Annotated in this window: 104 protein-coding genes and 2 pseudogenes (2 of these 106 cut by a window edge); 25 read left to right on the forward strand and 81 right to left on the reverse strand. The window is 74.5% G+C overall.

Annotated features, from left to right (window positions below; all coding sequences use genetic code 11):
- The 4 genes from AB7F12_RS02885 to AB7F12_RS02900 all read right to left on the reverse strand — a co-directional run.
- A protein-coding gene (locus AB7F12_RS02885) for an LLM class flavin-dependent oxidoreductase (protein WP_428496597.1) crosses the window boundary here: on the reverse strand, positions 1-177 show its beginning. 861 nt of this gene lie to the left of the window's left edge; only the first 177 of its 1038 coding nucleotides appear in the window; its start codon is at positions 175-177; its stop codon lies off the left edge, out of view.
- A gap of 142 nt (positions 178-319) precedes the next feature.
- Complete coding sequence (locus AB7F12_RS02890; RefSeq protein WP_428496598.1) at positions 320-1393, reverse strand: phosphotransferase family protein; 1074 nt, start codon at positions 1391-1393, stop codon at positions 320-322.
- Positions 1390-2679: an acyl-CoA dehydrogenase family protein gene (locus AB7F12_RS02895; protein WP_428496599.1), complete on the reverse strand. Its 1290-nt coding sequence runs from the start codon at positions 2677-2679 to the stop codon at positions 1390-1392. Before AB7F12_RS02895 ends, AB7F12_RS02890 begins: the two co-directional genes overlap by 4 nt.
- 100 nt (positions 2680-2779) lie before the next feature.
- Positions 2780-3871, reverse strand: a complete 1092-nt coding sequence (locus AB7F12_RS02900; protein WP_428496600.1) for a response regulator receiver protein — start codon at positions 3869-3871, stop codon at positions 2780-2782.
- 148 nt (positions 3872-4019) lie between these two features.
- Here AB7F12_RS02900 and AB7F12_RS02905 point away from each other — a divergent pair, with 148 nt between their 5' ends.
- Positions 4020-5225 (forward strand): tyrosine-type recombinase/integrase, encoded by a 1206-nt coding sequence (locus AB7F12_RS02905; RefSeq protein ID WP_428496601.1) that lies wholly within the window; start codon positions 4020-4022, stop codon positions 5223-5225.
- A gap of 30 nt (positions 5226-5255) precedes the next feature.
- Here AB7F12_RS02905 and AB7F12_RS02910 read toward each other — a convergent pair whose 3' ends face one another.
- The 7 genes from AB7F12_RS02910 to AB7F12_RS02940 form a co-directional block, all read right to left on the reverse strand.
- The gene (locus AB7F12_RS02910) at positions 5256-6290 is read right to left on the reverse strand and encodes a ferrochelatase (RefSeq protein ID WP_428496602.1); all 1035 of its coding nucleotides are present in this window, start codon (positions 6288-6290) and stop codon (positions 5256-5258) included.
- 7 nt (positions 6291-6297) lie between these two features.
- Positions 6298-7074: an enoyl-ACP reductase FabI gene (fabI, locus tag AB7F12_RS02915; RefSeq protein ID WP_428496603.1), complete on the reverse strand. Its 777-nt coding sequence runs from the start codon at positions 7072-7074 to the stop codon at positions 6298-6300.
- Between the two features lie 33 nt (positions 7075-7107).
- Entirely contained in the window at positions 7108-7818 is a 711-nt protein-coding gene (gene fabG, locus AB7F12_RS02920) for a 3-oxoacyl-ACP reductase FabG (protein WP_428496604.1), read from the reverse strand.
- Positions 7819-7862: 44 nt separating this feature from the next.
- Positions 7863-8846, reverse strand: coding sequence for a VWA domain-containing protein (locus AB7F12_RS02925; protein ID WP_428496605.1), 984 nt, complete (start codon positions 8844-8846; stop codon positions 7863-7865).
- Positions 8843-9739, reverse strand: coding sequence for a DUF58 domain-containing protein (locus AB7F12_RS02930; protein ID WP_428496680.1), 897 nt, complete (start codon positions 9737-9739; stop codon positions 8843-8845). Before AB7F12_RS02930 ends, AB7F12_RS02925 begins: the two co-directional genes overlap by 4 nt.
- Positions 9740-9828: 89 nt before the next feature.
- The gene (locus AB7F12_RS02935) at positions 9829-10809 is read right to left on the reverse strand and encodes an AAA family ATPase (protein ID WP_428496681.1); all 981 of its coding nucleotides are present in this window, start codon (positions 10807-10809) and stop codon (positions 9829-9831) included.
- Positions 10810-10997: 188 nt separating this feature from the next.
- Complete coding sequence (locus AB7F12_RS02940; RefSeq protein ID WP_428496606.1) at positions 10998-12311, reverse strand: NlpC/P60 family protein; 1314 nt, start codon at positions 12309-12311, stop codon at positions 10998-11000.
- A 281-nt stretch (positions 12312-12592) separates the two neighbouring features.
- On the opposite strand from AB7F12_RS02940, the gene AB7F12_RS02945 reads away from it, so the two are divergent.
- Together AB7F12_RS02945 and acnA are read left to right on the forward strand one after the other, a co-directional pair.
- Entirely contained in the window at positions 12593-14152 is a 1560-nt protein-coding gene (locus AB7F12_RS02945) for a flagellar basal body protein FliL (protein ID WP_428496607.1), read from the forward strand.
- Positions 14153-14370: 218 nt separating this feature from the next.
- Positions 14371-17169, forward strand: a complete 2799-nt coding sequence (gene acnA / locus AB7F12_RS02950) for an aconitate hydratase AcnA (RefSeq protein WP_428496608.1) — start codon at positions 14371-14373, stop codon at positions 17167-17169.
- Positions 17170-17480: 311 nt separating this feature from the next.
- On the opposite strand, the gene AB7F12_RS02955 is transcribed toward acnA, so the two are convergent.
- Positions 17481-18425 (reverse strand): helix-turn-helix transcriptional regulator, encoded by a 945-nt coding sequence (locus AB7F12_RS02955; protein WP_428496609.1) that lies wholly within the window; start codon positions 18423-18425, stop codon positions 17481-17483.
- Between the two features lie 112 nt (positions 18426-18537).
- On the opposite strand from AB7F12_RS02955, the gene AB7F12_RS02960 reads away from it, so the two are divergent.
- Positions 18538-19971 carry an amidase gene (locus tag AB7F12_RS02960; protein ID WP_428496610.1) on the forward strand — a complete coding sequence of 478 codons (1434 nt, stop codon included), beginning with the start codon at positions 18538-18540 and terminating at the stop codon, positions 19969-19971.
- A gap of 232 nt (positions 19972-20203) precedes the next feature.
- On the opposite strand, the gene AB7F12_RS02965 is transcribed toward AB7F12_RS02960, so the two are convergent.
- From AB7F12_RS02965 to egtA, 5 genes are read right to left on the reverse strand one after another with little or no spacing between them, the layout of a single operon-like run.
- Entirely contained in the window at positions 20204-20665 is a 462-nt protein-coding gene (locus AB7F12_RS02965) for a cupin domain-containing protein (RefSeq protein WP_428496611.1), read from the reverse strand.
- A 59-nt stretch (positions 20666-20724) separates the two neighbouring features.
- Positions 20725-21696, reverse strand: coding sequence for an L-histidine N(alpha)-methyltransferase (gene egtD, locus AB7F12_RS02970; RefSeq protein WP_428496612.1), 972 nt, complete (start codon positions 21694-21696; stop codon positions 20725-20727).
- Positions 21693-22517, reverse strand: a complete 825-nt coding sequence (egtC, locus tag AB7F12_RS02975; protein ID WP_428496613.1) for an ergothioneine biosynthesis protein EgtC — start codon at positions 22515-22517, stop codon at positions 21693-21695. The genes egtD and egtC overlap by 4 nt, the downstream gene beginning before the upstream one ends.
- A 4-nt stretch (positions 22518-22521) precedes the next feature.
- Positions 22522-23946, reverse strand: a complete 1425-nt coding sequence (egtB, locus tag AB7F12_RS02980) for an ergothioneine biosynthesis protein EgtB (RefSeq protein WP_428496614.1) — start codon at positions 23944-23946, stop codon at positions 22522-22524.
- Entirely contained in the window at positions 23943-25334 is a 1392-nt protein-coding gene (egtA, locus tag AB7F12_RS02985; protein ID WP_428496682.1) for an ergothioneine biosynthesis glutamate--cysteine ligase EgtA, read from the reverse strand. Before egtA ends, egtB begins: the two co-directional genes overlap by 4 nt.
- A gap of 121 nt (positions 25335-25455) precedes the next feature.
- On the opposite strand from egtA, the gene AB7F12_RS02990 reads away from it, so the two are divergent.
- A complete protein-coding gene (locus AB7F12_RS02990) occupies positions 25456-26046 on the forward strand; it encodes a TetR/AcrR family transcriptional regulator (protein ID WP_428496615.1) in 591 nt (196 codons plus the stop codon).
- Between the two features lie 193 nt (positions 26047-26239).
- On the opposite strand, the gene AB7F12_RS02995 is transcribed toward AB7F12_RS02990, so the two are convergent.
- The 4 genes from AB7F12_RS02995 to AB7F12_RS03010 all read right to left on the reverse strand — a co-directional run bounded on the left by AB7F12_RS02995 (position 26240) and on the right by AB7F12_RS03010 (position 31319).
- Complete coding sequence (locus AB7F12_RS02995) at positions 26240-28204, reverse strand: ABC transporter ATP-binding protein (RefSeq protein ID WP_428496616.1); 1965 nt, start codon at positions 28202-28204, stop codon at positions 26240-26242.
- 48 nt (positions 28205-28252) lie between these two features.
- Positions 28253-29086 (reverse strand): enoyl-CoA hydratase/isomerase family protein, encoded by an 834-nt coding sequence (locus tag AB7F12_RS03000; protein ID WP_428496617.1) that lies wholly within the window; start codon positions 29084-29086, stop codon positions 28253-28255.
- A gap of 154 nt (positions 29087-29240) precedes the next feature.
- Positions 29241-29450: a helix-turn-helix domain-containing protein gene (locus tag AB7F12_RS03005; RefSeq protein WP_013675497.1), complete on the reverse strand. Its 210-nt coding sequence runs from the start codon at positions 29448-29450 to the stop codon at positions 29241-29243.
- A 249-nt stretch (positions 29451-29699) separates the two neighbouring features.
- The gene (locus AB7F12_RS03010) at positions 29700-31319 is read right to left on the reverse strand and encodes an ABC-F family ATP-binding cassette domain-containing protein (protein WP_428496618.1); all 1620 of its coding nucleotides are present in this window, start codon (positions 31317-31319) and stop codon (positions 29700-29702) included.
- 240 nt (positions 31320-31559) lie between these two features.
- Here AB7F12_RS03010 and AB7F12_RS03015 point away from each other — a divergent pair, with 240 nt between their 5' ends.
- The 3 genes from AB7F12_RS03015 to AB7F12_RS03025 all read left to right on the forward strand — a co-directional run bounded on the left by AB7F12_RS03015 (position 31560) and on the right by AB7F12_RS03025 (position 34125).
- Positions 31560-32324 carry an SDR family oxidoreductase gene (locus AB7F12_RS03015; RefSeq protein WP_428496683.1) on the forward strand — a complete coding sequence of 255 codons (765 nt, stop codon included), beginning with the start codon at positions 31560-31562 and terminating at the stop codon, positions 32322-32324.
- Positions 32325-32326: 2 nt separating this feature from the next.
- On the forward strand, positions 32327-33598 hold the full coding sequence (locus tag AB7F12_RS03020; RefSeq protein ID WP_428496619.1) for a lycopene cyclase family protein: 1272 nt from the start codon (positions 32327-32329) through the stop codon (positions 33596-33598).
- 77 nt (positions 33599-33675) lie between these two features.
- Complete coding sequence (locus AB7F12_RS03025; RefSeq protein ID WP_428496620.1) at positions 33676-34125, forward strand: universal stress protein; 450 nt, start codon at positions 33676-33678, stop codon at positions 34123-34125.
- A 64-nt stretch (positions 34126-34189) separates the two neighbouring features.
- Here the strand turns inward: AB7F12_RS03025 and AB7F12_RS03030 are convergent, their stop codons facing one another.
- The 7 genes from AB7F12_RS03030 to AB7F12_RS03060 are packed head-to-tail and all read right to left on the reverse strand — an operon-like array spanning position 34190 to position 40685.
- Positions 34190-34594 (reverse strand): metal-sulfur cluster assembly factor, encoded by a 405-nt coding sequence (locus tag AB7F12_RS03030; protein WP_428496621.1) that lies wholly within the window; start codon positions 34592-34594, stop codon positions 34190-34192.
- Positions 34591-35049: a Fe-S cluster assembly sulfur transfer protein SufU gene (sufU, locus tag AB7F12_RS03035; protein ID WP_428496622.1), complete on the reverse strand. Its 459-nt coding sequence runs from the start codon at positions 35047-35049 to the stop codon at positions 34591-34593. The genes AB7F12_RS03030 and sufU overlap by 4 nt, the downstream gene beginning before the upstream one ends.
- Complete coding sequence (locus AB7F12_RS03040; protein WP_428496623.1) at positions 35049-36383, reverse strand: cysteine desulfurase; 1335 nt, start codon at positions 36381-36383, stop codon at positions 35049-35051. The genes sufU and AB7F12_RS03040 overlap by 1 nt, the downstream gene beginning before the upstream one ends.
- A complete protein-coding gene (sufC, locus tag AB7F12_RS03045) occupies positions 36380-37147 on the reverse strand; it encodes a Fe-S cluster assembly ATPase SufC (protein ID WP_428496624.1) in 768 nt (255 codons plus the stop codon). Before sufC ends, AB7F12_RS03040 begins: the two co-directional genes overlap by 4 nt.
- Positions 37148-37207: 60 nt before the next feature.
- Positions 37208-38416 carry a SufD family Fe-S cluster assembly protein gene (locus AB7F12_RS03050; RefSeq protein WP_428496625.1) on the reverse strand — a complete coding sequence of 403 codons (1209 nt, stop codon included), beginning with the start codon at positions 38414-38416 and terminating at the stop codon, positions 37208-37210.
- The gene (gene sufB / locus AB7F12_RS03055) at positions 38413-39849 is read right to left on the reverse strand and encodes a Fe-S cluster assembly protein SufB (RefSeq protein ID WP_428496626.1); all 1437 of its coding nucleotides are present in this window, start codon (positions 39847-39849) and stop codon (positions 38413-38415) included. Before sufB ends, AB7F12_RS03050 begins: the two co-directional genes overlap by 4 nt.
- Entirely contained in the window at positions 39846-40685 is an 840-nt protein-coding gene (locus tag AB7F12_RS03060; protein ID WP_428496627.1) for a helix-turn-helix transcriptional regulator, read from the reverse strand. Before AB7F12_RS03060 ends, sufB begins: the two co-directional genes overlap by 4 nt.
- Positions 40686-40780: 95 nt before the next feature.
- Between AB7F12_RS03060 and mptB the strand changes: the two genes are divergently transcribed.
- The 5 genes from mptB (at position 40781) to AB7F12_RS03085 (ending at position 46631) form a co-directional block, all read left to right on the forward strand.
- On the forward strand, positions 40781-42379 hold the full coding sequence (gene mptB / locus AB7F12_RS03065; protein ID WP_428496628.1) for a polyprenol phosphomannose-dependent alpha 1,6 mannosyltransferase MptB: 1599 nt from the start codon (positions 40781-40783) through the stop codon (positions 42377-42379).
- Positions 42376-43335 carry an ABC transporter ATP-binding protein gene (locus AB7F12_RS03070; RefSeq protein WP_428496629.1) on the forward strand — a complete coding sequence of 320 codons (960 nt, stop codon included), beginning with the start codon at positions 42376-42378 and terminating at the stop codon, positions 43333-43335. Before mptB ends, AB7F12_RS03070 begins: the two co-directional genes overlap by 4 nt.
- Positions 43336-43412: 77 nt before the next feature.
- The gene (locus AB7F12_RS03075) at positions 43413-44126 is read left to right on the forward strand and encodes an ABC transporter permease (protein ID WP_428496684.1); all 714 of its coding nucleotides are present in this window, start codon (positions 43413-43415) and stop codon (positions 44124-44126) included.
- Between the two features lie 428 nt (positions 44127-44554).
- Positions 44555-45589, forward strand: coding sequence for a COX15/CtaA family protein (locus AB7F12_RS03080; protein ID WP_428496630.1), 1035 nt, complete (start codon positions 44555-44557; stop codon positions 45587-45589).
- A gap of 70 nt (positions 45590-45659) precedes the next feature.
- Entirely contained in the window at positions 45660-46631 is a 972-nt protein-coding gene (locus AB7F12_RS03085; protein ID WP_428496631.1) for a quinone oxidoreductase family protein, read from the forward strand.
- 7 nt (positions 46632-46638) lie between these two features.
- Here AB7F12_RS03085 and AB7F12_RS03090 read toward each other — a convergent pair whose 3' ends face one another.
- Positions 46639-47079 carry a VOC family protein gene (locus AB7F12_RS03090; RefSeq protein ID WP_428496632.1) on the reverse strand — a complete coding sequence of 147 codons (441 nt, stop codon included), beginning with the start codon at positions 47077-47079 and terminating at the stop codon, positions 46639-46641.
- Between the two features lie 82 nt (positions 47080-47161).
- Positions 47162-48088 (reverse strand): heme o synthase, encoded by a 927-nt coding sequence (locus AB7F12_RS03095; RefSeq protein ID WP_428496685.1) that lies wholly within the window; start codon positions 48086-48088, stop codon positions 47162-47164.
- A 452-nt stretch (positions 48089-48540) separates the two neighbouring features.
- On the opposite strand from AB7F12_RS03095, the gene tkt reads away from it, so the two are divergent.
- The 8 genes from tkt (at position 48541) to purT (ending at position 58436) form a co-directional block, all read left to right on the forward strand.
- Positions 48541-50628: a transketolase gene (gene tkt, locus AB7F12_RS03100; protein WP_428496633.1), complete on the forward strand. Its 2088-nt coding sequence runs from the start codon at positions 48541-48543 to the stop codon at positions 50626-50628.
- A 37-nt stretch (positions 50629-50665) separates the two neighbouring features.
- Positions 50666-51778: a transaldolase gene (gene tal, locus AB7F12_RS03105; protein WP_428496634.1), complete on the forward strand. Its 1113-nt coding sequence runs from the start codon at positions 50666-50668 to the stop codon at positions 51776-51778.
- An 8-nt stretch (positions 51779-51786) separates the two neighbouring features.
- Positions 51787-53274 carry a hypothetical protein gene (locus AB7F12_RS03110; RefSeq protein WP_428496635.1) on the forward strand — a complete coding sequence of 496 codons (1488 nt, stop codon included), beginning with the start codon at positions 51787-51789 and terminating at the stop codon, positions 53272-53274.
- Between the two features lie 63 nt (positions 53275-53337).
- Entirely contained in the window at positions 53338-54909 is a 1572-nt protein-coding gene (gene zwf, locus AB7F12_RS03115; protein WP_428496636.1) for a glucose-6-phosphate dehydrogenase, read from the forward strand.
- A 28-nt stretch (positions 54910-54937) separates the two neighbouring features.
- Positions 54938-55891 carry a glucose-6-phosphate dehydrogenase assembly protein OpcA gene (gene opcA / locus AB7F12_RS03120; protein ID WP_428496637.1) on the forward strand — a complete coding sequence of 318 codons (954 nt, stop codon included), beginning with the start codon at positions 54938-54940 and terminating at the stop codon, positions 55889-55891.
- Between the two features lie 28 nt (positions 55892-55919).
- Complete coding sequence (gene pgl, locus AB7F12_RS03125; protein ID WP_428496638.1) at positions 55920-56702, forward strand: 6-phosphogluconolactonase; 783 nt, start codon at positions 55920-55922, stop codon at positions 56700-56702.
- Positions 56703-56712: 10 nt separating this feature from the next.
- Positions 56713-57117, forward strand: coding sequence for a hypothetical protein (locus AB7F12_RS03130; protein ID WP_428496639.1), 405 nt, complete (start codon positions 56713-56715; stop codon positions 57115-57117).
- An 80-nt stretch (positions 57118-57197) separates the two neighbouring features.
- Positions 57198-58436: a formate-dependent phosphoribosylglycinamide formyltransferase gene (gene purT / locus AB7F12_RS03135; RefSeq protein WP_428496640.1), complete on the forward strand. Its 1239-nt coding sequence runs from the start codon at positions 57198-57200 to the stop codon at positions 58434-58436.
- 153 nt (positions 58437-58589) lie between these two features.
- Here the strand turns inward: purT and AB7F12_RS03140 are convergent, their stop codons facing one another.
- The 10 genes from AB7F12_RS03140 to uvrC all read right to left on the reverse strand — a co-directional run bounded on the left by AB7F12_RS03140 (position 58590) and on the right by uvrC (position 68523).
- Positions 58590-59414: a class I SAM-dependent methyltransferase gene (locus tag AB7F12_RS03140; protein ID WP_428496641.1), complete on the reverse strand. Its 825-nt coding sequence runs from the start codon at positions 59412-59414 to the stop codon at positions 58590-58592.
- 26 nt (positions 59415-59440) lie between these two features.
- The gene (locus tag AB7F12_RS03145) at positions 59441-59782 is read right to left on the reverse strand and encodes an RNA polymerase-binding protein RbpA (RefSeq protein WP_147111155.1); all 342 of its coding nucleotides are present in this window, start codon (positions 59780-59782) and stop codon (positions 59441-59443) included.
- A 44-nt stretch (positions 59783-59826) separates the two neighbouring features.
- Complete coding sequence (gene secG, locus AB7F12_RS03150) at positions 59827-60060, reverse strand: preprotein translocase subunit SecG (RefSeq protein WP_428496686.1); 234 nt, start codon at positions 60058-60060, stop codon at positions 59827-59829.
- A 207-nt stretch (positions 60061-60267) separates the two neighbouring features.
- Positions 60268-61062, reverse strand: a complete 795-nt coding sequence (tpiA, locus tag AB7F12_RS03155; RefSeq protein ID WP_428496642.1) for a triose-phosphate isomerase — start codon at positions 61060-61062, stop codon at positions 60268-60270.
- 28 nt (positions 61063-61090) lie between these two features.
- Positions 61091-62269, reverse strand: coding sequence for a phosphoglycerate kinase (locus AB7F12_RS03160; protein ID WP_428496643.1), 1179 nt, complete (start codon positions 62267-62269; stop codon positions 61091-61093).
- Positions 62266-63279, reverse strand: a complete 1014-nt coding sequence (gene gap, locus AB7F12_RS03165) for a type I glyceraldehyde-3-phosphate dehydrogenase (protein ID WP_428496644.1) — start codon at positions 63277-63279, stop codon at positions 62266-62268. The genes AB7F12_RS03160 and gap overlap by 4 nt, the downstream gene beginning before the upstream one ends.
- A 120-nt stretch (positions 63280-63399) precedes the next feature.
- Complete coding sequence (gene whiA, locus AB7F12_RS03170; RefSeq protein ID WP_428496645.1) at positions 63400-64383, reverse strand: DNA-binding protein WhiA; 984 nt, start codon at positions 64381-64383, stop codon at positions 63400-63402.
- A gap of 51 nt (positions 64384-64434) precedes the next feature.
- On the reverse strand, positions 64435-65454 hold the full coding sequence (locus tag AB7F12_RS03175) for a gluconeogenesis factor YvcK family protein (protein ID WP_428496687.1): 1020 nt from the start codon (positions 65452-65454) through the stop codon (positions 64435-64437).
- A 31-nt stretch (positions 65455-65485) separates the two neighbouring features.
- Positions 65486-66391 carry an RNase adapter RapZ gene (rapZ, locus tag AB7F12_RS03180; protein ID WP_428496646.1) on the reverse strand — a complete coding sequence of 302 codons (906 nt, stop codon included), beginning with the start codon at positions 66389-66391 and terminating at the stop codon, positions 65486-65488.
- On the reverse strand, positions 66388-68523 hold the full coding sequence (gene uvrC, locus AB7F12_RS03185) for an excinuclease ABC subunit UvrC (RefSeq protein ID WP_428496647.1): 2136 nt from the start codon (positions 68521-68523) through the stop codon (positions 66388-66390). The genes rapZ and uvrC overlap by 4 nt, the downstream gene beginning before the upstream one ends.
- 133 nt (positions 68524-68656) lie before the next feature.
- Here uvrC and AB7F12_RS03190 point away from each other — a divergent pair, with 133 nt between their 5' ends.
- Positions 68657-69379, forward strand: coding sequence for a DUF2786 domain-containing protein (locus AB7F12_RS03190; RefSeq protein WP_428496648.1), 723 nt, complete (start codon positions 68657-68659; stop codon positions 69377-69379).
- A gap of 26 nt (positions 69380-69405) precedes the next feature.
- Here the strand turns inward: AB7F12_RS03190 and AB7F12_RS03195 are convergent, their stop codons facing one another.
- From AB7F12_RS03195 to AB7F12_RS03245, 11 genes are all read right to left on the reverse strand, one after another.
- On the reverse strand, positions 69406-70116 hold the full coding sequence (locus AB7F12_RS03195) for an HAD family hydrolase (protein WP_428496649.1): 711 nt from the start codon (positions 70114-70116) through the stop codon (positions 69406-69408).
- 144 nt (positions 70117-70260) lie between these two features.
- Entirely contained in the window at positions 70261-70950 is a 690-nt protein-coding gene (locus AB7F12_RS03200) for a PH domain-containing protein (protein ID WP_428496650.1), read from the reverse strand.
- Positions 70947-71429, reverse strand: a complete 483-nt coding sequence (ribH, locus tag AB7F12_RS03205; protein ID WP_428496651.1) for a 6,7-dimethyl-8-ribityllumazine synthase — start codon at positions 71427-71429, stop codon at positions 70947-70949. Before ribH ends, AB7F12_RS03200 begins: the two co-directional genes overlap by 4 nt.
- Positions 71430-71601: 172 nt before the next feature.
- Entirely contained in the window at positions 71602-72915 is a 1314-nt protein-coding gene (locus AB7F12_RS03210) for a bifunctional 3,4-dihydroxy-2-butanone-4-phosphate synthase/GTP cyclohydrolase II (RefSeq protein ID WP_428496652.1), read from the reverse strand.
- Positions 72912-73541, reverse strand: a complete 630-nt coding sequence (locus tag AB7F12_RS03215; RefSeq protein WP_428496653.1) for a riboflavin synthase — start codon at positions 73539-73541, stop codon at positions 72912-72914. Before AB7F12_RS03215 ends, AB7F12_RS03210 begins: the two co-directional genes overlap by 4 nt.
- 20 nt (positions 73542-73561) lie before the next feature.
- The gene (gene ribD, locus AB7F12_RS03220) at positions 73562-74734 is read right to left on the reverse strand and encodes a bifunctional diaminohydroxyphosphoribosylaminopyrimidine deaminase/5-amino-6-(5-phosphoribosylamino)uracil reductase RibD (RefSeq protein WP_428496654.1); all 1173 of its coding nucleotides are present in this window, start codon (positions 74732-74734) and stop codon (positions 73562-73564) included.
- 70 nt (positions 74735-74804) lie between these two features.
- On the reverse strand, positions 74805-75491 hold the full coding sequence (rpe, locus tag AB7F12_RS03225) for a ribulose-phosphate 3-epimerase (protein ID WP_428496688.1): 687 nt from the start codon (positions 75489-75491) through the stop codon (positions 74805-74807).
- Positions 75492-75610: 119 nt separating this feature from the next.
- Positions 75611-77062 (reverse strand): RsmB/NOP family class I SAM-dependent RNA methyltransferase, encoded by a 1452-nt coding sequence (locus tag AB7F12_RS03230; RefSeq protein WP_428496655.1) that lies wholly within the window; start codon positions 77060-77062, stop codon positions 75611-75613.
- Positions 77059-77991: a methionyl-tRNA formyltransferase gene (gene fmt, locus AB7F12_RS03235; protein WP_428496656.1), complete on the reverse strand. Its 933-nt coding sequence runs from the start codon at positions 77989-77991 to the stop codon at positions 77059-77061. Before fmt ends, AB7F12_RS03230 begins: the two co-directional genes overlap by 4 nt.
- Positions 77991-78539, reverse strand: coding sequence for a peptide deformylase (gene def, locus AB7F12_RS03240; RefSeq protein WP_428496657.1), 549 nt, complete (start codon positions 78537-78539; stop codon positions 77991-77993). The genes fmt and def overlap by 1 nt, the downstream gene beginning before the upstream one ends.
- Before the next feature lie 68 nt (positions 78540-78607).
- A complete protein-coding gene (locus AB7F12_RS03245) occupies positions 78608-80836 on the reverse strand; it encodes a primosomal protein N' (protein WP_428496658.1) in 2229 nt (742 codons plus the stop codon).
- 132 nt (positions 80837-80968) lie between these two features.
- On the opposite strand from AB7F12_RS03245, the gene AB7F12_RS03250 reads away from it, so the two are divergent.
- Positions 80969-82243, forward strand: coding sequence for a geranylgeranyl reductase family protein (locus tag AB7F12_RS03250; protein WP_428496659.1), 1275 nt, complete (start codon positions 80969-80971; stop codon positions 82241-82243).
- 24 nt (positions 82244-82267) lie between these two features.
- On the opposite strand, the gene AB7F12_RS03255 is transcribed toward AB7F12_RS03250, so the two are convergent.
- From AB7F12_RS03255 to metK, 3 genes are all read right to left on the reverse strand, one after another.
- The gene (locus AB7F12_RS03255; protein WP_428496660.1) at positions 82268-82465 is read right to left on the reverse strand and encodes a hypothetical protein; all 198 of its coding nucleotides are present in this window, start codon (positions 82463-82465) and stop codon (positions 82268-82270) included.
- 172 nt (positions 82466-82637) lie between these two features.
- The gene (locus tag AB7F12_RS03260; protein WP_428496661.1) at positions 82638-83102 is read right to left on the reverse strand and encodes a cupin domain-containing protein; all 465 of its coding nucleotides are present in this window, start codon (positions 83100-83102) and stop codon (positions 82638-82640) included.
- Positions 83099-84301 carry a methionine adenosyltransferase gene (metK, locus tag AB7F12_RS03265; RefSeq protein WP_428516259.1) on the reverse strand — a complete coding sequence of 401 codons (1203 nt, stop codon included), beginning with the start codon at positions 84299-84301 and terminating at the stop codon, positions 83099-83101. Before metK ends, AB7F12_RS03260 begins: the two co-directional genes overlap by 4 nt.
- 241 nt (positions 84302-84542) lie before the next feature.
- On the opposite strand from metK, the gene AB7F12_RS03270 reads away from it, so the two are divergent.
- Positions 84543-85145 carry an SH3 domain-containing protein gene (locus tag AB7F12_RS03270; protein WP_428496663.1) on the forward strand — a complete coding sequence of 201 codons (603 nt, stop codon included), beginning with the start codon at positions 84543-84545 and terminating at the stop codon, positions 85143-85145.
- A 127-nt stretch (positions 85146-85272) separates the two neighbouring features.
- Here AB7F12_RS03270 and coaBC read toward each other — a convergent pair whose 3' ends face one another.
- From coaBC to pyrR, 11 genes and pseudogenes are all read right to left on the reverse strand, one after another.
- Positions 85273-86490, reverse strand: coding sequence for a bifunctional phosphopantothenoylcysteine decarboxylase/phosphopantothenate--cysteine ligase CoaBC (gene coaBC, locus AB7F12_RS03275; protein WP_428496664.1), 1218 nt, complete (start codon positions 86488-86490; stop codon positions 85273-85275).
- A 7-nt stretch (positions 86491-86497) separates the two neighbouring features.
- On the reverse strand, positions 86498-86770 hold the full coding sequence (gene rpoZ, locus AB7F12_RS03280; protein ID WP_428496689.1) for a DNA-directed RNA polymerase subunit omega: 273 nt from the start codon (positions 86768-86770) through the stop codon (positions 86498-86500).
- 2 nt (positions 86771-86772) lie between these two features.
- A complete protein-coding gene (gmk, locus tag AB7F12_RS03285) occupies positions 86773-87375 on the reverse strand; it encodes a guanylate kinase (protein ID WP_428496665.1) in 603 nt (200 codons plus the stop codon).
- Between the two features lie 212 nt (positions 87376-87587).
- Positions 87588-87902, reverse strand: coding sequence for an integration host factor, actinobacterial type (gene mihF, locus AB7F12_RS03290; protein WP_013675613.1), 315 nt, complete (start codon positions 87900-87902; stop codon positions 87588-87590).
- A gap of 439 nt (positions 87903-88341) precedes the next feature.
- Positions 88342-88695, reverse strand: a complete 354-nt coding sequence (locus AB7F12_RS03295) for a response regulator (protein ID WP_428496690.1) — start codon at positions 88693-88695, stop codon at positions 88342-88344.
- Positions 88696-88809: 114 nt separating this feature from the next.
- Complete coding sequence (gene pyrF, locus AB7F12_RS03300; protein ID WP_428496666.1) at positions 88810-89655, reverse strand: orotidine-5'-phosphate decarboxylase; 846 nt, start codon at positions 89653-89655, stop codon at positions 88810-88812.
- Positions 89652-92945, reverse strand: coding sequence for a carbamoyl-phosphate synthase large subunit (gene carB / locus AB7F12_RS03305; protein ID WP_428496667.1), 3294 nt, complete (start codon positions 92943-92945; stop codon positions 89652-89654). The genes pyrF and carB overlap by 4 nt, the downstream gene beginning before the upstream one ends.
- A 575-nt stretch (positions 92946-93520) precedes the next feature.
- Positions 93521-94630 (reverse strand): annotated as a pseudogene (carA, locus tag AB7F12_RS03310) (glutamine-hydrolyzing carbamoyl-phosphate synthase small subunit); the annotation flags it as partial.
- On the reverse strand, positions 94627-95928 hold the full coding sequence (locus tag AB7F12_RS03315; RefSeq protein WP_428516295.1) for a dihydroorotase: 1302 nt from the start codon (positions 95926-95928) through the stop codon (positions 94627-94629). The pseudogene carA and the gene AB7F12_RS03315, both read right to left, overlap by 4 nt.
- A gap of 11 nt (positions 95929-95939) precedes the next feature.
- Positions 95940-96884, reverse strand: coding sequence for an aspartate carbamoyltransferase catalytic subunit (locus tag AB7F12_RS03320; RefSeq protein WP_428496668.1), 945 nt, complete (start codon positions 96882-96884; stop codon positions 95940-95942).
- Positions 96881-97468 (reverse strand): bifunctional pyr operon transcriptional regulator/uracil phosphoribosyltransferase PyrR, encoded by a 588-nt coding sequence (pyrR, locus tag AB7F12_RS03325; protein WP_428496669.1) that lies wholly within the window; start codon positions 97466-97468, stop codon positions 96881-96883. The genes AB7F12_RS03320 and pyrR overlap by 4 nt, the downstream gene beginning before the upstream one ends.
- 566 nt (positions 97469-98034) lie before the next feature.
- On the opposite strand from pyrR, the gene AB7F12_RS03330 reads away from it, so the two are divergent.
- Positions 98035-98526, forward strand: coding sequence for a transcriptional regulator BldD (locus tag AB7F12_RS03330; protein ID WP_098960170.1), 492 nt, complete (start codon positions 98035-98037; stop codon positions 98524-98526).
- A 92-nt stretch (positions 98527-98618) separates the two neighbouring features.
- Here AB7F12_RS03330 and AB7F12_RS03335 read toward each other — a convergent pair whose 3' ends face one another.
- From AB7F12_RS03335 to shbA, 16 genes and pseudogenes are all read right to left on the reverse strand, one after another.
- Positions 98619-99785 carry an MFS transporter gene (locus AB7F12_RS03335; protein WP_428496670.1) on the reverse strand — a complete coding sequence of 389 codons (1167 nt, stop codon included), beginning with the start codon at positions 99783-99785 and terminating at the stop codon, positions 98619-98621.
- Between the two features lie 154 nt (positions 99786-99939).
- Entirely contained in the window at positions 99940-101439 is a 1500-nt protein-coding gene (locus AB7F12_RS03340) for an ankyrin repeat domain-containing protein (protein WP_428496671.1), read from the reverse strand.
- A gap of 210 nt (positions 101440-101649) precedes the next feature.
- Positions 101650-102069, reverse strand: coding sequence for a transcription antitermination factor NusB (gene nusB, locus AB7F12_RS03345; RefSeq protein WP_428496672.1), 420 nt, complete (start codon positions 102067-102069; stop codon positions 101650-101652).
- 1 nt (position 102070) lies between these two features.
- A complete protein-coding gene (gene efp, locus AB7F12_RS03350) occupies positions 102071-102634 on the reverse strand; it encodes an elongation factor P (RefSeq protein ID WP_428496673.1) in 564 nt (187 codons plus the stop codon).
- A gap of 199 nt (positions 102635-102833) precedes the next feature.
- Positions 102834-103922 carry a M24 family metallopeptidase gene (locus AB7F12_RS03355; RefSeq protein WP_428496674.1) on the reverse strand — a complete coding sequence of 363 codons (1089 nt, stop codon included), beginning with the start codon at positions 103920-103922 and terminating at the stop codon, positions 102834-102836.
- A gap of 4 nt (positions 103923-103926) precedes the next feature.
- On the reverse strand, positions 103927-105018 hold the full coding sequence (gene aroB, locus AB7F12_RS03360; RefSeq protein ID WP_428496675.1) for a 3-dehydroquinate synthase: 1092 nt from the start codon (positions 105016-105018) through the stop codon (positions 103927-103929).
- A gap of 58 nt (positions 105019-105076) precedes the next feature.
- Positions 105077-105697, reverse strand: coding sequence for a shikimate kinase (locus tag AB7F12_RS03365; RefSeq protein WP_428496676.1), 621 nt, complete (start codon positions 105695-105697; stop codon positions 105077-105079).
- Positions 105694-106881 carry a chorismate synthase gene (gene aroC, locus AB7F12_RS03370; RefSeq protein WP_428496677.1) on the reverse strand — a complete coding sequence of 396 codons (1188 nt, stop codon included), beginning with the start codon at positions 106879-106881 and terminating at the stop codon, positions 105694-105696. The genes AB7F12_RS03365 and aroC overlap by 4 nt, the downstream gene beginning before the upstream one ends.
- 64 nt (positions 106882-106945) lie before the next feature.
- Positions 106946-107686 (reverse strand): prepilin peptidase, encoded by a 741-nt coding sequence (locus AB7F12_RS03375; protein ID WP_428516257.1) that lies wholly within the window; start codon positions 107684-107686, stop codon positions 106946-106948.
- 482 nt (positions 107687-108168) lie between these two features.
- Positions 108169-109059 (reverse strand): spermidine synthase, encoded by an 891-nt coding sequence (locus tag AB7F12_RS03380; protein WP_428502682.1) that lies wholly within the window; start codon positions 109057-109059, stop codon positions 108169-108171.
- A gap of 1 nt (position 109060) precedes the next feature.
- Complete coding sequence (locus tag AB7F12_RS03385; RefSeq protein WP_428502681.1) at positions 109061-110866, reverse strand: endolytic transglycosylase MltG; 1806 nt, start codon at positions 110864-110866, stop codon at positions 109061-109063.
- 135 nt (positions 110867-111001) lie between these two features.
- Positions 111002-111451: a Holliday junction resolvase RuvX gene (gene ruvX, locus AB7F12_RS03390; protein WP_428502679.1), complete on the reverse strand. Its 450-nt coding sequence runs from the start codon at positions 111449-111451 to the stop codon at positions 111002-111004.
- A complete protein-coding gene (alaS, locus tag AB7F12_RS03395) occupies positions 111448-114111 on the reverse strand; it encodes an alanine--tRNA ligase (RefSeq protein WP_428516255.1) in 2664 nt (887 codons plus the stop codon). Before alaS ends, ruvX begins: the two co-directional genes overlap by 4 nt.
- A gap of 65 nt (positions 114112-114176) precedes the next feature.
- Complete coding sequence (locus AB7F12_RS03400) at positions 114177-114482, reverse strand: hypothetical protein (RefSeq protein ID WP_428501851.1); 306 nt, start codon at positions 114480-114482, stop codon at positions 114177-114179.
- Positions 114479-114865, reverse strand: a complete 387-nt coding sequence (locus AB7F12_RS03405) for a DUF948 domain-containing protein (RefSeq protein WP_428501852.1) — start codon at positions 114863-114865, stop codon at positions 114479-114481. The genes AB7F12_RS03400 and AB7F12_RS03405 overlap by 4 nt, the downstream gene beginning before the upstream one ends.
- Positions 114866-115058: 193 nt before the next feature.
- Positions 115059-115343 (reverse strand): annotated as a pseudogene (gene shbA, locus AB7F12_RS03410) (RNA polymerase sigma factor ShbA); its annotated part runs 261 nt beyond the window's last position; the annotation flags it as partial.

Genomic DNA, 115343 nt, shown 5'->3' on the forward strand with positions numbered 1-115343 from the left:
CGGGGTGTACCCGTCGTCGCAGAAGTGGTGCTCGGTCAGCCAGACCGAGTCCAGGCCGAGCCGCTCGGCCCAGGCGATCTGGTCCAGCGACTCGCGGTAGACCGAGCTGAACGGGCGCCGCCAGGCGGCGGGATTGCGGAAGTCGTACCAGAGGCCGAAGTTGCAGCCGTCTCTCACGGGGGGCTCCCTCGTCGGTGCGCGTCGTCGCGCAGCGGATCGAGTCGGTGACGGGCCGAGCATGCGTGACGCGCGACGCCCGTCACAGTGCGACGTCGTCGCCGACTTGTGGATCTCCACAAACTGATGGGGGCGACAACGGTCAGCGGCGCCCGGCGGCGAGCCCGGCACACGCCATCGCCTCGTCGAGCAGCGCGGGCACGTCGTGCTCGAGCGCGGCGGCGTAGGGCGTGTCGAGTGCCCCCGCCCGGAACTGCGCGTAGGCGCCCTCGACGATCGCGGCGAGCTTGTAGAGCGCCAGCACCCGGTAGTAGGCCAGGTCGCCGACGGGCCGCCCCACGGCCGACTCGTAGCGCTCCAGCAGGTGCTCGCGCGGCGGCGCACCCGGTAGCCGCGACACCCCCTGCACCGCGGGCATCGCGACCGCCGCGCCCGGGCGCTCGCCCCAGAACGCGAGGAGCAGCCCCACGTCCAGCAGCGGGTCGCCGACGGTCGCGAGCTCCCAGTCGATCACCGCTCGCAACCGCGGGGTGTCCGCGTCGAACAGGCAGTTGTCCAGGTGGAAGTCCCCGTGCAGGAACCCGGTCGGCGCCGGGCCGGGGAGCCGGTCGGTCAGCCACCGGGCCAACGGCGCCATCGCCGGCAACGGCCGGCACGCGACCTGCTCCCAGTGCGCGTACCACCGGCCCGGCTGGCGGCCCAGGAACCCGTCGGGCCTGCCGAACCCCGCCGGCCCGACCGCGGCGGGGTCGAGACGGTGCAGGGCGGCGAGGGCGTCGACGAGGTCGTCGGCGGCGCGGGTCAGCGCGCCCGGGTCGCCCGCCCAGCCCGGCGGGACGGTGTCGGTGACCGACAGCGCGTCGGCGACGTGCTCCATGACCAGGAACGGGGCGCCCGCGACGGCCGGGTCCTCGCACAGCGCGATCGGGCGTGGGACCGGCACCGCGGTCGGGTACAGGGCCGTGAGCAGGCCGAACTCGCGCGCGACCCCGTGCGCCGACGACGACAGCGCCGCCCGTGGCGGGCGGCGCAGGACGTGGCGACGCCCGTCGCCGCCACGCAGCAGGTGCGTCTCGTTGGAGTTCCCGCCGGCCAGCGGCGCGCTGCGCCACGGGCCGTGCGGGCCGACGTGGCGGTCCAGCCACCGCGCCAGCGGCGCCGCGACGTCGGTCTCCCGCCCGCCGGGCGCCGCGGGGCCGCCCACCGCGTCGCTCACTGGACGGCCTCGGCGTCGAAACGCTCGCGGAAGGCCTCCAGCGCCGCGGCCCGCCGCGTCGGGATGTGCTCGGTCGGCGGCATCGTCGGCCGGTAGTCGCGCAGCAGCCGGCGTGCCACCGTCACCCGGTGCACCTCGTCGGGGCCGTCGTAGATGCGCGCCGCGCGGGCCCACCGGTACATCTGCTCGAGCGGCATGTCGGTGGAGAAGCCCAGCGAGCCGTGGACCTGGACGGCGCGGTCGATGACGTCGTGCAGCACGGTCGCCCCGAAGTACTTGATCATGGCGATCTCCGTGCGCGCCGCCGACGCGCCGACCTGGTCGATCGTCCACGCGGCCTTGAGGGTGAGCAGCCGGGCGGCCTCGATCGCGGCGGCGCTGTCGGCGACCCAGTTCTGCACGGTCTGCTTGTCGGCCAGCGGACCGCCGTGGACCTCGACGCTGACCGCGCGTTCGCACAGCATGTCGAAGGCCCGCCGGCACACCCCGATCCAGCGCATGCAGTGGTGGATGCGTCCGGGTCCCAGCCGCTTCTGGGCCAGCGTGAACGCCTCGCCGCGCCCGCCCAGCAGGTTCGCCGCCGGCACCCGGACGTCGTGGTAGCCGACCTCGGCGTGCGACCACACCGGCATGTCGTGGTTCGGGTCGTTCATCAGGCCGAGCTCGCGGACCTCGATGCCCGGCACCGTCGTCGGCACGATGATCATCGACATCCGGTGGTACGGGTCGGCGTCGGGGTCGGTCACGGCCATGACGATGTGGAAGTCGCTGCGCCCGGCGTTGCCGACGCACCACTTGCGGCCCTCGATCACCCACTCCCCGGACTCCGCACCGCCCTCCAGCCGTGCCGACGTCGTGAGCTGGCGCGGGTCGGACCCGGTGCCCTGCTCGGTCATCGCGAACGCGCTGAGCAGCTCACCGTCGAGCAGCGGACGCATCCACCGCTCGCGCTGCGCGGCCGTGCCGGCGACCGCGATCAGCTCGGCGTTGCCGGAGTCGGGGGCCTGGCAGCCGAACACGAACGGCGCCAGCTCGCTGGCCCCCAGTACCTCGTGCAGCAGGCCCAGCTTGAGCTGTCCGTAGCCCTGCCCGCCGAGCTCGGGGTCCAGGTGCGCCGCCCACAACCCGTTGGCCTTGACCTGTTCCTGCAGTGGCGCGGCGACGCGGCGGAACCCCTCGTGGTCGAGGTCGAGCACCTCCAGCGGGTAGATCTCGTCACGGACGAACCCCCGGGCCCACGCCAGTTTGTCCTCGAACCCGGGATCCGTGGAGAAGTCCCACGCCATCGATGTCCCCTTCCGTCGTCACGGGCCGGGCGGCCCCCGCGGCGACGGTAAGGACGGGGCAGCGGCCGGGGCGACGGCCCGACGCACCGGCGGTTGGAGGTCACTCCAAAGCCCCGGCCGCCCCGCGGTCACCGGCCAGGGTCGCGACGAGCAGCGCGCGCAGGTCGTCGGGCAGCGCGCGCTCGCGGGCCAGGGCGAGCTCACCGCGCAGCTCGTCGCGTTCGCGCCGCAGCGCATCCCGCTCGGCGCGCACCGGCCCGGAGTCCTCGTGCGCGGCCCGCATCGCGTCGAGCTCGCGGCGGGCGGCGTCCCGTTCGGCGCGCAGCCGGGCCGCCTCCGCGGCGGCGCCGGCGGCCGCCGCGGTGCGCGCGTCCCGCTCCCGGGCCAGCTCGGCGGCGGCCTCCTCCGCCGCCCCGGCCGCGGAGGCGGCCTCACCGCGGGCGGTCGCGACGGCGTCGCGGGCCTCCTCGCGCTGCCTGCGCAGGGCCTGGACCTCGGCCTGCCACTCGCCGGCGCGGCGGGCGGCGGCGTCACGTTCGCCCTCGGCCCGTTCGGCGCGGACGGCCAGCTCGCGGGCCTGGCGCTCGGCGTCGGCGCGGGCGCGGTCGGCCGCCGCGGTGGCGGCCTCGGCCGCGGTCCGGGCTGCCGTGGCCTCGTCGGCGCGCTGGCGGGCGGCCCCGAGCTCCTCGGTGGCCTCGATCGCCTGCCGGGCCGCGGCCGCGGCGCGGGTGACGGCGTCGGCGCGCTCCCGGTCGGCCTGCTCGGCCTGGTCGTGGCTGCGGCGGGCGGCCTGTTCGGCCTCGTCGCGGGCCTGTTCGGCGGCGGCGCGGGCCGTCGCGGCGGCGGCGGTCTCGCGCTGGGCGTTCTCGACGGCTGCGACGGCGTGCGCCTCGACCTCGTCGAGGCGGGCGCCGACGGCGGCGAGCGCATCGGTCAGCGCGGTCACCGGGCCCTGCAGGGCCGCGAGGTGCTCGCGCAGCCGGTCGGCGTCGAGGGCGAACCCGGTGCCGGAGGCGTCCAGGCCGAGCGCCCCGAGGGCCTCCCGTTCGGCGCGGGCCATCTGCGCGCAGGTGCGCCCACCGTCCCAGCGGGTGTCGCGGCAGAACGAGCGCGGCCGCCCGCCACGTGCGCCGGGCGGCTCCAGCTCGGCCCGGCATCGGCTGTACCCGCATCTGACCTGCGTGTCGATCACCGACCGACCCTATCCGTTCGGAGGTTTCAAACCTTGTAACCAGTTCGGTGTTTCGGAAAACTGTTGCTACGACCAACGAAACCATCATTTTGTTGGTACACCGGCGTGGCGACCGTCCGCGGACAGGGACGGACCCCACGATGGGCCCGTGATCGACGACCCCCTGCTGGTGCTCGAAGCGCGCGCCACGACACCCGGCCGCGCCGTCGCGGAGCGGGCCGGCGAGGAATGGCCCGGGGTCGCCGACCCCGACGCCCTGCGGGCGCAGCTGCTCGACTGGTTCGCCCAGTACGCCAACGCCGGCACCCGCCGCACCTACGCCTACGCCCTGGGGCTGCCCATCGCCTGGGTCGACGCCCTGGGAGCCGCCCCGCGCCCCGCGCCGTCGACGCGGACACCGCCGGCCGCAGCCCCCGGCCCGCTGCACGCGCTGGCCTGGTTCCGCTGGTGCGCCACCCGCGACCTCGACCCCCGACAGGCGACGTCCGCGCACGTCAAGGCCTGGCTGCACGCCCTGTCGGCGGCAGGGGCCGCCCGCCGGACACGGCAGCGGATGCTCGCGACCCTCTCCGCGCTCTACGGGCACCTGGCCGAGACCGGTGCCGTCACCGCCAACCCCGCCGCCATCGACCGGCGACGGCTGGGACTCGTCGTCAGCACACGGGAGCCGTCGCCGACGATCCGGCTGACCGCGGAACAGGTCGCCGCCCTGCTCGACGCGTCGACGACGCTGCGCCACTCCCCCGCGACCCGGGCGCTCTACGCGACGCGGGCCCGCGCCGTGGTCGCGCTGCTGACCCTTGGGCTACGGATCTCCGAGCTCACCGGTCTCGACCGCGACGACCTGGTCCGCACCGGCGGCGACCAGGTCCTACGGATACACGGCAAGGGAGGGGTGCGCCGGGAGGTCTACGTGACCGACCTCGTCCGGGAAGCCCTGTCGGATTATCTGGCCGAGCGGGACCGGACCGGCGCGACCGCGACCCCGGCCCGCCGCGGGACGACGAGAGCCACCGCGCAACCGCTCGTCGCGACCCGCGACGGACACCGCTGCTCCCGCGTCGACCTCTACCGGCTGCTGCGCCGCATCGCCGCCGCCGCCGGCCCCGAACTGGCCGACGTCGCCGACCACATCCACCCCCACGCCCTGCGGCACGCCTACGTGACGATCGCGCTCGAACAGGACGCCCGCATCCAGCACGTACGCGCGGACGTCGGCCACGCCTCGATCACGACGACCGAGCACTACGACCGCGGCATGCGCACCCGCGACACCACGGCGGCCGACCTCGTCGCCGCCGCCATCGCCGCCGCCGGCCGGCGGGCGACCACGGACGGCTGTGAGCAACGATGACCGCCGCGACGACCATCGCCGCTCACACGCTCAGCGACGCGGGCGCGGGCGCGGGACGCAGCAGTCCACCGCGCACGGTGCCCCGTTGACGGTGCACCCCGCCCGCGCGACGGTGCCCGACCCGCGGGCGGCGACGCCGTCGGTGTGCTCGGCCATCAGCTCGACGACCATGTCCGCGAAACGGGGATCCGGCCCCGCCGTCGCCGCCCGGGCGAACCCCAGCCCGAGGCCGACGGCGAGCTCCCGCAGCTCCTCGTCGAGATCCCAGACGACCTCGACGTGGTCGGAGACGAACCCGATGGGCGCCAGGACGACCGCGGGCACCCCGGCCTCGGCGAGGGCCTCGACCGTGGGCTCGGGCTCCGGGGTCAGCCACGGCACCTGCGGCGGCCCGGAACGCGACTGCCACACCAGGTCGTAGCCGTCGAGACCCAGCTCGGCGGCGACGAGGCGGGCCGCCTCGGCGACCTGGCGGGAGTAGCGGTGGTTGCCCTCGGCGGGGACCCCGTCGGTCTCGTCGGCGGCGACGGGGATCGAGTGCGCGGTGAACACGACGCGGGCGCCGTCCCGGACATCGGCCGGGAGCGACTCGCGGGCGGCGCGCACGGCGTCGGCGTTGGCGCCGATGAACGCGGGATGGTCGTAGAAGTGGCGCAGCTTGACCAGCTCGGGCGCGCCGTCCCCGGCGGCGGCGCGGCCGCGGGCGATGTCCTCGTGGTACTGGCGGCAGGCCGAGTAGCCGCCGTAGGCGCTGGTCGCGAAGACGAGGGCCCGGCGGACACCGTCGCGGGTCATCTCCGCGACGGTGTCCTCGACCAAGGGGTGCCAGTTGCGGTTGCCGAAGTACACCGGCAGGTCGGTGCGGGTGCGGATCGCGTCGATCAGCTCGCGGTTGCGGGCGTTGATCGGCGAGACCCCACCGAAGGGCTTGTAGTGCTCCTCGACCTCGTCGAGCCGTTCGGGCGGCACGTTGCGCCCGCGCACGACGTTCTCGAGGAAGGGGCGCACCTCGTCGAGGCCCTCGGGGCCACCGAACGAGAGCACCAGCAGTGCGTCGACATCCACCCGCCCATCACACCCCGATGGCGTGGAACCCGCCGTCCGCCATCACCATCGAGCCGGTGGTGACGGGCAGCCAGTCGGACAACATGGCGCACACGGTCTTCGCGACGGGCGTCGGGTCGTTGACGTCCCACCCCAGCGGGGCACGCCCGTCCCACGCGTCCTCGAACGCGGCGAAGCCGGGGATCGACTTCGCCGCCATCGTCCGGACCGGGCCGGCGGCACACAGGTTGACCCGGATCCCCTTGGGGCCCAGGTCCCGCGCCAGGTAGCGGGTGACGGACTCGAGCGTCGACTTCGCGACGCCCATCCAGTCGTAGGCGGGCCACGCCTGGCGGTTGTCGAAGTCCATCCCGACGATCGAGCTGCCCGGACCGAGCAGCGGCAGCAGCGCCGTCGACAGCGACTTGAACGAGTACGCGCTGACCTGGATGGTCGTCGCGACGTCCTCCCACGGCGCGTTCAGGAACGCACCCTCGCCCAGGCACGTGGCGGGAGCGAACCCGATGGAGTGCAGCACGCCGTCGAGACCCGGCTCGTCGCCCAGGTGCGGGCTGACCCGCTCCACGAGCGAGTCGAGCTGCGCCTGGTCGGACACGTCGAGCTCGACGACCGGCGCGGCCTCGGGCAGCCGCTGCGCGATGCGCTCGACCAGTCGCATCCGGCCGAAGCCCGTCAACACGACCCGGGCGCCCTGTTCCTGGGCGATCTTGGCCGCGTGGAACGCCAGCGAGGCGTCGGTGATCACACCGGTGACCAGCAGGCGCTTACCGTCGAGCAGTCCCATGAGGACCCTTTCTGGAGGAGAGGAAGGGGGAGGTCAGTGGCCCATGCCGAGGCCGCCGTCGACCGGGATCACGGCCCCGGTGACGTAGCCGGCGTGCTCCGAGCCCAGCCAGGTCACCGCGGACGCGACCTCCTCGACGGCGGCGTAGCGGCCGAGCGGGACCTGGGCGACGATCTCGGCCCGGCGGGCATCGGGCAGCGCACGGGTCATGTCGGTGTCGACGAACCCGGGCGCCACGACGTTGGCGGTGATGCCGCGCGAGCCCAGCTCACGCGCCACGGACCGGGCGAGGCCGACGAGCCCGGCCTTGGAGGCGGCGTAGTTGACCTGGCCGGCCGAACCCAGCAGCCCGACCACCGACGACACGAAGATCATGCGGCCGCCCTTGGCACGCAACATGCCCCGCGACGCCCGCTTCGCGACGCGGTACGCCGCGGTCAGGTTCGCGTCGACGACGCGGGTGAACGAGTCCTCGCTCATCCGCATCAGCAGGCCGTCGTCGGTGATGCCCGCGTTGGACACCAGGACGGCCACGTTGCCGTGCTTCTCCTCGACCTCGGTGAACGCCCGGTCGACCGCCTCGGCGTCGGTGACGTCGCACTGCACGGGCAGCAGGTCGTCGGGCAGGCCGTCGGCGCTGCTGCGGTACGTCACCGCCACCTGGTCGCCCTGGGCGGCGAACGCTTTCGCGATCGCGAGCCCGATCCCGCGGTTTCCTCCGGTCACCAGCACGCTTCGTCCCACGTACGGAGAACCTAGTGCACCGGGGTCGGCACCCGGACCGCCCGTCAGGGCAGCCTGCGGCCCATCGCGATGCCCGCGCCGAGCCCCAGGACCAGCAGCAGCGCGCCACCCATCAGCCAGGGCCGGCTGGTGTCGACGCGGCGCGTCTCGTAGCCGATCTGCTCACCCAGCTCCGAGTACACCTGCCGCAGCTCGGCCTCCGACGCCGCGGTGAAGAACTGCCCACCCGACAGGGCCGCGATCTCCTGCATCGACGCGTCGTCGACCGCGACGCGGGTCCGGCCACCCTCGATGTCGATCGTGCCGTACTCGGTGCCGAAGGAGATCGTCGACACGGGGATCTCGGCCGCCGCCGCCTGGCGGGCCGCGGTGAACGAGCCGCGGGGCTCGTTCTCGCCGTCGGGCCCGGGAACGGTCTGCTTCCCGTCGCTCATCAGCACGATCCGCGCCGGTGGCGGGCCCTCCGCGCCGGACGCGGCCACCGTGCGGGAGAACGAGTCGATCGACTGCAACGCCGCGAAGATGGCCTCGCCGGTCGCCGTGGACTCCGACAGCTTGAGCCCGTCGACGGCCTGGCTGACCGCGGTGCGGTCGGTCGTCGGCGACACCAGCACCGCGGCGGTGCCGGAGAACGACACCAGCCCCAGGTTGATGCCCGGGGTGAGCTGGTCGGCGAACGACTTGGCCGCCGCCTGCGCCGCCGCGAGCCGGTTGGGGGCGACGTCGGTGGCCTGCATCGACAGCGACACGTCGATCACCAGGACGACGGTGGCCCGGTTGCGGGCCACCCGGGCGTCGGCCTGCGGCCCGGCGACGGCGATCACCAGCACGGTCAGCGCGAGGATCATCGCCGCCGCCGGGAGGTGCCGGTACCAGCCGGGACGCTTCGGGGCGACGCTGTCGAGCAGCTCCAGGTTGGTGAACTTGACGACGTCGCGCCGCCGCCGGCGCAGCAGCCAGACGTATCCCGCGACGAGCGCGGCGACCACGAGCAGGCCCAGCAGCCACCACGGGTGTGCGAACGTCACCGGCCGCCTCCGGACCAGGCGCGCTTGCGGGCCAGCACGAACCGCACGATGTCGGCGATCCAGTCGGAGTCGGTACGCAGCGTGAGCTGGGCGGCGCCGCAGCGGCGCAGCGTGGTGGCGACCCGGTCGCGGTGGGCGCCCGCGGCCGCGGCGAACTCACGGCGCAACAGCGGTGTCACCTGCACCTCGCGCTGGCGGCCCGTCTCGGGGTCGGCGAGGACGACGGTGCCCGCGTCGGGCAGGTCGAGCTCGCTCGGGTCGAGCACCTCGATCGCGAGCAGGTCGTGACGCGCCGACAGGCCGCGCAGCGCGCGTTCCCACGTCGGCTCGCCCAGGAAGTCGGAGACGACGACGGCCAGCCCACGCCGGCGCGGCGGGCGGCGCAGCTGCTCCAGCGCCTCGGCCAGGTCGCCGCGGGTGCCCTCGGGGGCGCGGGGCAGCTCCGCGGCCCGCCGGACCAGCCCGCGGGCGTGCGCGGTACCGCCGCGGGCGGGGATGCGGGCGGTCTGCTCCCCCGTCGCGATGATCGCGCCGATGCGGTTGCCGCCCCCGCGGGTCAGGTGCGCGATCGCCGCCAGTGCGGCGACGGCCAGGTCGCGCTTCTCGCACGCCGCGGTACCCAGGTCGAGGCTCGCCGAGAGGTCCAGCACCACCCAGGTCTCCAGCTCGCGGTCGGCGACCGTCTCGCGGATGTGGGCCTCGGTGGTGCGGGCGGTGACGGCCCAGTCCATGCGGCGCACGTCGTCGCCCGGCTGGTAGACCCGCGCCTCGCCCAGCTCGCTGCCCGGCCCCGGGACGAGCCCGAGGTGGTTGCCCTGCAGCAGCCCGTCGAGCCGGCCGCGGACCGTCAGTTCGAGGTTGCGCAGCGCGGCCTCCAGCCGCCCGTCGCGCAACGACGGCGGCGCCGTGGCCCGCCGGCGGGCACCGGGCGCGGCGGACGCCGGACGGACGGGCGGCGCCGCACCGTTCGCGGCGTCGGGACTCACGTCGCGGCGCCGGCCGGGCTGTACTGCGGCCGAGCGCTGACCTGCGGCAACGGCACCGTCTGCAGTACCCGCGACACGATGTGGTCGACGGGGACCTGGTCGGCCACCGCGTCGTAGGACAGCACGAGGCGGTGGCGCAGCACGTCGGGGGCCACGTCGAGGACGTCCTGGGGCAGCACGTAGTCGCGGCCCCGCAGCAGGGCGAGCGCACGGGCGGCGGCCACGATGCCGAGCGTCGCGCGCGGCGACGCCCCGTAGGCCACCCAGCCCGCGACGTCGGACAGACCGTGCTCGGCGGGCGTGCGGGTGGCCACCACGAGCCGGACCACGTAGTCGACCAGGGCGTGGTGGACGAACACCCGCGACGCCGCGCCCTGCAACCGGATCAGGACCGTCGGGTCGATCACCCGGTTCGCGACGGGCGGCTCCGCGCCCATCCGGTAGACGATCTCCCGCTCCTCCTCGACCCCGGGGTAGTCGACGACGATCTTGAACAGGAAGCGGTCGCGCTGCGCCTCGGGCAGCGGGTACACACCCTCGTTCTCGATGGGGTTCTGGGTGGCCAGCACCAGGAACGGGTCGGGCATCGAGAACGTGCGCCCGCCGATGGACACGTGTCGCTCGGCCATGACCTCGAGCATCGCCGACTGCACCTTGGCGGGTGCGCGGTTGATCTCGTCGGCCAGCACGAAGTTGGCGACGACCGGACCGAGCTCGACGTCGAACTCCTCCCGGCCCTGCCGGTAGATGCGGGTACCGAGGATGTCGGCGGGCACCAGGTCCGGGGTGAACTGCAGGCGGGCGAACGAGCCGCCGACGACCTTCGCCACCGTCTCCACCGCCAGCGTCTTCGCGACGCCGGGGACACCCTCGATGAGCAGGTGCCCCTTGGCCAGCAACCCGACGAGCATGCGCTCGACGAGCTGGTCCTGCCCGACGATGACCCGCTTGATCTCGAACACGACGCGCTCGATCAGCTCGGCGTCGCGCGCGGGCGTCGCGGGGCTCTCGTCGGTGGCCGCGGGAGGGGTGGCCGCGGGAGGGGTCCCGGGGCTCGTGGCCGGGGTCGACGCCGGCGGGCCGGGGGGTACGGACTCGGGCACGCTCACGTCGCCCATCCAACCGCCTGCACCGTGTGACGACGGTGAGCCCTCCCCGGTCGGGGTCAGAGCATCCTCGCGACGGTCGGCAGCAGCCCCGCGTAGCGCACCGGGCTCACCCGCACCCGCGCGCCCGAGTAGGGCGCCTCGACCATCTTGCCGTTCCCGATGTAGAGCGCGATGTGGTAGACGCGGCCGTTGCGCGCCCAGGCCAGCATGTCGCCGGGGCGCATCTGCGACAACGGGACCTGCTTGCCGGCCGCGTGCTGGTTGCCGCTGTAGCGCGGCAACCGGATCCCCACTCCGGCGAAGGCGTAGAGCATCAGACCGGAGCAGTCGAAACCGATCTTCTTGTAGTCGCCGTTGGCGTCGGCCACGCCACCGTCGCGGATGCCGAGGCTGGGACCCCGGGCCGTGCCACCACCCCAGGCGTAGATGACGCCGAGCTGCGACATCGCCCGGTCGATGACGGTCTGCACCGACCCGCCGGTGCGCGGCGCCGACGGCGGCGGGGCGGTGCCGGCGCGGGCCGCCGCGGCCTGCTGCTCGGCGCGCTGGCGGGCCGCCTCGGCCTCGGCCTGCTGACGCTGCCAGGTGTCGAAGCGCTGCCGCTGGGCCCGCAGCCCGGCGTCGGCGTTCTCGGCGGCGTCGAGCCGGCGCTGCACGTCGGCCTGCTCGGCCGTGACCTCCTGCAGGCGCTGGGCCTGCGCGGCCGCGGCCTGCCGGGCCTGCGCGAGTGCGGCGTCGGCGGCCTGCTTCGCGGCGGCGGCGGCCGCCGCCTGCCGGTCGGCCTCCTCCTGCGCGGCACGGGCGGTGGAGTCGGCGTTGGCCTTCTCGGCGCGGGCGCGCTGCAGCGAGTCCAGCGCCGAGGTCTGCTGCTGGGTGATCGCCTCGGTGAGCTGGGCGCGGTCGACGAAGTCCTCCGGACCGCTCGACGACGTCAGCAACCCGAGCGGCCCCAGATCGAGACCGCCTTGGTACGTGGACGCGACGAAGTCGTCCAGCCGGGCGCGGGCGGCGTCGATCGAGGCACCCGCGGCCTCGGTCTCCGACCGGGCCTGCCGGGCGCGCTGTGCGGCGGCCTCGGCGGCCGACTGTGCGGAGTCGAACGTGTCCTGCGCGGCGTTGGCCGACTCGTGCTGCTCCGCGACCTGGATCTGGAGGTCGTCGGCCTGGGCCTGCAGGTCGGCGAGTCGTCCGGTGAGCTGGGCGACCTCTGCCGACCGGCCGGCGACGGCGTCGCGGCTGTTCTGCAGGTCCTGGTTGCTGGGGTTCGGCGGTGGCGGTGGGGACGGCTGCGCGAACGCCGCCGGCGTCCCCGCGGTGAACGCGAGGGCGGCCGACAACACCACCACCAGCACCGCGCGCCCGACCCGCACGACCCCTCCTCATCCGGCCGCGTTGATCACCGACGAGGCCGAGGGGACTGTGCCATTCGAGCGACGCGTTCCCAACTGTCACACGCTTCTCCGTGTGAACTTCCACCACATGGCGTAACGGATACTGTCCGTCCGGTGCGGGGGAGGTAGCACCCCCCGGGGCCGATTCCAGACGTAGTGCTGACCCCATTCCGCGCGACGGAGGGGGCCGGGACCATTCGACCCGACGATTTCGGCGCGGCCGCATCCGGCGGCCCGAGCGAGCAGGACCGAGGGGACTCATGACCGACGATCAGGGCCGTGGAGCGATGCCCCCCGGGCAGCCGTGGCCGCAGGGTGGGCAGCCGGGCTGGGGGGCCCAGCCCGGGGGCCAGCAGTGGCCGCCCCCACCGGCGCAGGCATGGGACCAGCAGAACGCCTACCCCCAGCAGGGTGGGTACCCCCCGCAGGGCGGATATCCGCAGCAGGGCGGCTACCCCCAGCAGCCCCAGCAGGGTGGCTGGCAGGGCGGCCCGCAGACCGCGCCGTACCCCGGCGGCTACCCGGGCGCCCCGGCGCCGGCCGGGCAGTGGGGCCACGACGGCCCCGGCGCCCCTCCCCCGCCGCCCGCGTTCGGTCCCCCGCCCGGCCCGCCGCCGCAGCCGCCCAAGCGCAAGCGCTGGCCGATCATCACCGCGCTCATCGCGGTCGTCGTCGTCGCGGCCGGTGTGATCGTCGGCTTCACGGTGTTCGGCAACCGTGGCGCCGGCACCCCCCACGACGCGGTCACCCTGCTCGCGCAGGACCTCGCCACCGACGACTACCTGGGTGCGGTGAAGACGCTCCACCCCGCGGAGCTGTCGCTGGCCACGGACATGAACCAGGTCCTGGGCGACCAGCTCAAGCGGCTCGACATCCTCAAGCCCGACGCCGACACCACGTCCTCGCTCGGCACCGTCGAGTTCAAGGACCTGAAGTTCGACGAGGGCGCCCAGGAGAAGGTGCGCGACAACGTCGTCATCAACAAGCTCGTGTCGGGCACGATCACGCTGAACCAGGACCCGGCGAAGATCCCGTTCACCGACGACTTCAAGAACCGCGTCTTCAAGGACGGCGTCCCCGGCGCGCAGACGAACACGATCGACATCGCCGAGGAGGTCCGCAAGAACGGCGAGCCGATCCGCATCGCGACCGTCCAGGTCGACGGCAAGTGGTACGTGAGCCTCTTCTACACGGTGGCCGACTACGCGCTGCAGCAGGAGAAGAAGCCCTGGCCGGCGACGTCGATCGCCGCCCGCGGCGGGTCGAGCGCCGAGGACGCCCTCAAGCAGACCGTGCAGGCGCTGATGGACCAGAACGCGCGCCGGCTCGTGGAGCTGGCCCCGCCGACCGAGCTCGCCGTCGTCCACGACGCCGGACAGGCGATCATCGACGCCGCGGGCCGCGGCGCCCCCTCGGGCCTGCAGGTGCAGTCGCTGGAGACCGAGTCGAGCACCGTCCGCGGTATGACGGCGCTGCAGCTCAAGAAGCTCGTCATCAGTGAGGGCAGCGGCCAGCAGATCACGGTCACCCGCGACAGCGACTGCCTGACCGTCGAGGTCCAGGGCTCGTCGCAGAAGTTCTGCAGCGCGGACCTGCTGCAGCAGTTCGGCGGGTCGTCCACGACCAGCCTCCCGGCGTCGGTGCAGCGGGTGCTGCCCAAGCTGGTCACGGCGGTGCTGAACGTGAAGGTGCTCACGGTCGAGGAGGGCGGTTCCTGGTACGTCAGCCCGTCCCAGACGATGATCCAGGCCTACGGCGACATCCTCGGCGTGCTCGACGCGCAGGACGTCAAGGACCTGCTGGCGCTCGCCGGCAACTGAGCCGACGGACACTCCGTCCCCTCGCCGGGGCGGCCGCTCCGACCGACGACGGGGCACGGGTGCACACTGCCCGTGCCCCGTCGTCGTGTGCCGGGGGTGGCCCCGCTCGACCTCTATGTAGGACGGGCGTACTGTTTGAGACAGAGGGGTCCGCCCGCACCGTGGACGGGTCCGAGACGCGCCGAACCGCGCCCACCACGCCAGGAGGTAGAGCCATCGTGGCCAGCACCGACAGCTTCGGAGCCAAGGCAACGCTCGACGTCGGCGAGAACAGTTACGAGATCTTCCGGCTCTCGGCCGTCGAGGGCGCGGAGAAGCTCCCGTACAGCCTCAAGGTGCTGCTCGAGAACCTCCTGCGCACCGAGGACGGGACGAACGTCACCGCCGACCACATCCGCGCCATCGCCGGGTGGGACCCGGCCGCCGACCCCGACACCGAGATCCAGTTCACCCCCGCCCGCGTGATCATGCAGGACTTCACCGGGGTCCCCTGCGTCGTCGACCTCGCGACCATGCGCGAAGCCGTCACCGAGATGGGCGGCGACCCCGCCAAGGTCAACCCGCTCGCCCCCGCCGAGCTCGTCATCGACCACTCGGTCATGATCGACTTCTTCGGCACCTCCGACGCCTTCGAGAAGAACATCGAGTTCGAGTACGGCCGCAACCAGGAGCGCTACCAGTTCCTGCGCTGGGGCCAGGGCGCCTTCGACGAGTTCAAGGTCGTCCCCCCGGGCACCGGCATCGTCCACCAGGTCAACATCGAGCACCTCGCCCGCACCGTCATGGCGCGCGGCGGTCAGGCCTACCCCGACACCCTGGTCGGCACCGACTCCCACACCACCATGGTCAACGGCCTCGGCGTGCTGGGCTGGGGCGTCGGCGGCATCGAGGCCGAGGCCGCGATGCTCGGCCAGCCCGTGTCGATGCTCATCCCGAAGGTGCTGGGCTTCAAGCTCTCCGGCGAGATCCCGGCCGGCGTCACTGCCACCGACGTCGTCCTCACGATCACCGAGATGCTGCGCAGGCAGGGCGTCGTCGGCAAGTTCGTCGAGTTCTACGGCGCCGGCGTCTCCGCCGTCCCGCTGGCCAACCGCGCCACCATCGGCAACATGAGCCCCGAGTTCGGCTCCACCGCCGCGATCTTCCCGATCGACGACGAGACCGTCCGCTACCTGAAGCTCACCGGCCGCTCCGCCGAGCAGATCGCGCTCGTCGAGGCCTACGCCAAGGAGCAGGGCCTCTGGCTCGACCCGGCCGCCGAGCCGACGTTCTCCGAGACCCTCGAGCTCGACCTGTCGACCGTCGTCCCCTCGATCTCCGGCCCGAAGCGCCCGCAGGACCGCATCGAGCTCGCCGGGGCCAAGGCCGCGTTCCGCACGGCCGTCTGCGACTACACCGACGACGCCGTCGCCGAGGAGCTCACCGGCGTCGACGAGGCCGGCGCCGAGTCCTTCCCCGCCAGCGACGCACCCGCCGTCAGCACCGACGCGCCCGCACCGGTCGTCTTCTCCGCCGCCGACGGCTGCGGCGGGCGCCCGTCGAAGCCGACCACCGTGAAGTCCGCGAGCCGCGGCGAGTTCGTGCTCGACCACGGCGCCGTCGTCATCGCCTCGATCACCAGCTGCACGAACACCTCGAACCCCAGCGTCATGCTGGGCGCGGCACTGCTGGCCAAGAACGCCGTCGAGAAGGGTCTCACGGTCAAGCCGTGGGTCAAGACCTCGATGGCCCCCGGCTCCCAGGTCGTCACCGACTACTACGAGAAGGCCGGTCTCTGGCCCTACCTCGACAAGCTCGGCTACAACCTCGTCGGCTACGGCTGCACCACCTGCATCGGCAACTCGGGCCCGCTGCCCGAGGAGGTCTCCGCCGCGGTCAACGAGGCCGACCTGTCCGTCGTGTCCGTGCTGTCGGGCAACCGCAACTTCGAGGGCCGGATCAACCCCGACGTCAAGATGAACTACCTGGCGTCCCCGCCCCTGGTCGTCGCCTACGCCCTGGCCGGGACGATGGACTTCGACTTCGAGACCCAGCCGCTGGGCGTCGACGGCAACGGCGACGAGGTGTTCCTCCGCGACATCTGGCCCTCGACCGAGGACGTCAACGCGGTGATGGACAGCGCCATCGACGAGAAGATGTTCGCCAAGAGCTACGCCGACGTCTTCCGCGGCGACGAGCGCTGGCGCTCGCTGCCCACACCCGAGGGCCGCACCTTCGACTGGGACCCGAACTCCACCTACGTGCGCAAGCCCCCGTACTTCGAGGGCATGCAGCCCGAGCCGTCCCCGGTGCAGGACATCGCCGGGGCCCGGGTGCTGGCGCTGCTGGGCGACTCGGTCACCACCGACCACATCTCCCCCGCCGGTTCGATCAAGCCGGGCACCCCGGCCGCCACCTACCTCGACGAGCACGGCGTCGACAAGAAGGACTACAACTCCTTCGGCTCGCGCCGCGGCAACCACGAGGTGATGATCCGCGGCACGTTCGCGAACATCCGGCTCCGCAACCAGCTGCTCGACGACGTGTCGGGCGGGTACACCCGCGACTTCACCGTCGACGGCGCGCCGCAGGCGTTCATCTACGACGCCGCGCAGAACTACGCGGCCGCCGGAACCCCGCTGGTCGTGCTGGGCGGCAAGGAGTACGGCTCCGGCTCCTCGCGCGACTGGGCGGCCAAGGGCACCGCTCTCCTGGGCGTCAAGGCGGTCATCGTCGAGTCGTTCGAGCGCATCCACCGCTCGAACCTCATCGGTATGGGCGTCATCCCGCTGCAGTTCCCGGCGGGTGAGACGGCCTCGTCGCTCGGCCTCGACGGCACCGAGACCTTCGACGTCTCCGGTATCGAGGAGCTCAACGCCGGCACCACCCCGCGCACGGTGCACGTGACCGCGACCCGGTCGTCCGGCGAGAAGGTGGAGTTCGACGCGGTCGTGCGCATCGACACCCCCGGCGAGGCGGACTACTACCGCAACGGCGGCATCCTGCAGTACGTGCTGCGCGGCATGCTCCGCGGCTGATCCCGGCACCTCCTGACGGGGGCGGTTCCCTCCCCGGGGGCCGCCCCCGTTGTCGTGGCCGTCCTTCTCGTCGTGCTCGACGCGCCCAGCGGGCATGATCGTTTTCGGTGCGTCAATGAATCGTTTACATCAGAGCAGAGCCTCCCGGAAGGACCTGACCGTGCGGGACCCCGCTGTCCGGGCGGTGGTCGACGGCCGCCGGGCTGCCGCCCCTTCGCTGCGTGGTGGCCGGGGTGTCGTCGACTCCCTCCGGCCGCGACATAGGCCACCCGTCCACGCGTGGTGTCAATGAGTCGTTTACAGATGGAGCGTCAGGCGAGCAGCCCCCACGACGCCGCCCGCGCCGCAGCCGCCGCGCGGGTCCGGCAGCCCGTCTTCGCCAGCACGTGCTCGACGTGCGTGCCCACGGTCCGCGCCCCCACGCCCAGCACCGCGGCGATCCCCGCGTTGCTTGCTCCCCCGGCCACAGCGGCCAGCACCTGCAGCTCCCGGACCGTCAGCCCGGCAGGCGCCGGCACCTCCCGGTGCAGGACCACGACACCCCTCGCCGTCGGGTACGCCTCGATCTCATGGACCCCGTCGCCGTGCACCAGCAGCCGGCGGACCGGCCCGCCCACACCCATGACCTCCCCGAGAAGGGGCGACGGCGGCGCCAGCAGCTCGGGACGCGGACCCGCTGACAGCGACACGACACGCCCTCCCGGCGCCACCAGGAAACCCTCCGTGACCCCGTCACCGAGCCGGGCGGTGACCGGCACCGGCGGCGGAACGGGATCGAGCGCGGCGCCCAGGTCCGGGCCCAGGAGCGCGAGCAACGCGACCGTGTCGTCGTCGGGATGGCGGGAGTCGAGGGTGCTCGCGTTCAGCATCCCCACGTAGCGGCCGTCGCCGGCGAACAGGCACTGCGTCACACCGTCGCGGAAGCCGTTGGGCAGGATGACGAGCTCGAAGATGTCGCCACGACGACGCTGCACCGGCAGGTCCCGCACCCTCGTCGGGGTGCCGGTGCGCCGGACCAGACCGAACAGCGGGTCGGTGTGCATGTCGTCGTCGAGGAAACCGGTCAGCACCGCCGGGTAGGTCGACGCGAGCGCCCGGTGCCGGCCCAGCACCGGGTCCCACACCGACAACGCCAGACAGTCCGACGGCACCACCGCCCGCAGCCCCTCCGCCACGGCCAGGGCGGAGCCGACGGTGCGGCTGCCGTTGCGCCGCAGGAACGACCGGAGGTCCTGGGCCGCAGCCAGCGCGGTCATGCCCCGGAACGCTACCCGCGCACGCGCATCCGTCAATCGACCGATCCCCGGCGCCGCGGCCCTCCCTAGCGTTCCCCGCCGACGGAGCACGCCGACGCCGACGGAGGACCCCATGGAGCTCAGCGAGTACGCCGACCTGGACGCGACCGCGCTCGCCGACCTGATCCGCAGCGGTCAGGTCCACCCCGACGAGGTGGCCCGGACCGCGGTCGCCGCGCTCGACGCCGTGCAGCCGGCGCTCAACGGCCTCGTGGCCGGCCCCTTCGAGCAGCCCCTCGACCACGCCGCCGACGGCCCGTTCGCCGGGGTGCCGTTCGCCCTCAAGGACCTCATCGCCCACGCCGCCGGAGTGCCGACCCGCTCGGGCACCCGCCTGCTCGGCGCCGGCGTGCCGATGCCGGAGGACACCCTCCTGATGGCGCGGTTCCGCCGCGCCGGCCTCGCGACCCTCGGCCTCACCGCGACCCCGGAGCTCGGCTTCAACGCCAACACCGAGGCCGTCGCGACCGGCTCGGTGCGCAACCCGTGGGACCTCGACCGCAGCCCCGGAGGGTCCAGCGGCGGGTCGGCCGCGCTCGTCGCGGCCCGGGCGCTGCCCGTCGCCCACGGCAACGACGGCGGCGGCTCCATCCGAATCCCCGCAGCCGCGTGCGGCCTCGTCGGGCTCAAGCCCAGCCAGGGCCGCGTCTCCCCCGGACCCGACTACGCCGACCCGCTCCTCGGGCTGGGCATCGAGTTCGCCCTCACCCGGACCGTGCGCGACTGCGCGGGCCTGCTCGACGCCGTCCACGGCCACGAACCCGGCGACCGCTACCTGCTGCCCGACCCGGCACGGCCCTACGCCGACGAGGTCGGTGCCGGCAGCAGGACACTGCGGATCGCCCTGCACACCGCGCCGTTCACCGGCAACGGGCCGGTCGACCCGCGGTGCGTCGCGGCCGTGGAGTCCGTCGGGCGCACCCTCGAAGGGCTGGGCCACGTCGTGGAGCCCGCGGCCCCGCCGGTCGACGCCGCCGCGTTCGACGACGCCAACCTGGTCGCCTGGTGCTCGTTCCTCGCCGACGGCGTCGACACCGTGTGCGCCGCCCTCGGCATCGAGCCGGGCCCCGACAGCCTGGAGGCGACCGTCCGCGCCTGCGCCGAGCTCGGCCGGACCATGTCCGCCGCCGACATCTACGCGGCCGAGCGGGCGTTCAACACGGTCCGCCGCTCGGTCGCGGCGTTCCACCAGACCTGGGACCTCGTCCTCACCCCGACGATGAACGTGCCCAACACCGCCGCCGGCTACCTCGACGCCGACGACCCGTCCCTGGACGCCCGGGGCTGGTACGACCGCATCTTCGCCACCGCCGGCTTCACCGCGCTGTCGAACGTCACCGGCAACCCGGCTATCAGCCTCCCCCTGGGCACCACCGAGGAGGGCTGGCCGATCGGGGTGCAGCTCATCGCCCCGTACGCCGACGAGTCGACGCTGATCGCGATCGCCGCCGACCTGGAACAGGCCCTCCCCTGGGCCGACCGCCGGCCCCCGGTCGTGGCGGGCTGACCGGGCGCGTGGCGGGGTCCGGGCCTCGCCACGCGGCCGCGTCGTGTCAATGATTCGGTGTCAGCAGAGGGGTCCGACACCGGGCCGGCCGGACGGCTCGCCGTGATGGCCTACCGCCGGCTGGGCCCGTCGACGAGCGGGCAGGCCCGGGAAACCTCATGCCGCCGCACGACCGACGGCCTCGACCTGATCGTGAGGACGGTCGGGTCCCGGTGAGACCCGGCCGGGCCGGTCACGGCGCCGGGTGGCCCGGGTCGACCCATGGCACGTGCTGGGGCTCCGGGACACCCTCGATGTCGAGGTTCACGACGATCGGCTCCTGCCCGCTGCGGGTCAGGACGCACTCCAGCGGCTCGTCGTCGAGAGCGTTGATCTCCTGGTGCGGCACGAACGGGGGCACGAAGATGAACGAGCCCGGGCCGCCCTCCGCGGTGAACTCCAGCTCCTGCCCCCAGCGCATCCGCGCCACCCCGCGCACGACGTAGATCACGCTCTCCAGCTCACCGTGGTGGTGTGCCCCGGTCCGCGCTCCGGGGTGGATCGTCACCGTGCCCGCCCACAACCGCTGGGACCCGGTGCGGCCGTGGGTGATCGCGGCCGCCCGGTGCATGCCGGGGGTCTGCGGGGTGTTGGTGTCGAGCGCGTCGGCGGGGACGACGCGCACGCCTGCGCTGCGCCAGTCGGGGGCGGTCATGTCGCGACCCTAACCACGGGCCCCGACCGGTGCAGCCGGCGCGCGCGACAGCCCCACCGTCACACCGCTGTCGCGAGGCTCAGCCCGAAGCGCTCGTCGGGGTCGGCCCACCAGCGGGTCAGCTCGAACCCGGCGCCCGCGTACATCTCCCGCACCCCGTTGCGGTGGAACTTCGCCGACACCTCGGTACGCAGCTCCTCCCCCGCCGCGAACCCGACGACGAGGTCGAGCGCGCGGACGTGCACGGTCATCGCCCGGGTCGCGCGCAGCCGCATCTCGATCCACTCGTTCTCGGCGTCCCACAGTGCGACGTGGGCGAAGTCGTCGGGTACGAAGTCGGCGTCGAGCTCGCGGTTGAGCACGTGCAGGACGTTGCGGTTGAACTCCGCGGTGACGCCGGCCGCGTCGTCGTAGGCGGGCACGACGACCTCGGGTGCGACGACGAGCCCGGTGCCCAGCAGCAGCTGCTCCCCCGGGTCGAGGACCGACCGGACGTGGGCGAGGAACGCGGCCCGCTCGGCGGGCAGCAGGTTGCCGATGGTGCCGCCGAGGAACGCGATCATGCGCCGGCCGCCGCGGGGCAGCCGCTCCAGGTCGCGGGTGAAGTCGCCGACGACGCCGCGCAGCTCCAGGTCGGGGTACTCGCCGGCGAGCGCGTCGAGGGCGCCGCGCAGGGCGGCCTCGCTGACGTCCTGGGGCACGTAGCTGCGCAGGGTGCCCGCGCGGGTGAAGGCGTCGAGCAGCAGCCGTGTCTTCGCCGACGACCCCGACCCGAGCTCGACGATCGTGTCGGCTCCGGAGGCGGTGGCGATGTCGTCGACGCTGTCGGCGAGCAGGGCACGTTCGGTGCGGGTCGGGTAGTACTCGGGCAGCTCGGTGATCTTCTCGAACAGCTCGCTGCCGCGGGCGTCGTAGAACCACTTGGGCGGCAACACCTTGGGCTCGGCCGTCAGCCCGGCCGCGGCGTCGGCGCGCAGGGCGGCGGCGGCGTCGGCCTCGGTGAGGTGGACGTCGAGCACGGCGAGACTCATCGAATTCCCATCCGATCACCGGCGGCGGCGTGGTCGCTGCCGTCGCCGTTGTCGCGGCTCACGGTCGTGAGCGCGTCGAGCTTGTACCGGCCGGGTGTGGCGTGCAGGAGGTGCCGGTCGGGCACCGGTTCCCAGCCGGGGTGGTCGTCGAAGGGTTCGGACACGACGGTGACGGCGGCTCCCGCGCCGCGGTCGGGGCACGTCCGGACCGACAGCGCGTGGTCCCAGGCGGTGGCCCAGATCGCGGTGCCGTCGGTGAGCAGCAGGTTCAGCCTCGACCCCGGTGCGGCCGCGGCGACGCCCGCGACGACGGCGGCGAGCGCCGCGCCGGGGTCCTCCCCGGCGCGCAACCGGTGCCGGACCAGCGCCCACAGGGTCGCGGAGTCGGTCGGGGCGTCGAGGGTGAGCAGGTCGGTGACGGGCAGCCGGGCGGCGGGCGCGGCGACCGATCCCGGCCAGCCGCGGACGACGCCGTTGTGGCTGAACAGCCACCGCCCTTCGGTGAACGGCGCGGCGGCGGTGGTGACCACGGGCATGCCGGCGGTCGCCGACCGGACCGCCGCGAGCACCGCGTGCGACGTGGTGGCCGGGGCGATCGAGGCGAACGAGGTGTCCGACCACATCGGCCGGTCGCTGCGGTAGCGGACCGGTTCGGCCCCGGACGCCGGGTACCAGCCGGCGCCGAAGCCGTCGGCGTTGACGGTGCCGCCACCGCGCATGTCGGCCGGCGCCCACGACTGCCGCAGCAGTGCGTGGGCCGGCTCGGTGAGCAGGGCGGACAGCGTCGTCGGCGGGCCGAGGTGTGCGAGATGGCGGCACACGCCGTCACAGCCCCCCGGCGGACTCGGCGGGTGTCGCGTCGCGGGCGCAGCGGAACCCGGCGAAGATCTGGCGCCGGACGGGGTGGTCCCAGTTGCGGAACGTCGCCCGGACGGCGGACGGGTCGGTGCCGAAGGAGCCGCCGCGCAGGATCTTGTAGTCGCCGCCGAAGAACACCTGGGAGTACTCCGGGTACGGGAACATCTCGAAGCCCGGGTAAGGGTGGAAGCCGGAGTCGCACCACTCCCAGACGTCGCCCATCAGCTGGTGCACGCCGTGGGCGGAGGCCCCGGCCGGGTAGGCGCCGACGGGCGCGGGCTGCAGGTGGCGCTGTCCCAGGTTGGCGTGGGCGGACGTCGGGTCGTCGTCGCCCCACGGGTAGCGCCGGGACCGTCCGGTGGCGGGGTCGTGGCGGGCGGCCTTCTCCCACTCGGCCTCGGTGGGTAGCCGCTTGCCCGCCCAGGTGGCGTAGGCGGCGGCCTCGTGGAAGCAGACGTGGACGACCGGTTCGTCGGCGGGCACGGGTTCGACGACGCCGAACCGCCGCCGCCACCAGACGCCGGTGCCGTCGCGCTCCCAGAACTGCGGCGCGACCAGGCCTGCGGCGACGCGGTGGGCCCAGCCCGCCGCGCTCCACCAGCGCGGGTCGTCGTAGCCGCCGGCCTCGACGAACGCGAGGTACTCGCCGTTGGTGACCGGGTAGGTGTCGATCACGAAGGCGGGCAGGTCGACCGGGTGGGCGGGGCGTTCGTTGTCGAGCGCCCAGGGTTCGACGGAGGTGCCCTGCTCGGACCGGCCGCCCGCGACGAGCACCTCGCGCGGGCCGAGGCGGACCGGGTCGAGGCCCGCGGGCGGTGCCGCGGCGTGCAGGACGGGTGCGCCGACGCGCAGCTGGTGGGTGGCCAGCATCGTCTCGTCGTGCTGCTGCTCGTGCTGCACGATCATGCCGAAGGCGAAGGCGTTGTCGACGAGGCGCCGCCCCCGCAGCGGGGTGCGGTCGAGCGCGTCGAGCGCCTTGTCGCGCACCTCGGCGACGTAGGTGCGGGCTTCGGCCGGGGTGAGCAGCGGCAGGTCGACGCGGCTGGCCCGGCTGTGCTGGAACGCGTCGTAGAGCCCGTCGATCTCCGGCCGCAGGGGTTCGCGGCCGCCGACGTCGCGGACCAGCCAGAGCTCCTCCTGGCTGCCGATGTGCGCGAGGTCCCACACCAGCGGCGACATCAGCGGCGAGTGCTGGGCCATCAGGTCGGCGTCGTCGACGGCGTCGGTGAGCGCGGTGCTGCGGGCGCGGGACCGGTCGAGCAGGTCGGCCACCCGCGAACGGACGGCGTGGTCGTCGAGGGCCGTGAGGTCGTCGAGGGCCGTGGGCTCGTCGGGTGTCGTGGGCGCGTCGGGTGTCGTGGGCGCGTCGAAGGTCGTGGGGTCGATCGTCACGACGGTTGTCCTTCCAGGCCGGGGTCGGCGCGGGTGGGCCGGGCCAGGCAGGCGTCGGCCAGGGGCGGGGCGTCGGCGAGCACGTCCCAGGCGTTCTGCGGGTCGACGGGCCAGGCGTGGTGTTCCTCGTCGAGCGGGTCGTCGGCCGGGCACCGGCCCCGCAGGACCTGCCGTGCCGTCATGTCCTCGAGTGCGTCCTGCAGGTCCGCGGGCGGGCCGAGGGCGCGCAGCGCCGAGCAGGCGAGCTCGAACACGGGTCCGGCCACCTCGGCGAGGGGACCGTCCTCCAGCCCGCAGCGGGCGGCCTCGATCCAGCGTCCGGCCACCGGCCGGGTCAGCTCGCGCACCTGCTCGGTGACCTCGCGGCGCGAGAGGAGCGCGGCGAGCACGGCCGTGGGCAACGCCCACCGGTCGCCCGCCTGCCCGTCGACGTAGCGGACCTCGAGATGGCCGTGTGCCCGGACCGGCGGGAACAGCGTCGACACGTGGTAGTCGAGGTCGGCCGTGGTCGGCGGTGTGGGCATCGCGCCGGCGATCCAGTCGGCGAACGTGACCCCGGGCGGTGCGTCCCACGGTCCGTCGTCGCGGCGCACGCACAGCAGCGGCGTGGACAGCACGCGAGCCGCCCAGTCGGCCTCCGGGTCGGCCGACAGCGGCGCGGGCGGGAACGTGCGGGCCGGGTCGGCCGAGAGCCAGCACGCCATGCGCGAGGACTTCCAGCCCGTGCGGCGCCCGTGCAGCACCGGCGAGTTGGCGAACGCGGCCAGCAGCACCGGGCCGAGGGCGTGCAGTGCCTCCCAGCGCAGCGGGAGCTCGGCCTCGGTGCCGACGTCGAGGCACACCTGGACCGCGGTGGTGGAGCACATGCCGCTGCGGCCGTGGGGGCCGTTGCGGTCGAACGCGCGCTCCATGGCCGTGTAGCGCGGGAGGTCGAGGATGCGCGTCGGAGGGCGCAGCGGATCGGTGGCTCGCGGCTGAACCGTGAGGCCGTGGGCGGCGAGGCGGCGGTGGAGCTCCGCGGCGTCGGCGCAGACGGCCCGGACGAGCGGTCCGAGGTCGGCGAGTGCCGGGCTGGCCAGCTCGACCTGGCCCCCGGGCTCGACCGTCACGGTGGAACCGTACGGGAGCGGTTGTGCCGGGGACGCCGGGGCGAGCGTCGTGGGGGCGTGCGGGCCGAGCGCCGCGGTGAGGGTGGCCCTGTCCGGCGGTGCCCCCGGCGAGGCACCGGCGTGGACGAGCCATTCGAGCTCGACCCCGAGCAACCGTGGTGGCCCGTGCTTGAAACACACCGACGCCACGTAGGCCTCCGCCTCAGACACGCTGCGCAGCTGCTGCACCCGTGCCTGGGAGGGGCCCGCCATCGGCTCGGCGACACCCGACTCCTGCATCACCCGGAAAACGGTACTCGGGGGGACCGACATTCGCCGACGACCGGAGGTCGCCCATCGGGTGGCGAGCAGACGTCCGGCAGGTCTCGGCTGCAATCCGTACGTACGGAATACTGGTTGTGTGCCCCGCGTCAGCTCCGACCAGCTCGAGGCGCGCCGCCGTCAGATCCTCGACGGTGCGCGCGCCTGCTTCGCCCGCCACGGGTACGAGGGCGCGACGGTCCGCAGGCTCGAACAGAGCACCGGGATGTCGCGCGGCGCGATCTTCCACTACTTCCGTGACAAGCAGGCGTTGTTCCTCGCGATCGCCGAACAGGACGCCCGGGTGATGGCCGAGGTCGTCGCCGAGCAGGGTCTCGTCCAGGTCATGCGCGAGCTGCTGTCCTCCCCCGAGAGCCGCCCGGCGGGCTGGACCGGGACCTACCTGGAGATGGCGCGCAAGGCCCGCACCGACCCGACGTTCCGTGATTCGTGGCAGGCGTACTCCGCGGAGCTCACGGGCGCGACCCGGGCCCGGCTGGAGCGGCAGGCCGGGTCGGGTGCGCTGCGCGCCGACGTCGACCTCACCGTGCTGACCCAGTACCTGGAGCTCGTCCTCGAGGGTCTGGTTTCACACCTCGCAATGGGGCTGCCGGCAGGTGACCTCGGCCACGTCCTCGACGTCGTGGAGCAGTCGGTGCGCCGTGCGGGCGGCTCGCCCGCCGACGTCTGAGACCCGACGGTAACGGTCCGGTGACGTCACCCGGACGGGGCTGGCACGGCGACCCGGGATCGGCGGGTTGACCGCGGTCACATCCGCTGACACCGTGGGCCCGGTCTGCTGGGTTCAACGTCGCACCCGGCGGACCCGAAGGGTCGGACGTCACCGACCTGCAGGTACGTGACGTCGACAGCCCGTGCGCGGCTCAGTCGACGAGACCGTCGACACGGTGCGGCCCGCCGTGGGGCACCGTGCAGCCGTCGATGCCGCACACCTCGTCGGGGACCGCCGCGGGGGCCTCGGCGAACTGTGTCCGGTACAGCACCGCGTACCGGCCGCCGGCGGCGAGCAGCGCCTCGTGCGTGCCGCGCTCGACGACCCGCCCGGCCTCCACGACGGCGATGGAGTCGGCGGCGCGCACCGTCGAGAGCCGGTGCGCGATGACGACCGCGGTCCGCCCGGCGAGCGCCTCCGCCAGCGCCTCCTGCACGGCCGCCTCGGACTCCGAGTCCAGGTGCGCGGTCGCCTCGTCGAGGATCACCACCCGCGGCCGGGCCAGCAGCAGCCGCGCGATCGTCAGCCGCTGCCGCTCCCCGCCGGAGAGCCGGTAGCCGCGCTCCCCCACGACGGTCTCGAGGCCGTCGGGCAGCGCCGCGACCATGTCGTCGAGGCGGGCGCGGCGCAGCGCCGACCACAGCTCGTCGTCGGCGGCACCGGGTCGTGCATAGCGCAGGTTCGCCGCGACCGTGTCGTGGAAGAGGTGCCCGTCCTGGGTGACGACACCGACCGCCCCGCGCAGCGACGCGAACGTCAGGTCCCGCACGTCGACGCCGCCGACCTCGACCGACCCGCTGTCGACGTCGTAGAGCCGCGGGACGAGGGACGCGATCGTCGACTTCCCCGCACCCGAGGAACCCACCAGGGCGAGCATCGTGGCGGGTGCGACGTCGAGGTCGACCCCGTGCAGGACCTCGCGGCCGGCGCGGTCGTCGAGCACCGCGACCTCCTCCAGCGACGCGAGCGAGACCTGCTCCGCGCCCGGGTAGCCGAAGCGGACGTCGCGGAACACGACGCCGAGCGGCCCGTCGGGCACCGCCGCGGCGCCGGGCCGCTCGGTGATCATCGGTTCGAGGTCGAGCACCTCGAAGACACGCTCGAACGACACCAGCGCGGTCATGACGTCGACACGGGCGTTGGCGAGCGCGGTCATCGGGCCGTAGAGGCGCGTGAGCAGCAGGGCGAGCGAGACGACCGTGCCCGCCTCGATCCGCCCGGTCACGGCGAGCCACCCGCCCAGGCCGTAGACCAGTGCCTGCGCCAGCGCCGACACCAGCGACAGCGAGGTGACGAACACCCGCGACACCATCGCCGTCCGCACCCCGATGTCGCGCACCCGGACGGCGCGGGTGCGGAACTCGGCCGCCTCCTCGGCGGGCCGGCCGAACAGGGTCACGAGCGTCGCACCGGGTGCGGAGAACCGCTCGGTCATCTGCGCGCTCATCGACGCGTTGAGGTTGGCCGACTCGCGGCGCAGGTCGGCGATCCGGTGCCCCATCCGCCGCGCCGGGACGATGAAGACGGGCAGCAGGACCATGGCGCACACCGTGACCTGCCAGGCGAGCCCGAGCATGACGACGAGCGCCAGCACGAGGGCGATCGCGTTGCTGACCAGGTTCGCGAGCGTGGTCGTGATGGCCGACTGGGCGCCGATGACGTCGTTGTTGAGCCGGCTCACCAGCGCGCCGGTGCGCGTGCGGGTGAAGAACGCGATCGGCATCCGCTGCACGTGCTCGTAGACCGCGCACCGCAGGTCGACGATCAGCTGCTCCCCCACGCGCGCGGAGAACCAGCGCGACACCAGGCCGAGCCCGGCGTCGGTGACGGCGAGCGCGGCGATCCCGCCGGCCAGGCCGAGGACGACCCCCGCCGCGATCCGCATCGCGTCGGGCTCGGCGCCGCCGCGCACGATGGCGTTGACGACCTTGCCCGCCAGCAGCGGTGTCACCACCCCGATCACGGCGGAGACGACCGTCAGGACGAGGAACGCGGTGATGCCGCGGCGGTGCGGGCGCGCGAACTCCCAGATGCGCCGCGCCGTCCCCGGCGTGATCTTGCGTGGCGGGTCGGCGGCGCGCACGACGCCGCTCATCACGCTGAACCTGTTGTCCACCCCGTCACCTTCCGGCGCCGTGCTCCCGGCGCCCGGCCGGGAGCCCGCTCAGCCCTCACCCGCCGCCAGCGAGCGCAGCCGGCGCAGCTGCGCGGCGCGCTCGGCGGCGAGCGCCCCGGCGGGGTCGATCCCGTCGGCCACGCCGGCGAGCAGGGCCAGTGTCTCCCGGGCGGCCTCCGCGGGCGCGGCGGTCAGCGCCGTGACGAGCGCGTCGGTGGCGGTGTCGAGCTCCGCGGCGGGCACGACCTGCTGGACCAGCCCGATCGCCAGCGCCTCCTCCGCGCCGACGCGGCGGCCGGACAGGCAGATCTCGACGGCGCGGGCGTAACCGACGGCCCGGACGAGCGGGACGGTGCCGCCGAGGTCCGGCACGATGCCGAGCGCCGTCTCGGCCATGCTGAACTTCGCGTCGTCGGCGGCGATGCGCAGGTCACAGGCGAGTGCGAGCTGGAACCCGCCGCCGATCGCGTGGCCCTGCACGGCGGCGACGGTGAGCCGCGCCGGGTCGCGGAGCCAGACGAAGCCCTCCTGGTAGCGCGCGATCGTGGCGTCGGCCTCGGCGTCCGGCAGCCCGGCGATGTGCCCGATGCCGGGGGTGCCGTCGAGGCCCTCGGGGGTGAACAGCCGCTTGTCGAGCCCGGCGGAGAACGCTCGGCCGGCGCCGCGCACCACGACCGCCCGGACCTCGGCGGACAGGCCGTCGCCGATCGCGGCGAGGGCGGCCCAGGTGTCCGGGGTCTGCGCGTTGAGCCGGTCGGGGCGGTCGAGGGTGACCGTCGCCCTGGCGCCGTCGACCGTCAGGGCCACCCCGCCACGGGCGAGGAGTTCGGTGTCGACCGGTCGATCCCCGGTCGCGGCGCCCACCGGGTGCGCAGCGCTCACGTCGTTCCCGCCTTCTGTCTCGGGCGGGGCGGACCGGGCGTCCACCCCCGGACGGCGACGCTACCCGTCGCCACCGGGGCGCCCACCGTGCACGTCGGACCAGGGCGTGCACGCCGGGCGTACCTCGTCGGACCCGCGGCTGCGGGCCGGTGGGCTACTTCTTCTTGGTGCGGGTCGCCCCACCCCGGCCGCGCAGCGTCACCCCGGTCTCGCTGAGCACACGGTGCACGAACCCGTAGGAACGTCCCGTCTGCTCGGCGAGCGCGCGGATGCTGGCGCCCTTCTCGTACTTCTTCTTCAGGTCCGTCGCGAGCTTGTCTCGTTGCGCCCCGGTGATGCGGGCGCCCTTCTTCAGGTCGGCCACACTGACCTCCTCCGCCGAACCGCGGGCTGTCCGCGGCCCCCGAGCCCCGCTCGGCTCGCGGTGCGGCAATGATCGGCCACATGCCGGGAACGTGCCAGGTGATCGACTCGATGATCGGTGAACGGTTCCCCCGAACGGATCACGCGGACGGGTGATCATCGCGCTGAGTGGCAGTTCGACGAGGTCATCCGGGTGTTTCGGGCCCGAACCGGCGCCGTGTCGTGATCATCGGACGCCGGCGCGAGGCGCTCAGGCGAGCTGCACGAGCTCCAGATAGTCGGCCGACCAGAGGTCCTCCGTGCCGTCGGGCAGCACGATCACCTTGTCCGGGTCGAGCGCCTCGACCGCCCCCGGGTCGTGTGTCACGAGGATCACCGCACCGGAGAAGCGGCGCAGCGCGTCGAGCACCTGCTCCCGGCTCGCCGGGTCCAGGTTGTTGGTCGGTTCGTCGAGCAGGAGCACGTTGGCCGAGCTCGACACCAGGCCGGCGAGCGCGAGCCGGGTCCGCTCACCACCCGAGAGCGTCCCGGCGGGCTGCTGCAGCTGTTCGCCGGAGAACATGAACGTGCCCAGCACCGTGCGCAGCTGCTGCTCGGGGGTGTCGGGCGAGGCGTGCCGGATGTTCTCCCACACGGTCGCCGACATGTCGAGGGTGTCGTGCTCCTGGGCGAAGTAGCCGGTGCGCAGCCCGTGACCGGGCAGGACCTTGCCCGCGTCGGGCTCCTCGGTGCCGGCGAGCAGCCGCAGCAGGGTGGTCTTGCCGGCGCCGTTGAGGCCCAGCACGACGACCTTCGCGCCGCGGTCCACCGCCAGGTCGACGCCCGTGAACACCTCGAGCGACCCGAACGCCTTGGACAGGCCCTCCGCCGTGATCGGGGTGCGCCCGCACGGCGCCGGGTCGGGGAAGCGGATCTTCGCGACGCGGTCGTGCTTCTGCTCGGGCTCCAGACCGGCGAGCAGCTCGTCGGCACGGCGCGCCATGTTCTTGGCCGCCACCGCCTTCGTGGCCTTCGCCCCCATCTTCAACGCCTGCGTGTGCAGCGCCGACGCCTTCTTCTCGGCATTGGCCCGCTCGCGGCGGCGGCGCTTCTCGTCGGTGGCCCGCGCGTCGAGGTAGCGCTTCCAGTCCATGTTGTAGACGTCGACCTCGCCGCGCGTGGCGTCGAGGAACCACACCTTGTTGACGACGGCGGCCAGCAGCTCCGTGTCGTGGCTGATCACGACGAGCCCGCCCTCGTGCGAGGACAGGAACGACCGCAGCCACGTGATCGAGTCGGCGTCGAGGTGGTTGGTCGGCTCGTCGAGCAGCAGCGTGGTGTTGCTCTGGGCGCCACCGTCGCTCGCGGCGAACAGGATCCGGGCCAGCTCCACGCGGCGGCGCTGACCGCCGGAGAGCGTCGCGATCTGCTGGTTGAGGACCCGGTCGGGCAGCCCGAGGTGGTTGCAGATGCGTGCGGCCTCGGACTCGGCGGCGTACCCGCCGAGTGCGGCGAACCGCTCCTCGATGCGCCCGTACTCGCGGACGGCCTTGTCGTTGTCGGCGTCGACCAGCTCGGCCATGGCCGTCTGCGCCTTCTCCATGCGCCGCAGCAGCTCGTCGAGCCCCTTGGCCGAGAGGACCCGGTCCTTCGCGGAGACCCGCAGATCGCCCTCGCGGGGATCCTGGGGCAGGTAGCCGACGGGGCTGTTGGCGCCGACCTTGCCGCCGTAGGGCTCGGACTCCCCCGCCAGCACCCGCATCGAGGTGGTCTTGCCGGCGCCGTTGCGGCCGACGAGACCGATCCGGTCGCCCGGCTGCACGCGCAGATCGGCCCCGGACAGCAGGATCCGGGACCCGGCACGCAGTTCCAGGTCGGTGGCGGTGATCACGAGAAGAGCTCCAGAATCCGGGGACGGTCGACGGGCAGGCGGGACGGCTCGCACTTCGCGCGAGAGCGCTACCCGATCCGGATCACCTGCCCAGGGTACCGGCCCGCCCGCGTGAACCTCGCGCCCTGTACCGGCCGACGTAGGCGACGTCACGTCCCGGGCCCGCCCCGCGGTGGTCGGGCCAATAGGGTCGACGCCGTGGAGGACATCAGCGGACCCGATCCGGCCACCCCGGTCGACATGGCCGGCCGGGCCGGTCTGGTCACCGGCGCGAGCCGCGGCATCGGGCTGGCCGTCGCCGCCGAGCTGCTGCGCCGCGGCGCCGCCGTCGCCGTCACCGCGCGCACGCGGCCGGAGCTCGACGACGCCGTCGCCGCGCTGGTGACCGGACCCGCCGGCGGCGACGCGGCGCGCGTGCTCGGGATCGCCGGCAACGCGGGTGACGCCGCCGCCCGCGACGCGGCCGTCACCGGCACCGTCGCCACGTTCGGCCGCCTCGACGTGCTGGTCAACAACGCGGGCGTCAACCCGGTCCACGGCCCGCTCGTGGACGCCGACCTCGACGCGGTCCGCAAGATCTTCGACGTCAACGTCGTCGCCGCGCTCGGCTTCGTCCAGCTCGCCCACCGCGCGTGGCTGCGCGAGCACGGTGGCGCCGTCGTCAACGTCGCGTCCATCGCGGGCCTGCGGTCCACCCGCGCCATCGCCGCCTACGGTGCGTCCAAGGCGGCGCTGATCCGGTTGACCGCCGAGCTCGCCGCCGAGCTGGGCCCGGGGATCCGGGTCAACGCCGTGGCGCCGGCCGTGGTGAAGACCCGGTTCGCGACCGCGCTCTACGCCCACGACGAGGAGGGCGTCGCGGCGCGCTACCCGATGAAGCGCCTCGGCACCCCGGCCGACGTGGCCTCCCTGGTCGGGTTCCTCGCCTCCGACGCCGCGTCCTGGATCAGCGGTGAGACCGTGCTGGTCGACGGCGGCCTGCTCGCGACCGGCGGCGCGGGCTGACCATGTCCGTCGCGTCGAGCACCGCGGACGTCCTCGTCGTCGGGGGCGGGCCCGCGGGCCGGGCGCTGGCCGCGGCCTGCGCGGACCGTGGCCTCGCGACGACCCTGCTCGACCCCGCACCGCGACGGCCGTGGCGCTCCACGTTCGCGGCCTGGGCCGGCGAGCTGCCCCCCGACCTGCCCGCGGACGTCGTCGCGTCCCGCTCGACGGGGCGCGCGGTCGCGCTCGGGGAGCACCGGCTGGGCTGGGACTACGCGGTGCTCGACACCCCGGCGCTGCGCGCCCACCTCGACGACGCGATGGACCGCTGCGGCGTCCGGGTCGTCACGGGCCGGGCCGCGGCGCAGCTGTCGCCGTACCGGGTCGCCGTCACCGGCGGCGACGCCGAGACGGTGACCGCACGCGTCGTCGTCGACGCCGGGGGCCACCGCAGGACCCTGGGCACCGGCCCGTGGCGGACCCGGGCCCGCGCCGAGCAGACCGCCCACGGCGTCGTCGTCGCGGCCGCGGCGGCCGCGCCGCTCGTGCCGGCGGGCGAGGCGTTGTTCATGGACTGGCGCCCCGACCACGGCGCCCGCGGCTGGCCCACCTTCCTCTACGGGGTCCCCCTGGGCGACGGCACGGTGCTGCTGGAGGAGACCTCGCTCGCGCGGCGCCCCGGCCTGCCCCTCGACGTGCTGCGCGACCGGTTGCACGCCCGGCTCGCCCGCCACGGCGTCCCGGTGCCCGCCGACGCCCGGATCGAGCGCGTCCGCTTCCCCGTCGACACCCCGCGCGACTCCCGCGCCGGCATCCTCGGGTTCGGCGCGGCCGCGCCGCTGATCCATCCCGCCACCGGCTTCAGCGTCGCCGCCGCGCTGACGCTCGCGCCGCGGGTCGCCGCCGTCCTCGCGGAGTCGCTCGCCGACGGCAGCACCGGCGCGGAGGCGGTCGCCAGGGCCGACCGCGAGGTGGTGTGGACGCCCGCCGCCCGCGCGGTGCACGCGTTGCGCCGCCGTGGGCTGGAGGCGCTGCTGCGCATGCCCGCCGAGGACGTGCCCGCGTTCTTCGACACGTTCCTGGCGCTGCCCGCCCCGCACCGGTGGGCCTACCTCACCGCCCGCGACGACCTCGGGGCCACCCTCGCCGCCATGACCGCCCTGTTCGGCAGGTCGGGCTGGGCGCTGCGCGGACGGCTCGTCGGACCGTCGATGCTGCCCCCCGCACCGGCGCTGCCACCCGATCCGGGTGCCGATCGGGCGCCGGGTGCCGCACAACACCGCTACCGGCGGTAGCCTCCGCGCACGGACCGTGCCGGTCCGCCCGATCGCACCCGCGGGCACACCCGCGAGCCCGCGGAGCCGGAGGACCCATGCCCGCCTACAAGACCATCGTCGTCGGCACCGACGGCTCGGCGACCTCGTTCGCCGCCGTCGACCGTGCCGGTGGTGTCGCCGCGGACACCGGGGCCCGGCTCGTCATCGTGTCCGCCTACACGCCGTCGGACCCCGGCGACACCGCCGGCGCCGAGGACGCGCTCAAGGGCGAGGCCCACCTCGTCCGCGGCTGGACCCCGACCGAGGAGGCGCTGCGCGAGGCCGCCGACCGGGCCCGGGCCGCGGGCGCGGGCGACGTGACGACCCACGCCGTCGACGGCTCCCCGGTCGAGGTGCTGCGCGCCGCGGTGCGCGAGCACGACGCCGACCTGCTCGTCGTCGGCAACCGCGGGCTCAACACGCTGTCCGGCAGGCTGTTGGGCTCCGTCCCGTCCGACGCGGCCCGCCGCGCGGGCGTCGACGTGCTCATCGTCCACACCACCTGAGTCCCGGACGCACGACCGCCGCCGGACCCCGGGGTCCGGCGGCGGTGACGCGTCGGGGCCGGCGTCAGACGCGGAAGCCCAGGGCGCGCAGCTGCTCGCGCCCGTCCTCGGTGATCTTCTCGGGGCCCCACGGCGGCATCCACACCCAGTTGATCCGGATGTCGTCGACGAGGCCGCCCGTCGGGCCGCTGGTCAGCGCCGCCCGGGTCTGCTCCTCGATCACGTCGGTCAGCGGGCATGCCGCCGACGTGAGCGTCATGTCGATGACCGCGGTCTTCTCCTCGACCGCGAGCCCGTAGACCAGGCCGAGGTCGACGACGTTGATCCCCAGCTCGGGGTCGACGACGTCGCGCATCGCCTCCTCGATGTCCTCCAGCGAGGCGTCTGCGCCGGCCTGCGCCGCGGGGGGCTCCGGCATACCGGCAGCGCCGCGCACGACCTCGTCGGTCTCGTTCGCCGTCTCACTCATGCATCTGCTCCCTTGCCGTCCTGGACCCGGACGACGGCGTCCTTGAACGCCATCCACCCGAGCAGCGCGCACTTGACCCGCGCCGGGTACTTGGCCACCCCCGCGAAGGCCACGGCGTCGCCGAGGACCTCCTCGTCGGGCTCGACCCTGCCACGGCCCTGAGCCATCTCCTGGAACGCGGCGAGAACCTTCATCGACTCCTCGACGGTCTGCCCGACGACGAGGTCGGTGAGCACCGAGGCCGACGCCTGGCTGATCGAGCAGCCCAGCGTCTCGTGCGAGACGTCGAGGACCTTCTCGCCGGCGTCGTCGAGCTTGACGCGCAACGTGATCTCGTCGCCGCACGTCGGGTTGATCTGCTGGGACTCGGCGTCGTACGGGTCCTTCAGGCCCGACCCGTGCGGCGACCGGTAGTGGTCCAGGATGATCTCCTGGTACATCTGCTCGAGCTGCATCAGGCGACCCCTCGCGGAGGCTCACCGGAGCGGGCGTCGACACCGAAGAACTGCTGCGCCGCGCGCACGCCGTCGGCGAGCTGGGCGACCTCCTCGACCGTCGTGTAGACGTGGAACGACGCCCGCACCGTCGCCGCGACGCCGAACCGGCGGTGCAGCGGCCACGCGCAGTGGTGGCCGACGCGCACGGCGATGCCGCGGTCGTCGAGCACCTGGCCGACGTCGTGGGCGTGCACCCCGTCGACCACGAACGCCACGGTCCCGCCACGGGACTCCAGCGACTCCGGCCCGATGATCCGCACGCCCGGCACCTCGCGCAGCGTGTCGAGCGCGACCCTGGTGAGCGCCATCTCGTGGGCGTGCACGTTCTCCATGCCCAGCGCCGTGAGGTAGTCGACGGCCGCGCCCAGCCCGACGGCCTGCGACGTCATCGGCACGCCCGCCTCGAACCGCTGCGGCGGCGGCGCGTAGGTGGAGCCCTCCATGCGGACCAGCTCGATCATCGAGCCGCCCGTCAGGAACGGCGGCATCGCCGCGAGCAGCTCGGTGCGCCCGTAGAGCACCCCGACCCCCGACGGTCCGAGCATCTTGTGCCCGGAGAACACCGCGAAGTCGACGTCGAGCGCCCGCAGGTCGACCGGCAGGTGCGGCACCGACTGGCACGCGTCGAGCAGCACCAGCGCACCGACGGCGCGGGCGCGGCGCACCAGCTCGGCCACCGGCGCCACCGTCCCCAGCACGTTGGACTGGTGGGCGAACGCCACGACCTTGGTCCGCTCGGACAGCTCGACCGAGTCGAGATCGATCCGGCCGTCGTCGGTGACGGAGTACCAGCGCAGGGTCGCCCCGGTGCGCCGGCACAGCTCCTGCCACGGCACCAGGTTCGCGTGGTGCTCCAGCTCCGTCACGACGATCTCGTCGCCCGGCCCGAGCGCGAACCGCTCCGACTCGGGGCCGAGGCCGGTGCGGATCGAGGAGTTGCTCATCGCGTACGCGACGAGGTTGATCCCCTCGGTGGCGTTCTTGACGAACACCAGCTCGTCGGGATCGGCCCCGACGAACGTGGCGATGCGGGCACGGGCCGACTCGTAGGCGTCGGTGGCCTCCTCGGCGAGCTGGTGCGCGCCGCGGTGGACCGCCGAGTTGTGCTGCTCCAGGAACTCACGCTCGGCGTCGAGCACCTGCCGCGGGCGCTGCGAGGTCGCCCCGGAGTCGAGGTAGACCAGCGGGCGCCCGCCGCGGACGGTGCGCGACAGGATCGTGAAGTCGGGGCGCAGGACCGCCGGGTCGAGCCCGGCCAGGCCCGCCCCGGCGGGGGCCTGCGCCGTCGTCACGACGCAGCCGCCGCGGCACCGGTGAACTTGACGTACCCGTTGGTCTCGAGCTCGTCGGCCAGCTCGGCGCCGCCGGACTCGACGACCCGGCCACCGGCGAAGACGTGCACGAAGTCGGGCGTGATGTGCTTGAGGATGCGGGTGTAGTGCGTGATCAGCAGGACGCCGGTGTCGCCGGCCGCCTTGTAGCGGTTCACGCCCTCGGAGACGACGCGCAGGGCGTCGACGTCGAGGCCCGAGTCGGTCTCGTCGAGGATCGCGATCTTCGGCTTGAGCAGCGAGAGCTGCAGCACCTCGTGCCGCTTCTTCTCACCACCGGAGAAGCCCTCGTTGACGCTGCGCTCGGCGAAGGCCTGGTCGATCTCCAGGTCCGCCATGGCCCCCTTGACCTCCTTGACCCAGGTGCGCAGCTTCGGCGCCTCCCCGCGCACCGCGGTGGCCGCGCTGCGCAGGAAGTTCGCCATGGACACACCCGGGACCTCGACGGGGTACTGCATCGCGAGGAACAGGCCGGCGCGGGCGCGCTCGTCGACGGACATCTCCAGCACGTTCTCGCCGTCGAGGAGGACCTCGCCGCCGGTGATCTCGTACTTCGGGTGACCGGCGATGGCGTAGGCCAGCGTGGACTTGCCGGAGCCGTTGGGCCCCATGATCGCGTGGGTCTCGCCGGCGCGGACCGTGAGGTCGACGCCGCGCAGGATCTCCTTGGCACCGGCGTCGGTGGTGACCGACGCGTGCAGGTCCTTGATCTCCAGAGTGGGCATGGTGTTCTCGATGACTCCGTGGCTCTGTGAAGCTCTGTGGCGGGTGGGGATGGTCCGGGCTCAGACGCCGGTGACGGCCAGCTCGGCCTCGACGGCGGCCTCGAGACGCTCGCGCAGCTCGGCGATCGGGACGCGGCTGAGGATCTCGCCGAAGAAGCCGCGGACGACCAGGCGGCGCGCGACGTCCTCGGGGATGCCGCGGCTCTGCAGGTAGAACAGCTGCTCGTCGTCGAAGCGGCCCGTGGCGCTGGCATGGCCGGCGCCGGCGATCTCGCCGGTCTCGATCTCCAGGTTCGGCACCGAGTCGGCCCGCGCGTGCGCGGTGAGGACCAGGTTGCGGTTGAACTCGAAGGTCTCGGTCTGCTCGGCGGCCGCGCGGATCAGCACGTCGCCGATCCAGACGGTGTGGGCGTCGGTGACGCCCTCCTTGCCCTGCAGGGCGTTCTTGTAGAGGACGTTCGACGAGCAGTGCGGCGCCGAGTGGTCGACCAGCAGGCGCTGCTCGAGGTGCTGGCCGGCGTCGGCGAACCCGAGACCGAACAGCTCCGCCGAACCACCGGGGGCGGTGTAGTTGACGGTCGGGCTGACCCGGACCAGGTCGCCGCCGAACGCGATCGACGTGGCGACGATCGTCGCGTCGCGGCCCAGCGCGATGTGCTGGCCGCTGACGTGCACCGCGTCGTCGGCCCACTCCTCGGTGACGATCACGACGAGCTTCGAGCCGTCGGCGACGACGAACTCGATGTTGTCGGCGAGCGCGCCCGAACCACGGCCCTCGACGACGACGGTGGCCTCGGTGTGGGGGGTGGTGCGGATCTGCAGGTGCGCGACCGCGGTCGCGCCCGTGCCGGGCCCGGTGAGCGTGATCGCGACCGGCTCCGGGGTGCCGTCGAGGGTGACGACGGTGGCCTCGCGGAACGCCGACCACGCCTGCGCGGCGACGCGGTCGGACGGGACGCCGCCCTTGCCGATGCGGGCGTCGTCGCGGCCGACGGTCTCGACGGTCACGCCGTCACCGGCGACGACCTCGATCGTGGCGGTGCCGTCGAGCGGCGCGGTGCCGTCGTGCAGGCCCCGCAGCCGCTTCATCGGCGTGAAGCGCCAGTTCTCCTCACGACCGCCGGGGACCTCGAAGGCCTCGACGTCGTAGGAGAGGAACCGCTCCATCGCGCCGGAGGGCGGCGTGCCGCCCTGTCCGTACTTGCCCTCCGCGGCGACGGCGACGTTCTGCGCCGCGCCCGCCTGGGCACTCGTCGGGGACGAGCTCATCCGACCGAACCCTCCATCTGCAGCTCGATGAGCCGGTTGAGCTCCAACGCGTACTCCATGGGCAGCTCGCGCGCGATGGGCTCGACGAACCCGCGCACGACCATCGCCATGGCCTCGTCCTCGGTCAGGCCGCGGCTCATCAGGTAGAAGAGCTGGTCGTCGCTCACCTTCGAGACCGTGGCCTCGTGCCCCATCGAGACGTCGTCGGTGCGGACGTCGACGTAGGGGTAGGTGTCGGACCGGCTGATCGTGTCGACGAGCAGCGCATCGCACTTCACCGTCGAACGCGAGTTCTTCGCCCGCGCGTTGACCTGCACCAGCCCGCGGTAGGACGTCCGGCCGCCGCCGCGCGCCACCGACTTCGAGATGATCGTCGACGACGTGTTGGGCGCCAGGTGGACCATCTTCGCGCCGGCGTCCTGGTGCTGGCCCTCGCCCGCGAACGCGATCGAGAGGACCTCGCCCTTGGCGTGCTCCCCCATCAGGAACACGGCCGGGTACTTCATGGTCACCTTGGAGCCGAGGTTGCCGTCGACCCACTCCATGGTCGCGCCCTCCTCGGCCTTGGCGCGCTTGGTGACCAGGTTGTAGACGTTGTTCGACCAGTTCTGGATGGTCGTGTAGCGGCAGCGGCCGCCCTTCTTCACGACGATCTCGACGACGGCCGAGTGCAGCGAGTCCGACTTGTAGATCGGCGCCGTGCAGCCCTCGACGTAGTGCACGTAGGCGCCCTCGTCGACGATGATCAGCGTGCGCTCGAACTGGCCCATGTTCTCGGTGTTGATCCGGAAGTAGGCCTGCAGCGGGATGTCGACGTGCACGCCCGGCGGCACGTAGATGAACGACCCGCCCGACCACACGGCCGAGTTCAGCGCGGAGAACTTGTTGTCCCCGGACGGGATCACCGAGCCGAAGTACTCCCGGAACAGCTCCGGGTGCTCGCGCAGACCCGTGTCGGTGTCGAGGAAGATGACGCCCTGTTCCTCCAGGTCCTCACGGATCTGGTGGTAGACGACCTCCGACTCGTACTGCGCCGCGACACCGGCGACCAGACGGGCCTTCTCGGCCTCCGGGATGCCCAGCTTGTCGTAGGTGTTCTTGATGTCGGCGGGCAGGTCGTCCCAGGACGTGGCCTGCTTCTCCGTCGACCGCACGAAGTACTTGATGTTGTCGAAGTCGATCCCCGACAGGTCCGAACCCCAGCGCGGCATCGGCTTGCGCTCGAAGAGGTTGAGCGCCTTGAGCCGGAACTCGAGCATCCACTCGGGCTCGCTCTTCAACCGGGAGATGTCGGCGACGACGTCGGCGGACAGGCCGCGGCGTGCGGAGGTACCGGCGACGTCGGGGTCGCTCCAGCCGAAGTCGTACCGGCCGAGCGTCGCGAGCGTCTCCTCCTGCGTCAGCTGAGGCTGCACCTCAGGAGCGGTCGTCATTCGGGCTGCCTCCCTGTCGGGACCGTGGTGGTCGTCCCTGTGGTGGTCGTGAGGGCGTGATCCTCCGGCGGCACAGGCGCCGTTGCCTGGGGCCCGGAGTGATCCGTTCCGAGCCGCCGCAGGACATCAGAGGTGTCCTCCAGCGGAACGTGTGTGGTGCACGTGGCATCGCCACGCGCGATCGTGGCCAGCCGCTGCACGTGGGTGCCCAGCAGCTGCGCGAACGCCTTGGTCTCGGCCTCGCACAGCTCCGGGAACTCGGCGGCCACGTGGGCCACCGGGCAGTGGTGCTGGCACAGCTGCACGCCGTGGCCGGCCGAGCGGGCCTGGGCAGCGTAGCCACGCGCCGAGAGGACCTTCGCCAGCGCGTCGGCCCGCGCGTCCGGGGACTCGGCCTCCCGGATCTCCGCGGCCTGCGGGCCGAGCAGCTCGTGCACCCGGTTCTCGGCGAACGCGCTCACCGCGGTGCCACCCGCCGTCTCGGCGAGGAACCGCAGCGCGCTGGCCGCGAGGTCGTCGTAGCCGTGGCCGAAACGGACCCGGCCGGCGTCGGTGAGCAGGTACTCCCGCGCGGGGCGGCCCCGGCCGCGGTTGGCCCGGCGCGAGGCCTGGCGGGCCTCGGCCTCCCCGTCGGCGATCAGCGCGTCGAGGTGGCGGCGGACCGCGGCACCCGAGAGCTCCAGCTCCCCGGCGACGGCCGCGGCGGTGATCGGGCCCTGCTCGAGCAGCAGGCGTGCCACGGCCAGGCGGGTGCCCCCGTCGGCGGCGGCGCCCTGGTCGGGCCCCTGCTCCGCGACGGCGCTCTCGCCCTCGTGGGGGCGCCCGGCTGTTTTCACAACACCAGTGTTGCTTATTTACGGCCGAGGGGCAAAGGCGCCCGCCCCCTCGGGTGAGCGCCGTCACCACACCCCCCGCTCGCTACCCTCCCGACATGGCCGCACCGGGGCTCGACACGTCCGGGCCCGGCGCCGTCCCGTCCCCCGGTCCGCCGCCCGCCCCGACCGGCCCGCGCGCCCGTGACCGCCGCGACCCGTCCCGCATCGCCCGCCGGTTCGGGCTGACCGGGGCGCTGCTCATGGCGTTCGGCGCCCTCGGCGCGGGCGCACTGCCCGTCCCCAACCCGCTCAACGGCCTGCGCATCCTCGGGCTGCCCGGGCGCAACGTCACCGTCGCGATCGCCATCACCTACGCGGGCATGGGCATGCTCGTCCTCGCGTGGCTGTGGATCGGCCGGATGCTCAACGACAAGGGCGCCGTCGCCCCCGCCCCCGACCGGGTCCAGCTGGCGCGCACCGGGCTGCTCTGGGCCCTGCCGCTGAGCGCCGCGCCCCCGCTGTTCTCCAAGGACGTCTACAGCTACCTCGCCCAGTCGGCCATCACCGCGCGCGGCATCGACCCCTACATGCTGGGCCCCGCACAGGCCCTCGGCGTCGACGACCCGCTCACCCGCGCCATCCCGACGATCTGGCGCGACACCCCCGCCCCCTACGGACCGCTGTTCCTCGGACTGGGCCGCGGCATCACCGCGCTCTCGGGCGACGACGTCGTCCTCGGGCTGTTCCTGCACCGCGTCCTCGCCCTCGCCGGCGTCGGGCTGATCCTCTGGGCACTGCCCAAGCTCGCCCGCCGTTGCGGCGTCGAACCCGGACTCGCGCTCTGGCTCGGCGCCGTCAACCCGCTCGTGCTGTTCCACCTGGTCAGCGGCATCCACAACGAGGCGCTGATGATCGGGCTCATGCTCGCGGGCCTCGAAGTGGGCCTGCGCGCCACCGGCCCGCTCGGCTGGGTCCCGGGTGCGGCGCTGATCACCGCGGGCGCCGCCGTCAAGGTCCCCGCGCTGCTCGCGCTCGGGTTCCTCGGGATGTACCTGGCCCGTCGGCGAGGTGGACGGGTCCGCGACGTCGCGTTCGTCGCCGCCGTCCTGGCCGCCGTGGCCGCCGCGGTGCTCGTCGTACTGGGCTGGGCCACCGGTCTCGGCTTCGGCTGGCTGCACACCCTCGGCACCGCCAACAGCATCCGCAGCTGGATGTCGCTCGCGACCGACCTCGGGCAGCTCTCCGGCCAGCTCGGCATCCTCGTGGGGCTGGGCGACCACACCGACAGCACCCTCATGCTCACCCGCGGCATCGGCGGCATCGCCGCCGCCGCACTGTGCACGCTGCTGCTGTTCGCGACGCTGCGCGGACGCGTCGACCCCGTCACCGGGCTCGGCGCCGGACTCGGCGCCGTCGTGCTCCTCGGGCCCGTCGTGCACCCCTGGTACCTGCTGTGGGCCGCCATCCCGCTCGCCGCGACCCGCGGGCTGCCCCGCTACCGGCGTGCCGCGCTCGCCGCCTCCGCCGTGCTCGCCGTCATGGTGCCGCCCACCGGAGCCGACTTCGACTTCCGCGCCTACCAGCTCCCCATGGCGATCATCGCCGGATTGCTGCTGGTCGCGGCCGCGGTACTCGTCGTCCGCCGCCGCCACCGCGCCACCGGCGGCCCTGAGCGGCCGGACCCGCGGGCACGCTCCGTAGACTCCGCGACGTGAGTCTGCCTGCCGACGGGCCGCCCGGACCGACGTCGCGCGGATCGGCCGTCACCGTGCGGGGCCTCGTCAAGCGCTACGGGACGACGACCGCGGTCGACGGCGTCGACCTCGACGTGCCCGCCGCGAGCGTGGTCGCGCTCCTGGGCCCCAACGGCGCCGGGAAGACGACGACCGTCGAGATCTGCACCGGCTTCCGCCGCGCCGACGCCGGCGAGGTCCGCGTCCTCGGGATCGACCCCGCCGGGGGCCCCGACGCGCTGCGCGCCCGGATCGGCGTCATGCCCCAGGGCGGTGGCGCCTACCCGGGCGTGCGGGCCGCCGAGATGCTGCGGCTGGTCGCCACCTGCTCGGCGCACCCCCTCGACGTCGACGAGCTGATCGAGGTCCTCGGGCTCGGCTCCTGCGCCCGCACCCCCTACAAACGCCTCTCCGGCGGCCAGCAGCAGCGCCTCGCGCTGGCCTGCGCCGTCGTCGGCCGCCCCGAGCTGGTGTTCCTCGACGAACCCACCGCCGGGATGGACCCGCAGGCCCGCCGGCTGGTGTGGGAGCTCGTCGAGAGCCTGCGCCGCGACGGGGTGGCCGTGCTCCTCACCACCCACCTCATGGAGGAGGCCGAGGCGCTGGCCGACGACGTCGTCATCGTCGACCACGGCCGTGTCGTCGCCCACGGCAGCCCGGCCGAGCTCACCACCACCGGCGACAGCCAGGAGCTGCGTTTCCGCGCCCGCGCCGGCATGGACGTCGCCCAGCTCGCCGCCGCGCTGCCCACCGGCTACCAGGCCGCCGAGCCCGCAGCCGGGCGCTACGTCGTCCAGGGCCGGATCGACCCGCCCGTGCTGTCCGCCGTCACCACCTGGTGTGCCGCGCAGGGCGCGCTCGCCGACGACGTGCGCATCACCCGCCGCAGCCTCGAGGACGTCTTCCTCGACCTCACCGGACGGGAACTGCGCTCGTGACCGCCCCCACGCCGCTACCGGGCCGTTTCGCCCCCGGCACCTTCACCCCGCGGCCCGGCCGCGGCGACCTCGGCCGGATGCTCGCCGCGCAGTCCGCGCTGGAGCTGAGGCTCGCGCTGCGCAACGGCGAGCAGGTCCTGCTCACCCTGCTCATCCCGATCGTGCTGCTCATCGGGCTCACCCTGGTCGACGTCATCGACCTGCCGGAGCCGCGGGTCGACTCCGTCTTCGCGAGCGTGCTGGCCCTCGCCGTGATGTCGACGGCGTTCACCGGCCAGGCCATCGCGTTCGGGTTCGACCGCCGCTACGGCGTGGTGCGCCGGCTGGCCGCGACCGCGCTGCCGCGCTGGCTGCTCGTCGCCGGGCGGCTCGTCGCCGTCCTGGGCACCGTCGTCGTGCAGGTCGTGGTGCTCGGGCTGATCGCGCTGGCCCTCGGCTGGCGTCCCGGCGGCGGCGTCGTCACCGCGTTGCTGCTGGTCCTGCTGGGCTGCGCCGCGTTCGGCGCGCTCGGCCTGCTGCTGGGCGGCACGCTGCGCGCCGAGATCGTGCTCGCGCTGGCCAACGTCGTGTGGTTCGTGCTGCTGCTCGGCGGCGGGATCGTCGTCCCGCTCGCCACCCTGCCCTCCGGACTCGCCGCCGTCGCCGCGCTGCTGCCGTCGGGGGCGCTGGCCGAGGGGCTGCGGATCGCGCTGGCCGCGGGCGACGGGTCGCTCGTGCAGCCGGTCCTGGTGCTGGTGGCCTGGGCGGTCGTCGGCGGGGTCGCCGCGTCGCGGCTCGTCCGCCTGACCTGACCGGCGCGTACCGGAGCCGAGCTCACCCACCGAGCGTGTCGTGAGCGCAGGTCCGCCGCGCTCACGACACGGCCGGTCGGGGCGAGCCGGCGGCTCGGGTCGTGGGCGAGCCCCGGCGGCCGGTCGGGCGAGCGCCCGCCGCGCGTGTCGTGAGCGCGCCCGCGCCGCGCTGGTGACACGCCGGGGCGGGCGAGCCCCACCGGGCGTGTGAGCAGCGCGACCCGGCCGCGCTCGTCACACGCTCGCGGTGCCGCCCGCCCCGCGCACGCCCACCGAGCGGGTCGTCGGCGCGCGTTCCGGACGCTCACAACACGTTCGACGGCGAGGCCCGGCGGCTCGAACCTGCCCGATTCGTCTGCTTCTACACGCTGTAGCGCGAGACCGACCGCGGTGCGGTGGGCCCGGTCGGGGCCGCCTACCATCGGGTCGTGGCCCGATCCTCCCTGCTCGACCGCCTGCCCGTGACGCCGCCGGTGCTGATGGTGCGGCTCGCCATCGCCGCCGTGGTCGCCCAGATCGGCATCGCGGTCACCGGGTCGGTCGTGCGCGTCACCGGCTCCGGGCTGGGCTGCCCGACCTGGCCCAACTGCAACCCCGGAAGCCTGATCCCGGTCACGCACCCCGAGCTGTTGCCGCTGCACCAGTGGGTCGAGTTCGGCAACCGGCTGCTCGCCGTCCTCGTCGTGCTCGTCTCCGGGGCGTGCCTGATCGCCGCCGTGGCGACCCGGCCCCGTCGGAAGCGGCTCGTCTGGCTGGCCGCCGCGATGCCGCTGGGTGTCGTCGCGCAGGCCGTCATCGGCGGCATCACCGTCCTCGCCGGGCTCGCCTGGTGGAGCGTGATGCCCCACTTCCTCGTCTCGATCGCGCTGATCTGGCTCGCGGTCGAGCTCGTCGCCGAGGCCCGTGAGGGCGGCCCGAGCGTGCCGGCCGTGCCCCGGGCCGTCCGGGCCCTCATCGTGGTGTCGACGGTCGCGCTCGGTGCACTGCTGGTCGTCGGGACGCTCGTCACCGCCGCCGGCCCCCACGCGGGCGACTCGGCGACGCCACGCCTCGACCTCCCGGTCGCGGCGCTCGCGCAGCTGCACGCCGACGTGCTGTTCACCTACCTCGGGATCGTCGTGGGGCTGGGCTTCGCGTTGTGGGCCACGTCCGCACCCGCCCGGCTGCGGCGCCGCTACTGGTGGCTCGTCGGCGTCGTGCTCGCCCAGGGCGCGCTCGGCGGCATCCAGTACGCCCTCGGGGTGCCGGAGGTGCTCGTGTCGTTCCACGTCCTCGGCGCGGCGCTGGTCACCGCGGCCGCCGCGGCGGTGTGGGCGGCGACGCGCCGCCCGGTCCGCGGCGTCGCTCCCGTCCACCCCGGCCTCGGCGCCGCCCCCGGCGCGCAGGCAGATCGGGGCACCGAGGCGTCCCCGGCGCCCGACCGTGCGCCGGAGGGCAGCTCCACGGCCCGCGCCCGGTCCTGACCCGCGGGGTCGGCGCCCGGCCGGCCGGTCGCGTCGTCCCGCACACCCGCACCCGGCAAGGAGGCCGTGAATGCGCGCAGTCCAGGTGAGCCGACCCGGTGGGCCCGAGGTACTCGCCCTCGTCGACCTGCCCGAGCCCGAGCCCGGCCCCGGCGAGCTGCTCGTCGACGTCGCCGCCGCGGGGGTGAACTTCATCGACACCTACCAGCGCAGCGGCCTCTACCCGATGGACGTGCCCTACGTCCCGGGCCTGGAGGGCGCGGGCCGCGTGCGGGCGCTCGGCGAGGGCGTGTCCGGCGTCGCCGTGGGCGACCGGGTCGCGTGGAGCGAGCAGCTGGGCAGCTACGCCGACGCGGTCGCGGTCGCGGCGGAGAAGGCCGTGCCCGTGCCCGACGGGGTGCCCGACGACCAGGCCGTCGGCGCGCTGCTGCAGGGCATGACCGCGCACTTCCTCGTCACCGACACCTTCCCCGTCTCCCCCGGCGACACCGTGCTGGTCACGGCGGCCGCGGGTGGGGTGGGCCTGCTCCTGACCCAGATGGTCACCGCGCGGGGCGGCCGGGTCGTCGCCACCGTGTCGACTCCCGAGAAGGAGGAGCTGGCGCGCGCCGCGGGCGCCGCGGAGGTGGTGCGCTACACCGAGGTCGACGACCTGGCCGGCGCCATCCGCGAGGCGGCGGGCGGCGAGGGGGTGGCCGTGGCCTACGACAGCGTCGGCGCCACGACGTTCGACTCCAGCCTCGCGAGCCTGCGCCGGCGCGGCATGCTGGTGCTGTTCGGCGCCGCGAGCGGGCCGGTCCCGCCCGTCGACCCGCAGCGCCTCAACGCCCAGGGCTCGGTGTTCCTGACCCGGCCCAAGCTGTTCGACCACATCGCCGACCGCGACACCCTGCTCGCCCGCGCCGCCGCGGTGTACGGGGAGGTCGCCTCCGGCGCGTTGGACGTGCGCATCGGCGGCCGGTACGCCCTCGCGGAGGCCCGCACCGCGCACGAGGACCTGGAGGGCCGCCGCACGACGGGCAAGCTCCTGCTGCTGCCCTGAGCGTCGCTCAACCGGTCTGTTCGAACAGGGACACGACGATGCCCTCCGGGCCGCGTACGTAGGCCATCCGCACGGCGCCCTCGTAGCCGCCGACGCCGCCGACGAGGCCGTACCCGTCGGCGGCCACCGCGGCGACGGCCGCGTCGAGGTCCTCGACCTCGAACGACACGTTGCGCAGGCCGAGCTCGTTGGCCATCGCCGCGGGCGAGCCGGGCACGTGGTCGGGCGTCACGAAGCGGGAGAGCTCGACGCGCGCCCCGTCGCCGGGCGGCCGGAGCATCACGATCTCGCAGTGCGCGCCGGGGATGGCGCAGACCGTCTCGACGAACTCGCCCTCGACGGTGCCGGTGCCCTCCACCTCCAGCCCCAGCCCGACGAAGAACGCCGTGGCGGCATCGAGGTCGGCGACGGTGATGCCGATGTGGTCGAGGCGTCGTACGTGTCCCATGGGTCCGTCCTCCGCAGGTCGGTGTCGGAGCCGGGACGGAACCGGGAACGTGTTCTCGACACCCTGCGCGGCAGGGCGCGGCTCAGAAGGGCAGGCCGAACACCGGCAGGGCGACGGCCGCGTCCACCGCGATCGCCGCGAACAGCACGCACAGGTAGATGTTCGACAGGTGGAACAGCTTCATCGGCGTCACGTCGCGGCCCGCCTTGACCGCGGCGTGCATGCGGTGGCTGCGGTAGACGAAGTACGCCCCGCCCAGCACGGCGACACCGGCGTAGATCCACGACGTCACCGGGAACAGCAGCAGCGTCCACAGCGCCATCACCCAGCTGTAGACCACGATCCGCACCGACACCTGCGTCGGGGTCGCGACGACCGGGAGCATCGGGACCCCGGCCGCGGCGTAGTCGTCGCGGTAGCGCATGGCGAGCGCCCAGAAGTGCGGCGGCGTCCAGAAGAAGATCACACCGAACATGACCAGCGCGGGCCAGCCGACGTCCCCGGTGACCGCGGCCCAGCCGATGACGACGGGCATGCAGCCGGCAGCGCCGCCCCACACGATGTTCTGTGCCGTCCGCCGCTTGAGCAGCAGCGTGTAGACGAGCACGTAGAAGGCGATGGCGGCGGCCGACAACGCGGCGGCCAGCAGGTTCGTGGTGAGCGCGAGCCACACCGAGCTGATGGCGCCCAGCACGAGACCGAAGATCAGGGCGTTGCGCGGCGGCACCACACCCTTGGCCAGCGGGCGCCGCGCGGTGCGCTTCATCTTCGCGTCGATGTCGGCGTCGACGACACAGTTCAGCGCGTGCGCGCTCGCGGCGGCCATCGCGCCGCCGACCAGCGTCGCGAGGATGAGCCACACCGACGGGACGCCCCGCTGGGCGAGGAACATCGCCGGGACGGTGACGACGAGCAGCTGCTCGATGATCCGGGTCTTCGTGAGCGCGAGGTAGGCGTCGACGACCTCGCGCGCCCGCTGCAGGCGGGTCGCGCCGCGGTCGCGCCGCACGTCCGCATCCGGTGTCGGGACCGGGTCCGCGGGTGTCGCCGGGGCGCTCACCAGTTGGTACCTCGCTCGATGTGGTGGGGCGGACCGCGTGGCCCGTCGGGGGGCCGGCGCGGGATCCGGGGCAGTTCAGTGCCGCACTTCTACAGCGTGTCGATGGTAACCGGGCGCATGACGGGCGGGAGCGTGGGGTAGACCGCATCACGGCCCCACCGCCGGCGCCGGCCACCGGACCCACCCACACGATCACCGACGGTGATCGTGACGGTTCCCGACCGCACCGGGTCGGGTCCACCTCGCGTCCACTGTGCAGCGCCTCCCACGTCGCGAGTCCGACCCGGTCACGTCGGCCGGAAGGCCCCTGGCGGAGCAGGGCTGCGTGACTAGGCTGAACCCGACCGGTCCCGTGACCACGCGGGCCCCCACGATCCGAGACGACCCCAGGAGCGCAACCCGTGTCAGCGACCGACGTCTCCCCCCTCCTGCATGCCGACGTGCCCGCCGACTGGACCGACCTCGACCGCAAAGCCGTCGACACGATCCGGGTCCTGGCCGCCGACGCAGTGCAGAAGGCGGGCAACGGCCACCCCGGCACCGCCATGAGCCTCGCCCCGCTCGCGTACACGCTGTTCCAGCGCGTCATGCGGCACGACCCGGCGGACGCCGACTGGGTGGGGCGCGACCGGTTCGTGCTGTCGTGCGGCCACTCGAGCCTCACGCTGTACCTGCAGCTGTACCTGTCGGGCTACGGCCTGACGCTCGAGGACCTCGAGGCGTTGCGCACGTGGGGCTCCAAGACCCCCGGCCACCCCGAGCACCGGCACACCCCGGGCATCGAGATCACGACGGGCCCGCTCGGGCAGGGTCTCGCGTCGGCGGTCGGGATGGCGATGGCGGCCCGCCGCGAGCGCGGCCTGTTCGACCCCGACGCCCCCGAAGGTTCCAGCCCGTTCGACCACCACGTCTACGTGATCGCCTCCGACGGCGACATCGAGGAGGGCATCACCTCCGAGGCGTCGTCGCTGGCCGGCCGCCAGGAGCTGGGCAACCTCACCGTCGTCTACGACGACAACAAGATCTCGATCGAGGACGACACCGACATCGCGCTGTCGGAGGACACCGCGGCCCGCTACGAGGCCTACGGCTGGCACGTGCAGGTCGTCGAGGGCGGCGAGAACGTCACCGGCATCCTCGCCGCGCTGGAGGCGGCCAGGGCGGAGACGCAGCGGCCGTCGTTCATCCTGCTGCGCACGGTCATCGGCTATCCGGCGCCGAACAAGATGAACACCGGCGCCGCGCACGGTGCCGCCCTGGGCGCCGACGAGGTCGCCGCGGTGAAGGAGGCGCTGGGCTTCGACCCCGCCAAGAACTTCGACGTGGACCCGAAGGCGCTCGCGCACGCGCGTGAGGTCCGCGACCGCGGGCAGCGGGCGCACGAGGAGTGGACGAGGTCCTTCGAGGACTGGGCCGCGCGCGAGCCGGAGCGCAAGAAGCTGTTCGACCGGCTCGTCGCCCAGCAGCTGCCGGAGGGCTGGGCCGACGCGCTGCCCCACTGGGACCCCGACCCCAAGGGCGTCGCCACCCGCAAGGCGTCCGGCGAGGTGCTCAACGCGCTCGCCGACGTGCTGCCCGAGCTGTGGGGCGGCTCGGCCGACCTGGCCGAGAGCAACAACACGACGATGAAGGGGGCCGACTCGTTCGGCCCCAAGGACGCCGCCACGAAGATGTGGAACGCCCATCCCTACGGGCGCACCCTGCACTTCGGCATCCGGGAGCACGCCATGGGCGCCGCGCTCAACGGCATCGCGCTGCACGGCCCGACGCGTCCCTACGGCGGCACGTTCCTCGTCTTCTCCGACTACATGCGCCCCGCGGTGCGCCTCGCCGCGCTGATGAAGGCCGGCCCGATCTTCGTGTGGACGCACGACTCGATCGGCCTGGGCGAGGACGGCCCCACGCACCAGCCGATCGAGCACTTCGCGGCGCTGCGCGCCATTCCCGGGCTGGCGTTCGTCCGGCCCGGCGACGCCAACGAGACCGCCGCGGCGTGGAAGGCCACCCTCGAACGGCACGACGGTCCGGTCGGCCTCGCGCTGACCCGGCAGAACCTGCCGGTACTGGAGGGCACGTCCACCGAGGGCGTCGCCCGGGGCGGCTACGTGCTGGCGAAGGAGTCGGGTGCCGACGGTCCCGCGCTGATCTTCATGGCGACGGGCTCGGAGGTGCAGATCGCCGTCGAGGCGCGCGAGGTGTTCGAGGCCGAGGGCGTCCCCACCCGCGTCGTGTCGATGCCGTGCGTCGAGTGGTTCGAGGAGCAGGACGACCTCTACCGCGAGGACGTGCTGCCGGCCGCGACCCGCGCCCGCGTCTCGATCGAGGCCGGCATCGCGATGCCCTGGTACCGCTACACCGGCGACGCCGGGGAGCACGTGTCCATCGAGCACTTCGGCGCGAGCGCCGACTACAAGACGCTGTTCCGCGAGTTCGGGATCACCACCGAGGCCGCCGTCGCCGCGGCCCGCAGGAGCCTGGCGCGGGTATGACGGGCCCCGTGCCGGGACACGAGCAGAGGAGATCTACATGAGCACCCACGAACGGCTCGCCGCGCTGTCCGCGGCGGGCGTGTCCATCTGGCTCGACGACCTGTCCCGGGAGCGGCTGCGCAGCGGCAACCTGCGGGAGCTGATCGAGGACTGGAACGTCGTCGGCGTCACCACCAACCCGACGATCTTCGCCGGGGCCCTGGCCAACGGCGAGGCCTACACCGACCAGATCCGTGACCTGGCCGCCCGCGGCGCGTCGGTCGCCGACGCGGTGCGCGAGATCACGGTCGCCGACGTGCAGCAGGCCTGCGACGTGTTCTCCGGGACCTGGGAGGCCACCGGCGGCATCGACGGGCGGGTCTCGCTGGAGGTCGACCCGACCCTGGCCCGCGACACCGAGGCCACCGTCGCCGAGGCCGTGGACCTGTGGAAGGCCGTCGACCGGCCCAACCTGCTGGTCAAGATCCCGGCCACGGAGCAGGGCCTGCCGGCGATCAGCCGGGCGCTGTCCGAGGGTGTCAGCGTCAATGTCACGCTGATCTTCTCGGTCGAGCGCTACCGCCTGGTCATGGAGGCCTACCTCAGCGGCCTGGAGCAGGCGGCCGCCAACGGGCACCCGCTGGCACCGATCACGTCGGTCGCGTCGTTCTTCGTCTCCCGCGTGGACACCGAGATCGACAAGCGGCTCGACGCCATCGGCACCGACGAGGCAAAGGCACTGCGCGGCAAGGCGGGCGTCGCCAACTCCCGGCTGGCGTACGCGGCGTTCCAGGAGGTGTTCTCCGGTGCGCGCTGGGAGGCACTCGCGGCCAAGGGCGCCAAGGTCCAGCGGCCGCTGTGGGCGTCGACCGGGGTGAAGAACCCGGACTACTCCGACACCCTCTACGTCACCGAGCTCGTCGTCGCCGACACGGTGAACACGATGCCGGAGAAGACGATGAAGGCGTTCGCCGACCACGGCGAGCTGCAGGGTGACCGTGTCACCGGCACCGGCGCGCAGGCCCAGGAGGTGTTCGACGCGCTCGAAGGCGTCGGCATCGACCTCACCGACGTCTTCCTCGTCCTGGAGAACGAGGGTGTCGAGAAGTTCGACAAGTCGTGGGACGAGCTGGGCGCCACCGTGCGAGAGCAGCTGGACGGCGCACGCTGACGCGCCCCGTGACGCTCGTCGAACCGGGCGACGGTCCGCTCGCCGCCGATGCCGCGCTCGTCGCGGCGCGGCTGGCGGGTGAGACCGTCGCGTCCCGGATCGGCGAGGGCGACCCCAGCGTGTGGGGCCGGGCGGCGACCGACGCCGTCGGCTGGGCCGCGCTCGCGCGCACGTCGCGGCCGCTGGTCGGGCAGATCACGGCGCTGCGTGAGCGGTTCCGGGTCGACGGCGCGCGTCGCGTCGTCCTCGTCGCCGCGCCCGGTCAGGCGCACGGCGCCGCGCTGCTGGCCCGGGCGTCGGCGGCCCCGCTGGAGGTGCTCGACTCGGCCGACCCGGGCCCGCTGGCCGACGTCCTCGACGGCGACATGGGCTCGACGGTCCTCGTGCACGTCGACACGGCCGGCCCGGCCGACGGACCGACCGACGCGATCGTCGCCGTCCTGCAGGACGCGATCCGCGCGGAGGGTGTCCGTGCCGAGGGCCGGGTCGTCGTCGTGACCGAGGCGGGCTCCCGGCTGGAGAAGCTGTCGCTGTCCTCGGACGTGCCGGTCGTCACGGCCGAACGCGACGTCCCGTCCCGGTTCGCCACCCTGGGGGCGACGGCGCTCGTCGCGGCCGGGCTCGCGGGCGCCGACGTCGAACGGGTACTGGCCGACGCGTCGGCGGCCACCGCCGCGGTCACGGCCGACCACCCGGACAACCCCGGGCTGGTGCTGGCGGGCCTGCTGCTCGCCGGGGACGGCGGCCCGCTCGTGATCGACCCGGACAGCGGGCCGGAGGGGCTCGCCGACTGGGTCGAGCACATCGTCGGCGGCTCGACCGGCGGGCTCGGCCCGCTGCCGCTGCTGGTCCCCGGCGGAGGCGGGCGCGGGCCGTCGCTGGCGCTGCGCCGGGGGACGGACACGTTCCGGACCCGTGGCGAGGTCGGGGCGCAGGTCGTGCTGTGGCAGTACGCCGTCGCCACCGTCGCGCGGGTGCTCGGCGCCGACCCGTTCGGCGGCGGCGGCGCGCCGGCCGCGGGCGCGACGCCCCTGCCGTGCATCGCCGTCGACGGCGGGGTCGAGATCCGGGCGGGCGGCGGGTTGCACGCCGCGACCGTCGTGGCGGCGTTGCGCGCGCTCACCGGCCCGGCCGGCGGGGCGCTGGCCGTCGAGGCCTGGCTCGACCCGCGGGAGGACGCGTCGGCGGCGGTGCTCGGACCCGAGCTCGCCCGCCGCACCGGGCGGGCCACGACGTTCGGCTGGGCCCCGCGCACCCTCGACGGCGTCGGCCGCCACCACCGCGACACCGCGGACAGCGCGTTCCTCGTGATCACCGGCACCGCAGAGCACGACCACGGCCTGCCGGGCGGCGGCACCCTCGACGACGTCGTCGCCGCACAGGCGGGGGCCGCCACCGCCGACCTCGTCGCCGCGGGTCGCCCCGTGCTCGCCCTGCACCTGCGGGACCGCCTCGGCGGCCTCGTCACCCTCGCCCGCGCGGTCCAGGAACTGTGACCGCCCACCGGCACGCGAACAACCGGCCATGACGACGCCTCGCACGCGACGAGGAGAACGGGGATGACACCGATGACGGCTGGCAGTACCACCGCCGGTCCGGGTGCGCTCGGCTGGACCAACCCGCTGCGCGACCCCCGCGACAAACGCCTGCCCCGCATCGCCGGCCCCTGCGGGCTGGTGATCTTCGGCGTCACCGGCGACCTCTCCCGCAAGAAGCTGATGCCGGCGATCTACGACCTCGCCAACCGCGGTCTGCTGCCACCGGGCTTCGCGCTGGTCGGGTTCGCCCGCCGCGACTGGGGCGCCGAGGACTTCGGCAAGGTCGTCCTCGAAGCCGTCCGCGCCCACGCCCGCACCCCGTTCCGCCAGGAGGTGTGGGACAAGCTCGCCGAGGGCTTCCGCTTCGTGCAGGGCACCTTCGACGACGACGACGCCTTCGACCGGCTCGCCCGGACCGTGCACGACCTGGACCGGGTCCGCGGCACCGGCGGCAACCACGCCTTCTACCTGTCGATCCCGCCCGCCGCGTTCCCCGTCGTCTGCAAGCAGCTGGCCCGCTCCGGGCTGTCGGCGCAGGACGGCGAGCAGTGGCGCCGCGTCGTCATCGAGAAGCCGTTCGGCCACGACCTCCGGTCGGCGATCGAGCTCAACGAGATCGTCAACGAGGTGTTCCCCGAGGACTCGGTGTTCCGCATCGACCACTACCTCGGCAAGGAGACCGTCCAGAACGTCCTGGCGCTGCGCTTCGCCAACCAGCTGTTCGAGCCCATCTGGAACAGCCACTACGTCGACCACGTGCAGATCACCATGGCCGAGGACATCGGCCTGGGTGGGCGCGCCGGCTACTACGACGGGATCGGCGCCGCCCGCGACGTCATCCAGAACCACCTGCTGCAGCTGCTCGCGTTCACCGCGATGGAGGAGCCCGTCTCCTTCTCCTCCGACGAGCTGCGCGCCGAGAAGATCAAGGTGCTCAACGCCACCCGGCTCGTCGGGCCCATCGAGGAGACCACCGCCCGCGGCCAGTACACCGGCGGCTGGCAGGGCGGCGAGCTCGTCCGCGGGCTCAAGGAGGAGGACGGCTACGACCCCGACTCCCGCACCGAGACGTTCGCGGCGATCACCGTCGAGGTCGACACCCGCCGCTGGGCCGGGGTGCCGTTCTACCTGCGCACCGGCAAGCGGCTCGGACGTCGCGTCACCGAGATCGCGGTGATCTTCAAACGCGCCCCGCACCTGCCGTTCGACGCGACCATGACCGAGGAGCTGGGGCAGAACGCGCTGGTCGTGCGGGTGCAGCCCGACGAGGGCGTCACCATGCGGTTCGGGTCGAAGGTGCCGGGCAGCCAGATGGAGGTCCGCGACGTCACCATGGACTTCGGCTACGGCACCGCGTTCACCGAGGCCTCCCCGGAGGCCTACGAGCGGCTGATCCTCGACGTGCTGCTGGGCGAGCCGTCGCTGTTCCCGGTGAACTCCGAGGTCGAACGTTCCTGGCAGGTGCTCGACCCCGTCATCGAGGCGTGGGCGGGCGCCGACGGCGGCCCCGACCCCTACCCGGCCGGCAGCTGGGGGCCCGAGTCGTCCAACCGCATGATGGCCCGCACCGGACGTCACTGGCGGCGACCGTGACCACCGCTGTTTCCGGGAGGAACCCCCGATGATCGTCGACCTGCCGTCGAGCACCACCTCCATCGTCAACCGCAAGCTCGTCGAGCTGCGGGAGAAGGGCGGGGTGATGGCGCTGGGCCGCGTCCTCACCCTCGTCATCGTCACCGACGACGGCGGCGGCGCCGAGGACGCCATCGAGGCCGCCAACACCGCCAGCCGCGAGCACCCGTGCCGGGTCATCGTCGTCGCCCGGGGCGCCCGCAAGGCCGCGCCGCGTCTCGACGCCCAGATCCGGGTCGGTGGCGACGCGGGCGCCAGCGAGGTCGTCGTCCTGCGCGGGTACGGCCCGCTCGCCGCCGAGGAGGCCGGCGCCGGCATGGTGGTGCCGCTGCTGCTGCCCGACGCGCCCGTCGTCGCCTGGTGGCCCGGCGACGCACCCGCCGTCCCCTCCGACGACCCGATCGGCCGCCTGGCGCAGCGCCGCATCACCGACGCCCTGTCCGCGCGCAACCCGACCAAGGCGTTCGAGCAGCGCCGCGCCGGGCACGTCGCGGGCGACACCGATCTCACCTGGACGCGGCTCACCCACTGGCGGGCGCTGCTCGCCACCGCGCTGGACAACCCGCCGCACGAGCCCGTCACCGGAGCCGTCGTCGCCGGGGAGAGCGTGTCCCCGTCCACCGACCTGCTCGCCGGCTGGCTCGCCGTCCGCCTCGACGTGAAGGTCAAGCGCTCGCCCGCCACCGGCAACGGCGGCGGCATGTCGTCGGTGCAGCTCACGCGCCGGTCCGGGGCGATCGAGCTGTTGCGTCCCGACGGCCACACCGCGACGCTGCGCCAGCCCGGCCAGCCCGACCGGATGATCGTGCTGACCCGCCGCGGCGTCCCGGACTGCCTGTCCGAGGAGCTGCGCCGGCTCGATCCCGACGAGATCTACGCCGAGGCCCTCACCGGCATCGGGCGTGTCTCCCGTGGCCGGTCCCCCGTCAACCTCGTCCCCTGACCCACCCCGCGAGAAGGTAGGCCTGCCCATGGCGCCCCAACCGGACGTCGTCGTCCACCGCACCCCGGACGTCCTGGCCGCGGCCGTCGCGGCCCGGCTGGTCACCAAGCTCGTCGACCTGCAGGCCGCCGGGCGCACACCGCGGCTGGGCCTCACCGGAGGCGGCATCGGCATCGCCCTGCTCGAGCAGCTGCGCACCGGCACCGCCCGCGACGCCGTCGACTGGTCACGGATCGAGTTCTACTGGGGAGACGAACGGTTCCTGCCCCGCGGGCACGCCGACCGCAACGAGACCCAGGCCAGGGAGGCGCTGCTCGACCACGTCGCCATCGACCCCGGCAACGTCTTCGCGATGGGCGCCGACACCGGCACCGGCCCGGCGGGCGCCGACGCCGCCGCCGAGGCCTACGCCGACATGCTCGCGGGCCGGGCCGCGCCCGAGGACCACGGTCCCATGCCGGCCCTCGACGTCCTGTTGCTCGGCATGGGCGGGGAGGGGCACACCGCGTCGATCTTCCCGCACTCCCCCGCCGTCTACGAGACCGAACGCACCGTCGTCGCCGTCCACGGCTGCCCGAAGCCGCCCCCGACGCGCATCTCCCTGACGCTGCCCGCGATCCGCAACTCCGTCGAGGTCTGGGTGATGACCACCGGTGAGCCGAAGGCCGCCGCCGTCGCCATGGCCCTGACCGGGGCGGGCGAGGTGGCCATCCCGGTCGCCGGGGTGAGCGGACGCAGCCGCACCCGCTGGCTGCTCGACAAGGCGGCCGCGTCGAAGCTGCCCCGCGACCTCGTGCCCCCGATCGCCTGACCGGAACCCCGTGACCGTCCTGGTGGTCGACGGCGCCAACGTCGTGGGGTCGCGGCCCGACGGGTGGTGGCGCGACCGGGCCGGTGCGGCCGCACGGCTGACGAGCCGGCTCGCGGCGGCGCTGCGGGCCGGGCCCGCGTCGACGTCCGGCCTCGCCGCCGACGTCGAGCGGATCGTCGTCGTCCTGGAGGGCGCCGCCCGCGCGGCGGTGATCGACCCGGGCGACGGGCTCCGGGTCGTCCGGGCCGAGGCTGACGGCGACTCCACGATCGTCACCGTCACCGCCGACCTGGTCGCCGCGGGAGCCGCGGTCGTCGTCGTGACCGCCGACCGGCTGCTGCGCGCCCGCGTCGAGGCCGTCGGCGCGGGTGTCGCGGGGCCCGGGGCGCTGCTGCGCGCCCTCGACGCCCTCTGAGGCGGCAGTGGTGGCCGCGACGTGCGGACTCCCCCACATCGGGGAGGAAGGCGGCCCGCGCGGGACCTATCGTGATCGTCATGACCGCGACCGGCGATCGCTGCGACGACCCGATCCGCCTCGGGACACCCCTGACCCCCGGCGCGACGCGCGTCATGCTGCTCGGCGCCGGTGAGCTCGGCAAGGAGGTCGTGATCGCGCTGCAGCGGCTCGGCGTCGAGGTCGTCGCCGTCGACCGCTATCCCGACGCCCCCGCCCACCAGGTCGCCCACCGCGCCCACACGGTCGACATGACCGATCCGGCCGCGCTCACCGCGGTGATCGAGGCCGAGCGACCGCATCTCGTCGTCCCCGAGATCGAGGCCATCGCCACCGATGCGCTGCTCGCCGTCGAGGCGGCCGGCACCACCACGGTCGTCCCCACCGCGCGGGCCACCCGGCTGACGATGGACCGCGAGGGCATCCGCCGCCTCGCCGCCGAGGAGCTCGGCCTCCCGACCTCGCCCTACGCGTTCGCCGACTCCCGCGAGGAGGTCCGCGCCGCGATCGAGGGCCCCGCCGGGGTGGGCTACCCCTGCGTCCTCAAGCCCGTGATGTCGTCGTCGGGCAAGGGGCAGTCGGTGCTGCGCTCGGACGCCGACCTCGACCGGGCGTGGGAGTACGCGATGGCGGGCGGGCGCGTCGCCCGGACGCGGGTGATCGTCGAGGGCTTCGTCGCGTTCGACTACGAGATCACCCTGCTCACCGTGCGCGCCCGCGAGGCCGACGGCACGACCGGCACACATTTCTGCGCGCCCATCGGGCACCTGCAGCGCGACGGCGACTACGTCGAGTCCTGGCAGCCGCAGCCGATGAGCGACGCCGCGCTCGCCGAGGCCCGCCGGATCGCCGGTGCCGTCACCGCCGACCTGGGCGGCTGGGGGGTGTTCGGGGTGGAGCTGTTCGTGGCGGGCGACCGCGTGCTGTTCTCCGAGGTGTCCCCGCGCCCGCACGACACCGGTCTGGTCACCCTCGCCACCCAGCGGCTCTCGGAGTTCGAGCTGCACGCCCGCGCGATCCTGGGCCTGCCGGTCGACGTCACGCTCACCGGCCCCGGGGCGTCGGCGGTCGTCTACGGCGGGGTCGAGGCGGCCGGGATCGCGTTCGACGGGGTCGCCGACGCGCTCGCCGTGCCGGGCACCGACCTGCGGTTGTTCGGCAAGCCGGAGAGCTTCACCCGGCGCCGCATGGGGGTGGCGGTCGCGTCGGGCGCCGACGTCGCGCAGGCCCGCGAGCGGGCGACCGAGGCTGCCGCCCGCGTCCGTCCGGTGGCGCTCTGACCCCCGCGCCGGGGGCGGCCGCCGGCAGCGCCCTGCCGCAGGGCCGGCCCGCCGGGCCCCCGTCGCGCCGGTCCGGCGTCGGGCCGGTGCCGACCGGGATCTGACCGGCGCGGGGTCCGGCTCGGCGCCGGTCCGGGTGTACTCGTCGGGGTCTCAGCCCGTGATGCGGACCGCGACCTGCTCGTCGGCGACCGAGTAGGCCTCCCACGCGAACGTGCGCCCCGACGCGGCGACGTACTCCCGCCACGCCCGGGCCTCGTGCTGCTCCCAGCCCGGATAGTTGAAGAACTCGTCGAACAGCACGACGCTGCCCGGCCGCAGCCTCGGCCCGACGAGGCCGAGCACCGTCGCCGTCGACGAGTACAGGTCGGCGTCGAGGTGCAGCAGGTCGACCGGCCCCGGGTGGGCGTCGAGGAAGCCGGGCAGGGTGTCGGCGAACAGCCCGACGACGATCTCGGCGCCCGGGACGTCGGGCGGCCCGGTGACGTCGTCGAACACGCCCTCCCGGAAACCGGCACGCCACGTCTCGGGCAGGCCGTCGAACGAGTCGAACCCGGCGACGCCACCCGGGTCACCGGCGCGCGCACCGGCGATGCGGGTCAGCGTCCCCCCGGTGTAGACGCCGAACTCCAGCGCCAGCCCACCGCCCGGGGCCTTCGCGATCGCGTGGTCGAGCGTCGACGCCGCGTCGGGCAGGGCGACGGCCTCGCGCAGCTCCGCCTCGACGAACCGCGAGGTGGACGCGACCGCGGCCCGCTCGGCGGCGGCCACGAGGTCACGGCGCGACCGGCGCTCGGCGGCGTGCAGCTCGGCGACCACGGCGGCCCGGGACCGGTCGGTCGCGTCGGCCAGCTCGGCGCGCAACGCCGTGATCTCGGCGCGCAACGCCGTGGTCTGATCGTCGACGCGACGGGTGACCACCTCGTCGACGGCGCGGATCAGCTTGGCGCGCAGCGCCTCACGGACTCTGCTGCGCACGAGCCCCGGTCGGGACCGGACGAGGATCAGAGCTCGCGCGACGCGCGGAGCCGGCCGAGGGCCTCTTCGAGGATGGCGGCGCCGTCGGCGTCGCTGCGGCGCTCCTTCACGTAGGCGAGGTGCGTCTTGTACGGCTCGTTGCGGGGGGCCGCGGGCGGGGCGGTGTGGTCACGCCCGGCGGGCAGGCCGCAGCGGGGGCAGTCCCAGGTCTCGGGGATCTCCGCCTCAGCTGCGAACGACGGGCGTGTCTCGTGGCCCGTCGCGCAGAAGTAGGCGACCCGGACCCGCGGCGCGGTCTCGCCCCGCTCGGACTCGCCCATCGGACCGGCCCCGACCCGGGTGCCGCGGATCGCGTTGCCACCAGACATCGCCATGTCTCGTACTCCTTCTTCCGACCGGTCCGCCCGGCCTGTCAGCCGATCTTGATCAGCACGCCGGTGCCGACGATCGAGATCAGCCAGATCGCGGCGGTGAACAGGGTCATCCGGTCGAGGTTCTTCTCCGCGACGCTCGATCCGGACAGGCTCGACTGGACGCCGCCGCCGAACAGGCTGGACAGCCCGCCGCCGCGGCCGCGGTGCAGCAGGATCAGCAGCACCAGCACGAGGCTGGAGACGATGAGCACGATATCCAGGGCGAGCTTCATCCCATCCTCATTCACATCGGGGTCCACCAGGCTACCTGTCGGGCGCGGGCATCCGCCCGGGAGGTCCTGATGTTCCTCTCCGGTGTCCTCGCGCACCGCAGCGCGGGTGTTACGCAGCGCACCGCGGGGACGAACGGCGGCGAGGACGGGCACGGACGACGAACGGGGTGGGGCCGCGGCCCCACCCCGTCGCCTGCCGTCGCGCGGTCAGGGCAGCGGGCCGCCCGCCGCGATGGCGCACAGCTTGGCGAACTCGTCGGGGTCGAGGCTCGCCCCGCCGACGAGCGCGCCGTCGACGTCGCTCTCCCCCACGATCTCGCCGACGTTGCCCGACTTGACCGAACCGCCGTAGAGCACGCGGACCGCACCGGCGACCGTGTCGCCGTACAGCCCGACCAGCTCGGCGCGCAGCGCCCCGCAGACCTCCTGGGCGTCGGCCGGGCCCGCGACCCGGCCGGTGCCGATCGCCCAGACCGGCTCGTAGGCGACGACGATCGTCGCGGCCTGCTCGGCGGTGACGCCGGCCAGCGCCGCGGTCAGCTGCGAGGCGCAGTGCCCGACGTGGCCGCCGTTCTCCCGGACCTCGAGCCCCTCGCCGACGCACAGGATCGGGACGATGCCGTTGGCGAACGCGGCGTGCACCTTCGCGTTGACGACCGCGTCGTCCTCGTGGTGGTACTCGCGGCGCTCCGAGTGCCCGACGACGACGTAGCGGCACTGCAGCTTGGCCAGCATCTGACCGGAGACGTCGCCGGTGTAGGCACCGGACCCGTGCTGCGAGATGTCCTGCGCGCCGTGCGTCATCAGCAGACCGTCACCGTCGATGACGGTCTGGACGCTGCGGATCGCGGTGAACGGCGGGAGCACCGCCACCTCGACCTTGTCGTAGTACTTCTCCGGCAGCCCGTAGGCGAGCTTCTGCAGGAAGGCGATGGCCTCGAGGTGCGTGAGGTTCATCTTCCAGTTGCCGGCGATGAGCGGCTTGCGGCCGGTCCGGGTCACAGTCGTCCTCGCGTTCGTCGGTCCGCGATCAGTGATCGAGGACGGAGAGGCCGGGCAGCGCCTTGCCCTCCAGGTACTCCAGCGACGCGCCGCCGCCGGTCGAGATGTGGGAGAAGCCGTCCTCGGGCAGGCCGAGGGCCCGCACGGCCGCGGCCGAGTCCCCACCGCCGACGACGCTGAACGCACCGGTGGCCGTGGCGTCGACGATGGCCTGCGCGACACCCCGGGTGCCGTCGGCGAACGGCGCCATCTCGAACACGCCCATCGGGCCGTTCCAGAAGATCGTCCGCGCCTCGGCGAGGGTCTCGGTGAACAGGCGGACCGTCTCGGGGCCGACGTCGAGGCCCATCCAGCCGTCGGGGATCGCGTCGGCGGCGACGAGGCGGGTCTGTGCGTCGGCGGCGAACGCGTCGGCGACGACGACGTCGGTCGGGAGCAGGATCTTGCCCGACTCGAGGAGCTTGCGGGCGTTGGCGATCTGCTCCGACTCGAGCAGCGAGGTGCCGACGCCGTAGCCCTGCGCGGCGAGGAAGGTGAAGCACATCCCGCCGCCGACGAGCAGGCTGTCGACGCGCGGGAGCAGCGCCTCGATGACGGCCAGCTTGTCGGAGACCTTCGAGCCGCCGAGGACGACCGTGTAGGGGCGGTCGGCCTTCTCGGTCAGGCGCTGCAGCACCTCGACCTCCGACGCGACGAGGCTGCCGGCGTAGGCCGGGAGGTCCTGCGCGACGTCGTAGACCGACGCCTGCTTGCGGTGCACGACCCCGAAGCCGTCGGAGACGAACGCCCCGTCGTCGCCGACCAGCGACACGAGCTCGTCGGCCAGTGCGGCGCGCTCGTCGTCGTCCTTGCTGGTCTCGCGGGGGTCGAACCGGATGTTCTCCAGCATCACGACGTCGCCGGCGGCGAGGTTGGGCAGCTCGGAGCCGCGGACCAGCCGCACCGGTGCTCCCAGCAGCTCGCTCAGGCGGGCCGCGACCGGCTCCAGCGACAGCGCCGGGTCCGGGCCCCCCGCGGGGCGGCCCAGGTGCGCGGCGATGACGACGATCGCGCCCGCCCCGGACAGCTCCGAGATCGTCGGCAGCGAGGCCCGGATGCGGCCGTCGTCGGTGATCGTGTCCCCGTCGAGGGGGACGTTCAGGTCGGACCGCAGCAGGACGGTCCGCCCTTCGACGCCCTCGTCGACCAGGTCGTCGAGCGACCTCACAGCTTGGACGCCACGAGCGCGGTGATGTCGGCGAGCCGGTTGGAGTAGCCCCACTCGTTGTCGTACCAGCCGACGATCTTCACCAGCTTGCCCGTGACCTTGGTCAGCCCGGCGTCGAGGATGCAGGAGTGCGGGTCGGTCACGATGTCCGAGGACACGATCGGGTCCTCGGTGTACTTGAGGACGCCCTTGAGCGGGCCCTCCGCGGCGGCCTTCATCGCGGCGTTGACCTCCTCGGCGGAGACCTCGCGGGCGACGTCGACGGTGAGGTCGGTGGCCGAGCCCGTGGGGATCGGTACCCGCAGCGCGTAGCCGTCGAGCTTGCCCTTGAGCTGGGGCATCACCAGCGAGATGGCCTTGGCCGCACCGGTGGAGGTCGGCACGATGTTCAGCGCGGCGGCGCGGGCCCGGCGCAGGTCCTTGTGCGGGCCGTCCTGCAGGTTCTGGTCCTGGGTGTAGGCGTGGATCGTGGTCATCAGGCCACGCTCGATGCCGGCCAGGTCGTCGAGGACCTTCGCCATCGGCGCCAGGCAGTTCGTGGTGCAGGAGGCGTTGGAGATGATCGTCTGCGAGCCGTCGTAGTCGCCGTCGTTGACGCCCTTGACGATCGTGATGTCCTCACCGGTGGCCGGCGCGGAGATGACGACCTTCTTGGCGCCGCCGTCGAGGTGCTTCGACGCGGCCTCGCGCGTGGTGAACAGGCCCGTGGACTCGACGACCACGTCGACGCCCAGGTCCTTCCACGGCAGGGCGGCGGGGTCGCGCTCGGCGAAGGCCTTGACGGCCTTGCCACCGACGACGATGTCCTCGTCGGTCGAGGACACGTCGTACGGGAGCCGGCCCAGGATCGAGTCGTACTTCAGCAGGTGCGCCAGTGTCGCGTTGTCGGTGATGTCGTTCACCGCGACGATCTCGATGTCCGTGGTGCCGGCGGCGCGCTGGGCGTCCACCGCCCGCCAGAAGTTGCGGCCGATGCGGCCGAAGCCGTTCACGCCGACGCGAACCGTCACGAGTACCTCCCGGGAGTGGAAAACAGGCGAACCTGCCCGCCAGACTAGCGTCCGCGCTCGGGCCGCCTCACACCCCTGTCGGAATCGATTCATGTCCCCCGACCTGCGAGGCGAGCGCGGTCACGCGTCCTCGAGCATCTCCGGTGTGACCGCCGACTCGGTGTCGGGGATGCCGAGATCGGCCGCGCGCTTGTCGGCCATGTGCAGCAGCCGCCGGATCCGGCCCGCCACCGCGTCCTTGGTCATCGGCGGCTCGGCCAGCTGACCGAGCTCCTCCAGCGACGCCTGCGTGTGCTCCGCGCGCAGCCGGCCCGCGGCCAGCAGGTGCTGCGGCACGTCGTCGCCCAGGATCTCCAGCGCCCGCGACACCCGCGCCGCGGCCGCCACGGCCGCCCGCGCCGACCGGCGCAGGTTGGCGTCGTCGAAGTTCGCGAGCCGGTTGGCCGTCGCCCGGACCTCGCGGCGCATCCGCCGCTCCTCCCAGGCCAGCACCGACGAGTGGGCACCCATCCGGGTCAGCAGCGCGCTGATCGCGTCGCCGTCGCGGACGACGACCCGGTCGGCCCCCCGCACCTCGCGGGCCTTCGCCGTCACCCCGAGCCGGCGCGCCGCACCGACCAGCGCCAGCGCCGCCTCCGGGCCCGGGCACGTCACCTCGAGCGCCGACGAGCGGCCCGGCTCGGTGAGCGAGCCGTGGGCGAGGAACGCCCCCCGCCACGCCGCCTCCGCGTCGGACACGTCGCCCGACACGACCGGCGGCGGCAGCCCACGGACCGGGCGGCCCCGCGCGTCGAGCAACCCCGTCTGGCGGGCCAGCCCCTCACCGTCACGGACGACCCGGATCACGTACCGCGCGCTGCGGCGCAACCCCCCGGCCGTGATCACGTGCGCCTCGCACTGGTGCCCGTACAGGTCGTGGATCTCACGGCGCAGCCGACGCGCCACCGAGCCCGTGTCGACCTCGGCCTCGATCACCACCCGGCCACCGACGATGTGCAACCCGCCCGCGAACCGCAGCAGCGACGCCACCTCGGCCCGCCGGCACGACGGCTTGGTCACCGTCAGCCTGCTCAGCTCGTCCTTCACCGCGGCCGTCATCGCCATCGGTGACACCTCCTGACCTCACGTCCTGCCGGGCTGCACGGGGTGCGCACCTCAGGTCCTCCTCTCACCGGCTCCCGCCGTGGCACCGCGAGCCGGTCTGACCAGGACCGGACGCAGGGCCGCGGCGAGTGCTGCCGGGTCGTGCCTCGGCGCCGCGGGATCGTCCGCGGCCACCGGAGCCAGGTGCACCGTCCCGTCCGGGACGAGCATGGAGCGAGCGGCGCGGCGGAGCCGGTCGGGGACCGGGACCGCCGCCTCGTCGGCGAGCACCGCGTCCACCCGCAGCGCGGGAGCGTGTTGCGAGAGTACGTCGAGGTGCTGTTCCGGGGAGAACCCGGCGGTCTCCCCCGGCTGCGGCGCGAGGTTGAGCACGACGACGCGGCGCGCGGTCGTCGACGTCAGCGCCTCCCCGAGTCCGGGCACGAGCAGGTGCGGCAGCACGCTGGTGAACCAGGACCCGGGACCCAGCAGGACGAGGTCGGCGTCGCGCACGGCGGCGACCGCGTCCGGGCAGGGCGTCGGCCGCCCCGGCCGCAGCCACACCCGGCGCACCCGGCCCGGGGTGGACGCCACGGCCACCTGCCCACGGATGAGCCGCACCGCACCCTGGTCCTCGTCGAGGCCCGTGACCTGGGCCTCGATCGTCAGCGGATCGCAGCTCATCGGCAGCACGCGCCCCTGCGCGCCGAGCAGGCGGCCCATCTCGTCGAGCGCGGCGACGGCGTCGCCGAGGACGTCCATGAGGCCGGCGAGCATCAGGTTGCCGACGGCGTGCCCGGCCAGCGCACCGGTGCCCCCGAAGCGGTGCTGCACCACCCGGACCCACAGGTCGTCGGCGTCGCCGTCCACGGGTGCCGCGGGCTCGGCGAGCGGTGCCGCCAGCGCGCACAGGGCCATCCGCAGATCACCCGGCGGCAGCGACCCCAGCTCGCGGCGCAGCCGGCCCGACGAGCCGCCGTCGTCGGCGACCGTGACCACCGCCGTGATCTCGTCGACGACGTCGCCCAGCAGGCGCAACGCCGTCAGGGTCGCGTGCAGGCCGTGCCCGCCCCCCAGCGCCACGGCCCGCAGGCCGCGTCCCCCCTCGTCGCTCATCGACCGCTCATTCGCGCCCCAGGTCCCGGTGTGACACGCCCACCACGACGTGCTCCGACCCCGACAGCCGCCGCGCCAGCTCCTCGCTGATCGCGACGCTGCGGTGCTTGCCACCGGTGCAGCCCACCGACAGCGTCAGGTACCGCTTGCCCTCGCGCCGGTAGCCCGCCCCGATCAGGGCGAGCAGCTCCAGGTAGCGCTCGATGAACTCCTCGGCGCCCTCCTGGCTCAGCACGTAGTCGCGCACGGCCTCGTCGCGGCCGGTGAACTCCCGCAGCTCCGGGATCCAGTGCGGGTTGGGCAGGAACCGGACGTCGACGACCAGGTCGGAGTCCATCGGCAGGCCGTACTTGTAGCCGAACGACAGCACCGTCACCCGCGTCGCCGGGGACAGCTCGTCGCCGAACGTCCGCTCCAGCGTGGCGCGCAGCCGCGGCACCGACATCGTCGTCGTGTCCACGACGAGGTCGGCGTCCTCGCGCAACGGACGCAGCAGCTCCCGCTCGGCGGCGATGCCGTCGGAGAGCCTGCCGTCGCCCTGCAGCGGGTGGCTGCGCCGGACCTGCTCGAAACGGCGCACGAGCACCGCGTCGGTGGCCTCCAGGAACAGCACCCGCGGCCGGTAGCCGCGCGCGTCGAGATCCTTGATCACGGCACCCAGGTCGTGGCTGAACGCCCGGCTGCGCACGTCCATGACCACGGCGATCCGGGTGATCTCGCCCCGGGAACGGGCGCCGAGGTCGACCATCGTCGCGATCAGCTCGGGCGGGAGGTTGTCGACGACGAACCAGCCCAGGTCCTCCAGCACCTTCGCCGCGGTGCTGCGTCCCGCCCCGGACAGGCCGCTGACCAGGGCGACCTCGATCCCGGTCGCGCCGGTGCCGCCCTGCGGGGCCCCCTCCGGCGCGCTCACGAGGACTCCCCCCGCACGGCGGTCGTCGCGGTGCCGCTGGGCTCGTCGCCGTGCAGGGCCGCGACGACCGCCTCGGCCGTGCGCCTGCCGAAGCCGGGGACCGCGGCGATCTCCTCGACGCCCGCGGCCCTGAGCTTGCGGACCGAACCGAACTGCTTGAGCAACGCCTGGCGCCGCGAGGGACCGAGTCCCGGGACGGCGTCGAGCTCGGAGACCACCATGCCCTTGGAACGACGCTGACGGTGGTAGGTGATGGCGAAGCGGTGGGCCTCGTCGCGCAGGCGCTGCAACAGGTACAGCCCCTCCGACGTCCGCGACATGATCACCGGGTCGGGATCGGCGGGCAGCCAGACCTCCTCCAGGCGCTTGGCCAGCCCGCACACCGCGACGTCGTCGATGCCCAGATCGGCCAGCACGTCGGCCGCCGCCTCCACCTGGGGCGGCCCGCCGTCGACGACGAGCAGGTTCGGCGCGTACGCGAACTTCCGCGGCCGTCCGGTGGTCGGGTCGATGCCCGTCCGGACGGTCGCGGCCGAGGAGCTCGCCGTGTCCGTGATGCCGGGGGGTTCGGCGCCGGATGCCGCCGCGTTACGTGTCCGTGACCCCTCGTCGCCGACCGGAGCCGGGGCTGTCGCCGAGCTGTCGTCCGGACCGTTCGTCGCATTCGCGTCGTCGGTGCCGGGGTCGGCGCCGGGGTCGTCGCCCGCCGTCTCCTGCAGGTAGCGGCGGAACCGCCGCCGCACGACCTCCGCGATCGCCGCGACGTCGCCGCCCTCGGCGCCGCCCTTGACCTCGAACCGGCGGTAGTCCGACTTGCGCGCGAGCCCGTCCTCGAACACCACCAGCGAGGCCACGACGTCGGTGCCCTGGACGTGGCTGACGTCGATGCACTCCATCCGGAGCGGGGCCGAGCCGAGCTCCAGGGCGTCCTGGATCTCCTGCAGCGCCGCCGACCGCGCCGTCAGGTCGCCCGCCCGCTTCAGCTTGTGCCGCGCGAACGCCTCCGAGGCGTTGCGCGCCACCGTCTCCGCCAGTGCCCGCTTGTCGCCGCGCTGGGCCACCCGCAGCTGCACCCGCGACCCCCGCAGCCCCGAGAGCCACTCCACCAGCGCGTCGGCGTCCGGGGGCAGCTCCGGCACCAGGATCTCGCGCGGTACCGGCTGGTGGGCGTCGTCGGCCGCCCCGGCCAGCGCGGCCTGCTCGCCGTAGAACTGGCTGACGAACCGGCCCACGAGCTCCCGCGTGTCGGTCTGCTCGACCTTGTCGATCACCCAGCCCCGCTGACCGCGGACCCGCCCGCCGCGGACGTGGAAGATCTGCACCGCGGCCTCGAGGTCGTCCTCGGCGAACGCGACGACGTCGGCGTCCGTGCCGTCGCCCAGCACCACGGCCTGCTTCTCCATCGCCCGCCGCAGGGCGCCGATGTCGTCGCGCAGCCGCGCCGCCCGCTCGAACTCCAGTTCCTCGGCCGCCTGCTCCATGCGGCGCTCCAGCTCGCGCACCAGCCGGTCGGTGCGGCCCGCGAGGAAGTCGCAGAAGTCCTCGACGATCCGGCGGTGCTCGGCGGCGTCCACGGTGCCGACGCACGGCGCGCTGCACTTGTCGATGTAGCCGAGCAGACAGGGCCGCCCCATCTGGCCGTGCCTGCGGAACACACCCGCGCTGCAGGTGCGGGCCGGGAACACCCGCAGCAGCAGGTCGAGGGTCTCGCGGATCGCCCACGCGTGGGCGTAGGGCCCGAAGTAGCGCACACCCTTGCGGCGCGGCCCCCGGTAGACGTGCAGCCGCGGGTACTCCTCGTTCAACGTCACCGCGAGCACCGGGTAGGTCTTGTCGTCGCGGTAGCGGACGTTGAACCGCGGGTCGAACTCCTTGATCCAGTTGTACTCGAGCTGCAGCGCCTCGACCTCGGTGCCCACGACGGTCCACTCGACGGCCGTCGCCGTCGTGACCATCTGCCGCGTCCGCGGGTGCAGGTTGGAGAGATCGGCGAAGTAGGAGTTGAGCCGGCTGCGCAGGCTCTTGGCCTTGCCGACGTAGATCACCCGGCCGCGCGGGTCGGAGAAGCGGTAGACGCCCGGCTCGTCCGGGATCGAACCCGGGGCGGGGCGGTACGTGGCGGGGTCCGGCATGACCACCCCAGCGTAGAACCGTCGTCACCCGTCGGCTCGGCACCGGGGTCCGCGGTTCTGTCGGCCCGGGGTGGTAGGACTCGCCTCGTTCGAACAGAGGTTCGGGCGATCGTGTGGCGGACGGGGGCCGGACGTGACCGTGGAACCAGGCGGCGAGGGCACCGGCAGGCGGGGGCCCGATCCCGTCGCGCGGGTGCGCAAGCTGCTGGCCAAGGCCGAGCGGGCCGGCACCGAGGCCGAGGCCCGCACCTACAACGCGAAGGCGGCCGAGCTGACCGCCCGGCACGGGATCGACGCCGCGCTGCTCGCCGCCGCCTTCCCGGGCTCCGACCCGGTGGGCGGCACCCGGGTGGCGCTGTCCGATCCCTACAGCGCGGCCAAGGCCCGCCTGCTGGGCTGGACGGCGGCGGCGCTGCGCTGCCGGTGGGTGCTGCACCGGGCCGCCCGCGGCCGCGTCGCGGCCGTCACCGTGTTCGGGCACGCCTCCGACCGGGAACGGGTGGCGCTGCTGTTCGAGTCGCTGCTCCTGCAGGCCACCCGTGAGCTGGTGCGGTGCCGCCCGCCGGACGCGCGGGAGTCCGTCGCGGCCTACCGGCGGTCGTGGCTGCTCGGGTACGCCGCGCGGGTGCACGAGCGCCTCACCGCGGCCGAACGCGCAGCCGCAGCCACCCCCGGCGGCGGGACCGCGGTCGTGCTGGCCGACCGGTCCGCGGCCGTCGAGGAGGCGTTCACCGCCGCCTACCCGCACCTGGCCACCGCCCGGCGGGCCGGCCACTCCGGCAGCGGGTTCCGCGCGGGGGCCCACGCCGGCGCAGCGGCCGACCTCGGCGGCCCCCGGCTGGCGGGGGCCTCGTGAGCGCGGCCGCGGCGGCGGGCCCCGGATCAGGCGGGAAGCGCGAGCAGCCGGTCCACACACTGGTCGAGCCGTTCGGCACGCACGTGCGGCTGCTCCATCATCGCCGGCGGCGGGCCCTCACCACGCGCGACGAGACCGGTCAGCAGACCCGCCCGGGCCGCGCCGTGCACGTCCCACGCGTGCGCGCTGACCAGCGCGGTGCGTGCCGGCTGCGCGTGCGCCACCCGGCAGCCGTGGTGGTAGGCCCCCGCACCCGGCCGCAACCGGGCCAGGTCGTCCACGGTGATCGTGCCCCGCAGGTAGGTCCGCAGGCCGGAGCGGTCCAGTGCGTCGGCCAGCACCCGTTGGTTGCCGTAGCCGAACGCGTACACCGCCACCCGCGCCCGGGCCAGTGCCATCAGCGCGAGCTCGGCGTCGGGCTGGGGCGGCAGCGAGGCGAAGCCGCTCATCACGTGGTCGAGCGCCTCCTCCGACAGCTTGTGGCCGGTCGTCGCCCGCAGGGCCTCGCGCACGTAGGAGCCGAACGCGCCGTCGGCGCCCGCCATGCTGAAGGCGATCCCGTCGCGCATGGCGCGGGCCAGGAAGACGTCACACTCCAGCTCGTGGCGCCCGACGTCGACGAAGCGTGCCCGCAGCACGTCGACCCGCAACGTCGTGTCGTAGATGTCGAGCAGGACGGCACGGGGCCGCTGGGCGGGCGCGCGGCCCACCGCGGCCGGGGACGGTCCTGCGGACATCGAACCACCCGCCTCTCAGCCGGCCGGCCGCGCTGCCGGCGCACCACCACCCTACCGGCCCGGTCACCGACGGTCACCGGTACGACGCGGTGGGTCGGTGACCGGAGCGCGGGGTTCGCCGGGGCCGCGGGAAGGGTGGTCGCCTCAGTCGCGGGTGTCGGTGGGGCCGGCCGCCTCGTCGCGGGCGGTCGGGTCGTGGTGCGCGGCGGTCTGCTTCCCTGCGTCGTTCGACGCTGCGTCGTTCGACGCCGGGTCGTTCGGCGCCGCGTCGTCGGGGACGGCGGGCTCCTGCGCCGCGGCCTGCTCGGCGGCCTCCCGCCGGGCCGCGGCGAGGCGCGCGTGGGCGGCCGTGCGCAGGGCGCGCAGCTCGCGGATGCCGTCGACGGCGTACATGCGGTCGACGGCCTGCACCGCCAGGACCGGGAGGTACTCGTCGTCGGGGAGGTCGAGCCGTGCCCAGCTCGCGCCGTCGGGGAACGCGATGCCCACGATCTCGCCCCACGCGAAACGTCGCGTCTGCAGGATGTTGCGGACCTCGATGCCGTCGGCGTCGGCGCGGACCCGCGGCCGGGCCAGCAGCAGCAGACCGGCGGCGATCAACAGCCCGAGCAACACCATCGACACCTGGTCGGCGAAGCGGAAGTACACGCCGGTGTCGGTGTTGCGCAGCACGATCGCGATCGCCACGAACAGCGCCACCACCACGACCGAGCCGATCCACGACAGCCGCACCACGCGCCGCGGCCGCAACGTGACCGCCGGGGTGGTCGGCCCCGCCGAACCGGTGTCGTCCGCGGCCCGCTCCTGCGGGGTGCTCAGCGGCCGGGCGCTCACCGCGACGCCGCCAGTCCCCGCAGCACGAGCGCGGTGTGCAGGGCCGCGACCGTCGCCTCGGCGCCCTTGTCCTCGGCCGAGCCGGGCGCACCGGAGCGGTCGACGGCCTGCTCGACGGTGTTGCACGTCAGCACGCCGTTGCCCACGGCGACACCCTCGTCGAGCGACACGCGGGTGAGTCCGGCGGTGACGGCGTCGCAGACGTACTCGAAGTGCGGGGTACCGCCGCGGATCACCACCCCGAGCGCCACGACGGCGTCGTGGGTGCGGGCCAGCGCCTGGCACACCACGGGGAGCTCGATCGTGCCGCTGACCCGCACGACCGTCGGGACCGCGCCGGCCTTCTCCGCGGTCGCGACGGCGCGCTCCAGGAGCAGGTCGGTGATCTCCGCGTGCCAGCTCGCGGCGGCGATGCCGACGCGCAGTCCGTCCGCTCCTTCGAGGTCACCGAGATCGACGGGCCGTCCCTCACCACTCATGGGTCCCATCCTGCCCCGCCACCGTCGCACCCGGCCACGCGCCCCGGGACACCGTCGCGCCGGCAGCGCACCCCGGGACACCGTCGCGCCGGCCGCGGCCCCGGGACGACGACGGCCGCGCACCCCGTCGTGGGATGCGCGGCCGGGTCGTGGTCGATCGGGCCCGCGGAGATCAGAAGCCGGAGCCGCCCGCGGCGCCCTCGGCGGCCTCACCGAGACCCGGGAGCTCGTGGCCCATCCGGTCACGCTTGGTCCGCAGGTACCGGAGGTTCTCCGGGGTGGGGCGCACCGGCATGGGGACGCGGCCGTTGATGGCGAGGCCGTAGCCCTCCAGCCCGGCGCGCTTCTCCGGGTTGTTGGTGAGCAGCCGCATGCTGCGCACCCCGAGGTCGGCGAGGATCTGGGCGCCGATGCCGTAGTCGCGGGCGTCGGCGGGAAGACCCATGGCCAGGTTGGCGTCGACGGTGTCGGCGCCGGCCTCCTGCAGCTGGTAGGCCTGCAGCTTGTGCAGCAGGCCGATCCCGCGGCCCTCGTGCCCCCGCATGTAGAGCACGATGCCGCGGCCCTCGGCGGCGACGGCCTCGAGGGCCGCGTCGAGCTGGGGGCCGCAGTCGCAGCGCAACGAGCCCAGCACGTCGCCGGTGAGGCACTCGGAGTGGACGCGCACGAGGACGTCCTCGCCGTCGCCCTCCGGGGTGGCCACGTCGCCGACGACCATCGCGATGTGCTCGATGCCGTCGAGCAGCGAGTCGTAGCCGTAGGCGACGAACTCGCCGTGCGCGGTGGGGATGCGGGCCTGCGCGACGCGCACGACGTGCTTCTCGAAACGCCGCCGGTAGGCGATCAGGTCGGCGATCGTGATGAGCGTGAGCTCGTGGTCCTCGGCGAAGACGCGCAGCTCGTCGCCGCGGGCCATGTCGGTGTCGTCCTTCTGCGAGACGATCTCGCAGAGCGCGCCGGCGGGCGCGAGCCCGGCCATGCGGGCCAGGTCGACCGCGGCCTCGGTGTGCCCGGGCCGGCGCAGCACGCCGCCCTCGCGGGCCCGCAGCGGCAGCACGTGCCCGGGGCGGACGAGGTCGCCGGGGGTGGCCTCGGGATCGGCCAGGAGCCGGATCGTGTGGGCCCGGTCGGCGGCGGAGATGCCCGTCGACACGCCGTCCTTGGCGTCGACGGTCACCGTGAACGCGGTGCGGAAGTTGTCGCTGTTCGTGTGGTGCATCGGGGGCAGGTCGAGCCGGTCGCAGTCGGCGTCGGTGAGCGCCACACACACGTAGCCGGAGGTGTAGCGCACCGTGAACGACACCAGCTCGGGCGTCGCCTTCTCGGCGGCGAAGATGAGGTCGCCCTCGTTCTCCCGGTCCTCGTCGTCGATCACGACGACGGGCTTGCCCTCGGCCAGGTCGGCCACCGCCCGCTCGATCAGCTCGAACGCGCGACGCCGGTCGGCCGCCGTCGTGCCGGCGCTGCTGCTCGCCACGTCGCTCACTGGTTCCCTGCCTCCTCGCCGGCGCCGTGCCGGTATGCGACCGTCAGCCGCTCCACGTATTTGGCAACGACATCGACCTCGATGTTGACGGTATCCCCCGGAACGCGGATCCCGAGTGTGGTGTCCGCCAAAGTCGTCGGGATCAACGCCACGGTGAAGGTGTCGCCGTCGGTGGCGGCCACGGTCAGTGACACCCCGTCGACACAGATCGAGCCCTTCTCCACGACGTAGCGCGACAGCTCCGGCGGCAGGCCGAACCGCACCTCGTCGCTGCGCTCACCGGGAGTGCGCCCGAGCAGCGTCGCGACCCCGTCGACATGGCCCTGCACGATGTGCCCGCCGAGCCGCCCGCCCGCGGGCAGCGCCCGTTCGAGGTTGACCTTGGAACCCGCGGCGGCCCCGCCCAGGGAGGTCCGCTTGAGCGTCTCGGGGACGAGCTCGAGACGGAAGCGGTCGTCCGCGGCCTCGTCGTCGACGACGGTGAGACAGCAGCCGTTGACGGCGATCGAGTCGCCGTGCGCGGCGTCGGACGACACCCGCGGGCCACGGACGGTGAGCACGACGACGTCCGCGTCGTGCCGTACGTCGACGATCTCGCCGACCTCTTCGACGATCCCGGTGAACATCTCCGGACGTCCTTCCTCGTTCAGGGCCCGCCGCCGTCCGGGGTGTTCCCGGACGGGCCTGCGGGCCGCGGGGCCGGCACCGTGACGACGACCCGCCGGTCCGCCGACCCGCCCGCCGCTGTGGCCGCGGGGCCGGTCGCGGCGGCGGGTGCGGCGCCGATCAGTGCGTCGATCAGGATGTCGCCCCCCACCATTTCCACATGTGCCACCTGCAACCGCAGGATGTCGGCGATCGTTCCCACGCCTGCGTCGCCCAGCGCGGCGGTTCCTGCGCCGAGCAGCGCGGGGGCGATGTGGGCCAGCACCCGGTCGACGCGGCCGGCCGCGAGGAACGCCCCCGCGAGCCGGGGACCGCCCTCGAGCAGGACGTCGACGACGCCGCGGGCGTGCAGCGCGGCGAGGACCTCGTCGGGGTCGTGGGTGCGGACGTGCAGGACGTCGGGGGCGTCGAGGTGCGAGCCGGGGGTGAGCTCGCGCAGCCCGGCGACGACCCGCAGCGGCTGGCGCGGCAGCGGGGCGCCGCCGGCGTCACGGGCGGTGAGTGCGGGGTCGTCGGCGAGCGCGGTGCCGGTGCCGACGACGACGGCGTCGCTGGTGGCGCGCAGTGCGTGGACGCGGGCGCGGGCGGCGGGCCCGGTGATCCAGCGGCTGGTGCCGTCGGCGGCCGCGCTGCGCCCGTCGAGGGTCGCGGCGAACTTCCAGGTGACGTGCGGGCGGCCGGTGCGCTGGGCGTGCAGCCACGCCCGCAGCGGGCCGGCGGCGACGTCGGCGGCCAGCGTCCCGACGGTGACGGTGAGCCCGGCGGCGCGCAGGACCTCGGCGCCGCCGGCGGCGACGGGGTTGGGGTCGGTGATCGCGGCGTGCACGGCGACGACGCCCGCCGCGCGCAGGGCGTCGGTGCAGGGCGGGGTGCGGCCGTGGTGGGCGCAGGGCTCCAGGGTGACGGCGGCGGTGCCGCCACGAGCCCGTTCCCCCGCCTGCGCGAGGGCGGCGACCTCGGCGTGCGGGCCGCCGGGCGGCGCGGTGGCGCCGACGCCGGCGACGTTGCCGTCGGCGTCGAGGACGACGCACCCGACGGGCGGGTTGGGGCTGGTCGTGCCGTGCACGCGCGCCGACGCGGCGAGCGCCAGGCGCATCGCGTCGTCGGGGGCGAGCGGCCGGGCCGGCGGGCCGGGGTGCCCCGGGCCGGTCACGGGGCCGTCCGGCCACACCGGTGCCGGGCGGGTCCGGGGATCCGGACCGCGCACGCCACCGGTGGACGGGTCATGCCGTGGCCCACCGCTGGGGGTCGGCCTTGACGACCTTGCTGCGCAGCGCCTGGACGGCCTTCATCGGGTCGTCGGCGCCGTAGACGGCCGAGCCCGCGACGAAGCAGTCGACACCCGCCTCGGCGGCCTGTTCGACGGTGTCGGCGTTGATGCCGCCGTCGATCTCCACGAGCACGGTGAGGTGCCCGGTGTCGACGAGGCGCCGCGCGGTGCGGACCTTGTCGAGCACCTCGGGGATGAACGACTGGCCGCCGAACCCGGGCTCGACACTCATGATCAGCAGCGTGTCGTAGTGCTTGAGGGTGTCGACGTAGTCCTCGAGCGGGGTGCCCGGCTTGAGCGACAGGCCCGCCTTGGCCCCGGCGGCCCGCAGGTTCTTCGCCAGCCCCACCGGGTCGTGGGCGGCCTCGACGTGGACGGTGACGTTGTAGGCACCGGCCTCGGCGTAGGCGGGGGCCCAGCGGTCGGGGTCCTCGATCATGAGGTGGCAGTCCAGCGGGACGTCCGTCGCCTTGAGCAGCGACTGGACGATCGGCAGGCCCAGGGTGAGGTTCGGCACGAAGTGCGCGTCCATGACGTCGATGTGGAGCCAGTCGGCTCCCTCACCGGGTGCGCCGGTGACCACGTCGGCTTCGTCGGCGAGACGGGCGAAGTCGGCGGAGAGCATGCTGGGGGCGATCAGGGGGTGCACACCTCAGAGGCTACTGGTGAGCCGGTCCGGGGCACACAACTGTGGGCGATGTCCCGCAACGGTTTCGTGGACCGGCGGAACCTCACCTGCACGGTCACCGTACAGGGGGATCAGCGCACCCGCCGCAGCAGTGTAATGAACATCGCGTCCGTGCCGTGGCGGTGCGGCCACAGCTGCACGGCGGGTCCGTCGCCGAGGTCGGGGACACCCGGGAACGCCTCCCGCGCGTCGAGCCGCTCCACGTCGTCGCGGCGGCGCAGCACGGCCGTCACCACCCCCACCGTCTCCGACAGGTGCGGTGAGCACGTCACGTAGCCGACGACCCCGCCCGGGCGCACGTGGCGCAACGCGGCGGTGAGCAGCTCGCGCTGCAGCCGTGCGAGCCCGGCGACGTCCTCGGGGCTGCGCCGCCAGCGCGCCTCCGGCCGCCTGCGCAGTGCCCCCAGTCCTGTGCAAGGTGCGTCGAGGAGCACCCGGTCGTACACGCCGTCGGGCAGCGGCGCCGCCCGGCCGTCGGCGGTGTGCACGGTGACGGGCAGCCCGTCGACGGCACGGCGGACCAGGTCGGCGCGGTGCTCGGACTGCTCGACCGCGTCGAGGGTCCCGCCGTCGATCCCGACGAGCCCGCCGAGCAGCGTGGCCTTCCCGCCGGGCCCGGCACACAGGTCGAGCCAGCGGCCGGTGTCGTCACCGGTGAGCTCCGCACGGGTGAGCGCGAGGGCGACGAGCTGGCTGCCCTCGTCCTGGACGATGGCGAGCCCCTCGGCGACGGCGTCGATCTCCCCGATGTCGCCGGATCCGGGTTCGAGGTGCACCCCGTACGGCGAGTACGGCGCCTCGCTGCCGCCGGTGACGAGCGCGAGCTCCTCCGCGGTGATCTCCCCGGGCCGGGCCAGCAGGTGCACCACGGGCCGCGCGTCGTCGGCGGCCAGGGCCGTGTCGAGCTCGGCGGTGCCCCCCAGCGCGTCCGCGAAGGCCTGGGCGATCCAGCGCGGGTGGGCGTGCACGAACGCGCTGTGCCCCAGGAGGTCGTCGTCGGCGGACGGGGCGAGGCGCTCGGTCCAGGCCGCCTCGTCGTGGGCGCTGACACCCCGCAGGATCGCGTTGACGAACCCGGCCGACCGGGAGCCGGCGCGGTCGCGCACGAGGTCGACGATGGTGTCGACCGCGGCGTGCGGGGGGATGCGGGTGCGCAGCAGCTGGTAGGCGCCGATGCGCAGCGCGTCGACCAGCGGCGGCTCGATGCGGTGCAGCGGCCGGTCCGCGCAGGCGGCGACGACGGCGTCGAGCAGCCCCAGGGCGCGCAGCGTGCCGTAGCCCAGCTCCGTGGCCAGCGCGGCGTCACGGTCACGGAGCCGGAACCGGCGCAGGATCGCGGGCATCGCGAGGTTGGCGTAGGCGTCGCGCTCGCGGACGGCCGTGAGCAGCTCGTGCGCGGCCGCGCGGGCCGGGTCGACGCTGATCGGCCGCGGCGGGCCGCTGCGGCCGCGGGGCGGTCCGGCGTTGCGGCGCGGGCCGTCGCCACGCCGGCGGTCTCCGGTCGACCGCCGCGGCTCGTTCACTGGACGCCCTCTCCCTCGATGATGCGGACACCGCGCGCCCAGTCGGGCGCGGGCATCGCCTTCTTGCCGACCGGGCGGACCTCGCCCAGCTCCACCGGCACGGTCGCGGTACCGACCAGCACCCGCTTCTTCTCGACGTGCAGCGCTCCCGGGGCGAGCGTGAACTCGCCGGTGCGGACGGGCCGGACCGGTCCCAGGCCCAGGCGCTGCTCACGGAACGTCGTCCAGGCGCCGGGTTCGGGTGTGACCGAACGCACGAGCCGGTCGGTCGTCACCGCGGACACCGACCAGTCGACGCGGGCGTCGGCCACGGTCACCTTGGGCGCCGACGAGACCCCGTCGCCGGGCTGGGGCACCGCGGTGAGCGTGCCGTCGGCGATCCCGTCGAGGGTGGCGACGAGCAGCGCGGCCCCGCTCACGGCGAGCCGGTCCAGCAGGGCGCCGGAGGTGTCGGTCTCCCCCACCGCCTCGGTGACCACTCCGTAGGTGGGGCCGGTGTCGAGGCCCTCCTCCAGACGGAACGTGGTGGCGCCGGTGACGTCGTCGCCGTGCCGGATCGCGGCCTGCACCGGGGCCGCGCCCCGCCACGCCGGCAGCAGCGAGAAGTGCAGGTTGACCCACCCGTGGGCGGGGATGTCGAGGGCCGCGCGCGGCACGAGCGCACCGTAGGCGACGACGGGAGCGCAGTCGGGGGCGAGCCCGGCGAGCGCCGCGAGGAACTCGGGCTCGGACGGCTTGCGCGGGGTGAGGACGGGGATACCGGCCTCGTCGGCCAGGGCGCCGACCGGGGAGCGCTGCAGCGTCCGCCCGCGGCCCGCGGGCGCGTCGGGGCGGGTGAGGACGGCGACGACGTCGTGCCGGGGCGAGTCGAGCAGTGCGCGCAGCGACGGCACCGCCGGCTCCGGGGTGCCCGCGAACAGCAGCCGCACTAGCGCGTCCGGCCGAACATCGGGTGCGGGCTGACCTTCACGACCGGCTCGTGCTCGCCGAACCACTCCGCGGCCCGGATCTCGGCCATCGCCAACCTGCGGGTCTCGGCGTCGAGCCGGTCGACGAACAGCACGCCGTCGAGGTGGTCGGTCTCGTGCTGGATGCAGCGCGCCAGCAGCTGCGAACCCTCGACGGTGACGGGCTCGCCGTGCATGTCCCAGCCGCGGGCGACAACATGCAGGTGGCGGCGGCAGTCCCAGCTCAGGCCCGGGATCGACAGGCAGCCCTCGGGCCCGGTCTGCTCCTCGTCGCCGACCACGTCGAACGTCGGGTTGACCAGGTGCCCGGAGAACTCGTCGCAGTCGTAGGTGAACACCCGCAGACCGACGCCGATCTGCGGCGCGGCCAGGCCGGCGCCGCCCTCGTCGTGCATGGTGTCGGTGAGGTCGGCGACGAGCTTGCGCAGCTCCGCGTCGAAGGTCGTGACCTCGACGGCGGGAGTGCGCAGCACCGGGTCGCCGAAGAGCCTGACGGGCTGGACGGTCACGGAGCTCCCTGGACGGTGGAACGGACCGGTCGATTCTGCCACGCAAGCGGCACCGCACCGGTGGCGCGTCAGTCGATCTGCAGGGGATCCATCCGCACCCGGACCGGATCGGCGGCCTTGCGGGCGCTGCGGGTGGCCTGCGCGGCGGCGAGCGTCGCGGCCAGCCCGCGCCCGCGGGCCCGCGGGACGCGCAGCAGCGCCCGCTCCTTCGGCTCGTCCCCCGGTGGGCCGCCCTCGATCTCGACCGGCCCGAGGATCTCGGCGCCGTCGCGCTCGGCCGCGGCGGCGATCTCGGCGACGGCCGCCGCGGGCCCCTCCACCGACGCCATCCGCACCGCGGGCGGGAACCCGACCTCGGCGCGCGCCGCGAGCTCGGTCGCGGCGTGCCCGGCCGGGTCCCAGCGGACCAGCGCCTGGACGACGGGCACCCCCGCCTCCTCGACGACGACGACCCGCCCGCCGTCACCGTGCGGCACGACCAGCGCGGCGGCCGCGAGCCAGCGCCGCAACGTCTCCTCCGCGACGCGCAGGTCGGGGCGCGAGAGCATCGCCCAGCCGTCGAGCAGCAGCGCCGCGCCGTACCCGCCGTCGGCGGGTGGCTCGGCACCGGGCGTCGCGACGACGATCCCCGGTCCCGGGCCGACCCCGGCGAGGACGTCGGTGCCACCGCCGGACTGGCGTACCCCGACACCGGGGAACGCCCGGCCCAGCTCCTCGGCGGTGCGCCGCGACCCGGTGACCGAGGCGCGCAGCGCCCGCCCGCCGCAGGCCCCGCACCGGTACGACGACTCGACCCGGCCGCACCAGCGGCAGTGCGGCAGTCCCGGCGCACCGTCGGCGCTCGCCCCCGACGGCAGTGCGAGCGGTCCCGCGCAGTGCCGGCAGCGCGCGCTCTCCCGGCAGCGGCTGCACGCCAGCCACGGCACGTAGCCCGCCCGCGGCACCTGCACCAGGACGGGTCGCCCCGCCTTCAGGGCGGAGCGGGCCGCCTCGAACGCGATCGCCGGGACGCGGGCGACGCGGGCGTCCGGGTCGCGGCTCACCGCCCCCGCCGTGTCCTCCAACGCCGTCACCCGGGGCATCGCGGCACGCAACGTGGCGCGGTCGGCGACGATCTCGCTGGCCCATCCCGACTCGACGAGCAGCTGCGCCTCCGCCGTCCGCGCGTACCCGGCCACCAGCAGCGCCGCCCCGACGGCGTGCGCCCGCAGCACCAGCACGTCGCGGACCTGCGGGTACGGCGCCCGGGGCTCGGCGTGGGAGTCGTCGCCGTCGTCCCACACGGCGACGAGGCCGAGGTCGGTGAGCGGAGCGAACGCCGCCGACCGGGTGCCGACGACGACCCGCACCTCGCCGCGCAGGATGCGCAGCCAGCGCCGGTACCGCTCGGCGGGGCCGAGGTCGGCGGCCAGGGCGACGACGCCGTCGTCGCCGAACCGGGCGGTGCAGGCGGCGTGCACCGTGTCGAGGTCACGCTGGTCGGGCACCACCAGCAGCGCTGCGCGCCCCGTGTCGACGGTCGCCGCCGCGGCCTCGGCCAGCCGCGTCGCCCACCGCTCCCCCGGCAGCACCTGCCAGACGGCGTGCGCCGCCCGGCCGGCGCCGAGCGCGGCGAGGAACGCCGGCCCGCGCGGGTAGCGGGACCAGCCGCCGGCGGCAGCGCCCGCGACGTCCGCACCGCGCGGCTCGGCCCCGGGCGAACCGCCGGTCCCCCCGGCCTGTGTCCCGTCGCGGCCCGCGGCGGCGTCGCCCGGTACCGCCCCGGCGGCGCCGTCCCGATCCGCCCCGGCGGCGTCGTCCGGGACCCCCGTGGCGTCCGGCCCGCCCGCTGCGACGTCCGCGGCGGGAGCCGCCGGGCGGGCCTCGGCGCGCGCATGCCGCGGCGGCACCGCGAGCCGGACGACGTCGGCGAAGACCCCCGCGTAGCGGTCGGCCACCGCCCGGCACAGCGCGGCGACCTCGCTCGTCAGCACCGGCTCCGGCGAGACGACCTTCTCCACCCACGCCAGCCGCCCGCCGTGCCCCGACTCCGCCACCCGCTCCAGCAGGAAGCCGTCGACGAGCCGGCCCGCGAACCGCACCCGCAACCGCACACCGGGGACGGCGACGTCGTCGAGATGGGTGGGGACCCGGTAGTCGAAGGGCCGGTCGAGGTGCGCGAGCGGGACGTCGACGGCGACCCGGGCCACCGGCGCCACCGGCGCCTGCTCCCACTCGCCGCGCGCGGCTGCCCGCCGCCGCGACCCCGCTGCGGCGGCACGGGTCGCGGCGGTCGGGGTCCGCCCGGGTCCGGCCACACGATCACCCTGGCATCCGCCCCCGACGCGTCCGGCCCTGGCCCCGGCGCCCACCCCCGCGTGCGGGGGAAACGTGGTGTGACCTGGGACCGGCCTCCGGCACCCACGCGCCCGGCTTGCGACACTGGACGCATGGACCCCGCCACCTCCCCCGTCCCCGGTGCCACCGACCTGCTCGTGGTCGGCGCGGGGCCCGCGGGATCCGCCGCCGCGGCGTGGGCCGCGCGGCACGGCATCGACGTCGTCCTCGCCGACGCGGCGGTCTTCCCCCGTGACAAGGCCTGCGGTGACGGGCTCACCCCGCGTGCGGTCGCGGAGCTCGACCGGCTCGGCCTCGGGGAGTGGCTGCGCGGGCACGGCTCCAACCGCGGTCTGCGTGCGGCCGGGTTCGGTCAGGTCCTGGAACTCCCGTGGCCGGGCAGGTCGTTGCCCGCCCACGGTTCCGCCGTCCCCCGCACCGAGCTCGACACCCGCATCCGCCAGGTCGCCCTCGACTCCGGCGCGGTCCCGATGGAGGGCGCGAAGGCCGTCGACGTCGAGTGGGACGGCGAGCGGATCAGCGGGGTCGTCTTCACCCTGGCCGACGGCTCGTCGACGACCGTGCGCTGCGAACGCGTCGTCGTCGCCGACGGGCACCGCTCCACCCTCGGCCGGGTCCTGGGCCGGGTGTGGCACAAGGACACCGCCTACGGCGTCGCCGCCCGCGCCTACATCCGCTCCGGCCGCAGCGACGACCCCTGGATCTCCTCGCACCTGGAGCTGCGCGGCACCGGGAACGAGGTCCTCGCCGGCTACGGGTGGGTGTTCCCGCTCAACAACGGCGAGGTCAACATCGGCGTCGGCACGCTGGCCACCGACCGGCGGCCCGCCAACATCCAGCTGCGCGCGCTCATCGATCTCTACACCGCGGCGCGGCGCGACGACTGGCAGCTGGCGGGCGAGCTGCGGATGCGGTCGTCGGCGCTGCTGCCCATGGGCGGCGCGGTGTCGGGCGTCGCCGGGCCCAACTGGGGCCTGATCGGTGACGCCGCGGGCTGCATCAACCCGCTCAACGGCGAGGGCATCGACTACGGCCTGGAGACCGGGCGGGTCCTGGCCGAGCTCATGACCGGTGAGAAGGACCTCGCGCTCGCCTGGCCCGCGACGCTGCGCGAGCACTACGGGAGGGCCTTCTCCATCGCGCGACGGCTCGCCGGGCTGCTCACGCTGCCGAGGCTGCTGCCGCTGGCGGGCCCGGTGGGGATGCGCTCACGGGCGCTGATGACGGTGGCGCTGCGCGTGATGGGCAACCTCGTCACCGACGAGGACCGTGACCTGACCGCGCGGGCGTGGCGGGCGGCGGGCACGCTGTCGAGCCGGTTCGACGACCGGCCCCCGTTCCCCGCCGCCGACCTGCGCCGGGCCTGAGCCCGGCCCGCCCGGCAACGGCGCTCAGGACGAGGGCTGGGGCACCGTGCAGTCGATGCGGGGGTTGACCCCCACGTAGTTGAGCGGGCCGACGACGACCGTCAGCAGCGTGGTGCCCACGCCCGTGCAGGACGCCTCGCTGCCGCCGAAGTATCCGCGCTGGTAGGCGGCGAAGGCGCCGACGATCAGCCAGAGCACGACGATCACTGCCAGCACGCGCACTACGGCCTCCGCGGGGTCTGTCGCCGGGATGGACACATCGGACGGTCCGCCGAGGGTAGCGGCGCGCTCCGGGTCCGGCAGCACGGAACGCCGCGCAACCCCACTGCTCCCCACGCCCCACCCGACGACCGTACGGTTGCGCGCGAACGACGGTCCGCAACCGCGCACGGTGTCAGAGGTTGACCTGGTCGTGGCGGGCGTAGAACTCGCGCCACTGCTCCTCGTCGAGCTCGCGCCCCTCGTCACGGATCGCGCGCAGCTCGGTGAAGAAGTTCTCCCGCGCGATGCCCGGCGCGAAGAGGATGAGGAACGCCGTCTCGACGTCGGCGTCGTTGCGGAACGCGTGCACCCCGGTCTCGCCGACGTGGACGTAGTCCCCCGGTCGGTAGGGCGCCCACCGGGCCCCGTCGAAGATCGTCAGCTCGCCGTCGAGCACGTAGAAGGACTCGGAGAAGGTGGAGTGCACGTGCGGGCCGGGGCCCGGGCTCCGCGGCGCCATCCGGTACTCGAACAGCCCGAACCGCCCGCCGGTCACCGAGCCCGGCGCGACGAACCGCACCGACGGGGATCCGCCCAGGTCGGGTGGGTCGTCGCCCCGCGAGACGACGACCCGCCCGGCCGGGTCGGGGAAGCTCACGCGCCGGCGGCCGACTTCAGCGCGTCGGCGCGGGAGGTCGACTCCCACGGCAGCTCGACGTCGGTGCGGCCGAAGTGGCCGTACGCGGCGGTCTGCGCGTAGATGGGCCGCAACAGGTCGAGGTCGCGGATGATCGCGGCCGGGCGCAGGTCGAAGACCTCGTCGATCGCGGCCTGGATGCGGGCCGGGTCGACGTGCTCGGTGCCGAAGGTCTCCACGAACAGGCCGACGGGCGCGGCCTTGCCGATGGCGTAGGCGACCTGGACCTCGATCTTGTCGGCCAGGCCTGCGGCGACGGCGTTCTTCGCGACCCAGCGCATCGCGTAGGCGGCGGAGCGGTCGACCTTCGACGGGTCCTTGCCGGAGAAGGCGCCGCCGCCGTGGCGGGCGAACCCGCCGTAGGTGTCGACGATGATCTTGCGGCCGGTGAGGCCCGCGTCGCCCATGGGCCCACCGACGACGAAGCGGCCGGTGGGGTTGACGAGCAGCCGGGCGCCGTCGGAGTCGATGCCCGCGCGCTCGAGCTCGGGGTCGACGACGTGCTGGCGGATGTCGGGGGCGAGCAGCGCGTCGAGGTCGACGTCGGCGGCATGCTGGCTGGACACGACGACGGTGTCGACGCGCACGGCCTTGTCGCCGTCGTACTCGATGGTGACCTGGGTCTTGCCGTCGGGGCGCAGGTAGGGCAGCACGCCGGACTTGCGGACCTCGGTCAGCCGCCGGGCGAGCCGGTGCGCGAGCGCGATCGGCAGCGGCAGCAGCTCCGGGGTGTCGGTGTTGGCGTAGCCGAACATCAGGCCCTGGTCGCCCGCGCCCTGGCGGGCGATCTCGTCCTCGCTGGACTCGACGCGCGACTCGTAGGCGGTGTCGACGCCCTGGGCGATGTCGGCCGACTGCGCACCGATCGCGACGTTGACGCCGCAGGAGTTGCCGTCGAAGCCCTTGGCCGAGGAGTCGTAGCCGATCTCGAGGATCTTCTCGCGCACGAGCGTGGGGATGTCGGCGTAGGCACTGGTGGTGACCTCGCCCGCGACGTGCACCTGACCGGTGGTCACCAGTGTCTCGACGGCGACGCGGCTGCGCGGGTCCTGCGACAGGAGCGAGTCGAGGACGGTGTCGCTGATCGCGTCGCACATCTTGTCGGGATGACCCTCGGTCACCGATTCGCTGGTGAACAGCCGGCGGGCCGGGTTCGTCACGCGTGTCTCCGTCCAGTCTCGTCCTGATGTCGACGCCGAGACTAGTCCACGTCACCGATGTCCTCCGCGGCGCTGACCTGGAACGACGGACGTCGTCCATCACGTCACCGACAGTGATCGCGGGTCCCGACGCGCCGGGGACCGTTCACCGCTTCCGGTGACGTTCGGGCGGATGGCGAATCGGCAACGGCCGGGCTCGTTGGGCCTGGTGACGCATCCACCCAACGGAGGTACCCCCCAGATGAAGGCGTTGTTGCATCGTCGAGGCCGCGCGGCCGCAGTCGTCGGCGGCCTGGTCGCCGCCGGCGCCACCACCGTCCTGGTCATGGTCGGCACGGCCTCCGCCGCGGAACAGGGGCGTTGCACCGACAACGTCAACGTCCGCTCCCAGCCGAGCGCGACGGCGTCGGTCGTCACGGTCTGCAAGCGCGGGACCGACGTCACGATCGGTGAGCGCCGCAACGGTTACGTGCAGCTCACCAACCTGAACGGCTGGGCGTCGGAGCAGTACGTCTCCGCGAACCCGGGCCGCACCGGGACGGCGACGACCACGAAGAGCACCACCACCAGCAGCCCGACGACGAGCGGCTCGGCGCGCGGCGAGCAGGTCCGCCCGACCACGCCGTCGACCACGACGATCCCGACGACCACGACGACCACGACGTCGGCGGAGCGTCGCAGCACCGGATCGGCCTCGCCGAGCACCACGGCCCCGCGCACCACCACCACGTCGCAGGCCCCTGCCGACACCACCCGCGACGCCGCAGCCCCCGCCGGCGACCAGGGCGGCAGCAACGAGGCGACCCCCAGCACCCCGAGCCGCTCGGGTGGTCTCCTCGGCTGACCGCCGGTACGCGGCCGGCGTCCGACGTCGTGCCGCAACGAGAACGGCCCCACCCCGGGCGGACCGGGGGCGGGGCCGTTCTCGTTGCGGGACAGGCTCTTCGCCCGGTCCGGCTCCGGCGGTGCCGTCAGCCCAGACGGGTGGCGACGGCGTCCCACACCCGGGAGGCGAGCAGCGCCTTCGATCCGTCGGGCAGCTCGGCCTCCGAGCCGTCCGCGGCCAGCAGCCAGCCGGCGTTGTCGGCGACCTCGAACGCCTTGCCGTCGCCGACGGCGTTGACGACCAGCAGGTCACATCCCTTGCGCCGCAGCTTGATCCGGCCGTGGTGCAGCGCGTCGCCGGTCTCGTCGCCGGTCTCGGCGGCGAACCCGACGACCACCTGTCCCGGCCGTCGGGCGGCGACGAGCTCGACGAGGATGTCGGCGTTGGTGGCCAGCGCGAGCGGGTCGGGTGCCGCGCCCGGCGTCTTCTTGATCTTGGTGGTGACGAGCGTCGCGGGCCGGAAGTCGGCGACCGCGGCCGACATCACCAGCACGTCGGCGGCGGCGGCCGCCTCGTGCATGGCGACACGCAGCTGCTCGGCGGTGCCGACGCGCACGACCCGGACCGACGCGGGATCACCGAGGTCGGCCGTGGCGCCCGCGACGAGGGTGACCGAGGCACCGCGCTGCGCGGCGACCCGGGCCAGCGCGTAGCCCTGCCGGCCCGAGGAGCGGTTGCCGAGGAACCGGACGGGGTCGAGCGGTTCGCGGGTCCCCCCGGCGGAGACGACGACGCGGCGGCCCTCCAGGTCACGCGGTAGTGCGTCGCCGCGTTCGAGCAGCAGCCGGGACAGCTCGGCGATCTCGGCGGGGTCGGGCAGCCGGCCGGGCCCGGTGTCCTTGCCGGTCAACCGGCCCGACGCGGGCTCGAGGACGACGGCGCCGCGTGCGCGCAGCAGCGCCACGTTGTCCCGGGTGGCCGGGTGCTCCCACATCTCGGTGTGCATGGCCGGGGCGAACAGCACCGGGCAGCGCGCCGTGAGCAGCGCGGCGGTGAGCAGGTCGTCGGCGCGGCCGTGGGCGGCCCGCGCGAGCAGGTCGGCCGTGGCCGGGGCGACGACGACGAGATCGGCCTCCTGGCCGAGCCGGACGTGTGCGACCGACGGGACGTCGTGGAAGACGCCCGTGTGCACCGGCTGCCCGGACAGCGCCTCGAAGGTCGCGGCGCCGACGAACTCGAGCGCCGCCGCCGTGGGCAGCACCCGCACAGAGTGCCCGGACTCGGTGAAGCGGCGCAGCAGTTCCGCGCTCTTGTAGGCCGCGATCCCGCCGGCGACACCCAGCAGGACGCGGGGCGCGGTCACCTCGGGACTACTCGCCCTCGGTGTGCTCGAGCATCCCGCTCTGGATCTCGCGCATGGCGATCGACAGGGGCTTCTCGCGCGGGCCCGGCTCGACGAGCGGGCCGACGTACTCGAGCAGACCCTCACCCAGCTGGGAGTAGTAGTCGTTGATCTGGCGGGCCCGCTTCGCGGCGTAGATCACCAACGCGTACTTCGACGACACCTGATCGAGCAGGTCGTCGATGGGCGGGTTGGTGATGCCCTCGGGGATGGAACCGGCGACCGCGCCGGTCAGAGGCATGCTCACTGAAAAGACTCCTGCGGGGAGAGATCGTCGTCGGTGCCACCACGCCCGCTCTCCGGCGGCGTGGGGCCGATCGCCAATCCTACCAACCTGTCGACGACGACCCGCAGGTCGTCGTTGACGACCACGACGTCGAACTCGTCACGGGCGGCCAGCTCCTCGCGCGCGGTCTGCAGCCGACGCTCGAACTGGGCGGCCGACTCGGTGCCGCGGCCCTTGAGCCGCCGGGCCAGCTCGTCGAACGACGGGGCGTCGACGAAGACCGTCACCGCCTCGGGAACCGCGGCCTTCACCGCGCGGGCGCCCTGCAGGTCGACCTCGACGAGCACCGGCAGCCCCGCTGCGCGCGCCTGCTCCACCGGGGCCGCAGGAGTGCCGGAGCGCTGCAGGCCACCGTGGATCTCGGCCCACTCCAGCAGCTCGCCGCGGGCGATCAGGTCGTCGAACTCCGGCGCCGAGACGAACCGGTAGTCACGGCCGTCCACCTCCCCGGCGCGGGGGGCGCGTGTCGTCGCCGACACGCTGAAGTGCAGCTCCGGGAGCCGCTCACGCAACCCGGCCACCACACTGCTCTTGCCGACGCCCGAGGGACCGGCCAACACGATCAGCCGGCCCCTCGATGCGGCAGAGGTCGCGGGGGCGTCACCGTCACGGGCCCTGCGGCCCGTGACGTCGGCCGGCCGGTCCGCCTCAGCGGTCCGGGCGGCAGGGTCTGGGGCGCCGTCCACGCCTCGTCCTCACTGTCGTTCCGACGGCCGCGAGCGGCCGTCCACCCGTCGCCCGGCCACCGTCACGGCCGGGCGGGAAGGTGTTCTCAGCCCTCGAACTCGGTGAGCAGCGCCTTGCGCTGCCGGTCGCCCAGGCCACGCAGGCGGCGGCTCGTCGCGATCTCCAGGCGCTCCATGATCTGGGCCGCCCGCACCTTGCCGACACCCGGCATCGCCTCGAGCAGGGCCGACACCTTCATCTTGCCGAGCACGTCGTCGGTGTCGGACTGGGCCAGCACCTCCTTGAGGGTCGTCCCGCCTCGCTTGAGCCGGTCCTTCAGCTCTGCCCGGGCCCGGCGCGCTGCGGCCGCCTTCTCCAACGCGGCTGCGCGCTGTTCCTCGGTCAGCTGGGGAAGGGCCACGATCTCCTCCGTCTTTCGTAATGCACATCGCTGGTGGGACCGCCGCCGGGACCTGCTCGGAACCTGCGTCGGTGCATCCCTCGCGGTTACCCGCAGGGACTCGAACGAACGTACTCACGACCCTTACGGGGCCGTGAACGGGGGGTCACACCAGGCGGTTTGCCGTCGGCGACCCCAAAGGGTGATACCACGAACGGGGCCGAACGGCGGTGATCGACCCGGCCGTTCAGCGATACGTCACAACCGCGCGGCTCTGCCGGCTCCCGCGAGGTCGTCCACGGCGCCGTCCGGCGCACGACGACGGCGCGCCCGACGGGACACACCGACCCTTACCGGCACACCGCCGGTGCGGCAGGTGTTCTTCCCGACACCGGACCACCCGCCCACCCCGTTCGGGCCCCCGCTCGGCGGGCCCGGCACCGCGGCGGTGCGACGTACGTCAGCCGACGTGCAGGGCCCGCAGCGCAGCCGGTGTGAGGTCCTCCTTGCGGATGTACGCCGCGGCGCCGCAGTCGGCGGCGTCGGACGGCAGGTCGTCCACGGTGTAGGTCGACAGCAGCACGACGGTCGTCCCCGGCGCCCTCGCCAGCAGCCTCCGCGTCGCCTCGATGCCGTTGATCCCGGGCAGGTTGATGTCCATCAGCACCACCGCAGGGTTGTGCCGTTCGGCCTCGTCGAGCGCGTCCTCGCCGCTCCCGGCCTCCGCCGCGACCCGCCAACCGCCGACGAGCCCCACGACCGTGCGTGCCACCCGTCGGAACGGCCGCTGGTCGTCGACGATCAGTACGTCCACCAACCGGCCCTCCTCCTTCGCCTCTGGTGTCCCAGGATCGACCCGCGGCGGCGACCGGGCGAGGGTGGTAGTACCACTCGCCCACGGCCTGCCCCCATCCGGCGGAGGGCGGGCTCAGCTCGCCGTGCGGGCGGCCTCCAGCTCGTCGCGCAACGCCTCGGCCGCGCCGCGCAGCGCCGCCGGGCCGGGACCGGCGCGCAGCACCGACCGCGACGCCGTGGGGACCACGAGCCCCGACAGCCCGGCGAAGCGTGCGGCGACGTCGGCGGGGCTCGCGCCCTGCGCACCCAGGCCGGGCGCGAGGACGGGGCCGCCGAGCGCGGACAGGTCGAGCCCGTGGTCGTGGGTCGCGCCGATCACGACGCCCACGTCGCCCAGCGGCGCCCCACCCGACACGGCGCCGGCGTTCGCGCCGGCCGCACCGTCGACGATCCCCTGGGCCACGCTGCGCCCCGACCAGTCGGCGAGCTGCACCGGCCCGCCCTCGGGGTTGGACGTGCGGGCCAGCACGAACACGCCGCGCCCCGCGTCCTCCGCCACGCGCAGCGCGGGCGCCAGCGAGCCGAAGCCGAGGTAGGGCGACAACGTGACCGCGTCGGCACCCAGCGGCGCGCCGACGCCCAGGTAGGCGTCGGCGTAGCCGTCCATGGTCGAGCCGATGTCGCCGCGTTTGACGTCGAGCAGGCTCAGCGTCGGCGTCTGCGCCAGCCCGTCCAGCAGCCGTTCCAGCACCGCGACACCGGCCGAACCGTGCCGTTCGAAGAACGCCGACTGCGGCTTGACCAGCCCCACGTGTCCCGCGAGGCCGTCGAGGCACGCGTCGCAGAACCTGGCGAGGCCGTCGGCGTCGTCGGTCAGCCCCCACTCCGCCAGCAGCGACGGGTGCGGGTCGATGCCGACGCACAGGGTGCCGAGCTCGTCGGCCGTCCGGGCCAGGCGCACCCCGAACCGCTCGGTCATCGGGCGGCCCTCGCCAGCGCGGCGTGGGCGTCCTGCAGCGACCTGACCCCGACGCTGCCGGCGATCATCGCCTCGATCCCTTGCACCGCAGCGGCTGCGCCCTGCACCGTGGTGATGCACGGCACACCCTTGGTGACGGCGGCGGCGCGGATCTCGTACCCGTCGGCGCGGGGCCCGACATTGCCGTAGGGGGTGTTGACGATCACGTCGACGTCACCGGCGAGGATGCGGTCCACGACCGTGTCGCCGTCCTTGCGGTCGGACCACTTGCGCACCTCGGTCACGTCGATGCCGTGGCGGCGCAGGACCTCCGCGGTGCCGTCGGTGGCGAGGACCTCGAAGCCCAGGTCGGCCAGCCGCCGGACCGGGAACACCATGGCGCGCTTGTCGCGGTCGGCGACCGACACGAACACCCGTCCCGACGTCGGCAGCGAGCCGTAGGCCGCGGCCTGCGCCTTGGCGAACGCCGGCCCGAAGGAGGCGTCGATGCCCATCACCTCTCCCGTCGACTTCATCTCCGGGCCGAGCAGCGGGTCGACCCCCTGACCGGTGGGCGTGCGGAACCGGTTGAACGGCAGCACCGCCTCCTTGACCGCGACGGGGACCGACGCCGGGGTCGTCGCGCCGTCGACCGCCGCGGGCAGCATGCCTTCGGCGCGCAGCTCGGCGACGGTGGCGCCCAGCATGACCCGGGCCGCCGCCTTGGCCAGCGGCACCGCCGTCGCCTTCGACACGAACGGCACCGTGCGCGACGCACGCGGATTGGCCTCGAGCACGTAGAGGGTGTCGCCGTGCAGCGCGTACTGCACGTTGAGCAGCCCCAGCACCCCGACGCCGCGGGCGATGGCCTCCGTGGACCGCCGCACCTCCTCGAGGACACTGCGCCCCAACGTGATCGGCGGCAGCGTGCACGACGAGTCACCGGAGTGGACCCCGGCCTCCTCGATGTGCTCCATGACGCCACCGAGGTAGAGCTCGGTGCCGTCGAACAGGGCGTCGACGTCGATCTCGACCGCGTCGTCGAGGAACCGGTCGACCAGGACCGGGCGCGTCGGGCTGATCTCCGTGGCGCGCGCGATGTAGCCGGCGAGGGTCTCCTCGTCGTACACGATCTCCATCCCGCGCCCGCCCAGCACGTACGACGGCCGCACGAGCACCGGGTAGCCGATGCGGTCGGCGATGTCGCGGGCCTGGTCGAACGAGGTCGCCGTGCCGAACGCGGGCGCGGGCAGCCCGGCGCGGCGCAGGACCTCCCCGAACTCGCCGCGGTTCTCGGCGAGGTCGATCGCGTCGGCCGGGGTGCCGACGACGGGCACGCCCGCCGCCGTGAGCCGCTGCGCCAGCCCGAGCGGGGTCTGGCCGCCGAGCTGCACGATCACCCCCGCGACGGTCCCCGACGCCTGCTCCGCGTGCACGACCTCCAGGACGTCCTCGAAGGTCAGGGGCTCGAAGTAGAGCCGGTCCGCGGTGTCGTAGTCCGTGGAGACGGTCTCGGGGTTGCAGTTGACCATGACGGTCTCGAACCCGGCCTCGCGCAGCGCCATCACCGCGTGCACGCACGAGTAGTCGAACTCGATGCCCTGCCCGATGCGGTTGGGCCCGGAGCCGAGGATGAGCACCTTCGGCTTCCCGGTCTGCTCCGTCACCTCCGACTCCGCCGACGGGTCGGTCTCGTAGGCGCTGTAGTGGTACGGCGTCCGGGCGGCGAACTCCGCGGCGCAGGTGTCGACGGTCTTGTAGACGGGCCGGATGCCGAGACGGTGCCGCAGCACGCGGACGCCGTCCTCGCCGGCGAACTCCGGTCGCACCGACGCGATCTGCCGGTCGGACAGCCCGGCCCGCTTGGCCCGGCGCAGCAGGGTCTCGTCGAGCACCGGCGCGTCGAGGATCTCCGTGCGCAGCTCGCCGAGGGCGGCGATCTGGTCGACGAACCACGGGTCGATGCCCGAACGGGCGGCCACGTCGTCGACCGTCGCGCCCTGGCGGAGCGCCCGCTCGACGGCGTAGATGCGACCGTCGGTCGGGCGGGCCACGTCGGGCTCGCCGTCGGGGTCGGGGCGGGTCCAGAAACCGGCGTCGGGCGTCTCCATCGAGCGCAGCGCCTTGCCCAGCGCCTCCGGGAACGACCGGCCCAGCGCCATCGCCTCGCCGACGCTCTTCATCGTCGTCGTCAGGGTCGTGTCCGAACCCGGGAACTTCTCGAACGCGAAGCGCGGCACCTTCACCACGACGTAGTCCAGGGTCGGCTCGAACGCCGCCGGGGTCTCACCGGTGATGTCGTTGCGGATCTCGTCGAGGGTGTAGCCGACGGCGAGCTTCGCCGCGATCTTCGCGATCGGGAACCCGGTGGCCTTCGACGCCAGCGCCGACGACCGCGACACCCGCGGGTTCATCTCGATCACGACCAGCCGGCCGGTCCGCGGGTCGACCGCGAACTGGATGTTGCAGCCGCCGGTGTCGACGCCGACGGCACGCAGCACGGCGATCCCGATGTCGCGCATCGCCTGGTACTCACGGTCGGTGAGCGTCATCGCGGGCGCGACGGTGATCGAGTCGCCGGTGTGCACCCCCATCGGGTCGATGTTCTCGATCGAGCAGACGACGACCACGTTGTCGGCGTGGTCGCGCATGAGCTCGAGCTCGTACTCCTTCCAGCCGAGGACGGACTCCTCGATGAGCACCTCGGTGACCGGCGAGGCGTCGAGCCCGGCGCCGGCGAGGCGCTCCAGGTCCTCCGGCGTGTAGGCCAGGCCCGAGCCCAGCCCGCCCATCGTGAACGAGGGCCGGATGACGACCGGCAGCCCCAGCTCGGCGACCGTCGCGCGGACCTCGTCCATCGAGTGGCACACCGCGCTGCGCGGCACGTCACCGCCGACGGACTGCACGATCTCCTTGAACTTGAGCCGGTCCTCGCCACGCTGGATGGCGTCGACGTCGGCGCCGATGAGCTCGACGCCGTAGCGCTCCAGGACCCCGTTGTCGTGCAACGCGATCGCCGTGTTGAGCGCGGTCTGCCCGCCCAGGGTCGCGAGGATCGCGTCGGGCCGCTCGGCCGCGATCACGAGCTCCACGAACTCCGGGGTGATCGGCTCGACGTAGGTGGCGTCGGCGAACTCCGGGTCGGTCATGATCGTCGCCGGGTTGGAGTTGACCAGCGACACGCGCAGGCCCTCGGCGCGCAGGACGCGGCACGCCTGGGTGCCGGAGTAGTCGAACTCGCAGGCCTGGCCGATGACGATCGGGCCGGACCCGATGACCATGACGTGGGAGATGTCCTCGCGGCGCGGCATCAGACGTCCTCCCCGTCGGGTCGCTCGATGAGCCGGTGCCGGCCCCCGGATCCCTCGTGGCCGTCGCCGGCGTCCTCCTGGTCGTCCGGTCCGGGGGCGACGCGGGGCAGCGCGACGGTCTCGTCGACGCCGCGATCGATCTCGGCCGCGGGTTCGGCGGGGTCCGCCACGGCGACCGTCTGTGGCAGGAGCATCGTCGGCTCACCGTGGACGGTGATGTCGATCCGCTCGCCGGTGTCGGCCGCGAACTCCGCCGGTACGGCGCCGGGCGGGGCGTCGGGCGGGGTGTCGGGCGCCGGGACGTCCTCGACCGCATCGTCATCGGCGGCGACGTCCGCGGCTGCGGCGTGCTCGACGGCACCGTGCTCGACGGCACCATGCTCGACGGCACCGTGCTCGACCGCAGCGTGCTCGACGGGGCCGTCGGCGGCGGCGCTGTCCGCGGCGGCGACGGGCGCGACCGGGACATCGTCGACCGGCGCTCCGGTGGCCTCGCCACCGGCCGCGGGGGCGGGCTCCTCGCGGACCCGGGGCGCCGGCGACGGGCGTGCGCCCCCGGTCGCGGGCTGGTCGGCCATCATGGCGACGAAGCGGTCGAACAGGTCGGCCGCGTCGTGCGGGCCGGCCGCCGCCTCCGGGTGGTACTGCACGCTGAACGCCGGGAAGCCTTCTCCCGCAATGCCTTCGACGCAGCCGTCGTTGGGGCAGGTGTGGGTGACCCGGGCCGGGCCGAAGGGGGTGACGAACCGCTCCCCCGCCTCGCCCTCGACCGCGAACCCGTGGTTCTGCGACGTGATCGCCACCCGGCCGGTGGCGTGCTCGACGACCGGGATGTTGATGCCGCGGTGGCCGTAGCGCATCTTGTAGGTCCCCCGGCCCAGGGCGCGGGCGAGGATCTGGTTGCCGAAGCAGATGCCGAAGGTCGGGATGCCGCGTTCCAGGACCGCCCGGGTCAACGCGACCGGCTCGTCGGCCGTGGCCGGGTCGCCGGGCCCGTTGGACAGGAAGAACCCGTCGACACCGAGGTCGACGATCTCCTCGATCGACGTGGCCGCGGGCAGGACGTGCACCTCGACGCCGCGGGCGGCGAGCATCCGTGGGGTGTTGGACTTGATGCCGACGTCGAGGGCAGCGATGCGGAAGCGGGCCTGCCCGTCGGGCGCCACGACGTACGGCTCCGCGGTGGTGACGGCGCCGTAGAGGTCGGCGCCCTCCATCGCGGGGCTCGCGAGGACGCGGTCGACCAGCTCGGCGTCGCCCGCGAGCGCGTCGCCGGAGAACACGCCGGCACGCATGGCCCCGCGCTCGCGCAGGTGCCGCACGACGGCGCGGGTGTCGACGCCCGCGACCCCGACCACGCCCTGCTCGACCAGCACGTCGCCCAGGGAGCGTCGCGACCGCCAGTTCGACGGCCGCCGCGCCGGGTCGCGGACCACGTAGCCCGCGACGTGCACGCGGCCGGACTCGTCGTCCTCGTCGTTCCAGCCGGTGTTGCCGATCTGCGGCGCGGTCTGGACGACGATCTGGCGGTGGTAGGACGGGTCGGTCAGCGTCTCCTGGTAGCCGGTCATACCGGTGGTGAAGACGGCCTCGCCGAGGTTCTGGCCGGTGGCCCCGAAGGACTCGCCGCGGAAGATCCGGCCGTCCTCGAGGACGAGCAGCGCCGTGCCCGCGGCGGTGCTCATGTCGTGACCTGCTCGACGATCCGCCCGTCGCGGGCGGTCAGCCGCCCGCGCAGGACCGTCGCCACGACGACCGCGGGCAGCCGCATCCCCTCGTAGGGGGTGTTCGACGCGATGCTCGCGAGCGACGCGCCACGGACCGTCCAGGGCTCGTCGGCGTCGACGAGTGTCAGGTTGGCGGGCTCGCCGACGGCGATCGGGCGGCCCTGGTCGGGCAGCCCGGCGATCTCGGCGGGGCGCTCCGACATGACGCGGGCGACCCCGTGCCAGTCGAGCAGGCCCGGCTCGACCATGGTGTGCGCGACGACCGACAGCGCGGTCTGCAGGCCCAGCATGCCGGGCTTGGCGACCTGCCACTCGGTGTCCTTGTACTGGCTGGCGTGCGGCGCGTGGTCGGTGGCGACGACGTCGATGACGCCCTCGGCCAGCGCGGCGCGCATCGCCTGGGTGTCGGCGGCGGTACGCAGCGGCGGGTTGACCTTGTTGACCGGGTCGTAGCTGGTCAGCGCGGCGTCGGTGAGCAGCAGGTGGTGCGGGGTGACCTCGGCGGAGACGGTGACGCCCGCCGCCTTTGCGCTGCGCAGCACGTCGACGGTGCGGGCCGACGACACGTGGCACACGTGCAGCCGGGCGCGGGCCTCGCGGGCCAGCGCGCAGTCACGCGCGACGATCGTCTCCTCGGCGGTGGCGGGCCAGCCGGCCAGCCCCAGCCGGGACGCGACGACGCCCTCGTTGGCCTGGGCACCCGCGGTGAGGCGGTGGTCCTCGGCGTGCTGGGCGATGACGACGTCGAGCGCGGAGGCGTACTCCAGCGCGCGGCGCATCACCAGCGGGTCGTTCACGCAGTGGCCGTCGTCGGAGAACATCCGCACCCCGGACGCCGACGCCATCGTGCCGAGCTCGGCGAGCTTCTCGCCCTTGAGCCCCACGGTGACCGCACCGACCGGGTGCACGTCGACGAGGCCGACCTCGGCGCCGCGGCGGCGCACGTGCGAGGTGACGACGTCGGTGTCGGCGACCGGGCTGGTGTTGGGCATCGCGAACACGGCGGTGAACCCGCCGAGCGCCGCGGCCCGCGACCCGGTCGCGATGGTCTCGGACTCCTCGCCGCCCGGCTCGCGCAGGTGCACGTGCAGGTCGACGAGGCCGGGCAGCAGGACCCGGCCCCGCGCGTCGAGGGTCTCGACGCCGTCGGGCGCCTCGAGACCGGTGCCGATCTCGGTGATGACGCCGTCCCGGACGACCAGGTCGACAGCATCGTCGCCGTAGGGGCGCGCGTTGCGGATGAACAGGTCGGTCATGCTGGGCTGGCTCACTCCGGGGCTCCCGCGAGAAGGTGGTAGAGGACGGCCATCCGCACGTGGACGCCGTTGCGGACCTGGGCGAGGATCGCGGCGCGGGCCGAGTCGGCCACGCTCGGCGCGATCTCCATGCCACGCACCATCGGTCCGGGGTGCAGCACGACCCCGTGGTCGGGCAGCATCGCCGCGCGGGCGTCGTTGAGCCCGTAGGAGACCGCGTACTCGCGCGAGGACGGGAAGAACCCGCCCGTCATCCGCTCGGCCTGCACGCGCAGCATCATCACCGCGTCCAGCCCCGGGAGCTCGGCGTCGATGTCGTGGGAGACCCGGCACGGCCACTGCGCCACACCGACGGGCAGCAGCGTCGGCGGTGCGATCAGCACGACCTCGGCGCCCAGCGTCGCCAGCAGGAACACGTTGGACCGGGCGACGCGGCTGTGGATCACGTCGCCGACGATCCCGATCCGGCGCCCGGCGACCGACCCGAGCCGGTCGCGCAGGGTGGCCGCGTCGAGCAGCGCCTGGGTGGGGTGCTCATGGGTGCCGTCGCCGGCGTTGACGATCGAGGTGTGGGTGCCGGTCGCGGCCTGGTCCTTGTCGGCCCAGCCCGCGAGCCGGTGCGCCGCACCGGATGCGGGGTGGCGGACGATCACGCAGTCGGCGCCCATGGCCGACAGCGTCAGCGAGGTGTCGCGCAGCGACTCGCCCTTGGAGACCGAGGAGCCCTTGGCACTGACGTTGACCGTGTCGGCGCTCATCCACTTGCCGGCGATCTCGAAGGAGACCCGGGTGCGGGTGGAGTCCTCGTAGAACATCGTGATGACGGTCCGCCCGCGCAGCGTCGGCAGCTTGCGGACCTCGCGGCCCAGCAGCGCCTGGCGCAGCCGGTCGGACGTGTCGAGCAGCGCGGTCGCGGTGGCCGCGTCGAGGTCGGTGACCGTGAGGAGGTGCTTCACTCGCCGGCCCCCCTGCGGATCGCGACGCGGTCCTCGCCGTCGATCTCGGTGAGCGACACCAGGATCATCTCGCTGCGCGAGGTCGGCACGTTCTTGCCGACGTAGTCGGCGCGGATCGGCAGCTCGCGGTGGCCGCGGTCGACCAGCACCGCGAGCTGGACCGAGCGGGGCCTGCCGTGCTCGGACAGCGCGTCGAGCGCGGCGCGGACCGTGCGGCCCGACATCAGCACGTCGTCGACGAGGACGACGAGCGCGTCGTCGACACCGCCCTCGGGGAACTGCGTGTCCTCGAGCGCGCGGGTGGGGCGGCGGCGCAGGTCGTCGCGGTAGAGCGTCGGGTCGACGGTGCCGACGGCCGGCTCGGTCCCGCCGAACTCGGCGACGGCGGCGGCAAGCCTGCGGGCGAGGACGGTGCCGCGGGTCGGGATCCCGATGAGCACGACGTGCTCGGCATCCGCGGTCTTCTCGATGATCTGGTGCGCGATGCGCGCGATGGTGCGGGTGACGTCGGAGGCACTGAGGAGCTCGTGGTCGGGCAGACCACTCCCCTCGCCACCGGCGTCCCCGCGGCGGTCGTTCGCCACGGAGTCGCTCTCCTTCCCCGCCTCGCAGGACGGGTCGTTAAAGGATCGGGTTGCGCGGCCACGCTATCAGCGGCACCGACGTGGCGGGACCGTCGCCCGGACGCGCCGACGCGGGTCACACGTCATGCCGATCACACTCGTCTCAGGCGTGGTGGCGACACGGTGTCCATGGTCCGGACCCGTGGCGGACAGGCCTCACGGAGCCGAACGGTCACAGTCCGATAACACTCACGCAAGTCACATCAGCCACAGTGACCACTCGCGACACGCGGGTTCGCCCTGGATGTACCTGTTCCGTGCCTGGATGCGGCGTGTCGACCAGCCGATCGAGTGAAGAACACCTGAGAGGGCACCGGGACGGCCCACCCCGCTTGACCCGACGACGGAGCGAGGCGCATGATTACTCTCCGTATTGATCAGTTGGCTCACGGGTGGCCGCGGAAGCGGGGGGCACCGGCCGTGGCCGGCTGGCACGGCGGGCAGGCGGAGGGGCCGGCCCGGCCACGCACGACCAGCACACGGACGTCGGTCCCGCGGCCGGACGTCCAGCGAGAGGGGATCGCCACATGGGCGACTACGCCAAGGCGCTCGGCAGCAAGCTCCGCGCCATCCGGCAGCAGCAGGGACTGTCGCTGCACGGCGTCGAGCAGAAGTCGGGCGGCCGGTGGAAGGCCGTCGTCGTCGGGTCCTACGAGCGCGGCGACCGCGCCGTCACCGTGCAGAAGCTGGCCGAGCTGGCCGACTTCTACGGGGTGCCGGTCGCCGAGCTCCTGCCCGAGGGCCGCGTGCCGTCGGGCTCCGAGCCCGCCACGAAGATCGTCATCAACCTGGAGCGGCTGCAGCAGCTGCCCGCCGACAAGGTCGGCCCGCTCGCGCGGTACGCGGCGGCCATCCAGAGCCAGCGCGGCGACTACAACGGCAAGGTCCTCTCGATCCGCGCCGAGGACCTCCGCTCGCTCGCGATCATCTACGACAAGACCCCCGGCGAGCTGACCGACCAGCTCATCGACTGGGGCGTGCTCCCCCCCGAGGCCCGACCGGCCCACCGGGTCGACTGACCCGCCGCACGCCGGGTTCGACACGACGCCACCCCGCCCACCTCGGCGGCGTCCCCGGTCGGACCCGGCGCGCCGGACCCCGTCAGCGGCGGTCACACGACGGCTGCGGCGCGGCGACGAGCGCTGACGCGCAACGACACCAGTGCGAGCAACGCGCCCACCGCCGCCAGGACCGCCCCCACCGCCGACGGCGCGCCCAGCCCGAACCCCGCCGCCAGCACCATCCCACCCAGCGCCGCGCCGATCGCGTTCGCGACGTTGAACGCGGAGTGGATCGCCGCCGACGCCAGCACCGGCGCCTCACGCGCCGCGTCGAGCACGACCGACTGCACCGCCGGGATCAGGGCCAGCCCGAGCAGCCCGACGCCGAACACCACGAGCGCCGCGAGCCACCGCGTGTGCAGCGCCACGACCGCGACCGCCAGCAGGACCGCCTGCGCCGCGAGCAGCGCGACCATCACCCGGCGCGGGTCGACCCGGTCGGCGAGCCGCCCGCCGAGCACCGTCCCGAGAGTCATGCCCAGGCCGAACACGCCGAGCAGGATCGGGACCGCACCCGTGCCGAACCCGGCCAGGCCCGTCATCACCGGCGCGATGTAGCTGTAGAACGCGAACAGCCCGCCGCAGCCGAGCACGATCATGCCCAGCACGAGCAGCACCGCGGGCTGGGTGAACACCGCCAGCTCCGAGCGGAGCCGGGCCGGGGTACCGACGGCGATGCGCGGCACCAGGACCGCGATACCGGCGACCGACGCCAGCGCGACGACGACGATCACCGCGAACGCGATCCGCCAGCCCACGACCGACCCCAACGCCGTCGCCGCGGGCACCCCGAGCAGGTTCGACACCGTCAGCCCGAGGAACACCGCCGCGATCGCCCGCGCCCGCCGCGCCTGCGGCACCAGCGACGCCGCCACCAGGGACGCGACCCCGAAGAACGCCCCGTGCGGCAGACCGGTGAGGAACCGCAACGCGACCAGCACCCCGAACGACGGGGCGACCGCGGCGAGGGCGTTGCCCAGCGCGAACATCCCCATGAACAGCATCAGCATCAGTCGACGCGGCAGGCGCAGGCTCAGCGCGGTCAACAACGGGGCCCCGACCACGACGCCGATCGCGTACGCGGTGACCAGCGTGCCCGCCGCCGGCACCGACACGTCCAGGCCCTGCGCGATCTGCGGCAGCAGACCCATCACGGCGAACTCGGTGAGGCCGATGGCGAACGTGCCCAGCGCAAGGGGCAGGATCGCGATGCGCAACAGGGACTCCGGGGTCGGTCGGGGCCCACCGGGACCGCCCGGTGGCAGGCTGCCCGTCCTCGCGCCGGCCCGGGTCACACGCTATCCCCGTGGCGCACCGCCGCGTTGTCCGCCTGGTCACGTCCACGGGTCCGGGCCCGGGTCGCCACGCTCCTCACATCGGGCCCCGCGGGCCGGCCCCCTTCTCCCGCCCGGCCAGGACGGCCGCGAGCCGGGTGTGCCCGGCGTGCGCGGCCCAGCCCGCCGGCGTCGCGTCGAAGCGGGCGTCGCGCACCGCCGGGTCGGCGCCACGGTCGAGCAGCAGCGTCGCCATCGCCTCGTCACCGCGGAACGCCGCCTCGTGCAGGGCGGTGTGCCACCGCTCACCGCCGGCCGCGTCACCGCGGCCCCGGGTGTCCACCGGGACCCCCAGGTCCAGCAGGAGCTCCACCCCGCGGCGCCGCCCGTCGGCAGCCGCGACGACGATGACACCGGCGCGGTCGGCGACGACCTGCGCACGCAGGTCGTCCGGCGCGGCCGCCACCGCCGCCGCGTCCCCGGACAGGGCGGCGGCCAGGAGGGCCTCGACGGGCGTCAGCTCCGGGCGCGCCGCACCGTGCGCGACGAGCACCTCGACGATCTCCGGGTACCCGAGCCGGGCCGCCGTCCCCGCGACCGACGTCGCCGCCAGCCAACGGCCGCCACGGATCGCGACGCCGTTGCGCGCCAACAGCTCCACCCGCGCCACCATCCCGTGCAGCACCGCCCAGTCGAGCTGGTCGGCCAGCATCGCCGCGGGCGTGGGCATGGCGTGCCCGAGCCGCGCACGCCACACCCCGCCGTCCCCGCTGCCCAGGCCGTGGGCGAACAACAGCTCCAGGTGCGAGTCGTCGGCACCGAACATGCGGTTGTAGAGCGTCTGCGCGTCGTTCGGGTCGGCGCCCCGTTCGAGCAGCAGCCGCGCCAGCGGCTGCTCGGCCGGGTGCCGCGGCTGCGCGACGGGCCCACCCTCGCCCTCCCCGAACACGCCGGTCAGCACCGTGAACGGCGACGGCAACCCGTGCCAGAGCCGGCCCGCATCCGGATCGGCACCACGGTCGAGCAGGATCGTCGCGGCCTCCACCACCGCCGCCACGTCGATGCCCGGGTCGTGGCGGGCGTAGGCCAGGTACATCAACGGCGGCCACCGGTTCGGCCCGCCCTCGGCGTCCACCGTGCCCGGACCGGCCAGCCGGGCGAGCGCCTCGACGTCGGCGGTCGCCGCGGCCGCGTGCACCGACGCCGCCCCGACCCCCGGGTGCGCGGCGAGCAGCGCTGCGGCCCGCTGCGCGCGGACCGGGTCGTCACCGTCGTAGCGCAGGCACGCGAGCGACAGGAAGTCGTCGACCGGATCGGCGCCCATGGGCCCGTCGCCGGTGGGCGGTACCCAGGTCCAGCGCAGCACCGTCTCCACGTGGCGGACCAGCGGCGGCCACCCGTCGAAACCGTGCATCCGGGCCAGCACCAGCTGGGCGAGGTTCAGCGGGACGTCACCACCCGCCCGGTCCGGCGCCCAGCGCGCGACCAGCTCCAGCGCCCCGGCGTCACCGGCACGGCCGGCGCGGCTCAGCTCACGCGCACGACGGCGCAGCTGACCCGGATCAGGATCCTGCGGAAGCGGAACAGGGGTGGGCACGACGCCCTCCTCTCACCCGCCGGGGTCCGCGTACCGGGGGTTCGGGAGGAGGGTGTGCGGACACGCATCCACGCCGGGAACCACCCAGGTGGGCTCGGCCCTGCCCGCGGACCCGGCGGCGCCCTGGCGCGCCGGCGCAGACGCTACCAGCGCGACGGCCCCCGCGGGCGCCCGTGACGCACGGCGCCCCCGACCGGGCCGGGCCGACCCTCAGCGCGCGGCGCGCAGCTGCTCGGCGATGTCGGCGATCCGGCCGAGGACACCGTTGAGGAACCGCGGCGAGTCGTCGGTCGACAACGTCCGCGCCAGCTCGACGGCCTCGGTGATCGCCACCGGGTCGTCGATCTCGTCGACCCACAGCAGCTCGAACACACCGATCCGCAGCAACGTCCGGTCGACCGCCGGCATCCGCGCCACGGTCCAGCCCTCCGCGTGCTCGGCGAGCAGCTGGTCGATCCGGTCGCGGTGCTCGACGACGCCCTGCACCAGCAGCGCCGCGTAGTCCGAGACCGGCGGCGCGTCGGCGGTCTCCCGACGGTCGCGCAACACCTGCAGCGGGTCGTCCCCACGCGCCTCGGACTCGAACAGGATGTCGAGCGCGCGTTTGCGTGCCTTGGTGCGGGCCCTCACGTCAGGCGCTGACGCGGCCGAGGTAGCGGCCGTCGCGGGTGTCGACCTTGACCTTCTCGCCCGTGGTCACGAACAACGGGACCTGGATCTCCGCGCCCGTCTCCAGCGTGGCCGGCTTCGTGCCACCGGTGGACCGGTCGCCCTGCAGACCCGGGTCGGTGTGGGAGATGACCAGCTCGACCGACGTCGGCAGCTCCACGTACAGCGGGACGCCGTCGTGCAGCGCGACCATCGCCGTCTGGTTCTCCAGCAGGTACCCGGCCGCGGTGCCGACCGTGGGCTCCGGGATCGGGATCTGGTCGTAGGTGTCGCCGTCCATGAACACGAAGTCGGCGCCGTCGCGGTACAGGAAGGTCATGTCGCGACGGTCGACCGTCGCCGTGTCGACCTTGGTGCCGGCGTTGAAGGTCTTGTCGACGACCTTGCCCGTCATGACGTTCTTCAGCGTCGTGCGGACGAACGCGCCGCCCTTGCCCGGCTTGACGTGCTGGAACGCCGTGACCGACCACAGCTGGCCGTCCAGGTTGAGCACCAAGCCGTTCTTGAGGTCGTTGGTCGAGGCCACGTGCGGATGACTCCTACGGTCGAAGCGGGGGCGAGCGACGAACACCGTGCTGCCGGAAGGACGGGCCCGGCCGGAACCGGGCCCCGGGCGGACCGCCGATCGACGCCGCCGCGAATGCCGGGAACCAGGATAGCCCCGCACCGGGCGTCCGGACGCGACGGCCCTGGTGGGCGCCGGGTCCCCGCCCGTGGCGGCCCGGTCAGACCTCCACGAGCCCGTGCGGCGCAAGCGTGAGCGGGCGGCTTCCGGCGTCGAGCACCGCGAGGGTGTCCTCGATCCGTACCCCGCCCCGGCCCTCCAGGTAGACGCCGGGCTCCACGGTCACGACCATGCCTGCGACCAGCTCGCCCGCCCCGCCCGACGACAGCCACGGCGCCTCGTGGATCTGCAGGCCGACACCGTGGCCGAGGCCGTGCACGAACCGCTCCCCCAGCCCCGCCGCGACCACGACGTCGCGTGCCGCCGCATCGACGGTCGCCACGGCCGTACCGGGCGCGAGCGCGGCGCAGCCCGCGCGTTGGGCCCGCGCGACCAGGTCGTGCAGGTCGCGCTGCCAGCCGGCGGCCGGCCCGATGACGAACGTGCGCGTGGTGTCGGAGTGGTAGCCGTCGACGAGCGCCCCGAAGTCGATCTTCACGAGGTCGCCGCGGCGCAGCGCGGCGTCGGTCGGGCGGTGGTGCGGGATCGCCGAGTGCGCGCCCGCCGCCATGATCGTCTCGAACGCCGGGGCGCTCGCACCATGGCCGCGCATCCTGTTGTCCAGGTCGAGCGCGACCTCCCGCTCGGTCCGGCCGGCCGCGATCCCACCCGCGGCGACCAGGTCGGCCAGCGCGGCGTCGGCCACCGCGCAGGCCGTGCGCAGCGCCGCGACCTCCACGTCGTCCTTCACCGCACGCAGCCCGGCGGTCAGCCCCGGGGTGCGGACGAGCTCGACCCCGGCGGACGCCTCGTCGATCGCGGTGAACCCGTCGACGGTCACCACGTCGGACTCGAACCCCAGACGCGCCACCCCCGACGCCGGCGCAAGCCGCGCCAGGGCGAGGGCGCTGCCGCGGTCGACGACCGTCTCCAGGTCCGGGACCTCCTCGGCCGCCTGCGTCACGTAACGGCCGTCGGTGCAGAACCGGGTGCGCCCGTCGCCGTCGGCCGCGAGCAGCAACGCCGCGTTGGAACCGGTGAAGCCCGTCAGGTACCGGACGTCGACCAGGTCGGTGACCAGCAACGCGTCCACGCCGGCACCGGCCAGCAGCGTGCGGAGGCGGTCGCGGCGCGCCCCGAACGGCCGCACGCCCTCACGCCCCGCTGATCGCGGCGTAGGCCCGCTCGATCAGCGCCGGCGCCGGACCCTCGAGGCGGCCCGGCTTCGCGAGACCGTCCAGCACGACGAACCGCAGCATCCCGGCGCGGGCCTTCTTGTCACCCGCCATCGTCGCGACGAGCTCGGGCAGGACACCCGGCTCGTAGGTGGTCGGCAGGCCGATCGAGGTGAGGACGCTGCGGTGGCGCTCCACCGTCGCGTCGTCGAGGCGGCCGGCCGCCCGGGCGAGCTCGGCGGCGAACACCATCCCGACGCTGACCGCCGCGCCGTGGCGCCACGTGTACTCCTCACGGCGCTCGACGGCGTGCCCGAGGGTGTGGCCGTAGTTGAGGATCTCGCGCAGGTGCGACTCGCGCAGGTCCGCGCCCACGACGTCGGCCTTCACCCGGATCGCCCGCTCCACCAGCTCGGGCAGCACCCCGCCTCGCGGGTCGAGTGCCGCCGCCGGGTCCTTCTCCACGAGGTCGAGGATGACGGGGTCGACGATGAAGCCCGCCTTCACGACCTCCGCCATCCCCGCGGCGAGCTCCGCCGGCGGCAGGGTCTCCAGCGTCGCGAGGTCGACCAGCACCGCGGCCGGCTCGTGGAACGCCCCGACGAGGTTCTTGCCCGCCCCCGTGTTGATGCCCGTCTTCCCGCCGACGGCCGCATCGACCATCGCGAGCAGCGTCGTCGGCACATGGACGACGTTCACGCCGCGCATCCAGGTGGCGGCCACGAAACCGGCGAGGTCGGTGACCGCGCCGCCACCGAACCCGACGACGACGTCGCGACGGGTCAGCCCGACGGTGCCGCACACCTCCCAGCAGTAGCCGGCGACCGCGAGCGCCTTGCCCTCCTCGGCGTCGGGGACCTCGACGCGGTGCGCGTCGAGCCCGGCGGCCTCCAGGCTGCGGCGGACCTCCTCGGCCTCGTCGGCCAGCGGCGGCTGGTGGACCAGCACCACCGCGCGCGCACCGGTCCTGGCCACGACCTCGGGAAGCATCGCCCGCACGCCGCGACCCACCACGACGTCGTAGGGCCGCTCGGCCGCGACGCGGATCCGGACGGGTTCGGCGGTGGTCACGGGGTCCTCCAGGGGTCGTACGGTGGCGCGCTCCGGGACACCCCCGGGTGCGCGGGGCTCAGGGCCCCGACGGGTCGCGGACGAACGGGTCCGGCAGGGCGACGCCGTCGTGCGGGGTGGGCTGGTCGAGCGGGTCGCCGGCGACCGGTTCCGGTTCGGGGGCGTCCTCCCCGAGCGCGGCCAGCACCGCGGTGGCGACCTGGTTGGCGCTGCGCTTCGCGGTGTCGACCGTGACCGTCGCGACCTCCGCGTACAGCGGGGCCCGGGCGTCGAGCAGCGCCTTGAAGGTGGCCCGCGGGTTCACCCCGGCCAGCAGCGGCCGCGCGGTGGACATCCCGGTGCGGCGCATCCCGTCGGCCAGCGACACGGTGAGCGCGACGACCCGGTGCCCGCGCAGGGCCTGCCGGGTCTCCGGCGCCAGCACGGCACCCCCGCCGAGCGCGAGGACGCCGCAGTCACGGCCGAGTGCCTCGGCGACGACCTCGCGTTCCAACGCCCGGAACGCGGGCTCGCCGTCCTGGGTGAAGATGTCGGAGATCGCCTTGCCGGCGCGCTCCTCGACCAGCGCGTCGGCGTCGGTGAACGCGACGCCCAGCCGGCGGGCCATCACCTTGCCGACGGTGCTCTTGCCGGACCCGGGCGGCCCGACGAGGACGAGGACCGGCCGGTCCTCGCTCACCCCTGCGCCCCGAAGGTCGGCGCCGCCTGCTCGTAGGAGCGCAGGTTGCGAACCGTCTCGGCGATCGAGTCGCCGCCGAACTTCTCCAGCGCCGCGTCGGCCAGCACGAGGGCCACCATCGCCTCGGCGACCACACCGGCCGCGGGCACCGCGCAGACATCGGAACGCTGGTGGATGGCCTGGGCCGGTTCGCCGGTCGCGACGTCGACGGTGCGCAACGCCCGCGGGACGGTGGAGATCGGCTTCATCGCGACGCGGACCCGGACGGGCTCGCCGTTGGTCATGCCGCCCTCGATGCCGCCGGCGCGGTTGCTGAGCCGGTCGACCGGGGCGCCCGGGACCATCTCGTCGTGCGCGACGCTGCCGCGGCGCCGGGCGGTGCGGAAACCGTCGCCGATCTCCACACCCTTCATCGCCTGGATCCCCATCAGGGCCGCGGCGAGCTTCGCGTCGAGGCGCCGGTCGGAGTGCACGTAGGAGCCGACACCGACGGGCATGCCGTAGGCGATGACCTCGACGACCCCGCCGAGGGTGTCGCCGTCGACCTGCGCGGCGTCGACCTCGGCGACCATGGCCTCGGCCGCGGCGGGGTCGACCGCGCGGACGGGGTTGGCGTCGACCTTCTCCAGGTCGTTCGGGCCGGGGACGACGTCGTCGGGCGCCTCGGCGGCCCCGAGCGCCACGACGTGGGACACGATGTCGACGCCGAAGGCCTGCTTGAGGAACGCCTTCGCGACCGTGCCGAGCACGACGCGCGACGCCGTCTCCCGCGCGCTGGCGCGCTCCAGGACCGGGCGGGCGTCGTCGAAGCCGAACTTCGTCATGCCGGACAGGTCGGCGTGGCCGGGACGCGGCCGGGTCAGCGGCGCGTTGCGGGCCCGGTTGGCGATCAGCTCCGGGTCGACCGGGTCGGCGGCCATGACCGTCTCCCACTTGGGCCACTCGGTGTTGCCGATGCGCACCGCGACCGGGCCGCCCTGCGTGAGGCCGTGGCGGATACCGCCGATGATCTCGAGCTCGTCGGCCTCGAACTTCATCCGGGCGCCACGGCCGTAGCCGAGGCGGCGCCGGGCCAGTTCGGCCGCGATCTCCTTGGACGTGACCTCGACGCCAGCGACCATGCCTTCGAGCACGGCGACCAGGGCCGGACCGTGCGACTCCCCTGCGGTGATCCAACGCAACACGCCGACCATCCTCTCACCCGTCCACCTGCACTCACGCCGCGGTCGGCACTGCCCGCGCGCGGGGTCAGCCCGGCGGCCCGGCGCCGGCGACCACGGCCAGCGCGCCGCCGACCATCGCGGGCCCGAACGGCACCTCCACACCACGGGCCCGGCCTGCCACCACCGCCGCGGCGACGGCGTGCACGGCGCCCAGGACGGTCGTCGTGACACCGGCGAGGACGAGCGCGGCCCAGCCGTCGCGCCCGACCGCCGCGCCGAGTCCCGGGGCGAGCGCGCAGTCGCCGCCGCCGATACCGCCCCGGGTCACGGCCCGCAGCACCACCAGCACGCCTGCCGCCACCACGCCCGCGACGACGGCCCGGACCGCCGCGGCGGGATCGTGTCCTGCGGTGAGCAACAGCGCCGTCCCCGCGCCGGCGGCGGTCGTGGCGGTGAGCGGGGCGGGCAGCCGGTGCACGGCGGCGTCGACGGCGACGAGCACGATCCCGCACAGCACGACCCAGCACCCGAGCACGGCCGCCGGCCCGGCCCGGGCGGCCACGACGACCCCGCAGCCCAGCGCGGCGACGAGCTCCACCGACCACGCGGGCGGTCCGACCGGTTGCCCGCAGCAGCGAGCGCGTCCCGACACGGACGGCGCGCCGAGGGGCGCCGCGCAGCAGGCGCACCCGGACCTGCGCGCACCCGGGGCGGCCACGGTGTGGCGCACGATCGCCGCGCGCAGCCACGGCCCGGCGGCGGCCCCGGCCGGTGCGGCGAGCAGCACCGGCAACGCACCCTGGACTCCCGTCCCGTAAGTCCCCATGACGTCGATGATCGACGTGTTCGCCGCGACCGGGGCCCGCGCGGCGTCGCCTGTGGACAATGTCGCGGCATGGGGACAGCCCGCACCGGGCGGGACCGTCGCTCCCCCGTCGCACCGCGGACCGGGCCGCCGTCGCCCGCCGCGTCGAGCCGCGATCCCCCGCCGACGAACGTGTGACGAGTGCTGCCCCCTCGCGCTGACGACACGTTCGCGCGCGGTCCGGCCCGCGAGCGTGTCACCAGCGCCGGGCGGGCGCGCTGGTGACACGCTCGGTGCACCCGCGCCCGCGCCCGCGCCGGGCGCCCGGCGCCCCGCGCCCGGCGCCCCGCGCCCCGCGGCCGGCGCCCCGCGCCCCGCGCCCCGCGCCCCGCGGCCGGCGCCCCGCGCCCCGCGGCCCGCGGCCGGCGGCCCGCGCCCCGCGGCCGGCAGCCCGGTCGGCGGCGGCCGGCGGCCGGTCGCCGGCGGCGCGACCGGGTCGGGCGTCAGCCGGAACCGGGTGACGGCTCGGCGGGCCGGCCGAAGAACCCGGCCGGTGGCACGGGAGACGGTGTCGCCGTCCGGTCGGTGACGACGGCCGCGGTCCGGGCGAACCGCCGCAGCTCGGCGCCGTGGCGCACCGCCGACGGGAACGGGTCGGCCGCGCAGGCGCGGGCGAGGTCGGCGAGCGGCAGCTCGGCGGGCGAGGCGAGCAGGACGAGGTTGCCGAAGCGGCGCCCGTGCCAGACGTCGGCGGCGGCCACGACGGCACGGTGGCCGAACACGGCGGCGGCGGTGGCGACCTGCCCCCGGGCGAAGTCGAGCGGCCCGCCGTCGGCGAGGTTCACCGCGAGCACCCCGTCGGGGGCCAGCGCGCGGGCGACGAGCGTCGCGAACTCGACCGACGTCAGGTGCGCCGGGATGCGGGCGCCGGCGAACACGTCGACGACGACCAGGTCGACGGCCCCGGGGGCCAGGTCGAGGGCCATGGCGCGGGCGTCGCCGATGCGCAGGTCGAGCAGGGTGTCGTCGGCGGGGAGGCGGGTGCGGACGAGGTCGGCCAGCGCGCCGTCGAGCTCGACGACGGTCTGGGGCGACCCGGGCCGGGTGGCGGCGACGTAGCGGGCCAGTGTCCAGGCGCCGCCACCGAGGTGGGCGACCCGCAGCGGGGCGCCGGGCGGGGCGAGGACGTCGACGACGTGCCCGAGGCGCCGCAGGTACTCGAACTCCAGGTGGGTCGGGTCGTCGAGGTCGACGTGGGACTGGGCGGTGCCGTCGACGAGCAGCGTCCACGACGAGGGCCGGTCGGGGTCGGAGACGAGCTCGGCGAGGCCGTGGTCGACCTCGGCCCGCACGACGAGTGACGATCCGGCGGGCTCGTCCGGTGCCTCGGACACCTCAGATGGCGCCGTCGGCGATCGCCTGCCGGATGTTGGCCTGGTGCTCGGCGAGTGTCGTGCCGAAGCAGGAGGTCCCGTCGGGCTTGCACCGTACGAAGAACAGCCACGGCCCGGGCTCCGGTCCGAGCGCGGCGGCCATGGCGGCCTTGCCGGCGGCTGCGATGGGGGTCGGGGGCAGGCCGGTGACGGCGTAGGAGTTGTAGGGGCCGACGCGGGCGCGGGCCTCCGCCGTGGTGCGCAGGGCCTGCACGTCGAGCGGGTAGTTGACCATCGAGTCGAGCTCGAGGCGCTGGTTCACGGCGAGCCGGTTGTAGACGACGCGGGCCACCCGCGGCATGTCGGGCGTGATGCCCTCCTTCTCGACGAGGGAGGAGATGATCAGCGCCTGGTAGGGGGTGACGCCGGTGCGGGCGGGCGCGTCGCCGAGGCCGGCGGCCTCCAGCCGGGGCACGGACGCGGCGAGCAGCTCGCGCCACACGTCGGGGGCGGCGGTGCCGGGGGCGATGTCGTAGATGCCCGGGGAGACGAGGCCTTCGAAGCGGCGCGCCGGTTCGGCCTTGCGGATGTCCTCGAGTGCCCAGCTGGGCGCACCGAGCTCGCCGGGGTCGGTCTTCTCCATGGTGGAGCGCAGGTCGTCGGCGCTGACGCAGCGGCGCTGCCCGTCGATCTGCCCGCAGCTGGCCTGGGAGATGAGGCTGAGCACGCCGGGGGCGGTGGCGCCGTCGGGTGAGCGGGTGTCGTCGAGCTGGGTGCCGCCGCGGACCTCGAGGCGGCCGACGCGGGCGGCGGGGTCGACGAGGCGGGCCACGGCGGACTCGGCCGACATCTGCCCGCTCATCTGGTAGTAGCCCGGCTGGACGGCGAGGATCCGGGAGTCGTCGGCGGCGGCGCCGGTGAACGCCCCGGAGCTCGCGACGACGCCGCGGCGGGTGAGCATCTGCCCGATCTGGCTGGTCGAGTCCCCGGCGACGACCTGGACGATGACGTCGCCGGTGCCGGGGCCGTCGTAGTCCGCGTCGAAGAACGAGGAGCCGAGGACGTAGGCGCCGCCGCCGACGACGCCGAGGAGCACGACGACGGCGAGCGCGAGGACGCCGATGCGGCGTCGTCTGCGGATGACGGCCTCGCGGCGGGCGGTCCGCGCGGACGTGCCCGCGGTGCGGCGGGGTCCGGCCCGGTCGTCACCGGGGGGCGGGCCGGCCGGGGACGACGCGGCGGGGGTGGCGGCGCGGTGGGTGTCGTCGTCGCCCGCGGAGCCGGACCGGGAGGACCGGACGGGTGCGTCGTAGGCGTCGTAGGGGTCGTCGTGTTCGGTCGCGGCGGCCCGCGGTGCGGTGTCGTCGCTGGTGTGGCGGGGGCGGACGCTACGCGCGCGGACGGTCTCGGCGACCGCGTCCGGCGGCGGGACGGGAGCGGCGGCCGGGCGGGGACGGCTCGGGTCGCGCGGCGCGCCGGCGCCGCGGCGGTGCCCGGCGGCGCGGGGCGGCGCGGGCTCGTCGGGGCGGCGGCGCCGGACGGCCGGCACCCGGTCGGTGCGCTGGTCGGTCTCGTTGTCGGGGCGTCGGCGGCGGCCCGACGGCGGGACCGCGCCACGACCGCCCGGGTCGGCGTCGCCGGCGCGCGAGGCGTGCCGGGAGGGTTCGCCCGGCCCGGGGGTGCGCCGGTCCTCCCCGCGCGGGCCGGCCCGGCGCGGCGCCGGGGGCGGTGCCCAGCCTGCGTCGTCGCGCCACGGGTCACGGTCGCCCCGCGCCGGCGTCCGCCGGACCGGGCGCCCGTCGTCGCGGCCGTCCATCCCGTCGGTCACCGGGTACGACCGGGGCGGCGGGGGCGGACAGGCGTGGTCACGAGGCCCGACAATACCGACGGCGCCTGCGCGCCGGACGGGGTCGCCTCCGGGCTCGCCGGGACAGCGGGCGCGAACCCGACGAACCGGCTCTGTTCACCGGCCGCGGGCGTCGAGCCAGCCCTGCAGGATCGCGACGGCCGCGGCCTGGTCGACGACGGCGCGCTGCCGCTTGCCCTTCACCCCGCGCTCGCGCAGCTGCCGGGTGGCGACGACCGTGGTGAGCCTCTCGTCGACCAGCTCGACGGGGACGTCGAGGACCGCGACGAGGTCGTCGGCGAACGCGCGGGCCGTCCGCGCCGCGGGACCTTCGGTGCCCGCGAGGGTGCGGGGCAGGCCGACGACCACCTGCACGACGTCGTGCTCGGTGACGAGCGCGGCGATCTCACGCAGGTCGGACCCGGTGCGGTCGCCGGGTTCGCGGACGTCGCGGGCGACGGTGACCAGCGGCGTCGCGAGCAGGCAGTCGGGGTCCGACAGCGCGACACCGACCCGGACGGCGCCGACGTCGATCCCGAGCCGCCGGCCCCGTCCGGGTGCGGTCACGCGTTCGCGAGTGCGGTGCGCAGCGCGACGATCGCGTCGGGGATGCCGGCGGGGTTCTGCCCGCCGCCCTGGGCGAGGTCGGGCTTGCCGCCGCCGCGGCCGCCCACGGCCGCGGCGAACGACGGGATGAGCTTGCCGGCGGCGAGGCCGCGGTCGCGGGCGGCCGCGGTGGTCGCCACGACGAAGGACACCTTGTCGTCGTCGGCACCGAAGAGGGCGACGACGCCGGGGCGGTCGCCGAGGCGGCCGCGGACGTCGGAGGCCAGGGCGCGCAGGTCGTTGCCGCTGACCCCGGCGGGCGCGGCGACCGCGACGAGCGCGATGCCGGCGACGTCCTCGGCGCTGTCGGCAAGCGCGCCCGCGGCACCGAGCGCGGCGTCGGCGCGGTGCTTCTCGAGGTCGCGCTCGGCGGTGCGCAGCCGCTCGACGAGCGCGGCGATGCGATCGGGCAGCTCGTCGGGGCGGGCCTTGAGCTGGTCGGAGATCTGGGAGAGCAGCAGGTGCTCGGTGGAGACCTGGCGCAGCGCGTCGTTGCCGACGAGCGCCTCGACGCGGCGCACCCCGGAACCGATGGAGGCCTCCGAGAGCACCTTGACGATGCCCAGCTCGCCGGTGCGGGCGACGTGCGTGCCGCCGCACAGCTCGCGGGAGTAGTCGCCCATGTCCACGACGCGGACCCGGTCGCCGTACTTCTCGCCGAACAGCATCATGGCGCCGAGGGTGCGGGCCTCGTCCATGGAGGTCTCGTACGTCTCGACCTCGCGGTTCTGCTGCAGGACCGTGTTGACCTCCTCCTCGATCTCGGCGAGTGCCGCGGCGGGCACGGCACCGGTCGGGGAGGTGAAGTCGAACCGCAGCCGGCCGGGCGCGTTGAGCGAGCCGGCCTGCGCGGCGGCGGTGCCGAGCGCGCCGCGCACCCCCGCGTGGACCAGGTGCGTGGCGGTGTGCGCCCGCGAGATCGACGCGCGGCGGGCGACGTCGACCTCGGCGACGACGGTGTCGTCGACGGCGATCGTGCCGGCCTCGACGGTGCCGCGGTGCACGCGCAGGCCCGCGACCGGGGACTGCACGTCGTCGACGCGGACGATCGCGGAGCCGGCGCGCAGCACACCGTGGTCGGCCTGCTGGCCGCCGGACTCGGCGTAGAACGGGGTGCGGTCGAGGACGACCTCGACCTGCTGTCCCTCGGACGCGGCGGGGGCGGCGGCGCCGTCGACGACGAGGCCGACGACGGTGCCCTCGGCGGCGAGGTCGGTGTAGCCGAGGAACGTCGTGGTGCCGTGGGCGTCGAGCAGCGGGCGGTAGACCGAGCCGTCGTGGTGGCCGGTCTTGCGGGCCTTGGCGTCGGCCTTGGCGCGGTCGCGCTGCTCGGCCATGAGCGCGGTGAAGCGGTCCTGGTCGACCGCCAGCCCGGCCTCGGCGGCCATCTCCAGCGTCAGGTCGATCGGGAAGCCGTAGGTGTCGTGCAGCTGGAACGCCTTGTCCCCGGCGAGGGTCGAGCCGCCCGCCTTGCGGGTGTCGGCGACGGCGACGTCGAAGATGCGCGAGCCGGCGGTCAGTGTCTGCAGGAACGCCTCCTCCTCGGCGCGCACGACGGCGGAGATCCGCTCGAAGTCGGTGACGAGCTCCGGGTAGGAGGGGGCCATCTCGTCGCGGACGACCTCGGCGAACGAGCCGAGGACCGGCTCCTGCACCCCGAGCAGCCGCGACGAGCGCACGATGCGGCGCAGCAGCCTGCGCAGGACGTAGCCACGCCCGTCGTTGGACGGGGTGACACCGTCGCCGATGATCATGACGCCGGACCGGGCGTGGTCGGCGATCACGCGGAACCGGACGTCGTCCTCCGGGGTGGCGCCGTAGCGACGGCCCGACAGCTCCTCGGCGCGGGTGATCACCGGGCGGACCAGGTCGGTCTCGTAGACGTTGTCGACGCCCTGCAGCAGGTAGGCGACCCGTTCGATCCCCATGCCGGTGTCGATGTTCTTCGCGGGGAGCTCGCCGATGATCGGGAAGTCGTCCTTGGTCCCGCCGGCGGCGCGCTCCTTCTCCATGAAGACCAGGTTCCAGATCTCCAGGTAGCGGTCCTCGTCCACGACCGGGCCGCCCTCGCGGCCGAACTCGGGGCCGCGGTCGTAGTAGATCTCCGAGCACGGCCCGCAGGGCCCGGCGACGCCCATCGACCAGTAGTTGTCGGCCATGCCGCGGCGCTGGATGCGCTCGGCCGGGATCCCGGCGAGGCGCTGCCACAGCGCGGCGGCCTCGTCGTCGTCGTGGAAGACCGTGACCCAGATGCGGTCGGGGTCGAGGCCGTACCCGCCGTCGGAGGTGGACGACGTGATGAGGCGCCACGCGTGCTCGATGGCGCCTTCCTTGAAGTAGTCGCCGAAGGAGAAGTTCCCGGCCATCTGGAAGAACGTGTTGTGCCGCGTGGTGCGGCCGACCTCGTCGATGTCGCCGGTGCGCACGCACTTCTGGATCGACGTCGCGCGCGGGTAGGGGGCCGGTGCGTCGCCGAGGAAGTAGGGCTTGAACTGGACCATGCCGGCGTTGACGAACAGCAGGGTCGGGTCGTCGAGGATCAGCGACGCGCTGGCGACGCGGGTGTGGCCCGCGCTGGTGAAGTGGTCGGTGAAGCGGCGGGCGATCTCATGGGTCTGCACGGGAACAGCTCTCTGCGTGGTGCGGTCGGGGGCCGTGATCGGGCGGGCGCGAGGGCCGGGGCGGGTCAGCGACCTGCCCGGCGCGCTCGCTGCGGGCGCAGCGCGGGGTCCTCGGCGACGGCGTCGGCGAAGGTGGGGACGGTCTGGCCGGTGCGGCGCTCGACCATGTCGGCCAGCTCCTGCTCGCGCGACTCCATGCCGGCGCGGACCTCGGCCCCGAACGCCCCGAGGCCGGCGCCGAGCTCGCGCAGCCCGTCGGCGATGTTGGCGCCCATCCCGGCGGGGGTCAGGCTCTGCGCCGCGCGGGTGGCGCGTCGGCTGCCGTACACGCCCGCCGCGACGCCGACCCCGAGCCAGAACAGCCGCTTCACTTGCGGCCCTTCCGGATCCCGGCGGCGGCCTTGCCTGCGCGCCGGGCCTTGATCGCCCTGTTGACCCCGTAGGAGAACGCGGCGGCGCGCACCAGCGGGCCGCCCAGGGTCGCGGTGAACAGCGACGACAGCACCGACACGTTGGCGGTGACGGTACGGGCGCCCGCGGTGATCCCGTCGACACGTTCGAGCTGGGTGTTGACCTGGTTCAGCGTGGTGTGCGCGTCGGACAGCAGCGGGGCGCTGCCCTCGTGGGCCTTGCGGATCGCGACGGTGGCCTCGTCGAGCGTGCGGCCCAGTTTCAGCAGCGGCACCGCCGCCAGCAGGACCAGCACGACGAACGCGCCGGCGGCGATCAGCGCGGCGATCTGACCAGCCGACACGTGTCCTCCTGACCCGGACGACGAAGGCCCGGTGACGATGGTGGGTGATCGTCGCCAGGCTACTCCCCGACCGGGTCCGGCCTCAGCCGACCCGGGGGTCGCGGTACCCGTCCGCGGCGGTGTCGCCCACGTCGTCCCCGGCGGCCGCGGCGACGGCGCCGCCCGGCGGCGGGTCGGCGAGCAGCGCGGCGGCCTCGTGCTCGACGAGGACCTGGCGCAGGCGGGTGAGCGCGCGGTGCTGGGTGACGCGGACGGCGCCCGGCGTGGAGCCCACGGCGTGCGCGGCCTCCTCGGCCGACAGGCCCACGGCGACGCGCAGCACGATCACCTCGCGCTGGCGCGGGGTGAGGGTGTGCAGCAGCTCGCCGAGCCGTTCACCCAGTTCGACGGCGAGGGCGCGGTGCTCGGGCCCCTCGGCGCCCGACACCGAGTCCGGCACGTCCGGCATCGGCTCGGACCGGTTGCGGCCGATGGCCCG

This window comes from Pseudonocardia sp. (assembly GCF_050250275.1).
Lineage (GTDB): Bacteria > Actinomycetota > Actinomycetes > Mycobacteriales > Pseudonocardiaceae > Pseudonocardia.

Excerpts from the sequence above, each read along its gene's own strand:
- AB7F12_RS02895 (WP_428496599.1), bottom strand. The coding sequence starts at position 2,679 with ATGGCGTGGGACTTCTCCACGGATCCCGGGTTCGAGGACAAACTGGCG.
- fabI (WP_428496603.1), bottom strand. The coding sequence starts at position 7,074 with ATGGGACTGCTCGACGGTAAGCGCCTGCTGGTCACCGGTGTGATCACC.
- AB7F12_RS02945 (WP_428496607.1), top strand. The coding sequence starts at position 12,593 with ATGACCGACGATCAGGGCCGTGGAGCGATGCCCCCCGGGCAGCCGTGG.
- AB7F12_RS02955 (WP_428496609.1), bottom strand. The coding sequence starts at position 18,425 with ATGACCGCGCTGGCTGCGGCCCAGGACCTCCGGTCGTTCCTGCGGCGC.
- AB7F12_RS02960 (WP_428496610.1), top strand. The coding sequence starts at position 18,538 with ATGGAGCTCAGCGAGTACGCCGACCTGGACGCGACCGCGCTCGCCGAC.
- AB7F12_RS02965 (WP_428496611.1), bottom strand. The coding sequence starts at position 20,665 with ATGACCGCCCCCGACTGGCGCAGCGCAGGCGTGCGCGTCGTCCCCGCC.
- egtD (WP_428496612.1), bottom strand. The coding sequence starts at position 21,696 with ATGAGTCTCGCCGTGCTCGACGTCCACCTCACCGAGGCCGACGCCGCC.
- egtA (WP_428496682.1), bottom strand. The coding sequence starts at position 25,334 with ATGCAGGAGTCGGGTGTCGCCGAGCCGATGGCGGGCCCCTCCCAGGCA.
- AB7F12_RS03015 (WP_428496683.1), top strand. The coding sequence starts at position 31,560 with ATGGCCGGCCGGGCCGGTCTGGTCACCGGCGCGAGCCGCGGCATCGGG.
- AB7F12_RS03020 (WP_428496619.1), top strand. The coding sequence starts at position 32,327 with ATGTCCGTCGCGTCGAGCACCGCGGACGTCCTCGTCGTCGGGGGCGGG.
- AB7F12_RS03025 (WP_428496620.1), top strand. The coding sequence starts at position 33,676 with ATGCCCGCCTACAAGACCATCGTCGTCGGCACCGACGGCTCGGCGACC.
- AB7F12_RS03030 (WP_428496621.1), bottom strand. The coding sequence starts at position 34,594 with ATGAGTGAGACGGCGAACGAGACCGACGAGGTCGTGCGCGGCGCTGCC.
- sufU (WP_428496622.1), bottom strand. The coding sequence starts at position 35,049 with ATGCAGCTCGAGCAGATGTACCAGGAGATCATCCTGGACCACTACCGG.
- sufC (WP_428496624.1), bottom strand. The coding sequence starts at position 37,147 with ATGCCCACTCTGGAGATCAAGGACCTGCACGCGTCGGTCACCACCGAC.
- AB7F12_RS03050 (WP_428496625.1), bottom strand. The coding sequence starts at position 38,416 with ATGAGCTCGTCCCCGACGAGTGCCCAGGCGGGCGCGGCGCAGAACGTC.
- sufB (WP_428496626.1), bottom strand. The coding sequence starts at position 39,849 with ATGACGACCGCTCCTGAGGTGCAGCCTCAGCTGACGCAGGAGGAGACG.
- mptB (WP_428496628.1), top strand. The coding sequence starts at position 40,781 with ATGGCCGCACCGGGGCTCGACACGTCCGGGCCCGGCGCCGTCCCGTCC.
- AB7F12_RS03075 (WP_428496684.1), top strand. The coding sequence starts at position 43,413 with ATGCTCGCCGCGCAGTCCGCGCTGGAGCTGAGGCTCGCGCTGCGCAAC.
- AB7F12_RS03085 (WP_428496631.1), top strand. The coding sequence starts at position 45,660 with ATGCGCGCAGTCCAGGTGAGCCGACCCGGTGGGCCCGAGGTACTCGCC.
- AB7F12_RS03090 (WP_428496632.1), bottom strand. The coding sequence starts at position 47,079 with ATGGGACACGTACGACGCCTCGACCACATCGGCATCACCGTCGCCGAC.
- tal (WP_428496634.1), top strand. The coding sequence starts at position 50,666 with ATGAGCACCCACGAACGGCTCGCCGCGCTGTCCGCGGCGGGCGTGTCC.
- zwf (WP_428496636.1), top strand. The coding sequence starts at position 53,338 with ATGACACCGATGACGGCTGGCAGTACCACCGCCGGTCCGGGTGCGCTC.
- opcA (WP_428496637.1), top strand. The coding sequence starts at position 54,938 with ATGATCGTCGACCTGCCGTCGAGCACCACCTCCATCGTCAACCGCAAG.
- pgl (WP_428496638.1), top strand. The coding sequence starts at position 55,920 with ATGGCGCCCCAACCGGACGTCGTCGTCCACCGCACCCCGGACGTCCTG.
- purT (WP_428496640.1), top strand. The coding sequence starts at position 57,198 with ATGACCGCGACCGGCGATCGCTGCGACGACCCGATCCGCCTCGGGACA.
- AB7F12_RS03145 (WP_147111155.1), bottom strand. The coding sequence starts at position 59,782 with ATGTCTGGTGGCAACGCGATCCGCGGCACCCGGGTCGGGGCCGGTCCG.
- secG (WP_428496686.1), bottom strand. The coding sequence starts at position 60,060 with ATGAAGCTCGCCCTGGATATCGTGCTCATCGTCTCCAGCCTCGTGCTG.
- whiA (WP_428496645.1), bottom strand. The coding sequence starts at position 64,383 with ATGGCGATGACGGCCGCGGTGAAGGACGAGCTGAGCAGGCTGACGGTG.
- uvrC (WP_428496647.1), bottom strand. The coding sequence starts at position 68,523 with ATGCCGGACCCCGCCACGTACCGCCCCGCCCCGGGTTCGATCCCGGAC.
- AB7F12_RS03195 (WP_428496649.1), bottom strand. The coding sequence starts at position 70,116 with ATGTCCGCAGGACCGTCCCCGGCCGCGGTGGGCCGCGCGCCCGCCCAG.
- ribH (WP_428496651.1), bottom strand. The coding sequence starts at position 71,429 with ATGAGTGGTGAGGGACGGCCCGTCGATCTCGGTGACCTCGAAGGAGCG.
- AB7F12_RS03215 (WP_428496653.1), bottom strand. The coding sequence starts at position 73,541 with ATGTTCACCGGGATCGTCGAAGAGGTCGGCGAGATCGTCGACGTACGG.
- AB7F12_RS03250 (WP_428496659.1), top strand. The coding sequence starts at position 80,969 with ATGGACCCCGCCACCTCCCCCGTCCCCGGTGCCACCGACCTGCTCGTG.
- AB7F12_RS03270 (WP_428496663.1), top strand. The coding sequence starts at position 84,543 with ATGAAGGCGTTGTTGCATCGTCGAGGCCGCGCGGCCGCAGTCGTCGGC.
- rpoZ (WP_428496689.1), bottom strand. The coding sequence starts at position 86,770 with ATGCCTCTGACCGGCGCGGTCGCCGGTTCCATCCCCGAGGGCATCACC.
- pyrF (WP_428496666.1), bottom strand. The coding sequence starts at position 89,655 with ATGACCGAGCGGTTCGGGGTGCGCCTGGCCCGGACGGCCGACGAGCTC.
- carB (WP_428496667.1), bottom strand. The coding sequence starts at position 92,945 with ATGCCGCGCCGCGAGGACATCTCCCACGTCATGGTCATCGGGTCCGGC.
- AB7F12_RS03315 (WP_428516295.1), bottom strand. The coding sequence starts at position 95,928 with ATGACCGACCTGTTCATCCGCAACGCGCGCCCCTACGGCGACGATGCT.
- AB7F12_RS03330 (WP_098960170.1), top strand. The coding sequence starts at position 98,035 with ATGGGCGACTACGCCAAGGCGCTCGGCAGCAAGCTCCGCGCCATCCGG.
- AB7F12_RS03375 (WP_428516257.1), bottom strand. The coding sequence starts at position 107,686 with ATGGGGACTTACGGGACGGGAGTCCAGGGTGCGTTGCCGGTGCTGCTC.